The following is a 115,343-nucleotide window of genomic DNA, read 5'->3' on the forward strand; positions in this document are numbered from 1 at the left end:
CACCTTGTTCATCACGTAATTCGAACTCAGTACCGACTGGGATCTGGTGTGTCGCGTTCGCATCTTCATTGACAACAAAATCAAGCAAGCTGTACGACGGAATGGGTCGTAAATAATGAGGAAACAGTAAACGAATCAGGCTCTCTGTGAGCTCAGGAAACGACTCATCTAGACGCTGTTGAAGCTTGCCATTAAGCAGCGCCACGCTTTCTATCAATCGCGTAACTTGGGGGTCATCAATCCCATCTTGGTTGATCCCAAGAGAATTGGCCGCACCAGGATGACGGGCAGCGAACTGCGACGCTTCATCACGAATGAAACGCAGCTCTTGTTCGAAATAGGAAAGCAAAGTATCAGACAAGGTTCGATTTCCTTACATCTAGTTTGTTACGGCCAAAGTCCAAAAAGGAATCCAGTACAATCGCTTCATCCCCTAAACTGGAGTGCATGACAGCGGCGAGGCGAAATTTCAATTGATTGTGTTGATAAGAATCTTCATCGACGTCAATTTCCACTTGAATTAAGCGAGGCTCAAAACGTGCGATCAGATCGGCAATATCAGCCACAATCACATCGCTGTTCGATTTGCTTTGTGAACGTGTCACGTTACGCAGACCAATATTCACAATGGTTTTCTTCAATGCTTGGTCATTGGCTTCTGTTGCCCAAATAGGGGCACGGCTGGAAATCAAACCACATACATTTTCAATAATGGCGTCACGTTGGGCGTCCATATCTTCACGCCATGTCTGCGTGAGTTTGGCCATAAGACTCATGCGCTTTCCCCCACTTCTTGGTTCGAGACAGAGGTAGTCAGCACCACTTGCGCATCCATCATTTCGTACTGATATTGAGGTTGAAGCATGATCTGACATAGGTAACGAGTCTGATCGTGTGTGTCTTGTTCTATGCTCACTTTGCACGCCTTTAATGGATAGCGAGCCATGACGGAGTCCTCACCATAATCCACTTCACTGATATAATGTTGGAGCCAGTTTTCGAGCGAACGCTTACAATCAGAAGCACTGTCGTAACGACCAATTTGGTCGCGAATTTGCGCTTTGATGTAGTGACCAAATCGGCACGCCATTAAGTTGGTTTGTAACATCCCCAACATACGAGCCGCTTCATTAGGGGCTTGCCATACCGACTGATTGCTAAAGAAACCTTTCTGCTCTGTAAGGTATAGGCTGCTCAAAGGAACAAAACCTTGCTCGGCCCAAAAACCATCTTCTTCGCTGTACAGGTCGACTTTTGCAGTAAGCGATGTAGAGCCATCAACAATTGCGCCATAAGAGCCGGTTTCGTTGTACGAACGCAAAAATCCAAACCAGCTGATCCGGTCAAACTCTCGAATCACATTCGCGGCCAGTAAGTAGCCACTGTTCCCCCACAAAGCATGGTCACGATCATTGGCTTGGTTATAAATAAACCCCGCAGTGTACTGACGGTATGGCTGGCGCATAAGAAACTCAGGCATCACCAAATGAAGAAAACGAGCAGAGGTTTTTTCACGCAATAGTTGCCAAGATCGGAAGTCTCGGCTGTCTAGAATCCGTTTAATTCTCGCGCTGTCGTGCAGTTGGCGATTGGGGTCATCACCGAAGAAAAACTCATCAAGGCCAAGTACCATTGGGCATAACGCACGCTCGCCTAGCTCTGATAACAGCTGCAAGGTATAAAGATCATCATGGTCTTGCTCATCGCTGTAATCTGAGCTGACTTTGTGATCAACCAACACCAAGCCAAATGGCGTACCACCCGCCGTGTCAAACTCGTTGGAATAGAGCTTTTTAAACAAAGCGGTTTGCTTTATGTCGAACGAGTAATTGAGATCGTTTGAAACCATGTCCCAACTTAGGTCAAGTGTTTTCACTTTGACTCGTCGCTGCGACACGGGCAGCTCAGTCAACATTTGCAGCCCTGACCAACTCGCTTCAAGTTGCTTAAAGTCGTTGTGTTGCATGACTTCAGATAATTGTTCACTGATCGTTTGATCTAGCTGAACGATCAGTTGGGTTAAAAGTGCTTTGAATTGGACACTCTCATTCTCTTTTGCAAGCGGCAATAACTCATGCCAAGCGAGCTTGGCAAGTGCAGGGGAAATCATTGCTATTCGAGATTGAGTTATCATGCAGTGTCCAAATCAAAGCCGTTTAACGGTACACATCGTCGGAAAAAAATCGGGGACTGTCGCCCCCGAATTAAATTAACCTGGGATGTTCGCTACCATGCGCAAGGAAGTGCTGAGCTCTTCCATTTGCAACCAAGGGCGTAAATACGCAACTGCAGAATAGGCACCCGGTCGTCCGGCCTGCTCTTCTACGGTGACCTTCGCTTCAACAAGTGGGTGACGAGCTTTCGCTTCGTTGCCAATTGCGTTCGGGTTAACGTATTGATGAATCCAAGTATTTAGGTCTTTTTCTACATCGTTTGGATCTAGGTTTGAACCGATACGGTCACGTCCCATCACTTTCAAGAACTGAGCAATACGGCTGCTTGCCATGGTGTAAGGCAAGCGCGCTGAAATCGCTGCGTTCGCAGTCGCGTCAGGGTCTGTATAGGTCTTTGGTTTATGAGTCGTTTGAGCCCCCATAAATACGGCGTAGTTGGTATTCTTGTAGTGAACCAATGGTAGGAAACCAAGGTCGCTGAGCTCTTTTTCACGCTCATCAGTGAGATTCACTTCTGTCGGACATTGCTGCAGCAAATCACCGGCATTCGAGTAGTAAGTAAAGTTAGATAAGTTCTCAACCTTACCGCCATTTTCAGTACCACGAATCGCCGTACACCAGCCAAATTGGGTGTACGCTTGAGTCAGCAGTAAACCGAATTCGTATGCCGCGTTGCTCCAAACAAAGTCTTGATCTGATTCAACGATTTGCTGACCGTTTTCACGTGTTTTCAGCTCCTCAAAATCAAACGACTTCACTTGCACAGTCTCAGAACCATAAGGCAAACGAGCAATTGTTTTTGGCAGCGTTAACGCCACGTAACGTGAGTCATCACTTTCTCGGAATGCATTCCAGCTCGCATACGCAGGCGAATCAAAACCAGCCGCTACAGGTTTGCCATCAGCAAAGGTTGCAAAGGAATTGAAATCAAACATGCTTGCATTAGCAGCCGCAACGAATGGGGCATGAGAAGCAGAAGCCACTTCACCCATGTAACGTAGCAGAGCCACGTCTTCGTCGCCGTAACCAAATTCGTAATCACCGATAAGCGCACCGTACGGTTGACCACCAGCAGTACCAAACTCTTCTTGGTAAACCATAGTGAAGAAACGGCTGCGATCGATTGCTGGCGCATCTTCAAACTGCTCTAGCAATTCGTCTTTGGTGTAATCGGCCAACTTAATCTTCAAATCCGGGCCAAGCTCACTATTTTTAACAAGCTTCTGTAGACCTAACCATGTGCCTTCCAGCTTTTGGAAGTCACTGTTTTTCATAACAGAAGACAGTTGCTCTGAAATTTTACTGTCCAGTGCACTAATGGCTTTCTCGATTGTTAGGGTTAAGTTTTTATCCCATGTGACTGTGCCTTCCAACGCTTGCGACGTCAGAATGCTCAATAATTCTTTAGTTGTATCCACCGGCGTTTGTGCCGTTGCAGTGATCGCGCGATCCAAAACGCTCAACGATGCTTGCGCTTCTACAGCACCTTCGGTAGCAGTTAGTTGCTCAGTAGACATTATTCAGCTCCCTCTTTTTTCAAGCCAAGCTCATCAGCTAAACCTTGAATAGCATCAGCACTTTGTAAGACTTCTTTTAGCAAACGTTCTAAATCGCGTGAGCGGTCTGCTTTACTCAGCAGAACTTTCAACTGGTTGCGAGTCTCTACCAGTTGCTTCAGCGGATCGATTTGCTCAACCACGTTCTCTGGGTGAAAGTCTTTCATTGAGCTAAAGTTCATGTTGACTTCAAATTGGCTGTCATCATTCGCCAGTTTGTTATCAACTTTGTAAGAAAGAGTTGGGTTAACTTGGCTCATTACAGTGTCGAAGTTATCTTTATCGATGCCTGTAAATTCACGCTCTTCCAAGTCCACTTTGTCAGACTCTGGTTTGTGACCAGAAAAATCGCCAATAACGCCTACGACGAATGGCAACTCTTTGGTTTCAACTGCGCCGTTGGTTTCTACATCGTAAGTGATGCTCACGCGGTTTTTGCTGACGCGCTTATGTTGTGAATTCAATGCCATAGATGTGTCCTAATTAAGAAATTGCATCGTTGTAAAAAGGTACTTCGCCAAGACGAAGTACCTCACTGTGCGGATTATTTAGAGCCAGACAGCAACTTACCTTGAGGTAGGTTGTAAGTGACGATTCCGCCGTCTTTGATTTCGCCGCCTTCTAGTTCGTAGTTATGTTTCTGAGAAATCTCTACGTAAGACAAAGAAATGCTTTCGAATGGTTGAGAGCCGTCGCTGCCGCTTACGTTGTAAGAAACAAGACGTGCTTTAGATAGCTTCACTTGGAAGTACAATTTCGCGCCAGAACCGTCAGATTCTGGTTTAGTGAACGCGATTTCTACTGTCTTGCCTTCTTTACCTGGGTTAAATAGGTAAGAAAGCAGATCTTCAGACGCACCATCCACTTGTTTTGCGAGGTTAACTTCGCTTAAAGCCACCATGCCCGCATCGGCGTTGTTACCATTACCGATATCCATTGCAACGTTGCGCACACCGCCCCAAGAGTAAGAAGAGATAGCAAACCAACTGTTGCCTTCTAGGCCTTCAACTGTTGCGCCACCTTTAACGTCGACGCCTTCAATACGCATGTAAATACTTGCCATATTTTTTCTTCCTTATTTGCAAAAAAGAGGATCACCAACGAAGGGCTGTTGAGCCTGATGGTGAAGGTTTTTCACTTTGTTGTTTTAATGGAGTATCAGCAGTGGAAGACTCTGATACTTGTCGTTCAACACTGACGGGTTCCGGTTCAATAACCGGAGCCACTGGTGTTGAATTGTTTTTAATGTCGGTCGCGACAATCTCTACATCCGGCAGCAAAACCTGATCGAGGTGATTGAGCCCTGCGGCATTAAAAATTTGGTTAAGCTGATCACCTTGTTGCTCTGCCATCATGTCTTGCAATAATTCAGGCAACGGCAGGTAGCCCCAGCGAATGGCTTTTTCGAGCAAAAATGACACCGGACTATGCGGCTCACTTTGGCGGAAATAATCGGATATTTCGCGTAACAGATGAAACGCGACATCACGATTCATGCTGTTAGTTTTGGCTGTCTGGGACAGGTTACCTGTCCCTAATGTCATGGGCGCTGCGGCTTCAACCGAAGAAGCAACGGTTTGGCTAACTCCACTTGATTCAGGCTGTTCAACGCGGCTCGATTCCAAGGCTTGATCTTGAGTTTCAGGAGCAGAAGCAACGGCTTTCAATTCAACCTTAACGCCCGTCAACTGCTGCAGCGCTGCGCTATACTTGGTCATCAGCCCTTTAACAAAATTGAAATTCGGACTGGCCACCCCAAGAGAATTCGCTTTCTCACGTGTTAAGCCAGCTAACCGCCCAATTTGCTCAAGACACAGCGTTAAGTTATTCAGCTTTTGATTAATTTGCGCTCGCTCGTGTCCGACGTGCGCGCTCGCTTGTTGCTTAAGTTGATTCAACTCCCCTTTACGTTCTGCACTCTGGTAGTCGTAAAAAGAAATATCGCCTACCAACGGCTGAAAGAGCATCGGCGCATAAAGCAAGCTGCTCTCTTCACTGTCACCCAACAGCTGAAAAAACGCCTTCACTTTGGCTTCATATTGCTCCGCAGCGCGACCTGCTTCACCGTCACTCTTAAGCTTACTTTCCGGTAACACTGGGTTAAGCGCATCCCACTGTTGCTCGACGAGATCGCCCAGCCAAACTAAGGTATTTGACAGAGCATCGAGTTGTTCATCAAGTACCACTTGTGACGCCATGAACCAACTCACCAACTCAATATCACGAGTCACCGTTTGAAACTGCTTCAACAGAGATTGCGATAACTGTTCCCAATTTTCGTGATTCTGCTCTTGTAGTATTTCGCGTTCTTCTGCACTTGGATTTTGGCTTAATTTACGCATAGAAGTTTGCGCAACATTAAATTCATTGCGAAGAGGACGAAACGCGCCTTTGTCAGACTTTAAGTAAACGCCACACACGGCATCATCTTGAATTGGAGACATTAGCTCCGATATATATTTTTTACTGAACAACATACGCGATAATCTTGTAGTGAATACTTACTTGAGCAATAAGAAAATTAAAGGTACAGAGATCAACAAAGGCTCTAGGGAGCCGAGTCGAACCCAGGGAGATATTAAACCCCGCCTAAATAAACGCCAATATAACTGTAAATTTTGTGATATTAAATCCAAATAAACAGGACGTAACCCAATAAGAATCTACAAATTTAGACGACACTAAATTAGAGTTAATCTAGCTAAATAGGAGGATTAAAAATAACTTAACATTAATCGAATGTTATAAATTATATCTTTTGAACTACTAAAAAAAAAGACCCGATTCTGTATTTATATAAATACAACATCGTACCTAATATATATCATGATTCGCTAAAAAATCGTAAACCATTGATTAATAAGCACAGCAAACAATTGCAAATGTAACTAAATATTTCTCATCTTACCAGATAGGTATCTTAGCGAACCAAGATCAAGTGAACTTAATTGCACTGAAATTAATTATTCCGATTTGTTAAATATATATATGTTCCAAATTTGTTAATTTAGTGCTTTTACTCTATTCGCACATTACAAAGATAGGACAAATAATTACTTTACTTTCTACTAAAGTAATTATAAAAAGGCGAGGTTAATAATATATACGGTGATAAATACAATAAATATGGAACTCATTTTGGGATATTTATTCATTGTTTAATTTTGCTTCCGTGAACGCTCTACTATGTTATTACTTGCATCTAGTATATACCTTTAATGCCCACTTTAAAGGTATTGATATTTATTAAAGAACGCGGTGGTTATGCCAAATAGTGAAATAAAGAATGAGACTCGCCCGCTCACAGCCAAACTGTCAGACGGTAAAACTTATATCGTGACACACTTAGAGTGCGAAGAACGCCTCTCTCACGGTGTAACCATGTCTTTTACTATTGCATCTAACAAGCAAATTTCGAGCAAACCTCTAGGTAAACCTCTTTGCATACGCTATAAACAAGCCAGCGAAACTCGCCAGTTTTTAGGCCTTGTTTCCAGTATTGAGTTGATGAGTCATAGTGAAGAGAAATCTCTCTATTTCTACCAAGTACAAGCGGTTGACCCGCTATCACTATTAGCATATCGCCATAATCGCCAGATATTTCAAAATCTGACAACCAAGCAAATTATCGAAAAAGTCATCGGTGATTCTGACTTCAAAAGCTATTTCAAATTTTCTATTTCTGGCAATGGTCAAAAACACGAATATTGCGTGCAACTTGACGAGAGTGATCTTGCGTTTATGCAACGTTTACTTTCTGCTGAAGGCTGGCACTATCATGTCGAACACAGTGATAGCAAACCTATCGTCACTATTGCTGATTCTAACCAATCATTTAAGGCGATTGAACGCAGTACTATCGCCTTTCAAAATGGCCTCCCAGATCCAGAAAGAGTCCTGAATCATTGGCAGCATAAAGCTCAAATCACGACCTCAAAATTATGTCTAGCGGATCATAGCCAAGAATTGGCTGAAGTCTTTGACAGTGGTGAACGAAAAAGCGCAGCAGACGACACAATCAAATCGTTGGAAGACTATCGCTACGGCCAAGGGTTTGGTGACAAAAGTGTCATTCGCAAAGCTGCGAAGATCCAAATGGAAGCCCATGATGCCCTGCAAAGCATCGCAACGTCTCAGTCCTCAATCAGTGCTTTGGCCTGTGGCAAACGCTTCAAATTAAGCGATCACCCGGTTTCATCGTTCAATCAAGACTACTTCATCATCAAGATTGTGCATTCGGTAACGTGTGATGAGTCGGGCCAACAAACCCACTATAACAACCACTTTCAAGCCGTTAGTTACGCAACACCGTTTCGCCCAGGTGTCATTGATAAGCCCCATGCTAATGGTATCCATACCGCGACCGTCACTGGCCCTAACGGGGAAGAGATCTACCGAGACAAAGTTGGCCGTATTAAAGTTCACTTTCACTGGGACCGAGACGGAAAGCCAGACGAAAACTGTTCATGTTGGTTGCCCGTCTCGCAAGGCGCGGCCAGTAAAGGGTTTGGTATGCAATTCATTCCACGAATTGGTGATGAAGTACTGGTTCAATACATAGATGCCAATCCAGATAGGCCAATTGTCGTCGGTTCAATTTACAATAAAGCCAATAGCACGCCATACTCCTCAGCGACTCAAGCAGGAATAAAAACTCGCTCGACGCCGAAAGGCAGCAGTAAACAAGGCAACGAATTACGCTTTGAAGATCAAAAAGACAAAGAGCAGGTCTTTTTGCACGCAGAAAAAGACTGGTTGCTCGATGTAAATAACGATTCAACATCAACAATTAAGGGCAAGGCGCTCACACAAGTTGAAAAAACACTCGATGTATCCAGCAAAGAAGCGTTCACCGTTAAAAGTGAAAAAACTCTGACCACCAATGCAAAAGATGATCTCTCGGCAGCAAGCGACAAAAACATTAACCTCGATGCCGGGTCCAACGCCTCGGTTACTGCAAAATCTGCCGTAAAAGTTGACGGGAGCAGTATCTCAATTACGGGCAAGAGCAAAATTGAACTCAAAGTTGGCGCAAGTAAAATTGAAATCAGTGCCAGTGGTATAAAAATAGATGCGCCTCAGGTTTCGATCAGCGGAAAAGCCAAAGCAGAAATGAAAGCCGCAATGGTGACCGTTGAAGGGCAAGGAAAAGCGGACGTTAAAGCCGCGATGGTGAGTATTAATGGAAGTGCCATGACCCAGGTTAAAGCGGGTGCGATGGTTCAAATTCAAGGGGCAATTGCAAAGGTAAACTAATGAAGTTAATAAAAATCCCTTATGAAAATGCAAAGCAGATCTTCTCATTCTATGACGCTAACAACGAAATCTGCCAACTCGCAACCGATGGCATGTCACCTTACGAATTGATTCAATTGGCAATCGACGAAGAACTTTACGCGGATGCCATTACTTACCTTGCACACGGAATGCCCGTCAGAGAAGCGATTTGGTGGGCCAGTTGCTGTGCCAGCCAACGTCAAGATTGGAACGAACAAGAATTAGATGCCATTCGTGCGGCCAAAGCCTGGGTTCATACTCCGGATGAAACCAGTCGGCGATTTGCAGAGACGATGGCAGAAAGCGCCACATTGGATACTGGCGCTGGCTGGGTAGCACAAGCGGCATTTTGGAGTGGCGGCAGTATGACCAGCCCGAAAGATCCGATTGTTCCGCCTCCTGCCTATTTATATGCACAAGCCGTCGCGGGAAGCATTAACCTCACCGCTGTTTTGCCTGATGGTGAAGAGGCAAAGCAACGTTACAAAAGCTATTTCGACATTGGTTTTAACATCGCCCAAGGCGGAAACGGGGAAATTTAGGATAATACTATGTTACCAGCAGCTCGAGCCACCGACATGCATATGTGCCCGATGCAAACTCCGGCAATCGTTCCCATTCCACACGTCGGCGGCCCATTATTACCAATGCCAAGTACTGTGCTTATTGGTAACCTTCCGGCCGCAACCTTAGGCCAAATGTGCGTGTGCGTCGGACCTCCAGATAGCGTTGTAAAAGGCAGTGCGACGGTACTTATCAATAATAAACCAGCAGCTCGCATGGGCGATCTGACTGCTCATGGCGGCACGATCATTATGGGAATGCCTACGGTACTCATTGGCGGATAGTCTCTTCCCTATCTCGCCTTCACCATCGATGAATTTGGTCACTCTTTATCGTTCGGTGGCGAGAGAAATATGCCGATTTGTTGCTTTAGCGATAAACGCTTGTCTTGCGCAGCTTGCAACATATCTCGCCACTCAGAGAAGGTTACGGTAATCGGATTATCGCTGTTTACTGGCTTAGTAATTCCGTAGCGTACTGCCTCAACTTCTGGTGCGAAGGTACCGAAGATTTTGTCCCAAATGATCAGTACACCAGCGTAGTTTTTGTCGATATATTGCGGGTTTTTCCCATGATGCACTCTGTGGTGCGATGGCGTATTAAAAACTAGCTCAATCAAACCTAATGAGCGAACCCACTGCGTGTGGACAAAGAACTGCAACCCTAGGTTGAGTAGTACCGCAAAAATCACCCATTTCGGCTCGAAGCCCAAGATGACCAGAGGGACCCAAAATAGCCACATTCCCGCAATGGGATACATTAAGCTTTGGCGAAATGCGGTGCTAAAGTTCATTCGCTCTGAACTGTGATGGGCGACATGAGCGGCCCACATCCAGCGTATTCTATGACTTGCCCGATGAAACCAGTAATAGCAGAAGTCTTGTAAAATGAGCAGAGTGATAAACGACGTCACGTTCATTTCGATCTCTAATAGCTTCCAACCAAATAGCCACATATAGAGTTTTACTATGAGTAGTCCTGTCAGTAGATCGGCAAGTTGATGCATTCCCGCCAGCGAGAAGTTACATAACACTTCGGGCAATTTATAGGCTGAATTTTCTGGCAGTTTCCCCCGTCTTTGGCCAATAAAGTATTCTGCTAACATCAAACCGACAAACAGTGGGGCAAGCAGCATGAGCAGCCACTCTGGATGATCAATAATTGTTTGAAATTCCATTCTAATCTCCGAAAAAGAGTTACCACTTGGCAAAGTGATCTTCAGTTAGCCCGAGTACGTTGTTCAGCTCGTGCTTTGCCCCATCGGTGTCGATAATAAAACCGCTAAAGTGACCGATAAATTGGCGAAAGTTGCTCTTAAGTAGCAGTAAGTTGAGTTTTTCGCTGCGTTGGTTGAGTGGCGTAAAATGAAGCTCGAGTCGACCATCCTCTGAGTGGATGTGCCAACCTTGCTCGATATAGTCACGATCGAAGGTAAAGTGGACAGGATTAAGTAAGTGCCTACGGCCATCTACCCATAACGCATTTTCGCAGCTCCCGGTTTCGTTAACGCCTGCGGCCAAGTTTAGGCCCAATAGGCTGCCGTCAATTTGAGTGCTGAGACTTGCCCATCTCCAACTTGTCTCACGGCGCATATAGCCTGCTGAGAAGTCGTAGCCTGCCAAGGCATCTTCCAGTTCAATAACGACATCATCCACTTTTAGCGAGCCCTTTACTGAAAGCGCGTTATGTTTTTGGGTGTACGTCCAGCCTGAGTATGCAGTAGGCGTACAGACTGACAATGGCATGCTTCCATCGCTTGGCTGTAAGTGAACGTCTAGCTCTAGGTGCTTGCCGTTCGCTTGTACGCGCCAAAGACCTTGTTTGATTTCAAAACGCAGTTTGTTTTGACCCATATGGCTATCCCCTGAATAGGAAGAACTTGCCATTTTCTTACCAAATGACAGCGGCCTTAGCCAAGTCTTCTCAATGAGGGCATCATTTTCTATATCGTAGACGTAGCAAAATGAAGAGCCCAGATAACGAATATCAGCAATGGCAACACCAATGAGATATCGCTCGGTTCTTAGGCTCACAAACTGAAACTGTTTATAGTGGAAATATTTAGCCAGCTTGCCTGCGCTCTTATCCATACAATTTCTGTAGTCAAACCTCTGGGCGTTAATGTTTTCTGGAATGCCATCGAAGTGACCATAGATAGGCTTACCGTCTATCGAAATTAAACTCTCAGGAGCAGGACGTGTAGAAATCATAATTTTCTTTACAAATAGTTAACACTTACGTCAGTTTGATCTAATCTAGGCATTAATATCAGGTCATTATCGGACATAAAGTGATTGGTGATCACGAACATGGCTGAATGGGTCTGTATGGAGGGCAAAAAAACAGGGTGTCTTTACGATGGAAGTTGTCGCGGAATACCGGTCTACAGACTATCGCCATCAATTGGGGGTAATGGATATCGCCTTATTGTTAGAGGCGGTTGAGGGCCTTGGATTTAAACCTACCGCAATGTTGCAGGAGATTGGGTTAGGAGAGCTAGATTGGCAGGCTGAAAGCGCTCAAATGACTTATGCCGATAAGTTGATGCTATTTCGCAATATAAATCGTCACTTTCAGGGCTTGGGCGTTGGCTTGCTGGTGGGAGAGAGAGCAAAGCTAAATCACTTTGGCATTTTAGGCTATGCGATATTGAGTAGCCGAACTGTAGAACAGGCGATAACCACGGGGTTTAAATACCTGAACCTCAATGGGCCGGTTTTTTCAGTTAAAGTTATAAAGGACGATCAAACTGCAGCGATTGTGTTGGAAAATGTGCTCGATATCGGTGATTTGCTGCCGTTCTGTAGCGAGTATTTTTATAGTGCCATTGCCTCTTTATTCGAAGAGCTAACAGGTGAAGTTCTTGCCGTTCGCTCATTGACTGTCCCTTACCCTAAAACGGATTACAGCCAGAAGTACAATGAACGGTTTGGTTGTCGCACCCAGTTTGAAGCAACAAGCCTTAAGCTTAGTTTTGATTCTTCACTGCTATCGATGCCCCTTAAGACTCATAACGCAGATATGCTGAATAATTATCTTCAGTCATGTGAGTCGGTTATGGCTGCGTTGCAATCTCCTTACCTACTGACGAATCAAATTAATGCGATCTTATACATGAGTACGGGTAATTTCCCTTCGATAGAACTGATCGCCGTTCAGTTTGGTTGCTCGCCGCGCACGTTGAGAAGAAAGCTTGAGCAGAATCAAACGAGCTATCAGAATCTAGTGAGTGAAGTGCGTGCTGATATCGCCAAAGAATTTTTAATCCAGACTAAGTTGACGATTGAAGAGATGGCGTTTCGGCTCGGGTACAGTGATACCGCCAACTTTCGTCGATGGTTTAAGCGCTGGACAGGTATGACTCCGCAACAATTTCGTGGGGGCAGGTAAAAAAGCCAGCGAGTTTAGGTACTCACTGGCTTTTGTCCTTTTTTCATTCTAAATACAGAGATTAAGCGTACTTGAGCTCTACAGCGTCTGCTTTATGAAAAGCATCGTGGGTAGCGAGTTGCTCAGCGTAACGTTTTAAATTAGCGAAGTGCTCAATAGAGCCATTGTTGACTAGGTTCTCGACAATGAATGACATCATGATATCCGCCCCTGAGAGCGTTTCTTCTACCAAGTAGGTTTTACCCACTAAGCTTTGGTCAAAGTAACTCAGTACTTTCATGGTCTCTGCATCCGCGTAGTCCGCTAAAAAGTTAGTTTCACAACCATCTTTAGTGACAAACAGCTTTAATAGCAGCGGTAACATCGCCGAACTTTCCGCAAAGTGCAGCCATTGTGAATATTCAGTATACGCTTGCGTACCACGCTCTGGTGATAGCGCTCCCTTGCCGTATTTGTCGATCAGGTATTCGGTAATTGCCCCCGACTCCGTCACCACTAGATCACCGTCTTCAAGCACGGGTGACTTACCCAAAGGATGCACGCTCTTTAACTCAGGTGGCGCAAGAAAAGTGACACTGTCTCTTTGGTATGGCGTAATTTGGTAATCTAACTCAAGCTCTTCCAGCAACCAAATAATGCGTTTAGAACGAGATTTATTTAAATGGTGTAAAGTAATCATTGCCGTTGTCCTTATTTTGGTTGGTTCACTTGAATAACAAGCTTGCCGAAGTTTTTGCCTTCTAGCAGACCCATAAAGGCTTCTGGTGCTTGCTCTAAACCATCGACTAGGTGCTCTCGGTATTGCATCTTACCTTGTGCAAGCCACTCACCCATTTCTTGCGCAAACTCGCCATAACGGTGAGCGTAGTCATCAAATATGATGAAACCTTGCATTTTAATTCGTTTCACTAACAGCGCGCCCATCAGAGAAGACATGCGATCAGGGCCTTCAGGTAATGCTGTTGCATTGTATTGAGAAATCAAACCACACAGTGGCACGCGAGCCGCCGTATTCAATAGCGGTAGAACCGCATCAAACACTTTACCGCCTACGTTCTCAAAATAAACATCGATGCCGTTGTCACAAGCGGCCGCCAATTGCTCGGCAAAGTCTTCTGCTTTATGGTCAATACACTCATCAAAGCCCAGTACCTCTTTTGCGTAACGGCATTTTTCTTCGCCACCAGCAACACCAACCACACGGCAGCCTTTTAACTTACCAATTTGACCCACTGTTGCGCCTACTGCGCCAGTCGCCGCAGCAACCACGAGTGTTTCACCTGCTTTAGGAGCACCAATATCAAGCAGACCCATGTAAGCGGTAAACCCAGGCATACCCATGATGCCTAGTGCGAACGATGGATGAGCAGGGTTCTGACCGAGCTTAATTAACCCTTCGCCATTTGATACCCCATAGTCCTGCCAACCTGTGTAAGCTAAAACCCATTCGCCTACTGGAAAGTCAGCATTATTCGACGCTTCCACCTGACACACTGTTGCGCCAACCATGACGTCATCAAGCTCCACTGGATCGGCATAAGATTTGGCAGCGCTCATGCGCCCACGCATATATGGGTCTAATGACAAATAGATGCTTTTCAGTAACATTTCGCCGTCAGCAATACTTGGAATTTCAGCTTGTTCAATGCGAAAATCAGCTTGAGTGGGTGCGCCAACAGGGCGAGAAGCCAGTACAACGCGACGGTTAGTAACTTGAGTCATTGGATTATTCCTTTATGTCGTTATTGACCAATCTTCATAAATTAGACCAGTCGTCTAGTGTTCATTTCAAAAAATCCCGCCGTATTAAACAGCGGGTATTATGTTTGTTATCTGGTTGAGCTACTTATCGTGCTTATCGGATAGCCATTACTTATCGGACAGAAAGTGCTTGGTTGTCACCAAGGCTTGCTCTAAGCCGGTTTGATTTTGGTTCAACTTACTCATTAAGCTTGCCCCTAACCATAAGTGATAAATGGTGGCGGCCATTGACTCACTGTCTAAGGCTTTAATTGAGCCATCCTCAATGCCACTTTCTAAGCACTGACTAATGGTCGATATCACTTTATTGGCACCCAATAGTAAAGACTCTCGCATCGTTGGCGACAAGTCTGACACTTCGGCGCTGAGTTTTACCACTAAGCACTTATGGGCATTGCAGCTGCCATTCTCAATATTCAGCCAACGGCCAAAATACGCAAGTAGACGCTCACGACCATTACCGTCTCCCAATACTAAAACACCATTAATGCGTTCTAAGTATTGATGAAAGTAGTCTTCAATTAACGCCTCACCAAATTGCTCTTTCGATTTAAAGTAGTGATAGAAAGACCCTTTGGGTACATCAGCGGTTTTTAATAGTTCAGACAAACCAACACTGGTAAAGCCTTTTGCTACCACAAGCTGGTAGCCGACATCCAATATATGCTGGCGTGTATCGTTGATTTTTGTATTCATAAGCCAACTGTAACCAAAATTAGACCAGTCGTCTAGTGATAATTATTGTGGCCGTTATTTGGCCTTACCCAGAGTTAACGTAACGCCCACCATCGGCTTATTGCTGTCTGTCTTTGAGATCGGAAAAAGACTACAATGCGCGCCTTACAGAGCAAGTGATCATGAGCCAATGAAAGAACGTAAACTGGGCAAACGACTAAAAAAAATTGAAGCCATGGTAGAGTCTGGTTACCAGCACATCTGGGATTGCTGCTGCGATCACGGGCAACTAGGAGGCGCTTTACTGACTCGAAAAGCAGCCAAAATGGTCCATTTTGTTGACATCGTCCCTAACCTGATCGAAGAGTTAACCAATAAACTCAACCAATTGATGGTAAAACAGGAAGCCCCTCATTGGCAGACTTACTGCTTGGACGTCACCAAAATTCCTGTTGCGAGCAAGCAAGGAAAGCAGCTTATTATCATTGCAGGCGTTGGCGGTGATCTCATGACGCATTTGGTTCAAGAAATCACACTGAACAATCCCGATATTGAACTCGATTTCCTACTTTGCCCTGTTCACCACAATCACACATTAAGGCGCGCATTAAACAAATTAGATTTACGATTGAAAAAGGAAGTACTGGTAGAAGAGAATCGCCGGATCTACGAAATTTTATTCGTTACAAAGGCTCTGAAACAAGACCAACACTTACCGAAAATAAGCGCTGTTGGTGAGCAAATCTGGCAAACCGAATCGTTAGAGCAACGCCGTGTAGCAACACGCTACCTTGCCACTACTCTCGCCCATTACCAACGAATGATGGCAGGAAAAAAGCAAGATATCGAGCCCATTTTTCACGCTTACCAGCAAGTCAGCATATCGGAACTATAGTCTCTATTTAAAAATCACTCTGTATAAAAAAAGCGGCTTAATAAGCCGCTTTCAATCATTCAAAAATCACAGTTAACACTGATTAGTCCAGTTCAACCAAGTTCTTTTCAAATACTTCGTGTTGAGATTTCACTTCATCGCTTGGTTCACCGCTGATCTTACTGACAACAATGATTGCAATTGTCGAGAAGATGATGCCCGGTACGATTTCGTACACATCAAACCAACCGCCTGTCAGTTGCTTCCAAACCACGATGGTAATACCACCAATAACAATACCAGCAAGTGCGCCATTACGGTTCATACCAGACCAGTATAGGCTTAGAACAATAGCAGGACCAAACGCAGCACCGAAGCCAGCCCAAGCGTAAGAAACCAAACCAAGAACTGAGCTATCAGGATTCATAGCAAGGAACAACGCAACCAGTGACAAGCCAATAACCGCAACACGACCAACCATAACAACTTGTTGTTGGGTCGCATCTTTATTGAATACTTGTTTGTAGAAGTCTTCTGCTAGTGCCGATGAAGACACCAACAATTGGCTATCTGCTGTACTCATGATGGCCGCTAAGATAGCTGCAAGTAAAATACCTGCAATGACTGGGTGGAACATCGCGTTAACAAGCAACATGAAGATTTTCTCTCCATCGGCCAGTTCACCACCGGTTTTGGTTGTGTAAATTAAACCAACCAAGCCGACTAGCATTGCGCCAAACATAGAAAGACCGGTCCAGATCACCGCGATACGGCGAGCCGTCGTCAAATCTTTGTTGCTACGAGTCGCTTTAAAACGCGCCAAGATATGTGGCTGACCGAAATAACCTAGGCCCCAAGCCGCAAGTGAAATGATCGCAATAGCGGTAAGTGGCTCACCTTTCGTGTCATTCCACAACGTGAGTAGCTCTGGGTTAATCGCGCTGAGATCCGATGTTAACTGGCCAAAACCACCGTCCATCGCCGCCAATGGGACAATCAGCAGCGCCGCTGACATCAGTAGACCTTGTACTAAATCAGTCCAAGATACCGCAAGGAAACCACCAAATAGCGTATAAGATACGACACAGACCGTGCCTATCACTACGGCGATGCTGTAATCAAGACCAAATACCGTTTCAAACAATTTTCCGCCTGCTACCAAACCTGAACTGGTATAAAAGAGGAAGAACAAAAGGATAAAGAACGCAGAAATCGTTTGAATCAATTTCGAATTATCTTGGAATCGACGCGACAAGAACTCTGGCAGAGTCAAAGCATCCGTCGTAATACTGTAGGTACGCAGTCTTTTGGCATTAATAAACCAGTTTGCCCAAGTACCAATTAATAGGCCACCCGCTAACCAAAATGCTTCAAAGCCGGCCGCGTAAGCATAACCTGGTAGCCCAAGTAGCAACCAGCCACTCATATCTGATGCGCCAGCAGACAAAGCCGCAGGCCATGGACCTAATGAACGACCACCCAAAAAGTAGTCACTTGAACTTGATGTACGCTTATAAGCAATCACGCCGATCGCTAGCATACCGATTAAGTACGCAATAAAAGTACCGGTAATAGCAAAGCTATTCTCGATCATGGTTTTCTCCTCATTTTATAATAATGGCTCTTCCGTGAACCTCCGCCCGTAAGCGGAGGCTTTTAGAAAGATGGTCAGTGGCCGTCGCTCCCAAGCTCTAGCAAGGTTGCATTACCGCCTACTGCCGTAATATTGATGGTGCGCGTTCGTTCTGTTACAAAGCGCAAAGCGAGAACCGTATCTAAAGCGGTAGGTAGCCCCACCAAATCGGTCTCACTAATAAACGAAACAATCGCGCCACTCCGTTGTGACAAACTGCGATTTAAATTAATTGCCTCACTTTCGCCCCCCACAAAACCTACGCAGCGCACATCGCACTCCAATAAGCTTTGCGCTGCATCTACCGGCACAATTTGAACCAAATTGGTTGGCAACGTTGCCCCTACAGATGCACTACTAAGTAAAGCATTAAGCTCTTCATCGTCGCTTGCGACCACGACGCTATTGCCGGCCAATAAGCTACACGTCAATTGTGCAATTAACGCTTGTTGCGCCTGCTGGCCTATTTCGTCTTGAATTAATAAACTCACTCCGCGTCCTGCGATGTAAAGTTCATTCGTTTCGCCAGTTGGACCTGGCATTAAATGGCAAGGGGATAAAATGGCATCCCCTTGTTCCAAATGAAAAGTCATCACCTTGGCAATCGATAGGTCATGAAGCGCTACTTCGTTTTTAAGCGCCATCACGGTATCGCTGCGTTGTTGATAACCGGTTATGTTCCAATTTTCCCACACTGAGTAGGCATCAGAAAAACACGTAACTTGATGAACCATAATGCTTCTCCTTATGCATAAACCGGTTGAGTAAATCGGAATAAATAGTGCGGACCGCCCGCTTTAGGCCCCGTGCCCGATAGACCTTGACCACCAAATGGTTGTACGCCAACAACCGCACCGACTTGGTCTCGGTTGATGTAGCAGTTACCGACACGGACATGTTTTTCAATCCAGCGGTAGGTCGTTTCGTTTCGGCTGTGGACACCCATAGTCAAACCAAAACCTGTTTGGTTAATCTCATCGACCACTTTGGCAATTTCATTCGCCTTAAAGCGAACAACATGCAAAATTGGGCCAAAATGCTCTTTGCTTAACGCCGCGATACTGTCAATTTCAAACGCCGTTGGTGGAACAAAGTCACCGTGCTCACAACCATCAGGCAAAGCCGTTTGAGTAATGAGCTTTTGGGTAGAAGTCATGTGCTCAATATGATCAAGCAAGCCTTGTTTAGCCGCTTTATCAATCACAGGGCCCACATCCGTTTTATGTAAATGAGGCAGCCCCACGTCAAGCTGAGCCATCGCGCCTTGAATTAGGTTGATAATTCGCTCAGCGATGTCTTCTTGAACATACAGGACACGCAATGCCGAACAGCGCTGCCCGGCAGACGCAAACGCAGAACGAATCACATCACGTACGACCTGCTCAGGCAACGCCGTGCTGTCGACAATCATGGCATTTTGACCGCCAGTTTCAGCAATAAACGGAACGGGCATACTGTCGCGGCTTGCCAACGTCGAGTTGATTCGCTGTGCGGTTGCAGTTGAGCCTGTAAACACCACGCCAGCAATGGCAGGGTGAACACTGAGCGCGCCACCAATTTCTGCGCCAATACCCGGAAGTAATTGGATAACACCCGCTGGGAAGCCTGCTTCTAGCATCATTTCAACGGCGCGTGCGGCCATTAGGCTCGTTTGCTCAGCCGGTTTTGCCACAACGGTATTACCAGTCACTAATGCGGCAGTAATTTGGCCTAAGAAGATCGCCAGTGGGAAGTTCCAAGGGCTAATACAAACAAACACGCCACGGCCTTGACGGGTGATCTCGCGAGTCACATCATCGAAGCCTTTCACTGGCTGAGGAGTGAGTTCTAAAGCTTGATGCGCGTAGTAACGACAAAAATCGACCGCTTCTCGCACTTCATCAATACTGTCATGAATGGTTTTACCCGCTTCTAAATGGCACAGAGCCACTAGCTCAGCTAAGTGCTTTTCTAGGACGTCTGCAAAATCAAGTAGATACTGACCACGATCCTTGATAGACAAGCTTTGCCAGTCAGCCAAGCTGTGTTGTGCAAGATCGATCGCTTCGGAAACATGATCAAGGTTTGCCATCGCAACCTGACCCACTAAGATCCGACGATCATGGGGCGCCGTGACGCTCACTGGCGTTTGATCTGCCTTGATCATGCTTTCGAATTGGCTAGCACCGCTTAGGATTGGCGCCGCTTGCCATTGATGCTTCATCCAAGTGTCCACTTCTGCTTCAAAAGGCAACGCTTCGCTCGCGACATCAATGTTCACCCCGATGGCATTTTTACGCTCAGGGAAAATAGCAGGAGGTAACGGTATCTTGGTATTGTTAATGGTTTCAAATGCCAATAACGAATCCACCGGATGGTGAGTCAGGCTTTCGACTGGGCAACGAGCATCCACCAAGCGATGAACAAACGAGCTGTTCGCACCATTTTCCAATAAACGACGAACCAAATAAGGCAGTAAATCTTTATGACTACCCACTGGCGCATAAATTCGCACTGGCTGCTGATACGCTTCCATTGCATGGTTATATAACGAGTCGCCCATGCCATGTAAGCGTTGGAATTCGTAATCACTGTGCGAAGCCATCACCGCAACGGCGGTAACAGTATGGGCGTTGTGACTCGCAAACTGAGGGTAGATATTGCCACGCACTTGCGGGCTTAGTAAGAAACGTGCGCAGGCAAGGTAAGCCACATCGGTGGATTCTTTACGTGTATAAACAGGATAGTCATCGTACCCAGCTTGCTGAGACCATTTAACTTCACTGTCCCAATACGCGCCTTTAACCAAGCGCAATGGAATAGGGTCACCCTGCTGCTTAGCCACAGCAGTAAGCCATGTGAGTACCGGTAAAGCCCGTTTTGAGTACGCTTGAATCACAAGACCAAACTTGCCCCAGCCTTTTACTGTTTCGCTGTTATACAGTTTTTCAAACAGTTTTAAAGACAGCTCTAAACGATCGGCTTCTTCGGCATCAATCGTAATTGGCACATCCAATTCGCGGGCTCGTACCAACAAACTGCTAAGGCTTTCAAACATCTCGCCCATCACACGTTCTTGATTGGCCACTTCATAACGCGGGTGCAAGGCGGATAATTTGATAGACACAGACGGCGATGGACCAGAACCATTAGGTTCACGGCCTACCGCTTCAATCGCCATGATGTAATCTTTAAAGTACTTATTCGCGTCCGCTTCTGTTAAAGCAGCCTCACCGAGCATGTCATAAGAATAGGTAAAGCCTTTATCGCGCATCTTGGCGCCATTTTTCTGAGCTTCTGCAATGCTGCGACCAAGAACAAATTGATGCCCCATGATCTTCATTGCCTGATGCATCGCGTTACGTATAACAGGCTCCGACAGCTTGTTCACTAAACCATTAATGGCTTGAGTAGAGCTGTTGGTTTTTGAATCTTTAAGGCCCACTACTTTACCTGTTAGCATTAATCCCCACGTTGAGGCATTAACAAAAACAGAATCAGAATTCTTTAAGTGAGACTTCCAATCGGCTACCGTCAGTTTGTCTCGGATCAGAGCATCGGCGGTGGCTGCATCAGGAATACGCATCAAGGCTTCCGCAAGACACATAAGCAAAATACCTTCGTGCGTATCTAAGCTGTATTCAAGCAGCAGCGCATCAATCATTTGAATCGACGTCTTGTCAGCGCGAATCGCTTCAATTAAAGCGGTTGTCTTTTGCTGCGTAGCCAGTTTCTCGGCATCGGTAGGCTTGGCTAAAGGCAGGAGTTGCTCTAGCCATTGGGTTTCATCCACCATATATAATGGTGAGATCAACGACCATAGCTCATCAAGCGGTTGCTCGACAAACTCCGGCTTCAACACATCTGTTGCTGTAAACATGCGTTTTCCTCAATCTCAAGACCCGAACAAAATGTCGGGTTCTTCCTCAATGGCTAGCAGTGTATTTTGAGCTTGAGAGAGATACTTGTCAAAAACTCCGAGTTTTTTGATAAAAAGTCGGATAATTAACAAAAATAAAACATGATCACATAAATTAAATTAACCCTTGTGCACCTAGATGCAACCTATTTAACACTAAATCGCTTTTTATATTGGGAGGGAGACAGCCCTTGAATACGAGAGAAAGCGTGAGTAAAGGCGCTTTGACCAGAGAAACCGGTCAATTCCGCAATGTGACCTAAGCTTAAATTACCGGCTTCAATGAGCACTTTGGCCGCGTCGATGCGTTTGGTAAGGACATATTGGTGAGGAGTGACCCCAGTTTGTCCTTTAAAAAGCATATGAAATTGGCTTTCTCCTAGAAAAACACTGCTCGCAAGTTCACTCACCGAAATTTTACGGCTTAAGTGCGAATCGATATATCGGTCGACGCCTTCAAGATCCATCCGACTTTCTCTTTGCAGCGCATGATATGACTTCATGTGCTTCTGCAACAATGCCAATACCATCTCATTACACGAACGGCTGAGTAGGTCATTCTCCGGAGACTCAAGCATCTCAACTGTCAGCATCTTAATTAACTGTTGGATAGATGCATCAAGCTGAAAATAGATATCTTTCCTACCAAGCTCATCAAGCCTCTCATGGACCAGAAAATCATCGTGTTTTTCTGCCAACATATTCAAAACCAAAATATCGGACTTACCCACCCCACCAAAGGCATGTTCCGTTGACGCCGTTACGACACAACCTTGCCCTTGTCCAATGAAATTCCCAACGCCTGAAACATCAAATTCAGCTTGCCCAGTAAGGCCTATCACAATTTGGGTGTAGTCATGAGAATGAATGTTCATTTCGCTAGATAACGTCATCACTTGTGCAGGTTTGGGGCTAGAATCGTTACTTCCATGCTTTAAGTCCGGACAAGTGTTGATTGGCAAAGAGGAGGATGAAGTCATAGTGACACCAGGATTAATTTTGGGCCTATGTTACCTTTGCCCTTTTGTTGGAGTCAAAATCAAGTTCTCTGTTATTTTTTCTTCGGAACAATGATCAAGAGCACATAAATTACGGCTTCTGTGGGTTCAATTTAAAATCAATGAAAACATCGTCATCCAATATCCCGTACCACCGCACCCATTTTATAGACTTATTCAATCCAATCTTTTACTCATTTTCTAATCGGCTCAACAAAACTGAACCTGTAAAGCTGAATTTTTAGCAAAAAGCTGTTACAAAGCAGGTACAATTGATAAAAGATAAGTTATAAATCTAATATCTAGTTTATGCTTTCTTACCATACAATGGCCGGAAGCCTTTGTTTAACACCTATTTGAATGCAGGGAATTATGATCAAACATCGAATCCCAGCGCTATTGCTTGCGCTAACACCTATTCTCATGTCTGCTAATTCGCAGGCCGAAGAGATACAACAAATTGACCCTGTAGCTGCCATTAATGAAAAAATTTCATTAAAGAAAGATGACATCAACGCCGTTGAACAAGATGCTGCGACTCAAACTACCCAATTAAACCGCTTACTGCAGAAGCAACAAAACCTGAAACAAGAAAGCAGTGAGTTCGCGACAAAGCGAAACCGTGCTAAAACCGCACTGGATAAGCAATATAATAGGCTGACCGACGAACCTGATATCGACTTGAGTAGCTTTCAAAAGCAATATCAAGAATCTTGGAAGTCAGTAAAAGAAAACCAAAAAGCGCAACTTGAAAATACTCAGTTGATCAGCGAAAACGAAATGCAACTTTCTTTGCTTAAGCAAAAGAAGGCACGTTTGACCAGTGAACAGCAGAATTTACAAGAATCCAAAATAGAAGCGCGTGTTAAGCGACTGTCGACTGAATTACGCGAAGGCTCTGTATTAGAAACTCACTATCAAACCACCTGTTCTACGACCATGACTTTAGGTGAGTGTGCTAATCAAGGTAAGTACTTAACTAAGCAAAAAGCGGTAAAAACATTTAAAAACCGTTTACTTGCCAACTTAACTGAATCAAATCTCGTTAAGCAGAACCTACAAGGTGTTCAGCTAAATATCCATGTGCAAGAAAGCCAGTTTATCAAAAGTGGCTTCTCTGGTAACAATGGCTACTACACTGAAATGCAAGCACAACTTCAAGCTAAGCCTGAATCTGTTGCCGCATGTAAACTCCTTAATGTTGAAGCTCGCTACTGTTTAACCAACAGCAGCGCTAAAGGCAAAACCATTAAGAAAGACGACAAGCAGTGGGCAAACGTCACTGTGCGTTCTGATCAATATAACGACAACGTAACGATCAACGGCGTTAAGTACGGCAGCACACCGGTCGAGATTGTCCTTCCAACGGGTCGCCACCAAGTTACCGTAGCTAAAGATGGCTACGAAACTTACAACCGAGCGATTACCGTCAACGGCAGTGACACCGTTTGGGTAAAACTTCGTCCTCAAAAAGACGGTTAACTCAATAATACAGCTAAAATTCCGGTCAATTTCTGGTCGGAATTCACAAAGATCACCTTTAAACGCCATTTTGTTGCCCAGTCGAGATACTAAGACTGCACACAAAATGGCGTTTTAGTATAAACTGGACAAATTAACTTCATTATCAAGATAGTAGTACTTCAATGCGACATGGTTTACCTGCACTTTTGTTGACGCTTTTCCCTGCTTTAATGAGCACTTCGGCATTTGCAGATGCTGGAAACATTGGCAGTATTGAACAAGCAATATCAAACAAACAATCTGAGATTTCGACAGCCAGTGAAAAGGCTCGAGATACTCAACTGGATATTCGTCAATTCGAACAAGATCTTTCTAAGCTGGAGTCACTGTCTAAGACACTAGATAGCAAACGACTGTCGAGCAAGAAAGCGCTTGATCGCGAATACGGTTTGATGCTTGATAACCCCGATCTCGATATCACGATAACCCAACAGGCTTACCAAGATGCTTGGGCGCTGGTAAAGCAGAATCAACACAGTCGGCTAGAGAAAGAGCAGCAACTGCAAGAAGTATTAGCAAAGTTAGCCGCCGAAAAAGCGCAGTCTAGCAAGCTAAAAGCTGAACTCAACCAATTGAACCAAGACCACCTTCGTTCTCGCGCAGAACGCTTACAAAGCGAATTGAGCGTGCAAAATGAGCGCACGGTTCAATTTACTAATGTGTGTGACCAAAGCATGACATTAGCTCAGTGTAATGACCAAACCTCTAACTTAGCACTGCAAAAAGCGGTCAATCAGTTTCAAGCCGAGTTGGTGAGCAATACCACTGAGGCGGCAACCATTAAGCAAAACATGGCGAATGCTTCATTTAATATCCATGTATTGAACCACAAAACAAAAGACTCTGGTTTCTACGACGGAAAACGATTCAAGTCCGTTTTACAAGTAGCATTAGAAGCACGACCAGCCAAAAATCTTGCGTGTAAATTACTTGATATCGATTCAGGCTATTGTTTTGAGCAAAGCGATATTCAGCAGCAAGAAAAACAACAGCAAAAAGAAGTACGTTGGGTCAACCTTACTATTCGCTCCAATCAGCACCAAGACAGGGTAAAGATTGATGGCGTAAATTATGGCACGACTCCGGTAGAAGTCATGTTACCTGCCGGTGCTCATATGGTCACGGTTGAAAAAGAAGGCTATCGCTCTTTCCATCAAGAATTAACGGTGCGCTCCGATCATACTCTGCGAGCGAACTTGCGTGAAAAACAGAACCTACCAACCGCAGGAAAGGCCTTTGCCGACCAATTAACGTCGGGGTCTAAAGCACCCAAGATGATCGTCATCACTGAAGGTGAGTATTTGATTGGCGAAAACGGTTCACAGCAGTTCAACCTTGATCATGCTTTCGCTATCGCAGCAACGCCAATCACCGTTGATCAATTCTCGACTTTCGTAAACCAAACGACTTATCAGTCGGATGCTGAACTGAAAAAGATTTGCACCACCATTGATAACGCCAAAGTGATCCCAGTTAAAGGCAGTTACTGGAGAAACCCTGGCTTCAAACAACAAAACAACTCTCCTGCCGTCTGCTTAAGCCAAAATGATGCTAAGGCCTATGTTAAATGGCTTTCAGGCCAAACAGGTCATCAATACCGCTTACCTACTGAAGCTGAATGGGAAGTTGCCGCACGAGCTGGCAGTAAGTCTGCCTATTGGTGGGGCAACAGCATGGGTACAGGGCAAGCGAATACAGGCTGGAGTGGTACAACTTGGTCAAACAACAGCACATCTCCTGTTAATGCATTTTCTCCCAACCAATACGGCCTGTATGACATGGTCGGCAATGTTTGGGAATGGACGGATTCCAAACAAGGTAGCGTAAAAGGTGGCGCATGGAGTTTTGCACCCGCGAAAGCCGCAGCGCACGACAGCTTGGCCGTTTCAACAAACACCACAGCGAACTACATCGGCTTTCGTGTCATTAGAGAGCTCCGTAACTAGCAACTAGCCGTTAGACTCTGATAAAAAAACCTCGCACTCAAAAAAGGGCGAGGTTTTTTTTAACTCAAATTCTATTGAAACAATTACGAAGTAGGTCGTACAACTAAAATTCGGCCATCGGTGTAATAGTCTCGTTTACCGCTTATCGTACTTGGCTCTACCAATGCAGACATCGACGGCTGCCATTGACTGTCTAGTTGTTTGATTTGATTCGCCAGCGCATCTCTCATCGCATCGACATTTGGATCAATCCTGTGAAGTATGGTTACGATCCCTGCGTAAGCGGTCAGTTTAAAACCGTCGTCATAGCTTATCGCTCCTACCCATTTAGGCTGCTTCGTTGCAGGATCTAAGCCTGAATACCACCACCGAATATGGCTTCGTTTGTCTAGCGTACCGGGCAATTGATAAGCCAGATTTTGCGGCTGCCCTTGCCAATACAAATCAGACACTGGCGGGGTATTGTTCCGCAATAGCGTTATGTAATCGAGCATTTCAATATCGTGTCGCGAAAATGTGCGATTCTCAATCCAACCTAGCTGCTGCATAAGTGCGCTCGGGCTTTGTCCTATGTACACCACATTGACCGCTTGGCTCTTAAAGTATCCAGAGCGGCCTGGCCGAGCCTCAAACTCCAGCTGAGTGTTTTTAGTCACCGGATTCTGAACGGGTGATACATTGCCAATATCGTCACTGAACCAGAAAAAGTGGCTGTAGTTTATTGCAAGCAGGCTAACCAACAATACTCCCGCCGACTTAACCCACAAGCGTGACCATCTGCGCTTAATACCAATGTATGTAAACGCCATCGACACCAATAAGGCGAGTAACAGATATTGATGCTCTACGAAAAACTGTTGCGCTGCCGCAAGGAAAGGAAGGTTCTCGATGCCATAAGAGAGCAAATAGCCCCATAAAACGAACTGCCCAACCCCTAAAATCAATCCCAAAAAGGAATACAGACTAAATCGACGCCACGGTATTTGTTCAACCCCAGCGATAAAAGGCACAACCCACGCAACCGGCCCGAGTAAGCGTGCAAACACCAGTACTATTCGGCCTCTTTTTTTCATCAACAGTTTGCACTTAGCAACGCTTCTGCGAGTTTTTGGTTGCCAACGCATTAACTTTTTTTGCAACCATTTACCATGGTGACGACCAATGCCATAACTGATTTGGTCACCTAGCCAACCGCCAAGTAAGACAGCAATGACACCGTAAACAACACCTTGGTGAAGTTGATAGCCAGCAGCAAGAAGAAAAGGTTCACCTGGGACAAATAAATTAGGGCCAATCAGCGCATCTAAGAATGCGCCGATAAACAGGCCGAAGTGCGTCAACATCCTGTCTTCCTAACGGTTATTTCTGTTCTGCGTAATGGCCAAAACGATAATTCATTTCGTTATTACGCATTTCTCCAAGAAAGAAACGACGCACATTGGCTTTTAGATAAGTGAAACCCATTTTGAAGAAACCATCTTGGTCTAGTCTTCTTGGATCAAATTCAAATGACAGCATAAGCATGCGGTAACGCCATGTCTGGCTGGCACGCTTTACATAATCACAGTCTTCGCACAATTTGATTTCTTCATCAAATCCACCGATTTCTTGGTGTAATCGCTTAGTGGAGAAAATACACGCGCCCACGGCGGTTGGGAAAAAGAACTGAGTGACAAATAAACCGGCATTAAACGCACCGTAACCTAACTTCTGTGCAACGGGCAGCTGCTTCGCTCCCATGTACACTCCAGCGACTTCAAGCTTACTGTCTGCAAGCTTAGTTAAGGCTCGTACAAGAAAATCGGGAGAAAGCCTAACATCAGCATCAAGAAACAAAATTCTTTCGTGCTTTGCCAATGAAGCGCCAGTATTACGCCCTAAACTGACGCCTTGCTGATCCATTTTGTGAATGGTTAATTCTGGCAAGGATTCACGATAGCCTTCGGCCACTTCACAGGTGTTATCGGTGCTATTTGAATCCACCAGCAACACTTCAAAATTTTGATGGCTTTGGTTAACTAAATCGCTGAGTAAGCGGCCAATGCGTTCTTGCTCGTTAAGGGTGATGACAACAATACTAATAGGGTTCATATCCGGCTCCATTTCATTATTTAATCACAGCCTGTTTTCGCTACTTACCGTTGTAAATTACCCATAACTTACTGTTGTAAATAACCGACTGTTTGAATTCTGAAGCCATCATAGCGCTGAGCAATTTAACCTAGCGTGAGTATTCTATTCAGTTTGCGTTCACTTTTAGATCACCTTGATCATCTTTCCGGTTTTCATCATCCATTTTTGGTGCACATACCCAGGCGACAAACTTTCTAATTTGCGGAAGGACCGTCAAGTTCAGCCCCCATGCACAAGGCCATGCCACACAAAAACTCTGGAACCAAATGGCTGGCCACTCCGCGCTGAAACCCATTTTACTGCCAGAAATAATGCCCGACATCATCAGCGCCATTGTGACTGACGACAGTAAACTCGTTAACCAAAATTGTTTTCTATTCATTATTTTCGCTCATTTCAAAGATTGTTTTTTGATGTAAATAAGCTTATAACCATTCAATATTGAAAAAAATAGGCAGAAATAGAAGCATGAATTCCATATATGGAAATATCGATGATCTGTATTTATTTTGTGCCGTGGTGGAACACGGATCGTTACTCGCCGCCGCTGAATATTTGAATTTACCCGTTTCAACCATGTCACGTCGGCTGTCTGGATTAGAGTCGCGCCTCAACATTCGGTTACTCGAAAAACAAGGCCGTGAATTGGTGGCAACCCAATTAGGTCAGAGTGCATTTGCGTCTTTGACCAGTGGTATGGAACAACTGGAGCATGCATTTTCTAATCTTCAAAGCGAAGCAAACGAAGTGCAAGGAAGCCTTAAATTGGCACTGCCTCATAATTTGTATCAAGGGTTTGCGGGAAAGGTCATTGAGGAGTTTTTGCAAAGCTACCCAAAAGTGAAGTTAGAGTTAATATTAAGCCAGCAGCAAGTCACTCCCGAAACCGATCGAGACTTACTGATAACCTTTGATGTATCGCCAATGCAAGGAATGATTGCGAGGCCGTTATTTAATGCCAAACATGGCTTTTTTGCGAGCCCAACCTACCTTGCCAGACATGAGAAAATATCGAGCGCTGAAGATTTAAAGCGCCATAGTTGGGTCAATGTCGATCACATCACCTCTATTCCTATTTTTGAAGGCTGTGAGTTGGTCGATCAAATATCCATAAACCCTAAGCTTATCGTTAATGATATTTTGGCTGTCATTCGAGCTACAGAAGCCGGACTCGGCATCGCTTCTTTGCCTTTTAGGCATGTTTCACCCAGCGCTCATTTAGAACAAGTATTGCCTCAGTATCATCGGAGTGAGCGTCAAGCTTACTTAGTATATAAAGAGCGAACCTATCAACCAAAAGCCTTAACTCTGCTAATTGATGCGCTGCTTAACGGCATCCTCTTTATGCGAGATCCTCTCGCCAGTACAACATAAGGCTCGAATAACGCCTCTTAACCCAAAGGTGACTCGCAAACTATAAGGTAACAACGAATAGAGAGGGGAATCCCCCCTTTTGCAAGTTAATGATATCCATTACTTTAATATCAGTAGAGTTTAGATATTCAACTAAATACCTAACTCTCATGGTGTGCGCACTCAGACCCTGAAGTGCAACATGCCTCTTCTACACGTCGACAAGAAGTATCTTGTGTTTGCCAGCCCCCTCAGGCTGGCTTTTTTTTATACTCCCATCAATTTAAGTGATATTTCCCATAATAGTCATTGTGGTTTCAATTATGAGACTGGTATCATTACTCATCACTTAAAAGCCTTAGAGCCCTTTAATGGCGTTGGATACCACCTTTCAATCACTGTTCGAACAACTCCCTGGATGTTGGGGCTGCAAAGACAAGAATTCCACCTTTGTTTATGCAAACCAAGCCTATGGCAAGCTGATAGGCGTCGAGCATCACTCTCAATGCATCGGTCGCAGTGATTTCGATATGCCAAGCCCTACCACCGAATGTGCCGCAGACTTTCAACGCCAAGATAAACGAGTGATGACAGAGCTAAAAACACTGCGTGTTCTGGATATTCACCCCTACCCTGATGGCCAGTGGCGGGCACATATTTTCACCAAAAAACCTTGGCTAAACGCAGAGGGGCAAGTGCAAGGCACCATCTTTTACGGTCAGGAATTAGAAGATACCGCGATACTAGAAGTCGGCCATTGGATATGCAGAGCCACGGGGTTAAGCCAATCTCGGCACGTATTTGGATCTAGCTTGACTCATGCGCCAGCGACACTTAACCAGCGAGAGTCCCAAGTACTATTTTTACTGCTTTACGGTAAAAAGCCTCAGTTTATCGCCAATGCCATGAGCATCTCAGTGAAAACCGTTGAAGGTCACGTTGCTAGGCTAAGAACAAAATTTGGTGCCAATAGTAAAAATCAGCTCATCGAATTAGCTCTAGATGCAGGCTACGGTTCAAGAATTCCAGAAAGCCTGCTAAGAACTCAGATATCGGTGATCCTCACTACCGTCGACTAGCCCGGCTTAAATTTCCGCTATCACTCGTTAACAAAAAAATGCACTCATCGTTGAGTGCATTTTTAATCAAGATTGCTTTTAGATAAGCAGATGAACGTAACTAAACAGAAGCCTTATGGAGCTAGACGATCGATATCCCAGCTTCCGTCTTGGTCGCTGTATAAGAAGCGATCATGTAAACGGTGCTCACCACCTTGCCAAAATTCAATACTGGTCGGTTTAATTCTAAAGCCACCCCAGAACTTAGGCACGGGTATATCACCTTGCTCAAACTGTTCTTTCAGTTCCATGTATTTGCTTATGAGCATGCTACGGGCAGAAATTCGGCTACTTTGCTTACTCGCAATCGCTGCGATTTGGCTCTCTTTTGGCCTAGAAGTAAAATACTTCATGTTCTCAAGCGCCGTCAGCTTTTGAGCAACGCCCGTAATATGAACTTGGCGCTCTAGCGGGTGCCATGGGAAGTGCAAACTAATATTAGCATTATGCTCTAGCTGCTGCGCCTTACGGCTGCCTAAGTTTGTGTAAAAAACAAACCCATCTTTATCCACATTTTTTAGCAATACAATACGTTGAAATGGCATGCCGTTTTGGTCAACCGTCGCGACTGTCATCGCTGTTGGGTCTGTCAATTTGGCTTCAACCGCTTGCTCAAGCCATAGATTAAACTGGTCGATGGGATCGGCTTTTAAATCATCTCGACGAAGACCACTTTTAAGGTACTCGCGACGGATATCTGTAAGTTCCATTTATGCTCCTTTTTATCTAAGCCAATTTTGCGCCTAAGCCCATACGAACTCAAGAGATAAATCCTACTATGATTTGGAAAGCAAATTGCATTTAATTATCATCAATGTCGCTTAATTATCATATCTATGGCCTATAATTACAGGATTAACTTAACATCTTGTTAAACAAATAATAAACTCAGAGTAATGAACACATTTTGGTGACGCTAGACACGCATCAAATATCAAGGATAACGCATGGACAAAAAGAGCTTGAATAAGCTAGACAAACACGAGCTCGAATACGTTGATGATAAAACGGCGGCATTACTACTCAACACCCCCAGCAGCGCTCGTATTTTACTGTGGACCATGCTGCTGTTCTTTGCCTTAGCCATTGCTTGGGCGAGTTGGGCTCAAATAGACAAAGTCACCGTGGGCCAAGGTAAGGTTATTCCTTCCTCTCAATTGCAGATTGTGCAGAACCTTGAAGGCGGATTAGTCAAAAAAATCTTGGTCTCCGAAGGCCAACATGTTGAAAAAGATCAACAACTGCTGCTTATCGATGACACACGATTTCGTTCAGATTTCCGTGAACGCGAACAGCAAGTGATCAACTTGACTGCCAATGTCTTACAACTGACCGCTTCGATTTCTAGTGTTCGAGTCGATGAGTCACTAAAAGATGCCAATTGGCGTGACAGCGTCACACTCGATCGCAATAAATTGGTCTTCCCTACCCAACTTGAAGAAAGTGCCCCCACTTTGGTGAGTCGCCAAATGGCCGAATACCGCAGTGACATTAATAATCTGCGCAACCAACTTTCAGTACTGGATCAACAAGTAAAACAAAAACAACAAGACTTAATCGAAATCACCGCTCGGGTACAAAACTTAAAACGAAGCTATGATTTTGCCAACAAAGAATTGGAAATTACACGCCCGCTTGCTGATGAAGGCGTTGTACCAAAAATTGAACTGTTGAAACTGCAGCGACAAGTAAACGACACTCGCCGTGAGTTAACCTCTTCTCAGCTTAAACTGCCTACGCTTCAATCATCCATCGATGAAGCAAAGCTAGGCCGTATTGATATCGCATTGAAATTTCGCTCGGAGCAACAAGAAAAGTTAAACGCTGCACAAGACAAGCTTTCTGCCCTCACCCAATCGACGGTAGGCCTTGAAGACCGAGTCAACCGAACCGTGGTTCTCTCACCGGTAACAGGCACCATCAAAAAGCTGTACATCAATACCGTTGGTGGTGTTATCCAACCGGGGATGGACTTAGTGGAAATTGTTCCTACCGAAGACTCTTTACTGGTAGAAGCGAAAATTGCGCCACAAGACATCGCGTTCTTATACCCTGGGCTCCCTGCTCTGGTTAAGTTCAGTGCTTATGACTTTACGCGATATGGCGGCCTAGAAGGTAAACTCGAACACATCAGCGCAGATACGATTCAAGACGAAGAAGGCAACAGCTTCTACCTTGTTCGCATACGCACGATTGAAGAACGGTTTGGCCATTCCGATAAACTGCCCATTATTCCGGGAATGACCGCTTCCGTTGATATCATTACGGGCAAACGAACCATCTTAGATTACATGCTCAAACCAATAACCAAAGCTCGACAAACAGCGTTACGAGAATAAGCCATGTTTTTGATTCTAAGCATGTCCTTACTCTGCAAACACTCAGCTAATTCACCGGCTGTTCGCATTGTTTCGCCTTTACAGAGTCATTTATCGTGAAGGCGTGGTTAGCGGTGATTTGCCTATTCTTAATAAGCAGTGCTTCGTTAGCACTCAATAAGCAGGAAGAGAAATGGGTTTCTGCGGTATTGAACACCTACGGGGAGCGTGCCGCAAAAAGAGTCACCGCGTGGCGAGGTGTATTGGATCAATACAACGGATTACCTGAAACCGATCAACTTGAGGCGGTTAATCAGTTCTTTAACCAAATGTATTTCACCAATGACATCGAACTTTGGGGTAAAAAAGATTACTGGGCAACGCCACTGGAGTTTCTTGGAGCGGCCGCTGGCGACTGTGAAGACTTTACTATCGCGAAATATTTCTCTTTATTAGAGCTGGGCGTGCCCGATAAAAAGCTCCGCCTGATTTATGTAAAAGCCATTGAATTAAATCAATTTCACATGGTTTTGGCCTACTACGCCAAGCCCAGTTCACAACCACTGATTTTAGACAATTTAATATTCGACATTAAGCCCGCATCTAAACGCCCAGATCTTTTACCTATCTACAGTTTCAACGGTAAAAACCTGTGGCTTATGAAAGAAAAAGGCAGCGGCAAACTGGCAGGGAAGTCATCACGCTTGAGCTTATGGAACGACCTACGCTCTCGTGAACAGAACCTAAAACTGAATACACCGATTATCAATTATGATGAGTAAGTAACATGACACTATATAAACAGCTCGTCGCGTGGATGTTGGCAGTCTTTTTACTGCTAATTAGTTCAGTCTTTGTGATTGAATTTAACACCACTCGAAACTTCTTAGAGCAGCAGCAGCGCTCTGAAGTCAACAACACCATCAACACTGTGGGGCTCGCATTAGCACCCTACCTCGAATCGCAGGATCAAGTGGCGGTCGAGTCGGTCATTAATGCGTTGTTTGATGGCAGTTCATACTCAGCAGTTAGGTTGACCTTTCTCAGCGACGACAACGAAATTGTTCGAACTTACCCGATCAAACGTCAAGACGTTCCCGAATGGTTCTCTAACCTTGGTTTATTTCGAACCATTCATGACCGACGCGTTGTGACTAGTGGCTGGTTACAATTGGCCGAAGTCGAAATCATTAGCCACCCAGGTGATGCCTATTCCCAACTGTGGAAAGCACTCACAGGGCTATTAACCGCTTTCATTGGTATCTTCTTTATTGGCGCTTCAATCATTGCTCTTGTAGTTAAAAGTGCGCTTAAGCCACTGACTTTGATCATCAAAAAGATGGATGAAGTCGCGAATAACCAGTTTGGCTCACCGTTAGCCAAACCTAAAACTCGCGATCTCATCGCGGTGGTTAATGGCATTAATAGCATGTCTGCACAGGTAGAAAAAAGCTTCCAAGCTCAAGCCAAAGAAGCGGAACAGCTGCGTAAACGCGCATACATGGATCCGGTCTCTCAGCTAGGAAACCGTTCATTCTTCATCGGCCAACTCAATACGTGGTTAAATGAATCTGCTATCGGTGGTGTTGCCATCTTACAAGCCACCTTTATCAAAGAAACTTATGACGAAGAAGGCTATGAAGTGGGCGACGCTTTGGTCAAAGAATTGGCCGATCACCTAAGAGTGACCACCTCTTCACCGGATGTGACGATCGCCCGTATCAATACCGCGGAGTTTGGTTTTATTCTGCCGAATTTAGATGAAAGTGAGCTGCATATGCTGGCGGAAAGCATCATGAATTACACTCAAGATGTTCGTCCAGACCCAACAGGAACAGCGCCAGCTCATGCTTACCTTGGCGTGGTTTACAATGAAAATAGAAAGAACACGACCGAGATTTTATCCCTAGTAGATAACGCCCTGTCTACCGCTCATGCCCATCCTGATAAAGCCTACAGCATGGTGACCGATCAACAGAACCACGTATTACTGGGTAAACAGCAATGGCGTGGGTTGGTTGAAGAGGCCATTCTTAATAACTGGGTTGAGTTTAAATTCCAAAAAGCCATGCATTCGGATGGTAAGCCGTACCACAAAGAAGTGTTCTCATCGATTGAGAAAGAGGGTGAACGCTACACGGCCAACCAATACTTGTTTGCACTGGAGCAGCTCAATGCGGGTCATATTTTTGACCAATACGTGATCAGCACCATGATCGAAAAACTTGAGTCTGGAGAGCTTACACACAACTTGGCAATCAACTTAACCATCAGCAGTATTACCGAACCAAGCTTCATTCGATGGTTAAATCAGACGTTGACGAAACACCGCCCTGTGGTTGAAAAACTGCATTTCGAAATTCCTGAATCTTGTTTTATCAACCACCAGCACCATACGGCGCTTGTGTGCCATGCCATTAGAAGTGCAGGAGCCGAATTTGGCGTTGATAACTATGGCCGCCATTTCCATTCTCTGGATTACATTAACGAATTTAGACCGGCTTATGTGAAGCTAGATTACCTATACACGCACAGCCTAGATGACGAGAAGCAACAGTACACTCTCACATCTATTTCTCGAACGGCGCATAACTTAGGCATCACCACTATTGCCTCTCGTGTGGAAACTCAAGCCCAGCTCGACTTCTTGTCTGAGCATTTCATTGAAGCTTTCCAAGGCTTCATTGTAGATAACAATTAGAAAGGTCTGACTGGATGCAAGATCCACTATTAAATGCGCTGGTATACGTTAGCCGTTACTACGGGCTATCGAATTCCCCTGAAGCGCTTATCAGCGGTTTACCGTTAGCGGATGGCAAACTCACGCCATTTTTATTCCCGAGAGCCGCAGAACGCGCCGGGTTAGTTGCCCGTGAAAACCGATCCAGCTTTGAAACGATCCCTGAGGTTGTGCTCCCTGCTATTCTGATGCTACGAGGAGGCGATGCCTGCGTTCTCGTCAGTATCAACAAAGAAACCAAAGAAGCGGAAGTCATCACCAGCGATTCGCACATGATGCCTATCTCTCTGCCACTGAGTGACTTGGCAGAACAGTACATTGCCCGATATTTCTTAGTTAAGAAACAATTTCGCTATGATGAACGCTCTCCGGAAGTCCTAAAAACACGCGATGGCCACTGGTTTTGGAGTACCCTCTTTGAATCCAAAAGCATTTATCGCGACGTGTTTTTCGCATCAATATTGATCAATATTTTTGCCATTGCCGCCCCGATGTTTACCCGTTTGGTGTATGACAAAGTCGTACCTAACCTCGCATTTGAGTCTTTATGGGTTCTGTCGTCTGGGATATTAGTGGTCTTTGTGTTTGATTTTATCCTCAAACTGCTTCGAAGTTACTTTATCGATGTGGCGGGGAAAAAATCTGACATTCTGATTTCATCCAAACTGTTTGCCAAAGTCATGGGCATCCGTATGGAGTCGAAACCACCATCGGTCGGCGCATTTGCTCGCCATCTACAAGAATTCGAATCTATCCGTGAGTTCTTTACCTCAGCGACCGTTTCCTCATTGATCGACTTACCGTTTGCCCTGTTGTTCCTTGTGGTTATTTGGCTAGTCGGTGGGCCGATTGTATTAGTCCCTATCATTGGGATCCTCTTGTTGGTTATTCACGCCTTTGTTATTCAAGGGCCTCTGCGTAAAAGCATTGAAGAAGGCTCTCGTCTTTCTTCGCAAAAATACGCCAACTTGATCGAAAGCTTAGCGGGCCTTGAAACAGTTAAAGCTTTTGGTGCACAGAGCCAATTCCAATTCAAATGGGAAGAAGCGGTTGCCCACATGTCTAACTGGAACATCAAGACTCGCCGCATTACAGACTCAATTCAAAATTCCGCGGGCTTTGTTCAGCAGGCATCGAATATCGGTATGATCATTGTTGGCGTGTATTTGATAGCGGAAGGCGAACTCAGCATGGGTGGACTTATTGCATCGACCATGTTGAGCGGCCGCGCCGTTGGCCCACTGGTTCAGCTTTCATTGCTTTCAACTCGCTACAATCAAGCGAAATCGGCCATGACTATCATTGAACAAGTAATGGAAATGCCAGACGAACAAGAAGAAGGTAAGCGTTATATCCACCGCCCTATTATACAAGGGAAAATCGAATTAGACCGCGTGACCTTTAACTACCCTGAGGCTGAAATCCCATCCGTACGTGATGTGAGTTTAACCATTAATCCGGGCGAAAAAGTCGCGATTATTGGTCGTATCGGTTCAGGTAAAACCACCATTGAGCGCTTGATCATGGGGCTATACCAACCCACCCAAGGTAACGTACGAATAGACGATACCGACATCGCTCAACTTCATCACGTGGATGTGCGCCGTAACATAGGCTGCGTACCTCAAGACGTTACGCTGTTCTTTGGTTCTATCCGAGACAACATTACGTTAGGTCAAACTCTGGTGGATGACCGCGAAGTATTGGATGCCGCCAACCGAGCAGGCGTTACCGTATTTACTCAGCAAGATCCGGCTGGCCTAGAAAGGCAAGTAGGTGAAGGCGGCCAAATGCTTTCAGGAGGCCAGAGACAAGCCGTTGCGATTGCTAGAGCCTTTGTTGGCAGGCCACCGATAATGCTGCTTGATGAGCCAACCAGCTCGATGGATAACCGCTCAGAGATGCACATTAAACACCAACTGCACGCCATGAAGAAAAGTGAAACGCTTATCTTGATCACCCATAAAACATCGATGCTAGATATCGTCGATAGGGTCATCGTTATGGAAAAAGGCGTGATTATCGCGGACGGGCCAAAAGAAGACGTGTTAAACGATTTGAAGCGAGGAAAAGTTCGCGCAGTAAACTAACCCACTTCTGTTTAAACCAGCCTATCAAACGAAAAGGCGTGATGATTATAACGATCATTACGCCTTTTCTATTTTGTCCCCTCACCCACCTGTTCAAGCAACCAGCAATGTAAGAATACACAGCCATTCGAGATTAGAATGCAAAGCGCCCCCTTTCGCGACATAGCTCTAGAGTAATTTGCTGATAATGCGCTGTTTCACATAGCCAAATGTGCTAATGTGCATATGCTATTTAAACCAGATAGATGGCGGTAGCTTGGAAGTAAACCGCGCTGTTGGCGGTTTAAAGACTGTTATATGAAATAGTCCCAAATTCAGGGGTTTAGGTATTCGTTCAGTGATCTTCGGCTATCAAGGTTCGGTCGTTGGTAAGTTCAATATCCATCAAGGATCGTGCTCATAAGGTTCTCTGTTCGCCTCATTTAATATCGTATTCGTGTGTTGAATGTCAGCCTGTTCAAAGTTGTTGTTAGTATGGGTTTCACGGGTATTATTGTTTGTGTTGCCAGTTTTCCATTGTGACTTTTGTTCTTTCAATAGGATTCTGTGCCAGTTGAAAATCAGTAATTCTTTGCTTCTTCAAGTCAGTGGAAACGGCGCTGAATCACGGTGGCTCGCAAAACCTGATTTAAAGCACGAGCTTCAGCATTTCAACATGTTACGGTGGTTGAACGAGAGCAAGTCGAACCGCATATAACAAGCGCTTCAAGTTGATTCGCAACGCATGGCATTTTTGGTTCAAATCAGTTTGGTGTTTACGGTGCAATGCAGGAAGTTCGGTTTCGTTGCTCACAACTTAAGCGAGCGTTGAAGCTGTAGAATTTCTCGATTTTTCACCGATTTCCCATGTTTTTATCGTCATTAATCCTACTGGCAACGGCGTAAATACTGCTCGATGGTAGCGGCCTTTATCATGGTAAGGAAAGATAGAGCGACAGGATGAGAGTTAATTTGGGTTTTTCGCTGATTTTAGAGGTTTTACCCTCTAGATGATGCAATTCCGTAGCTTTTCCATGTTGTGAAGCATGCTGAACATCGCCCATTGGGCGTTCACTTTCTCTTGTCCTCTTAGCGTAAATCGATTCATCTGTTTGTTGACGGTGATGTTGCCAAAAACAGGTTCAACACACCCAAGCCGTTTACTGTATTGCCGCCTTCCTTCTGGGCTATCAATCTTGTCTTTCATGGCTTGCATGTGGTCAAAGTCTTTGGTGTTTTTGTAGATGAAGAAGACTTGTCGACCGACTTGCTTGCCAGGCGGTTTTCTCATGCACAGCGGTTGATGAACGCATTGTCTGCAGTCGTTTAGGTATCCACAAAACTGAGCACCACGCTCTCCACGGATGACGGCGTTCTTGCTGCTCAGCCGCATCATATTTCCTGCAGGGCATCGGCAAGTCATGTCGTCTTGGTTGAACTCGAACATAGAAATGGAGTAACAGGTTTTACCTGTTTTCGAGCGTTTCTTTCGTTTTTTCGCTTGCTCGGTCTGATAGGTTTCACTGTTTTGAAACAGCGGATTACGGCTGCGAAATCCAGTGTCTGCTATGTAACAATCATAAGGAGTCTCAGACAGGAACTTGAGGTTGGTTTTACTATGAAATCCGCTGTCTGCGGTGAACTTGGTGGTGCGCTTTGAGCTGTTGGGTAGCTTCTCTAATTGTTCTTTCAAAGCGAGCACTGCAGGCTTTAATGTTTGCTGTTCACCAACGCTTCCCCACACTTGGCTGTGTAAAATAATTTGGTGCTTGTCATCCGTGATGGCGATGCCGTTATAACCTTGAATCGTACCTTTTGAGGTGGTCATTTTAGCGCTGTCATTGTCCGTGATGTTGCTTTTTACGGGTTTTTTACTGCTGCCCAATTTGTCTTTAGTGCTCGCCAGAAATGAACCTATTTTATCGGCGCTGCTATCAAGCTTTTGTTTTTGTCTTAGGTCTTGTTCGATAACTTCATTTGGGAGCGAATCTTGGCTTTGATGACGCTCGATAATTCGCTGGCTCGCCCGCTGTAGTTTTTCTTTTTTACGGCGAAGCTCTTCGTGTGTGCCACTCCATTCCTTACTGGCATTGGATGAAATTTTACAGCCATCAATAGCAAACATGTTACGGCCTATTAGGCCTTGTTCATCGCATATCATGAGAACCTGAGTGAACAGTGGTTCGATGGTGTCCTTCATTTGTGCGATGAAAGCCGCGATAGTGGTGAAGTGTGGTCGCTCGTCGCCCGATAAGCACATGAAAGTGACATTGTTGATGCAGGCTCTTTCTATGCGTCGGCTAGTTAACATGCCGAGGGAATAGGCGTAAAAAATAACCTTAAGCATGATGGAGGGTGGATAAGCCGCCGCCCCGTTTTTGTCGTTGTGGTAGTGCGCATCAAAGGGCGAGAGGTCGAGGTGGTTATCGACAATGTGGGAAATCGCATACTCAATAGTTCCGGGGATGAGTTGTTCATCGATGATGATAGGGACGAACATGTTTTGGTTCGAGTAATCGGTTTTGAAGTTGGGCATAACCGTGTCTTGTGGCGAATAATTTAGATTAGATCACAAGGAGTTAGTGCGTTCAAGTTCATATCGTGATGAAATGGCGGCAGGATCAGAATTGAGACGGGCGAGGAGAAATTCTACAGCCTCGTTAGTAAGCCAGCTGTTTAAGTTCTCAATTTTTATGAGTGGTGGTTCATTTTGTGCTGCTATTTCGCGGGTTTCAAAGCGGATGTAATCGCTGGAATCTTGTAGGTTTCTTTGGTGCAACGCCCCCGCTAGCTATTCAGGTTTTGTTTAGTTCATTTGTTCGGTGGTCTGTGCCTAACAGTAGTTTCGCTTTTGTGGACGCTCCGGTTTTGGTTACTCCTGAGTGCAGCTGGCCGGGTGTGGATAGTGTGTCATGTTTAGCAGAGATTCGTGATTGCTGAGAGATCAGCGTGCAACGGAACCCCCGTTACTAACAAGTCACTCAAGCAGACGCTGTAACCTATGGCATTTTTGGTTTGAAGTTTTGTGGGCTTTGTAGGAGCAGCGTTTGCGCTACTTAGCTCTGCGTTAAATGTCTAGTTTTAAAACAGGTGAAAAATTGAAATTTCTTGTTGCTGCAGTAACTGCATTCCTTATCGGAATTGGAGGACTATGGGCTCTTTGGTTAGAGAACAAAACGCCAAATGTACTCTCATTTCTTACAACTATCTTTACTGGTTTTGCCGCTATAGGCACAGCATATGCAGCTTATGCTGCATCTGAGTCTGCGAAAATCTCAGAAAAGGCTTCTAATATTTGGAAGCAACAAATGTCTATAGACATTGAACTTGCAGAGGCTAAAGAGTTAAAGGTATGTCTTAATGATTGGCATAGAAGATTTATTGCTGAAGCATACAAGAAAAACCAAACCCTTAATGAGTTACTTCAGGGGGTCTTAGAAAGCCCCCATGCTATTAAACAAGTTCAGATTGATCATTTTCAAAAGTATATTGATGACTTAAATCTTTCTTGGAGCAATCTAGAGTCCGCATTTGATCGTGCGAATTTTGTTGGACATAGTTTTGAGCAAAGGCTTCGTCTGAGGCGCCTGCATATAGCGCATAGAAGAGCATTGAATAAATATGTGGAGTATCTAATGTTTAATAATAGGATGAACCTGCATCACGAAGGATTAATCGAATTATTGACAACGATTTATCATATTAATGATTGGGCTCAACAGGATGTGAATGGACAACCATTATATCGAGTAGAAATTGAATTGATCGACGATAATGGAACACTTTCTCTTTGCAAAAAAGATGATGGTACTAGCGTCTATGATAGTTTGCATAATAGCGTAGAAGGTTGGATATTAAATACTAATGTTTACGTTGATCATAAAATTGAAGAAATCAGAAGTCGTGTTATAGACATTTAAAAAAGCCATCAATACGACCACCAACGCTCGGCATTCTAGGTCTAAATTCGCTGTGGTGTGTTCGGTGGTCTATCAACATTATCGTAATACGTTGTGGCGTATTATGGAGTGCGTTAGTTTGCTACAGGCTAGCGGTTAACTAGCCTAAGTTCGCTCTTACGTCAGAAATGGTAATAAAGAGTTTGTTTTCTGAGTCTTGAAACGTTTGGAATCCATAGCGCTCGTAGAAGTGTTTCGCGCCGTCTTTGGCGTCAACAATAACTACAGGGAATGCGACACTATCACTGGCAGCTAGTAGCTTTCTGAGTGCATCAATCAGCAACCATTCGCCAAATCCTTTTCCTTTGTAGCGGTCATCGACAGCTAAGCGGGCTATTAAACCACCAGAGGTGGATGATTGGTGTTTTTTCTGTAGTTTGTCGGGTAAAGCTTTCAAATCAATTGGTGTCATTGTCAGCGTGTAAAAACCAATGATATGCGAGTTATCATTATCATCTTCTAAAACGAAAGTTCTGGTGTTGTCTTTCTTTGCTTGTTGACTCGCCATAATCTTCAGATAGTTATTAAGAGCTTCAATGCCACAGTTGAACCGGTTTCTATCATGTTTTGCTTTTTCTAGAAGTACCGTGTTCATCATTGAGTTTTGCTATCGTAGCGGTCAGAAGCAGCTTTCAATTTTGAGTTGATTGTTGAAGGACGGTCTAAAGCGTCCATAAGTAACATGGCATCAGCTTGGCTAAGTTTAAGTGCTTGCTCTCGTTCAATTACTTGTTTGGCTTTTTCGATAGCAGCACTTAGAACAAATGAGTTAATACTAGACATACCAGCAATTGCAGCTGCTTTTGTCAGTAGGTTTTGTGTATCGACATCAACTCTAGCAGTGATGCGAGGTAAAGTATTAGCCATAATGTGACTCCCTATTGTGTCAAAATGTCACATGCGTATTATGGTCTTAAAATGAGCGTTAAGCAATCATTGTGTCACTTTGGCACACAAAACTAACAATCGCTTCAAGCTGATTCTCAACGCGTGGCATTTTTGGTTCAAATCAGTTTAGTGTTTACGGTGCGATGCAGATAGTCCGGTTTCGTTGCTCATAACTTAAGCGAGCGTTAATTTTGTATCGCCGATGATTCCGCACTTCTCTACCTAGGCGAGGAACTGATAGGACACGGCGATGTTTAATGCTGTTGGCTTGGAAGTCAAAATGCCATTTGGCTTGGACTGCAATGAGGCCATTCCACCACATCATGATTTCAGCGAGCAACGGATGCTCTTAACGTCATATAACGAAGTTGCTCACGAACATCAGAGCCATCAAGCACGCTCTTTGTGGCAAGTATCAGAGAATTAAGCCGTTATATTTTCGGAGCCTCATAATTACTCGAGAATTCGTGCGATCTAAGCTTATCTAAAAATGCTTCATCCATAATATTAAGCTCTAATTCACGAAAAGCATCTTTTGTGTCGAATAAGTAATCATATTCCGTTTCTATTTGAACTACCATATCAGAGCCAACAGTTTCAATAAGCTTTATTCTAAGTGCACTTATATCTTGAGAAGGTATTTCATTTAAACAATCATTTACGATTTTCGAAGATAAATAAAAGATAGAGTAGAATTGGAGCTCTGGTTCTACTTTATGTAACCAATGATCTTTGGTTATGGAAAACTTTTTTTCAGTTTCACAGTCTAAAGCAAAAACGCTCGAAAAAGGGAACAATAACAGCGCTATCAATAGGATGAGTTTACAAGCTTTCATACACACACACCCAAAATTTAAGCTCTTTACCAGTTTTATTCGTGTAATGCCTCAAGGCTTCGTTCTTTATTATTTTCCTTGTAATAGCTGGAATGGAAGTCGCCCCGCGAGTGAAAGTTTCCCAGTCTGCAGTTGATATATTGTATGTGGTTGTTGCAAAAGTATTTTTAAAGAAAATTTGATATATTGCTGTTGAACCGTAGAGAGCACTCAAAAGTTTCATATTCTGCACTTTTTAACTGCCATTTTATTCCCCTTAATAAAAGCTGTTATCGATGATACGTGTTCAAATTTGTGATTGTAGGTTGAAAGAAGAGAATTGCGAGTTGGCGCTCAAGATGTAGTCAATTTATCAGCCGTATAACTGGATGTATAAACATAACAGATCAGGATTAAGCGTTGCGCAGCCAGCGTTAAATCCCGAGGAATCCTTTCCCGAATCAGGGCGCATTCCACCTGAGTTGGAACACTTAAGTTACCGTGAGGTTGTGGTCAGTCCTTGCCGTATTTTCTACAAATTTGATGGTAAATGCGTACATATTCTTTTCATTATGCGGGCTGAAAGAGATTTACGTAACTTCTTAATCAGTAATCAGTAAGCAATGGATCTGACGGCTAACAAATTGCTTAAGAGTGACGGCTAACCTCATAACTCCCCCAGCCCTGAATTGTGTGTCAGCCTTTCATATTCGAACATACCCCATTGGTCTTGAGATTCGTTAATTTTGTATTGCCGATGATTTCGATCTTCTCTTCCGAGACGAGGAACTGATAGGACACGGCGATGTTTAATACTGTTCGCTTGGAAGTCAAAATGCCACTTGGCTTGGACTGCAATGAGGCCATTCCACTGCATCACGATTTCAGCAAGCAACGGATGCTCTTAGCGTCATATAACGAAGTTGCTCACGAACATCAGAGCCATCAAGCACGCTCTTTGTGGCAAGTATCAGAGAATTAAGCCGTTATTTGTGAATCGAGGGGCATTGGTTTTGTAAGGGTTGCTGTAGAATCTGAATATCGCGCATCGTGAGGGCATCCGCAAGAGCTTTGCGTTATATGTTTCATCAATTTGGGAGCTGTTTCAATGTCATATTCTAAGGCTAGTTGTCTTTGTGGTGCGGTAAAAATCAAGGCTGAAAACATTAATCCTAAGTTTACGGTTTGCCATTGTCAGTCATGTCGAACTTGGGGAGGTGCTCCATTTTTCGCGGTGAAATGTGGTACTCAAGTAAAAATGGAAGGGATTGATAGCGTAAAAATGTACAAGTCTTCCTCTTGGGCTTCTCGAGGTTTCTGTTCTGAGTGTGGTACCCACTTGTTCTATAAATTCAAAGAAACAGGCGAGTACAATATGCCCGTTGGTTTGTTTCCAGATTTAGAAGGATTGGAAATGGACATGCAGTATTTTAGTGACATGCGCCCAAGCTATTACTGCTTTGCGAATGAGACTAAGGAAATGACTACCGAAGAAATCATGACCTACTTTGCGGATAAGGTGTAACCAAACATCCAACAAACGGCTATGCCGTCAATAGCGAATTTTAATCGGTAAAAGTAGCCTTGGAATAGGTCAGAATGCGCTAGTAAAACTGGAAAAGTATTGTGTCTGGATGCTGAGCATATCTGGTTAGATATTTACGATGATAATTGTAGAGCAATACATATTTATGAAAAATTTGGCTTTAAAGTGTTCAATACTGAAATTCAAGACAATCGAACTGTGTTGTTCTATGAGAAATCACTCTAACAAGCCAATCAAAGTGATACGTTACACTCAGCAGTTTTGTTATGGAACTCAGTGTGCTTTTTTAGTTCAGTTGGGCACATCTTATCGCAGACGTTATGTTTACAGGAAAAAACGATGATTCAATGGCCATGTATTTTCAAATTAGACGGTGATTCAGAACTGATGTTTTTAAGCTCCGAGTCCATGTTAGTGAGTGAGTTAGAGGCGTTAATTTGGAGCAGTGCAGACCGTTTGATCGATAGCGGTGGGCAAAGTTACATAATCGGCCAAACGAACGAAAGTTATACGTTCGAACCGAAGGATTTTGCTCTGCCTTTGAAGGCCATCACCCAACTGATTCAAGAGCATGAGTTCTCGAAAGCCGAAATGTGCCTGACTAAAATTCAATTCACGTCAGTGCAAGAAGCAATACAGTCACTGGCATCAGAAAAATAAACAGAACTAGGCACATAGTCAATTTTTCAACATCAAGGAGAGATAAATGGAATATTTCATCAGTGCGATAAAGAAGTACGCAGTTTTCAAGGGCCGTGCTAGACGAAAAGAGTTTTGGTATTTCTATTTAATCAGTTTCATTATCAGTTTAGCTCTGGCTTTCTTAGACAACCAAATGGGTACTTTTAACCCGGGCATAGGCGGTGGTCTTCTTGGGGGAGTGTATGGCATATTTATTTTTTTACCTTCGCTTTCGCTAACGGTTCGCCGAATTCACGATACTAGCCATAGTGGCTACTGGGCCTTTCTATTACTCATCCCGATAATTGGTGTTTTGGCTATTTTGGTCTTTGCTTTACTGGATAGTAAGCCCGGTTCTAACGAATATGGAGTCAGCCCTAAAGAGTCTGCGCCATAGCAAGCAAATTAAGCAGGCTGTCACGCTTGGCTTTTTTTTTGGGGGGGGGGATTTAAGTCAGAGTTTTAAATGGTCAAATTGAGTTGGGTACCACACGGCGTGAGGTTGCTAGAGATAAGCACCACGCCTTTTTGCTCGTTTTTTTACTTTTATAAAGAGTCGAATCTATCGGCAAACTAACTTGCAGCTGTAGCAGACTGGTCCATCAATGGATTCATTTCTATTTCATAGTGATTATAGGTAAATTCAGAGGGGCCATGCTGTCGACGCGTGACGATGGAGTCTTCACCAAACTGAACGGTCACTTTAGAAAACACCTTGTTGCTTACGATGACGTTGTTCACTTCTAGCATTTGAGAAAATTCTAGCTCGACTAAATCCAGCTTTTTCTTCGTTCGTGTTAATCGCTGCGAATTTTCTAACTTTAAGCTCGCGACGTTGTCGGCCATTTCCTGTGTACGTTCTCGTTTAGGCGTTTTCGCCAGCTCCATTTCAGCCCGAACGACTTTCATTGTTGCTTCTTGTGCTTGCTTATAACTTTCTTTTAATTTTTCAATGCCGATTTTGTATTTGTTGTATCGTGCACAAGGCTCTACCAGTGTCGAAGCTCCCCCTTCAACCCCCAAGTTGACGCACAAAATTTTGCCTCCAACCTGAGCATGACCACCACTTAACGTACCTTGCTTTCCTGTGGCATCAGTAACGGTTAGGTCGCCACCTCTTCGCCTTCATGAATTGGCCGGCCGATGATGCCTTTTGCAGCGGTAATGTCGCCATGGGCTTGAACATCAGCGGATTCGATAAAACCACCAACCATGATAGAGCCGGTTGCTAGCACTTTCATGCCGGGCTCGATATCACCCGTAATAACAACACAACCTTTAAATTTAATGTGCCCTGTAGAGACGTCCACTTTCTTCAAACAAAGGGCGTTATCGACTTCTACCGAATTGTCTTTAATGATTGGCATACCAGACACAGAAGCCAGTAATAAGTTAGGGTCTTGCTTCGATATTTTGGTGCCTTTGCCTTCTTTGATCAGTTTATCGGTACCTGGCTTCGGTGGAATAGATTTTCCTGTCACTGTGTAGCCTGCGGTACCTTTTGTTGCAGGCACTCGTCTCATCAGTTCTTCATGCTCGGCAACGGTAATGGTTTCTCCCAAATTCCGCATGTCCACTTTATGAGTAATATTGTTGACTTCTTGAGGCTTCAGAATTCGAGAACTAACGTCAGGAACGAGCGGAATAAATTGAGCATCTTTACCGTCTTTAGGGTTTTGACCAACCGCGACAGCTTGAACAAAAGATTCATTGGCAGGCACACGTTTGCTCATCGCCAACACTTTTTTTAGCGCAAGTTTATTAATGCCTTTTTTAACATGGCCTTTGGTTAACGCTTCAACAATTTCGGATCCACGCAGGCCGCGACCACCGCAAGCGCCATGAACCGTCATTTTTGCAAGCATGTCATTATCTTCTAAAGAGATCTCTACGACCGCATTCTTTCGATAGGCGACTTTAATACCCTGAAAAGCTTCTTTTTTACTTCCCTTTGCCGCCGCAACAAAAGACTGAATGGCTTTTTCGTCCACAAATAGTGCCGACGCACCAATGTCGTCTAGCGCTCGCTCAATTCCAACCTCACTGAAAGTGGTTTCCACCATTTGGTTGTTTGGCATCAGCGCTATGACAAATTGGTCATCATCAGACATTTTGATGAACTCTTTCCACATAGTCTCGTTCTCGATCCACAAATAAAGCTAAATTTATGGAATGAGTGTATCGAATTTGCTCTGAAAAAAGGGATTTTTATCTTCAAATTCAGGCGGGCGTCACTAATCCCCTTATCGGATAAATGGTCATAAATTTTAATTTACTTAAAAGCTCACCTAAAAACGTTTTAAAACATACCGCTGCGATTTAAACCCTATTTATTCTTTAGCAAACCTAAGATACCTCATTCTGAACTTTTCAAGCGTTACACATTTGGCTCACGAATATCTCATGTTAAATGGATAAATTTAATGAGTAAGGCGATACATCGCTTCGACTTTCGTCCCATTGTTCGAGTATTCAAAGGTTTCACAGAGCTCTGAAACCAAAATAATTCCACGACCATGAACCTCATCATTTGCCTGCTGATGCAACGCGTGATGATCAAAGCCATTGCCATTATGTTCAATGGTCATATGCAATTTTCGTTCTGTCGGGTAATAATCAAAAATCAGAATTAGATACGCATTTTCATCGAGCCTTTTAAGGCCCTCTTCCCTTAGTTGGTAATACTTAAAGAAGCCTTCTTCATCGGATTTAATACTCGACTCTAATCCCAGTAGCCCGTGTTCTAATGCATTGGCTAATAATTCAGAAAGGACCGAGCAAATCAGATCAAGATCTTGCCCACCACTTATCATACCCGACAAATAACTTCGCACTTCGGCCATTAAAGTTACATCATTGAGAGTCTGCTTTGAAAAACGCAGCGTGGAACTCAAAGGGACGCTGCCGACAAAAGGCTTTTCATAGTCATGCTCTTTCACGCTTGAATGCAAGACTGGAAAGGTCATTGCCAAGATAGATAGATCATCCGATTTTTTTCGTACCGCAAAGTCGTTCACAGCGGCGTTTAGGGTCGGAATAACCGACTGACCGCCTTCAAGAACGGTTCGTAACCGTTCTTCGCCAAATTGCTCCCCTTCAGAGTTAGCCGCCTCTGTTACGCCATCGGTATAACAAACAATTTGTTGGCCAGGCTCAAGCCTTAACCTAAGTAAATTTACTTCAAACTCATCATTAGCAAGTACCCCTAAAGGCATGTGTTCTGATGTGAGGTTCCTGATTATTTTTCCTTCTTGATCAAGAATATAACCATCAGGGAGACCGCCTCCCCACCACATCACATCCTGTCCATTGGAGGATATTTCAAATACGCTCGCGGCAACCATCATGCCTAACGGTAAAAACCTTGCCAGTGAACTGTTGATCTCGGTAACGATTTCGCCCAGCGCGAGCCCTTTTTCTGCCATGGAGAAAAAAGCTCTCGATGCTGGGATGGTAGAAATGGCAGCAGGCAGCCCATGCCCTGTGGCATCCGCTATCATCACATACGCCCCTCCTTGCGGCCTATCTGCAACCACAATGAGATCGCCATTAAAAACGGTAGAAGGCGTCGATATATAATCGATACTAGGCAGTTCTCGCGTCATTTCCTCGATTAAGTTGGTGAATATCGACTCCGACATGGCGTAGTCATACTTCACTTGCTCATGGAAATGACTGAGCTCATCTCGTTGCTGACTCACTTCGTTGTGCATTTTTGCAATCCGGTAGTGAGCCTGAACTTTAGCCAGCAATGTACTTCGTCCTACCGGCTTTAAGATGAAGTCGTCGCCATAAAACAGGCATCGACCAAAAGAGTCCCTATCATCCAACACGGTGAGAAAAATAATCGGGATGTGCACGTGCTTAAATTCAGCTCTGATCTCTTTGGCCGTCGTGAAGCCATCTTTAATCGGCATCATGACATCCATCAAAATAAGATCCGGCAGTTGTTCAGCTTGTTTGAGTGATTCAACCACCCCCTCTCCGCTTTCAAATACCTCTATCTCACTGGCAATGCTCAGCAGCATATAGCGGAACATTTCTCGATTTGTTTTCTGGTCATCAACGATAACTACGCGCATCCATACTCTCCTTACCGACGAGGGTTACTCAATACAAAACTTTTTATCAAACCGAGAGATCAATAATATTTTTTTGACCTGAGGCATGCTGTTAGCAATGATGATTTCACCGTCGGACTGCCTAAGATACTTGTGCATATTCAATAGCATACCTAATCCCGCACTGTCGATGTAATCGACTTTACGAAAATCGACCACAAACTTATAGTTTTGTTGTTCGGCATAACTTTGACGAAATTCATGCACCAAATTGAATCCAAACGCGCCTTCAATGGATATTGTTACACGTCGTTGACTGTTATCTACTTCACTTGTTACTGACATAAAACCTCTCTAAAAAAGCTCAACTGCGCCTTCATCAATGGTTGATTGCTGTGCAGCCGCTTCACCGCGACTCTTCGCCCTTGTTTTAAACTCTGAAACCGTGCCAATGAATTCTGACATCGATACTTGGCCTTGTTGGTAACTCTCTATTTGTTCTGTTAACTCATCAAGCAAAGTCACGCTTTTCATCGCCTGCTCTCCTTGCTGCGATACGATATCGGCAAATTGCAAAGCACGAATGCCATTCCCGACCTGTTGCGCTAATTGACCTCCAATATCCCGTAGCCTATCGACCTCTGTACGAACCTCGGTATTCGTTTTTTGTACACCTTGCAGCATATCTTCAACTTGATCTTTTGACTCAATGGCAATCGTCATGTCTATCGAGGCAATTTCTCCTACGGTCTTATCTGCCTCTTTTATCGTACTTTGCGCGATATTTATTTCTGCTTGAATTAAGTTATTCAACTCTTCTGAACGCACCGACAAATTGCGAACCTCCGAGGCCACCACAGCAAACCCTCGGCCCGATTCGCCCGCTCTGGCAGCTTCTATTGCAGCATTTAAAGCCAGTAGGTTAGTTTGTTCTGACAGGCCCCTGACTTGATCGAGTAAGCCAAACACCTTGTCCAGCTTACTCGACATGTCATGGATGCTATGAACCGCAGAAATACTGCGTTCTGACACGCTGATCAATATGTCGATGTACTGGCTGATTATTTTTTCTGTTTTAGGCAATACCGTGGTCAAGCTATATTCGCTGTTTTCATTAGCAAGGAAATTACTGACCAGTTGCTCTGAGACTTGGTTTTGAGTTTTAGACAACTCTTGCAGACCAAAAAAACTATCGTTTAACGTCACGACCGACTCGTTGGTGACTTGGTATTGCTTTGTTAGGGCGTCACTAATATGTGTGACTTCGTATCGCAGTAATTCATTGACCACTTGAGTGCCTTCTCGCTCATCACTTTGCTTCACCGAAGAAGGCAGTCTATTCGCGTTATTCTGCCCGCTTTGTCGGTTTAGGCTCCAATGCAAAGCAATAAGCACGCACATAAGCGCGATGGCTTGCCCAGAGATAGACAAAAACACGGCAGCCGCCAACACCCCGATTTGTACTGCTATGGTTATGATTTTTTTTCTAGCTAACTGATGGTTGTTGTTCATTTTTATCACCTTAATCGGTGGCTTAGTTATTGGTATTTTTTAAAGCATCACAGATCATTTTTGGAATTTTATCAAGTGGTGCTATTTGAGTGGCCGCACCGATTTCTACCGCAACTCGAGGCATGCCCCAAACGACCGATGTGTGCTCATCTTGGGCGATAGTAAACGCCCCGGCTTGCTTCATTTTAAGCATGCCTTTCGCGCCATCTTGACCCATTCCAGTCAAAATAACCCCGATACACTTTTGTTTGACCGTTTCGGATATCGCATCAAACATCACATCAACCGACGGCTTATGTCTGTTCACCGCCGCTCTATCGTCTAACTCTGCGTAATAGTGACCCTTGCGTTTCACGATAACCATATGCTGGTTACCGGGAGCAACATACGCACAACCATGAATCAACGGCGTGGATTCCTGTTGCAATTCACTCACCTTAACCTCACTGGTACGGTTTAATCGCTGAGCAAAGGATGCGGTAAAAAGTTCACTGATATGTTGAGTGATCACAATAGGGGGAAGCTTATCTGGCAACGCACTCAGTACATGACGAATAGCTTCCGTACCGCCTGTGGATGCGCCAATCGCTATCAATTCGCACCCAGTCCCAAGACCTTTTATAGACTTCTCTACTAATATCGGCTCGGCCTTAGTCTGCTGACTGCCTACATTTGCTTGTGCGGCGATTTTTACCTTTTCATTGACCAGTTGTTTGTATTTCACCATCTGCGCGGGGTTATCAACGCTTGGCTTTGGAAAGTAATCTACGGCACCAAGTTCCAACGCTTGAAGCGTCGCTTCTGCACCATGCTGAGTTAGGGTGGAAATCATCACCACTGGCATTGGCCGTAAACGCATCAGGTTTTTTAAAAATTGCACACCATTCATTTTCGGCATCTCAATGTCTAACGTCAGAACATCAGGATTACATTGTTTGATCATTGTTCTCGCTTCGTACGGATCCTCTGCCATTGCGACAACTTCCAGATCAGGATCCGAGCTGATGATCTCGTTTAATAGCGCTCTAAATACGGGGGAATCATCAACGATCATTACTTTTGTTGGCTTATTCATTAGAACAACTCCACGTCATCGTCGTGATTGCGATGACTCTCTTCATCCAATTGATGAGCATATTCCGCTTCGCTTTGTTTCACGCGCTCGACTTCAGCGAATCGAATTCTCTTGACCCATGCTCGGCCATTAAGTGGGTCGAACATGATTTTCCTTGGTTCTAAGCCTCCAAGATCTTTGGAAACGATATCAAAGTGCTCTGCATTAGCGTAACTAAGCGCAAATTCGATGTTCTTTTCGCCAATCATGGCGTACTTACCTAACATTTGCGCACCACCAAACAGTTTTAGTTTGATTCGTGAGCGCTCAGCTCCTGCTGTAAGTAGTTGATTTATTAGCATCTCCATTGCGTTGTTGCCATAGCGCGACGCCGTAGAAATGATCTCTGTTGGATGCCAATGATCTTGTTCTATTCTATTATTGAAAGGTAACAAGAAATGGTTCATTCCCCCGACTTCTGCCACGGGATCCCACATACACGCGGCAATGCAAGATCCAAGTCCTGTGCAGATGATCTCTTCCTCATTTGAGGTATACACGCCTCCCGGCATTACCTTCACCATATGTATCTTTTTGTGCTGGTGGTAAAACCGATTAAATTGAGTCGAATGAGTTTGCATCCGGCTGGTGAGTTCCTTCATGGCAGCCTCATTGCTTAAAATAAATGGTGTGGCCAATATGTCGAAAGATATCCGTACAATTCCCAACACTTTCAGAATGCCCAATAAACAGAACGCCATCATCGGTTAGATGCTCATAAAATCGGCGGATCAGAGTTTCTTGTGTCGGCTTATCAAAATAAATCATCACATTTCGACACGAAATTAGATCAAATTTTTGTTTGATCGGCCATTCTGCCAATAAATTTAGTTGGTTAAATGTAATGTGCTGTTGCAGCTTTTCTTTCACTTTAATATTGCCGCTTTGAACGCCTTTCCCTTTCACAAAAGATGACTTTAAAAACTGTTCAGGGATGCTTTCTAAACTCTTTTCTGGGTACACCCCTTTTCTGGCATGAGCCAATACTTTGGTGTCGAGATCAGAAGCGAGTAGGCGAATATCCATGCCATTATCCAGTAATCCCAACGTGGCCAGTAACGACATATAGCTGTAAGGCTCTTCGCCGGTAGAGCAACCAGCCGACCAAATTCGTACTTTCTTTCCGCTCTTATTTTGCCAACGTGGAACCAACACGCGAGTCACGTAATCAAAATGGTGCATTTCTCTGAAAAAATGCGTTTTATTGGTCGTTATATTATTGATGAAGTTGATTTTTTCGTTGTCGTCAGCTTCAATAATCTCTCGGTACTGGCTAAAGCGTTGCAGGTCATGTTCACGCAATAAACGACTAATGCGACCATACACCATAGCTTTTTTCTTATCGGAAAGAAAAATACCCACGTTTTTGTGAATAAACCACTGGATAAATTTGAAGTCATCATTGGTTAATTCAAATTCCCGGCCTTCCAGTGGATCAACCGTATTAGACGCTTGGTCTAGAATTCTTCCCATTCGTCGCCATCCTCGCTCAACTGAATGCCTGAATTCACGGCCTTAGTCGAAGGCTTTTTACGAATACTGCTTACGTTAACTGTTGATTGTTGTGTGCCTTTATTCGAGGCAGGCGGCTGATTTAGCGTGGCAATTTTTTGGTCGCTACTAAAGAAGTTCATTAGGCTCAGTAAGTCTTTACCTTCATCTTTCAATGATTGGCTCGCCGCTGACGTTTCTTCGACCAAAGAGGCATTCTGTTGGGTCATTTCATCCATGGTTGCGATAGCACGGCTGATTTCGTCGATCCCTGTCGCCTGCTCTTGGCTAGACTGCGCAATTTGCGTAATCAACTCAGAGACTTTCGCCACAGCGTCGACGATTTCATTGAGTGTATCACCGGATTCGTCAACCAAACGCGAACCTTCATCCACTTTTTCGACACTGTCATTAATCAGGCCTTTGATCTCTTTGGCAGCTGCGGCACTTCGTTGAGCTAGGTTTCTAACTTCTCCTGCAACGACGGCAAATCCTCGACCTTGTTCACCCGCTCTCGCCGCTTCAACTGCAGCGTTCAAGGCCAACAAATTGGTTTGGAATGCAATTTCATCAATTACGCCAATGATGTCGGCAATTTTCTTACTTGCGTTGTTGATTTCTGCCATCGCTGATACTGCTTGGCCGACAACCGCACCACCTTTACCCGCTTTAGCTGCTGCGTCGTCAGATAGGGCATTTGCGCCTTTTGCATTTTCGGCATTTTGCTTAACGGTTGAGGTCATCTGTTCCATGCTGGCGGCGGTTTCTTCCAAATTGGACGCCTGAGCCTCGACTCGCTGGCTCAAATCATTATTGCCTTCCGCAATTTCGGTTGAAGCGGTTGCGACTCGTGCTGAAGAGGTTGTGATTTTTTCTACCATGTTTCGAATGTTCAGAATGGACGTGTTAACCGCATCGGCAAGTCTTCCGAACTCACCACTATTTTCACCGTTCATATCAGTATTCAGATTACCGTCAGCAACTCGGCTCATGACCTCTATACATTCACTCACAGGCTCTACAATGGCTTCTAACAAGCTGTTAATGCCATCGCCTAACTCGGACATAAAGCCACTGTATTTTGATGTATCTATTCGCTGACCGAGATCGCCATCAATCGCTTTTTGGATAAGAGCCTCGACTTGGCGCTGCCCATCTTGCTGCTCTGTAATATCTTGCCACTGTAATGCCGGCCCCATGTAGTTGCCATTGCTGTCTAACATCGCAATACACGTTAGGTTGAACTCTAACGTCCCCACTTTTACATTGGAGGAGAAAGGCAAGTTATCAGGGTTGTTAATGATCCCACGCTGGTGCGCTGGATTTTTATGGAAAACATCGATGTTTTGACCAACCAGTTTGTCGGCATTAAAACCAGGCAATGCCTCTTTTAGTTCTCTTTCCCTATCCTTCATTAATTTAGAGACCGCAGGGTTAAGGTAACGGATGATCCCGTCTTGATCGGCCATCATCAAATTGGTGGTCATGCCTGCGACTGCTGAAGCCAAACGTCCAACTTCTTCTTCATTTGCACGAGCATCTGTCACATCTCGCCACTCTAGAGAGTTGCCAACGTAGTTTCCTTGGGCATCCATTACAGCAGCCACATTCAATTCGATCTTGATGTCGGAAACGGAAATATCAGTGCGATAAGGCAGATTGCTCGGATCACTCAACATTTGTCTTTGATGTTCTGGTCTTGCATGAAAATCATCAATGCAGCGCCCCATCAACCATTCTTCAGATGCGGTAAAGCCTGGCCATACGGTGCGGAATTTCTCTTCGTGCTTTTTAAACAGCGCTAATGTTTCTCTGTTGTAGTAAGTGATGATGAAATCGCGATCAATCGTTACCATGGCCGTTTGCGCTTGGTCGACCGCAGAACGCAATTGCGATACTTCTAACTGCTGTTTGCGCAATTCGGTTACATCGGACCATTCCAGTGTGTTACCAACGTAATTACCCTCTGTATCAATAATCGCCCCGACATTCAGCTCGATTTGCACGTCTTTGATATCGATTGTAGCGGTATGTGGCATGTTATTCGGGTTGGCCATCATTTGGCGCTGATGCTGCGGATTAGCATGGAAGCCATCAATGCAGTAACCCATCAAATATTCTTCTGTCGCTTTAAACCCTGGCCACACAGATTGAAACAACGCTTCGTGTTGTACTAGAAGCGCCAAAGATCGTTTATTCAAGTAGGTAATCTTGAAATCGCGATCGATCATCATTAAAGCGGTTTGAGCAACGTCTAAAGCCGACATGAGTTGATCGTAGCCGATCGTTTTTTTTGAACTCTGAGCCTGTTGCTCCATTAGACTGTCTAATGCTTTGGTAGCAAATTGTTCTGCGACAGGTTCTTGTTTTCTATTCCAAAAAGCCATGGATTCACCTCTTAAATGAGCGCTTTTTCTTCTGTTAGTTGGTTAAGCTCAGTAACGTCGAATAGAGCCTCTAAGTTTATTAGAATGACATGTGTCTGGTTTGCAGAAGCAATGCCAACAATGAATGCTTCTTTGAATGTTAGTGACATTTTCGGTGCGGGTTTTATGTCCTCTTCATTAAGGGCATACACTTCAGAAACCGCGTCGACAATGATTCCTAGTGGCTGTGCATGACCATCATTAAGCACTATCACCACCGTTGTTGCGTTAATAACGGCGGGCTCGAGTCCGAACCGTTTTCTTAGATCAACAATGGCCACGTATTCGCCGCGGATCTCTAACACACCATGTAGAAAATCCGGAGAATTAGGAACAGTACGAATATTGCTCCACCCTCTCACCTCTCTGACATCTAATATCGGTACTGCGTATTCTTCGCTGTCCAATATAAAACTTAAATACTCTTGCGCTGCCATGACTCACCTAGCCTTTAAAATCGTGTCCATATCCAACAATGCTTCTGTGTCGAGAAGAGACATCACTTGTTCTTCAACATTGAGTAAACCAAGAATGAATGGGGTTACTTGGGATTCCCCAAGAGGAACGGTAAGCTCGTTATCCCCTTGGCTCACCACATCGGCTACCGCATCAACAACAAGCCCCATCAGCCGTTCGTTGTCATTAATGACAATCCTTAATACCAGCACTACCGTAGTGGCAAGGTAAGTGCACTCCCCAACGTTAAAGCGCGAACGCAGATCAATCACCGGAACAATCATGCCTCTGAGGTTAATTACCCCTTTAACAAACTGTGGTGCTCTAGGGATAGGAGTGGGTGTTTCCCACACTCGAATTTCTTCAACATCGTGGATATAGACCCCATAAAGCTCATTGGCCAAACTGAAACTTAAGAAGTCTGCGTTTTCACTGATCTCATTATCGATAAAGCTGTGGTTATCTTGATTCATTGTCAATTCCATTTCGCAGCTCCTTATGCAGCGAGACCACCGTTGCTATCAACGTGTCTTCGTAAAAAGGAGGTGATCAATCCTTGAATATCTAGGATCAAGGAGACGGATCCGTCACCCAATATTGTGGCACCTGAAATACCCGGTACTTTGCTATAATTTGACTCCAGGCTTTTGATTACCACTTGCTGCTGATCCAGTAAATCGTCGATTAAGAGGCCCACTCTATTCCCTGCGCCTTCCACCAAACACATAATGTGTCCTTCAAGATCACCGCTTTCTCCCATTTCGAACTCTTCATGCAACCGCAGCAATGGGATGTTTTCATCTCTCAGCCGGTAGAGTTCAACGCCACCAGAGGCATGCTTGATGCAATCTGATTCAATTTGAATAGACTCAACAATCGTCAATAGCGGAATGATATAAACTTGCCCAGAAACTTTAACGAGCTGGCCATCGAGAATAGCGAGAGTGAGCGGCAAGCTGATGGTAAATGAACTGCCCGATCCCAATTTAGATTCCACTTCAATGTTGCCACCCAGCTCTTCAATGTTACGTTTTACTACGTCCATGCCGACGCCACGCCCAGAAATATCTGAGACTTCATCCGCGGTAGAAAAACCAGGGGCAAATATTAGATTAACGACTTGTTGGTCGCTCATTTCTTCACGCTTGGAATCGCTGGGTAACACACCTTTATCCAAGGCTTTTTGCCATAGTCTGTCGCAATCAATACCACCGCCGTCGTCTTTCACTTCAATGATGATTGACCCACCTTGATGAAACGCATTCAGCTCAATGACCCCCATATCGGGCTTGCCTTGAGCACTGCGGACATCCGGCATCTCTATCCCATGATCAATGCCGTTACGTACTAAGTGCACTAGGGGATCCACGATACGTTCTAGCACGGTTTTATCCAGCTCTGTGCTTTCGCCCTTAATTTGCAAATCCACTAACTTGCCCAGCCTTCCCGTGAGATCGCGAACGAGCCGAGGAAAACGACTAAACGCAAAACTCATCGGGAGCATTCGAATGTTGAGCACGTTTTCTTGTAAGTCTTTACTGTTTTGAAGCAGCTGATCTAACCCTGTCTTGAGCTTTTCTAACTTATCTTCCGTAAAGTCATTACCGATTTCGGTAAGCATAGACTGGGTGATCACCAACTCGCCGACCAAGTTAATTAGGCTATCGACTTTGTCTATATCTACTCGAATAGAACTTACCGCACCTTCTGCTTTATTGGTTTTCGCAGGCACTTTCTTATTTGATTTGTTTTCTGGTTCTGCGGTGCTATTGAGTTGAGTATTTTCTCCCTGAGAGTGACTTAGTTCCGTGTTGTTTGATTCCGAGTCTCTGGGCTCTGAGGTATTGCTCTGAGCGCTTGAAGGATTTGACGCTTGCGATGATGAATTAGCAGGTAAAGGTTCTGACTCCGTAATTTCGGCTTTGGTAATACTCAACTCACATTGGTCTTCAACCCATTCAAACACTTCTATCAATGCTTCTTGTTCTACATCGCCAGAAATCTCCATGCTCCAGCTTAAATAACACAGTTCCGCTTCAAGCTCGGCCAGATCGGGTAATTTGGCACTTTTGCAAACAATGCTCGCTTGCTGATCCAACTCTCTAATTTCCGCAATGATTCTTAGCGGATCATTACCACTGAAAAATAAATCACGATGAGGAGCAAACTCAACTAGCCAATTGGAGTTTGCGGATTCATTGTTGGGATCATGACTTTCATTGGGATTGGTTTGTTGTTCGCTAGGCGTAGTTAACGATGCTTGAGTCGCTAGCGATGGCTTAGATGCACTTTTGTTTTCGCCGTTGAGAAGGCAGCCAAGGGAATCGGTGACGCTTTGCTTGAGCTCACTTTCAACCGGCTGGCCATTTTCATGGCCTTCAAGCATCTCGGTAATACAGTCTCCAGATTTAAGCAGTACATCGACACTATGGGCACTTAACTCCATATTGTGATTTCGTACTTCATCTAAATACGCTTCAACAGAATGAGTGAATTCGCTGATGTCGAACAAGTTAAACGTCGCCGCCCCACCTTTAATGGAATGAGCAGCGCGAAAAATCGTATTTATGGTTTCCTGTTCAACATCATTTGGGTCTAGCCCCAATAAAATGGTTTCAAGTACCTCGAGGTTTTCGCGGCACTCTTCGTAAAACATTTTTCGTAGTTGGTCCATGTCCAAAGCCATGACGAGGTCCTTTTTATTCTTATAATGTCATTCTGTTTCTTCGCGAAAATTTAAATCACTCGCTTAATTGTTTTGAGCAAGGTGTCTGGGTTGAAAGGTTTTACCAGCCAACCCGTCGCTCCAGCGGATTTACCTTCTTGTTTTTTCTCAATGCTGGTTTCGGTAGTAAGCATTAAAATGGGAATGAACTTATATTGAGGGTTGGAACGAATGGCTCGGACTAAATCAAAGCCACCCATAATTGGCATATTGACGTCTGAGATAACGACATCAAATTTTTTCATCTGTGATTTCTTCAAAGCGTCGCTGCCGTCGTTTGCAGTTTCTACTTCGTAACCTGCGTCCATCAATGTATGGCTTACCATCTGACGGATCGAGATTGAATCGTCTACTGCTAGTATCTTCGTCATTAATGACCCCTAACTGTTCTGCTAACTTTCAAATATATTGGTAAGGGCAAGCAACTCGATACCGTCTGATAATTTGTCTGCCACATTAATCAACCGGATTTCTGTATGAGTTTGCTTTGCCGTTAAGAATAAGGAGGCGAGCGCTTGAAGGCCTGCCGCATCTATTCTTGATACCGACGAGGCGTCTATAATGAGCAGTTCATGATTATCAAGCCATTGTTGATATTCAATCTTTGAATTTAGGACATTACTGATTTCTAATGATTCATCTAATTGACATTGCATGTATCGATCCTAACCATTACCTAGCTAATTATTATATTGACGCTTTATTTGAGTGTAGGCAGGCTTTCCCATTAATCAATAAATTAGAGAATATGAAACTGATACAGCATTGCTAAATGTGAGCTCAAGCAAGAATTTTTGAGAAAGGTGTTTACTGCTATTTATTGACTTACCACTGTTCAGTGGTAGTAAACATCAGGGGTGGTTGATATGTGGCTGCTGAGGAAAAGTATTTATCTCGCAAGCTCAAATTTTTGTTGAAGATAATCTGAGCTTGAGAAATATATGTCGCATGAGACGAACGCTAGTTTCAATTTACAGTGTAAATTTCGTCTCATGCATAAAGATGGCTTTACTAGTTTGAATCGTAAAAATGCAAAAGTGCAGCGTATGGCTAAATTCAATAATCAATTTACACTGTAAATCCTCAGTCACTTTACACTGTAAATTGACTGAGTAATTCGCTCAGTGACTTTCTAATTTCCAACTCGGCCTGCTTTCTGCCAGAAAAGCCAAAGTGAGAACAAAGATAAGACCAATCTTGCAATTGAAAGAAAGCCACAGTGAGAGGCGCTTGGTCATGAAGAGTATTCGCGTTCAAAAGCAACTTACGACCGATAGCGATAATGGAATCCATGCTAGCCCCACCCGAGACATAATTACGTAAGTGATTTAACTCTCTGTCGGTGAGTGGCGTGCTCGTAGCAAAATTAAGTAAACGTGTCACGATACCGGCGTCTAAGTTACGATAGGTACTTGCTAGCAAGACTACAAATTGTTGTAACCAATACGCCTGACATTCCATTGCCCAACGATGCGGAGTCTGACTTGCAATATGAACCATCAATACTGAAAAACAACCACTGGCTTGATCTTTACTACTTCCAAGCCAAATCGGCTGGAAACCGCATTGAATCCAAAAATCGAGTAGATAAGAATTAGCGCCAAAGCTCGTCGCGACATAAGCGTCATCCGACTCAACGTCAGACACTAGCCAACCAATAAACTGCGAACCAATACCCTGTCTTTGTAGTAAAGGATGCACCGCAATTCTCATCACTCGATGACAGTGAAACTTGCCTACTTCAGAATAGCCGAGATGATTAACGATGGTCGTTGGAACTAAGTGCCCTTTCGGTCGTCTTTTTCCTATTGCTACATCATCGATTACATCAGCTTCTAGCCGTCCTTCTTTTACCGTTGTAATGCATGCAACGCATTTTCCAAGTTTAAATGCGCCGTATAATACAACGCTCCCGTCAGACAAAAGGTGCAACAAGTCATTAGGCGATGTTTGATAGTGCGCATTAACCAGCAAAGAAAAACACGTTCGAAGTAACTCCGTATCCGAGAGCAGTTCCTTTTGAGTAATCAAACGAAATTCGGGCAAACAATTCGAATTGCCGGTAGCTAACTTAGGTAATTCAGCATTCAAAAGAAAGCTATCGAAAAGCCAGTTCTCTAAAGGATCGTTTTTAGCCCAACGCATCGGGTGCGACATATGTAAGGTGTGAGTACCTGGTCGTGCTTTTTCAAGCCAAGGTAAAAAACGAATAGTAAAACCTCTACCACAGCCTTCGTAACCATGAACCGTGCTCGAAAAAACCAAGCGATGATACTGAGCGGTGATTTCTTTTAGCATTGGAACGGGAATGGCGGCCGCTTCGTCCACTAATAATAAATCGCAGCTTGGTCGTGATGAGAGCAATTCATCAGGGGCGACAAATTGGATACTTGAGTTTCGATACGTTAGTTGATGCTTTGTTCGCACCGCCCCTTCAAGATTTAGCTCCGCATGCTTAAAAAGCGTATTGACTGATTTAGGGGATGGCGCGGTAACGAGAATCGACATATCTCTTTTTTTCATCAATAACGCAGCGGCCAAACCTAGCGAGGCACTTTTGCCACGACCTCGATCAGCGGTTAATACAAACGGACGCTTTCGATGGCCCTCTACGACTTTGCAGATTCTTGCGATTGATTCTTGCTGGTCTGAGTAATCGATGGATGTTGGTTCTTTTGCCTCACCCTCGGTCAGGGTAATGGTTGCAAGCGCTGCGGTTTTGTCTTTGAGATGTCGCTTGTCTTGAGAAACGGGATTTGAAGGAAAGCCATCTTCACTTATTTGATTAGTTTTGCTGAAACACGTATCCAGCCATTGTTGCCCCGGTTCATTCTGCCCAGTTCTATGACCAGAATGGCTTTCACGAGAATGTCGGTTTATAACAATTAACGCGCCACCGCCAACAATTGTTCCTGCGCTGGCGGTTAAGCTATTGGCATCTAGCCCATCAATGGCATCGTAAACAACGCAATCGACGTCATGACCTAGAATCTGAGCCCCACCATTTTTAGGAAACGGCTTTGCCCATGTCACCGCTTCACCACCTAACTTGTATGTATTAGTTCTACCTTCATGCTGCAAAAACTGCTCAATAAGCTCTAAAGACCACTCTTGGCTTCCGATTAATTCAATGCCGAATCGGTGGTGGCGCTGTTTTGCTTGTGTCGATAACGCAATCAGATAATCAAGTTGCATGGGAAACTCACGTATTACTTATTAAAGTTAAGCCAAAATCGGTATCTCAGCATGATGTCGCGATAATAGCACAGGCATAAAAAAAGCCGCAAAAAATGCGGCTTGTAGATAAAGGTTCAATTTTTAGAAATGGGCTATTTCATTTTGTCTTCAAGGAAGCTCAAGATATCGGCCATCGTCTTATCGTCGACCTTTTTTAGATTAATAGCTAACGTATCGCCTTTGCGAGTGTAGTTAGCAAGCCCTTTAACAAGTTCGACTTTATTGGGCTTTTCTTTAACAGGCGTTGGTTTTAACTCTTCAATCCAGGCTTCAATTTGCTCGGTTACTTCTTTTGTAATGCGTGCAACACCGTGGCTCTGACTCTGTTGCCAAACGTATCCGTTCGCACTGTGGCATTTCTTAAGTAAAATAGTGCGTTCAGAGTCGCTCAATGAATAAAACTGTTTATGCAGCTTTACGATTGTTGGGCGTCCTAGATCGCTCACATTAGGGTAAGCCTGCAAAAGTTCACGAGGCAATGCCGCCGCTTTTAATGCACCACTCACCAATGCTTCACTGCACTGAAAAATTTGCGCCAGCGCTTTTTGATCTTCCGCTTCATGGCTATTCAGCTTGGCCTGCATTTCTCGGCCACGCTCATACAGTGACAACGGCTTGTGTGCATTGGCAACATCGGAAAGAAACTTAGCATGGTTAGAGTTAATGTCGTCAGCAACATAAACTAAGAAGTCTTTGTTCGCCAAAATACATGACATACGACGACGGCTACCATCAAGAACTTCAATCGTTCCATCCGAGTTTTTGCGTCCGACAGCGGGGTATTGTTGCCCTCTTTCTTCTAGAGTCGATAAAATATCCGACAAAGCATGCGGGTTTAAAAAGGATTGCTCACGCGAATTTTCCGCAAAAACGGTCGTTTTCGTTGCAACGTCTGCTGCTGGAATGCGTACTAATTCAAACGATACTAAGTCTTCACCAGCAACAGCCAGTTCAATTACATTCGCTTTTTCTTTTACCGCTGTCTGCGCTTCTTGTGGAGAGGTCGCGCGGCGCTTGTTCGTTTTTCCAAACAGTTTAGCGTTTAGATCTGATGTTTTAATTGCCATCTGTTAAGACTCCTTATTCAGCGACGCCCAATGACTATGAAGCACGCGTTCTAATTCTAATGCACTTTTCTGTACCGCATCTTGGGCCGTAGAAAGTGTCTTTTTACCCCCTTCGAAATCACCAACCGTCAGATCAAAGACTGTACTATAGGTATCCGCACAGGTTTCAAATGCTCGGCTACGTGGAATCGTCGCCATCATGACTTGATCAGCGAGCAAGTAGTTCATTTCTGTAAGAACAGAAACCTGCTTCTTGTTATCGTCTTCGAACATGGTTGGCATCAAACGTACAAACTCCAAGCCCTTCCAATCATCCGGGAACATCTCGTAAACCGTTGGTAGATGTTGGAAGAAGTTAACCGTTGATGCCCAATCTAGACGTTTTGCCGCGCAAGGGATTAATAGTGCATTTGACGCGTACATGGCGTTCCAAACCAATGGATCAACATGAGGGCCGGTATCAATCATAATGACATCAAATTCATCGCCAATTTTGTCGATAAGTTTCTCTTTTAACAGTTTAACTATGTCCAATGACTGATTCTGAGAAAGGCTCTGCCACGCTTCTGCGTTAAACATTGCGTCTTCAGGGAATGCCGAAATCGTTTTAAGATTTGGGTATTGAGTCGGAAGTAGGACATTTTTCTTCAAGAATTCGCGGTCTACTTCAACGTCATCTGGCACATTATCTAACATGATATCAACAGCAGAATAGATGTTATCGTGCTCTGAAATACTAATTTGAGGATTTAAGAAAAGACGTAACGAACCTTGAGGATCTAAATCGATTAAGCAAATGCGGTAACGCTTATCTAAGTTTAGTGCTAAACAAGCCGCTAAATGCACAGCCGTCATCGACTTACCTGTACCACCTTTTTGGTTTTGTACGTTTACAATCCAAGGCTTGTTATTGCTGCTTTGCTTACGCTCATGAAATTTCGGTACGTTCGCCGCATCCATCAACATATGTGCTTCTTGCAGTGAAATAGAATAATGATTAGCGTTGTTCTTAGTAAACTGGTGCCCTTCCGCCTCAAGCTTGTTGATTGCTTCGTCTAATTTTCGACGTGTCAAACCAGAGCGAGTTTCCATTAATGCTTTAGACATCGGCGGAAAATGATCATCACTTCGCTCTTCTAATACAATCTCAATACGGTCTGCTTGTACTTGCTGTGTTAATTCCGCAAGTCGATTCAGGCTTTCTATCGTCTTTTCTCGTTTCATTATTATCTATCCGTAAAAATTACCTGCGTTCAATTGTACAGAATTAATGACTTATAACAATAAAAAGGTGCACATACATTTTAGAGTTAAATCACATTTAAATGGTTAACAAACCTTCATGTGCTGTTTTTAACGCCATTATTTTGCATATTTTACACTTAACCTAAGTCTCCTTAGTTACTCAGATTTAAAGTGTTACGACGTCACTTATTTACAGTGTAAAGTTCATTTATTAACCGTGTAACCTTAGGAATAAGAACATTTGACTCTACAACGTCACGGCTAATAACGTCATAAGAAATTGTTAGAACCCAAATAATGATATCAACACAGTGACAAAACTTAACAAGCCGACCACAGGAAGAAAATCACTTATGTCGAAAAGTGCAAATAAAGAGATTCAAATTTCTAACGTAAAAAGTTTCTCGTTTCTTTCCTGATCAGATCTATTTTTCTGCATTACGACGGCCTATATTTAGGTAAATACCGTTTGTAATAACCTTTTTGTGATGGCTTTTATCTGGGTATTCAACCCAAATTAGCCAAGACCAACACGTCTAAATGCAGTTACCATGATCATGCTTACGGGATTTTACGAGCGATATAGGCTCAAAATATAAAAAAAATACGTCCCTCCAGCCTGAATTTACACCGGAACGATTACTTTATCTGGCGAAACTACGGTCAATGTCTACTCGATTAAAGAATCACGTCCATTGCCAACAACTCGAATAAACCATGTTATTCCTCAACATGACGAAAGCATGATCAAGGTAGTCGGCCTTGATCATGCTTTCGCTTAATATTCTTGCTTACGGAAAAATGATCAAGAGAAATATAGGTGAATAAATGAACGCATTACTCAGTCGATAGAACCGATCCATTACGGATCGATGATCAAGAGTCTACATTCTTCGGAAGCATGTAAATAGTCGATGCTTTTACGGTGAATGTACGGTGAAATAAGGCGAGCTGACATAGTTCCAATCGAGTTCTTGCCAAAAATGTAAATCAAAATGCAGTTCAATAGACCTATTCCGCCTTTGATCATGCTTTCAATAACTTTGCCGTCATCATATGATCGCATTTACGCTTAATCGCAATGTATTTGGATCCAAAATCGTGTGAAATTAGTTCGGCTCGTTGTAAAATGAAGTTTGGTGATCATGCTTTCGCTTTTATTTGCTTGTTCAAAGCGACACTTCACCCTACACCTGTGGATAACCTGTGCGCTTTTCTTGATCATCGTTTCGATCCCTTAATGATCATAGGTTCGATCTTGTCATGATCATCTTTTCAGCCATTTTTGATCATGCTTTCAAGCTTATGTTGATCATCGTTTCTGAGATCTTATGATCATGCTTCCCAATCGTATTTTTTTTAGTTGTTTAATAACAGTTACTTACAATTAATTTCTTTGCTAGATCATATGATCAGTTAATCAATATAGATCAGTTTAATCAATAAGATCAGCTTAAAAGAATCATAAATTTCTTCTTTCATTTTAATCAAAATTTCTTTATTCTTTTGGAACTATAGTGAAATTACGGTTAATGGAACACGGACTTAAGAATGACTTCAGAAGAAAAGATCTTAATTAAAGCCCCTCGAAGCCATAAAGATGGGCACTTATTTTTGGTCAGTGAACAAACCGTAGATTGGATTGAGCAATATCAACACTTTAAAGGTGTCACAAAAAGTATTGTGGAATTGCTCAACCTCATTTCACTAAGAGGTTTCTCAAGCAAAGATGGCTATGTATCAACAACCGAGTTGATTGAAGCTACTGAAGGTCAATTAACCCGAGCTGCGATACAGCAACGCCTTAGAGCAGCGGTAAGTATCGGTTTATTTAAACAGGCTGGCGTAAAGTTTGAACAAGGCTTAGCGGGTAAAACGATGCTGCACAGTTTCGTAAATCCAAGCCAGCTGATTTCAGTATTAGGGGCAACGAGCCTTATGACTGAATCCAGTAAATTGAGTGAAAAGCAAAAACGTTCCAAAGCGTTGGCACAAACTCAAGTTAATCGACGTTTATTAACCGAACATGGTTTGAATATTCCTCCTTCAATGAAAGATGAATCTGAGCAATTTGTTGTATCCCCAACAAATTGGGCGGGTATTATAGATCAGGCTCTTGCTCCTCCTAGAACTCGGAAAAGTTATCAAAAATCAATGGTATCTATTTCAGGTAGTCGTGCAGTTATCGAAACAAGATCGTCGAAAAATATCATGACGGTTGATGATCTAATGACGTTGTTTGCGTTGTTTACGTTAACGGTGCAGTACCATGAACACCATCAGGAAGACTATCAGCTAAACGGCAAGCAAGTTCCGAACAAAACGCCATTATACATCACCGATATCCTGTCTCTACGTGGCAAAAAAGACAGTGGTCCAGCACGAGACTCAATCAGAGAAAGTATCGATCGTATCGAATTTACAGACTTTCAACTGCATGAGTTGACTGGCCGTTGGATGAGCGAAAACATGCCTGAAGGCTTCAAGAGTGATCGTTTTCGCTTCTTAGCTCGAACAATTACCGCCTCTGAAGAAGCTCCGCAAGAAAACGAAGCCGGCGAGATCAGAATTAAACCCAATTTATATATTTTAGTTTGGGAACCCTCTTTTTACGAAGAGTTGCTTACGAAAGATTACTTTTTCTTGTTCCCGCCAGAGATATTGCGTCAGCATACTTTGGTTTTCCAACTCTATTCGTTCTTCAGAAGCCGTATGTCACGCCGTTTTACCGACAGCATGCTACTGAGCGAATTAAACCAAAAGTTGGCTCGTAACATTGATTGGCGTCGTTTCTCTATGGAATTGATCAGAGAGTTGAAGAAGCTTTCTGAAGGTGAGATTTCTGAGATGGTCTTCACGGTTAATCTATGGGGCTACCATTTAACGGTGAACAGCATTGTTGATAAAGGAAAAGTCGTTGATTACCAGGTAGATATTAGATGTGACGTCGACGAGGTCTTGCGCTTTGCTCGTGCTCGTATGACCAATGCTGGCAAACGAAATATGGCGCCAACCTTACCTAACCCATTACGACATGAAATGGTCTCGACCCAAAAGTTGGCTGAGCTTGCTGAAATTATTGATGGTGAGTTTGAACCTATTCAAAGACGACCATCGTCACCAAAGGGCCGTTTAGGACGCCGAGTGAAGCAGCGTAAACACCTTGTGGAAATTAACGCAGACGAGCTGACGATTACTTTGTCAAAATATACCTCACCAGAGGCTCTAGAGCGCAGCATAACGGCGTTATCTGCAATGACAGGGCATTCAGCGAGTTCTATTCAAGATGAGTGTCAGGAGCTCATAGAGAAGCTCGATTGGCTGAGAGTCGGTGAAGAACCTATCCCATACGAAACTCTGAGTAAGACGATCGAGCTATTTAATAGCCAATCGAATACTAAACATCTATCGATTGAACGGCTCATTGGTGGCTTAGCGGTGCGACGTAAGATCTGTAAGCAGATACTGGATGGTCATATCGATGAATCGGTTATTCGGGTATTAGATGAAGTCGCGGTGGGTATTTAATCAATTTGACATTACTTTGACAATTAGGTCTGAGTTATCGCTATAGTTGTACACGAAATGAAGTTTTTCATTTCAATGATTTAATAGATGGCTCATATTGTTCATTCATGAATAATGAAATCTTTGGCGAGTATGGATTACTCGCTTTTTTTTGTCTAAAATTTGTCTCTTCTCTTCTCTTCTCTTTGCTATTGTTTCCCGCGACGTTACATGAACTATCGATTGTTTGATTACGTTATCTGTCTTGGTTCGATTAGAACGGATCTCAGGACTGGAATTGACTCTAATGACTTGATCTTCTTGCCCTTGCGGAAACATGATCAAGGGATTTAGCTTACTTGATCATGTTTCCAGAATTTAAAGACTATACTTAATGGGAAAGGGCGTTCTGATGGTCATTCTATTTTAAATATGCGTGCTAGCGTACAAAGCAGTGAGCTAAGTCACACCATTTATTTGGAGGGGAATTTTTCAAATCTAATCGTCCTTTTTGACAATCGCAAAGCATATTTTTGACCGTTGTAATATTAGTATCGGAACTATTGTATAGCTCACATTCCGTAGTAATTTTGCTTAACAAGTTGGAATGGCTTTGATACTGATTAGGTGTCCCGAACATGGTGTTGCTTGAGGTGAATATGTCCATTAATTCTATTGACCATAATGAAATGACTCGGATTGCTGAAAAGTGGGATCTTCATGACGAAGACACCCCTAAATCATCAAACAAACAAATGAAATCTGCTGAAGCGCGTCGAAGAATCGAAGCGTTAAGAGAAATAAGAGAAAGCGGTTTGACCATGGAAGAGGCGGAAGAGCTTGGTTTGATTCATCACTGATCAAGTGTCTAAAGCTGCTGAGAATGGGTAATTTGATTTTCTACGTATTAGGGCGCTCAGGCGCCCTTTGTTATGTTTAACGCAAAGCCACGCTAGCGGACGGCTTTGTCTATGGCCTCAACGAACACTCGCCTTTGGAGAATACCTGACAGATATAGGGTATCTGTTCAGTTATTGAGCCAAAACAATTTTTGCACCCTGAATTATGAGCTTGGGCATTCCCCATAAAAGGTTTGCTATGTTATATTCTTCCCCTATTTAACACTGATTGAGGCCGTTCAAATGCCGTTTAATTTGTCTCTTCTCCCGTCTGATGAGAAGAATAAGGTCGAGATCGATAAGCAAGCATCGTTTCTTGTTTGGAAAATTAAGCAAGCTCAAGCCGGCCCTGAAGCGCTGATGGAACACCGAAAAACCTTAAAAAGTGAACCTGAATGCGAGCTGTTTGACCAATCTGTGCAAAAGTATAAGCGGGTGATGGGACTTGCTTGATCAGCTTAGTGAGCCGCTCAGTTGAACTGAGGACAGGATTTGCTAGAATTTGCTCCGTTAATTGAATTAGAGAGAAGATCCCGATGGGAAGAAGTTTTGAAGTGCGCAAAGCCTCAATGGCGAAAACTGCAGGCGCAAAAATTAAAGTTTATTCTAAATACGGTAAAGAGATTTACGTACTGGCTAAGAACGGTAGCTCTGACCCAGACATGAACTTACCTCTTAAGCACCTGATTGCTAAAGCGAAGAAAGACCAAGTACCCGCTCACGTTATCGATAAAGCGCTCGATAAAGCGAATGGAGGCGGCGGTGAAGACTTCCAACCAGCTCGTTACGAAGGTTTTGGCCCAGGTGGTACAAGCGTAATCGTTGACTGTTTAACTGATAACGGCAACCGTACTTTCCAAGACGTTCGCCAATGTTTCGTTAAGACTGGCGCGAAAATCGGTGTTGAAGGTACTGTTTCTCACATGTTCGCTCACCAAGCTGTATTCCAGTTTAAAGGCGAAGATGACGAGATCATTCTAGAAACGCTAATGATGGAAGACGTAGACGTGACTGACGTTGAGCTAGAAGACGGTGTTATCACTGTATTCGCTCCAACGACTGAGTTCTTCAAAACGAAGACGGCACTAAACGCTGCGTTCCCAGAGCTAACTCTAGACGTTGAGGAAATCACTTTCGTTCCTCAAACGACGACGCAAGTAGCGGAAGAAGATTCTGAGAAGTTCCAGAAATTCTTAGACATGCTTGATGACTGTGATGATGTTCAGCAGGTCTACCACAACGCTGAGTTGTAAAAATTAAATTGAAAATAGCCGAGCTTAGCTCGGCTTTTTTATTACTGCGCTAGATACAGGGAGTAGAGGATGAGAATTAGTTTTATCGGGCTTGGAGTGATGGGCTTTCCTATGGCCGGGCACCTGCAACATACTGGCTTTGATGTCACGGTATACAATCGCACTACGGCAAAATCATTACTTTGGGTTGAGCGTTACCATGGCAAAATGGCCGACTCTGTTGCTGAGTGTGTTCAAGATGCCGATGTAGTGTGTGTTTGTGTCGGTAATGATGATGACGTTCGTGCCATGACGGTTAAAGATGACGGTGCCATCGCTGCAATGAAAGCTGGCGCTATCCTTGTTGATCACACCACCACTTCTGCAGAATTGGCTGAAGAACTCGCTCAAGCGGCGCAGGCTTCTAATATTCGCTTTATGGATGCCCCGGTTTCTGGTGGTCAACCTGGCGCTGAGAACGGCAAGCTGACGGTGATGTGTGGTGGCAGCAACGATCTGTTCGAAACCCTGCAGCCTGTCTTTGCCTCTTATGCTCAATCTTCTGTTCTGATGGGAGAGAACGGTCAAGGTCAGCGAGCCAAAATGGTCAATCAAATTTGTATTGCAGGCGTTCTTAATGGTTTGTCTGAGGGGTTATTACTTGCTGAAAAATCAGGCTTGGATATCTCAACATTAGTTGATTGCCTTAAAAATGGCGCAGCAGGTTCATGGCAAATGGAAAACCGTGCAGTGACAATGTCACAAGGTAAGTTTGATTTTGGTTTTGCCATTGACTGGATGATCAAAGATTTAGGTTTCTGTTTACAAGAAGCACAAAATCAAGGCATCAAATTACCTCTTACTGATAAGACGATGACAGCATATCAGGAATTGGCGAGCCAAGGTCTGAACCGGATGGATACTTCTGTTATTATCAAGGCAGTACAAAAGGAAGCGGAATCGAATTAAGTTCATGGCTGAATGGCTTTACAGTGTAAATTGTTGAGTTTTTTGTGTTTCCGGATTAAATTTAATGAAGGTTTAACAGGTGCAGTAAGAGTCGAATACTGCGCTTTGAGTTTGATGGTTAGATATTTCCTTTGTTTAGCGAGAAACATAGGCCGTCTTCAGCTAATCTTATGAAAAGAATGATCTCGCCAACTGCAGTGAGTGTATATGAGTAAAAAAGAATTTCAGAAGGCTACCGAAAATCTGCGCAAAGCGGTGCCATTGATGATTAAAAATCAGGTGGCCACGACTCCGAGTAACTATGCGTTGTGGTACACATACGTTGACAACGCATTACCGGAGCTAAATAAAGAGCTTGATCAGGTCGTTGATGAGCACGGAATTTGTCCACCAGCTAAAGGTGAAGCCTTATACCGTGAATATGTGGCTAACAAGACGGAATCAGATGTTCAACAACTTCGTCAAAGCCTAGAGCGCATGCTGACCGAAGTGTCTCATTCTATGAATGATACATTGGTAAACACCAACAATTTCCAGCAAAAGATTGATAAAAGCTTTAGTAGCTTAGAGCGAGTAGAAGATGAAGTGATGGGGTTAGTTCGTAACTTGATGCTTGAATCACAAGACATTCGTCATACAACCCAGTTTTTGAATAGTCAGTTGAGTGTGGCGAGTGGTGAAATAGAGCAATTAAAAGAACAGTTAACTCAGTTCCAACAAGATGCGCTATTTGATGGCCTTTCTAATTTACTCAATCGCCGCGCATTTGACCGAAATCTTTCGGCTTATTGTTTGGGCGATACGCCATTTAGCTTAGTTATTCTAGACATCGATCACTTCAAAAATTATAACGACCAGTTTGGCCATCTTTTTGGGGATTCAGTAATAAAATCACTTGCGAAGAGGTTACAAGCAAGTTGTCGCGATGGCATTTCTGCGTACCGATTCGGTGGTGAAGAGTTTGCTTTCATTGTGCCAAATAAGAATTTGAGGCTGTCAATTCGATTTGCTGAGTCAGTACGTACCGCGTTGGAGAAACTCACTATCCGCGATCGTCGTAGCGGCAAGCAAGTTGATAGTATTACCGCTTCATTTGGTGTGGCGGAATTCAAAACCGGTGAGCAGGGCAAAGATATTGTCGATAAAGCCGATATCCAGTTGTACGAAGCAAAACGTCTGGGAAGAAACCGAGTGATGCCTATTTAGGGTTGGAACGACAAAATACCGGTTCAATAAAAAGGCTCAAACAATACGTTGTTTGAGCCTTTTTAGATCTTAGTTAAATTAATTTTGTTAGCAGTTAGCAGTTAGCAGTTAGCTGTCTGAACTTTCTGGCTCTTGCTCAGATTCTTTACCAATGAATCCACCTGTTTGGTGTGCCCACAGTTGCGCGTAAATGCCTCCAGATTGAATAAGCTCTTGGTGGGTGCCTTGCTCAACCACATTGCCTTTATCAAGTACGATAAGACGATCCATTGCAGCAATGGTGGATAAACGGTGAGCAATGGCGATAACGGTTTTGCCTTGCATCAATTCGTTTAAGCTCTCCTGAATGGCCGCTTCGACTTCTGAATCTAGCGCGGAAGTCGCTTCATCTAATATCAATAAAGGGGCATTCTTGAGTAATACTCGAGAAATTGCGATACGCTGACGTTGACCCCCAGAGAGCTTAACGCCTCGTTCACCGACTTGAGCGTCATAACCCACATTACCGAATGGGTCGGTTAAGGTTTCGATGAACTCGTGGGCGTGAGCTTGTTGCGTGGCTTTAATCAGCGCCTCTTCACCGGCATCTGGCTTACCATACAAGATATTGTCACGAATCGAGCGATGCAACAGGGAAGTATCTTGGGTTACCATGCCAATTTTGCTGCGCAAAGAGTCCTGAGTGACTTCTGAGATGTTTTGTCCATCGATTCGAATCGCGCCTTTTTCTACATCGTGAAAACGCAATAAAAGGTTAACCAGTGTTGACTTGCCAGCACCAGAACGCCCGACTAAACCGACTTTTTCACCAGGTTTGATGTGTAGGTTAAGGTTGTTCAATACGCCTTTATTATCTTCACCATAGTTAAAGCTAACGTCATCAAAATGAATGCCGCCTTTTTCTACTTTAATATCTTTAGCATTGGGCTTGTCTTCGATACTGACGGGTTTTGATAGGGTCGATATCCCATCAACGACGGTGCCCATGTTTTCGAATAATGCACCGACCTCCCACATGATCCACATTGACATGCCGTTAATACGCAATGCCAAGCTGATCGCAAGGGCAATAGCACCAATGGTAATGGCGCTTTCTGTCCAGAGATAAATAGACATGGCTGCAACGCTGAATACCAATATGTAGTTGGCAATTTCAACGCACACATCAAAGCCTGTTACCAGGCGCATCTGGCGTTTAACGGTATCTAGGAACTCTTCCATGCCTTCTTCGGCATATTCAAGCTCTCGTTGGCTGTGGGAGAACAGCTTTACCGTTGAGATGTTGGTGTAGCTATCAACGATACGGCCTGTCATGGTCGAGCGGGCATCAGCCTGTAGTGAAGCGACTTTCTTCAATTTCGGCACGAAGTAGACTTGAATGCCAATATAAGCGAACAACCAGACCATTAATGGGATCATGAGTCGGATGTCTGCTTGAGCAAGAATCACCAGCATGGAGGTGAAGTAAACCGAGACGTAAACAAATACATCGAACGTTTTCATCACCGTCTCACGAACGGCCAGCGAGGTTTGCATCACTTTTGTCGCGATTCGGCCGGCGAAGTCGTCTTGATAGAACGACACACTTTGTTTGAGTAAGTATCGATGAGCTAACCAACGGATAGACATTGGGTAGTTGCCAAGTAGAGTTTGGTGAACAGTGAGTGAATAAATGGTTACCAAAATTGGCATGACAACAAGGAGCAACACACCCACGCCAATAAGGGTTGTGCTGTTTTCTTGCCAAAACGTCTCGGGATTACTGGTGCTTAGCCAGTCGACCAATTGACCCATGAAGCCAAATAATGAGACTTCGATGATGGCAACAGTCGTACTCAATAGAGCCATGGCCAATAATGGTTTTTCAAAGCCACGTGTGTAATGGCGACAAAATGCCAATATGCCTTTTGGCGGTTGTTCGGGATCTTCTTTGGGGAAAGCTTGGGTAAAGCTTTCGAATTTTTTGAACATATAGTGATTCCTAGCATTGAACCTTAATCATGTGTGACAGAGGTAAATTGAATATAATCGTTAGAATTATTATTGATGGGAAAAGAAGCAGCCTGCTTAAGGTTTAGCCTACCGCAAAGTTGGTAATTTGTAACGAAATTAGGTGTCGGGTCAATCTTATTTTTTGTAATGAACAGTCTTGGGAATGGGTTAATCATAATATAACAGGCTTTTTTACGGTTATTGATATTTTTGACAGCAATTATTCCCAAAATTGAGCCTGAAATAACTAAACTTCAGGAAATATCTTTGTAACATTGTGATTACAATTGAGCTTTCTTGCTCATCACTCTATGGATATTCTATGTTGCAGTCCTACTCTGAAATGCTAAACCCAATTCATGAGGCGTCCACTCAACACACGGCTAACGCTGTTGTTATGGTGCCACCCAAAGAGTTTGCTTTTAATGCTCAAACGGCGCAGGACAATGAGTTTCAGCATAGCTTGAGATTGACCCCGGCGAAGGTTCGTGAACAGGCTCTGAGCGAATATGGCCAAATGGTCGATCAGTTACGTCGAGAGGGCGTGCAGGTGATAGAACTTGATTACCCTGTGTCTTCCATTAGTACGCCTGACGCTGTATTTCCTAATAATTGGTTTTCCACCACGCCTCAAGGAGAGATATATACTTTTCCTATGGCGTGCGCAAACCGTCGACATGAAGTTCGTGTCGAGTCATTAACACAAGTATTACTGGAATCGGGACGTGTGGTTAAAGATCACCACGATTTAACTCAGATAAACGATAAAGACGCATTTTTGGAAAGCACAGGGGTGATGGTAAAAGATCATCACAATAAAACGATTTACGCGGCTTTGTCTGCACGGTGCGATCGCTCAATGCTCGAAGAGTATGCTGAACGGTTAGGTTATGATCGTGTGATTAGTTTTCAAACTCAATTGCCTTCTGGGCAACCGGTTTACCATACGAATGTCATGATGGCGGTAGGGGAGTCCTTTTGCGTTATATGTGATGAAGTGATCCCAGAATTTGAACGTCGCTTTGTATTACGTTCACTTGCTAAAGATAAGCAAGTGATATCCATTAGCTATCAGCAAATGCTTAATTTTTGCGGCAATATCTTACAATTAGAAACGGTGAATGGAAATAAGGTGATCGCGATGTCATCTTCGGCCTTCAATCACTTTTCCAAGGCACAAAAAAAGCAACTGGCGGGTCATGGCAAGTTGCTTCCTTTTGATGTTAACACCATCGAGCAGATTGGCGGAGGCAGTGTACGTTGTATGCTAGGTGAGGTCTTTTTGCCTGTACGTACCCCGAATCTTTAGCCTTTGCTTGTTCTTGGTTTTTAAATGCTCTAGTTTTTAAAAGCAATGGTTAGGTCGCATACATGATCACCTGATTGCGGCCATTTTGCTTTGCTTTATCCAGTGCAAAATCCGCTCGATTGATGCTAGATTGTTGGCAGTCCGTGATGCGGGTTAGTCCAACACTTAGTGTGATATTGAGCGGTTGATGTTCAAAGCTGTAATCATGCTGGCTTATTGTGTCACGTAGGGCTTCTAGGTATGCATAGGCTTCTTTGTTATTGCTAGCATTAAACAAGATGCAAAACTCCCCTCCACTTAATCGTGCAATACTCTTTACAGTCGGCTTTGGAAATAGAGCTTGTAATTGTTTTGCCGTTTCTACAATGGTGTGATCGCCATGGAAATGCCCCAAGCACTGGTTGATGCTTTTTAGCTCATCTATGTCGATAAACGCCAGATAGCCTTGCCCTTTCTTAATGACACGTTCGAGACTTTTTGCGAATAAAAATTTGTTATCCAGCTGCGTCATTGGATCTTTGAACGTTGCTTTCTCTTTTAATAACAAGTTACACAATGCGTTTTCTGCCGCTCCTTGGATAATGCTGAGGATAGTACGGTGAGTGGGCAGGGAAGCGTGCATATAAATAACGCCAAGCAGTTCCTGGTGGTAAAAAAGAGGCACTCGATAATGACGAGACTGGAAACGCAGTCGCTTTGCAAGATCGTCTCGATTATTGCCTGAATAGTAGTGGATTGCATTATCAGAAATGCTGTCAGAAAAGCGTTTATCTTCCATTATTGCAGTGAGTTCGCCGTGATAATCGACAGTGAAAAAAGTATGGTTTTCTCGTTCGAATAGACATAACTGTACGCCTTTATGACAGCAAAAACGCTTGAATATGTGCTTGAGTTGGTTTTTAAATTCAAGCCTGTTAGTGGTATTGCTTAGTGCTTGGAACTCAAGATTAAGCTGACGTAACAAGTAATTAATGGCGACAAAAAGCAGAAGCATCACAAATAAAACGGCCGCCGTTAAGCTAAATTGAGCGCTGCTTTTCATGATATCGGCACGGTCAGTCCCTGAAACATAGACCCAGCCCAGATTGTTGTTCGAATCAAAAACAGAGAGTTTGAAGTTATCTTTATAATAATACTCGATTAGATCAGTTTGATTGCCTTCTAGTATTTGCTGTTCAATACCTGATAGGTAAGCAATGGATTTCTTTCCTATCAGTTTTGCATCCGGGTGGTAGATTAAGCGCTGAGTGTCTTGATCAACAATAAACAGATACCCATCTTGCAAGGTTTTCAGTGATTGGAGGTGTTGGGTGACATACAGGAGGTCAAATTCAATCCACATATTGTACAGCAGCTTCGGATTGGAATGGCGGATGGCAAATACCCAGTGACCAGGCTCTTTTTCGTAAACAGTAGACACTTCAAATTCTTGGTTGTGATTGTGGATCTTATGCCAAGATAATGATTCCGCCATTTCGCTAGAAATTTCGGTTCCGTGCAACGATGTATAACTGTCTTTAGCTTCCGAATGCAAAATAATATCGGAGTAGGTCGGGGTTTCGAGCAGAACTTGTTTGACTACATCTTGATAGGCCGAAAAGCCTTTATGAAGCCAAGTTTGTTCAAGAATAAAGAATTTATTGATGGTTGATTCGATATGAGAATCGATAAGTACTGACGCGGTTCGTAAGTTGGCGTGAGATTGTTTGATGGCGATCTCTTCAGATCGGTTCAGTTGCTGGTAGGCAAGTAAAACCATATAGCCAATTAAAGTAATGAGTAGCGGGCGTAGAAATTTAATTAAGAATTTAGGTAAGGCCATGACGTTTATAATATGCAGTTTTAATAGTGGGAGGGGGTTCCCATTTTGTCCACATAGTAATCACAAATGTGATGCGCATCAATGCATATTGCAAGGAAAATAATTAGATGTAAAAATTTATAGTAAATAGGCGTGAAGTGCTCAATGATTGTACGGTGAATCATATGTTAATGTGCAATATGTAGGCTTGATATTGCATCAAACCTACTAAAGTCAGCCGTATAACGTCGTGAGCTTATTGATTGGAGCTGAGCAAAATAGTCATCGACATGGGTTCAACGAGTTGCTCACCTTTTACCGCGGCATCATCAGATTTGTGTAACGTGGTATCGCAAACTAATCGCCATTGCTTGTCTTCCTGAGAGGGGAGTTTATAGCGAGCGGGTACCGTAGACTGATTGATTAAATAGATAAGCTCGTCGCCATCCTTACCAATCCCTAGTTGCAAAGAAATAGCGCGTAGTCGGTTCCAGTCGTCATGGCTCATCATTTCGCCATCAGGGCGACGCCAATTTACACGATTGTCATTGCGGCTTGGCCCACTAAACGCTTTAATAAATGGCAGCATATATTGCTTTCTTGCAGCCACGAGTTCAGCTAACCAATTTTTAAAGTGCTGTTCTGTGTCGTTTAGATCCCAGTTTAACCAACTGAGTTCGTTGTCTTGGCAATAAGCGTTGTTGTTGCCATTTTGGCTGTGGGACAGTACATCGGCGGTAAGAATATGCGGGATACCAAAGCCAAATAATAAGCTGGCCATGAAGTTACGCTTTTGCTTTTCACGAGTCGCTTTGATCAGCATGTTGCTGGTTTCGCCTTCAATACCATAGTTGTCTGAGCGGTTGTCACCGTGGCCGTCTCGGTTACCTTCCCCGTTTTTGATGTTGTTCTTGTGCTTATAAGAAACCAAATCCTGTAGGGTGAATCCATCGTGGTAAGTAATGTAGTTAACGGTGAGTTTTTCTGGCCAACGACTCGCTGAGTAGATATCACGAGATCCCATGATTCGGGTGGCAAATTCCTTTAAATAGCCGTGATCGCCACGCCAGAAGCTACGGGTAATGTCTCGGAATTTATCGTTACATTCATTCCAGCCATCAGGAAAGTTACCGACTTGATAGCCATTCGGGCCTATATCCCAAGGTTCGGCTATTAGTTTAACTTCTCGTAGAATTGGGTCTTGTCCTACCGCTTGAAAAAAGGAAGCCTGTGCGTTAAAGCTGTCGTGATTGCGGCCAAGGGTCGCGGCTAAATCAAAACGGAAGCCGTCGATATGAAACTCTTTGACCCAGTAACGCAGAGTATCCATGACGAGATTTAAGGTTGGCTGGTGGGTTAAATCTAACGTATTGCCACAACCTGTGTAATTTGAAAAATGATGATCGTGGCGAAGGTAGTGTTTGCCATCAAGCACTTTTAGGTTGAAGACAGGGCCGCCGTCTCCTGATTCAGCCGTATGGTTGTAAACCACATCCATCACGACTTCAACGCCGTTGCGGTGCAGTTCTCTTACGGTGGTTTTTAATTCTGTTACCGCATCTTGGTAGGCGTACCTTGGGTCGGGTGCCATAAATACGTAAGGGTTATAGCCCCAATAGTTTACACGTTCTTGTTCAAGGAGATGAGGCTCATGCATGCAAGCGGTAACGGGCAATAGTTGTACGGTATTCACGCCTTGCTGGTTAAAGAAGCGGATCATCGCAGGGTTAGCAAGGCCTAAATAACACCCCTGTTCGTTTTCGGGTAGTTCTGGGTGTTGCTTGGATACGCCTTTTACATGCGTCTCAAATAAGATGACCTCGTCTATTGGGCGGTTAGGAGATTGCACCCCTTGCCAATCGAATTCATTATTCACAACAATAGATTTAGCGATTTGCCAGCTTTTGTCTGCAGTAAACGGTGGCTGGTAATGTAGTGGTTTATCCAGTGCGCGAGCATAAGGGTCAGAAATAAGTAATGACTCATCTTGATGCTCGACAACGTAAGCGTATTTTTGTCCTGCTTGGACATTGGCGACGTAGGTGTATTTAATTCCTAGTTTTCCACTGATCAGGTCGAACGTTTCGAATTCTTCGTTGTCTTTAAATAGTACCAGTGAAATTTTTTCGCTATCCGGTGCATGTATCGAGAAGTTACATCCACTGTTATCTAAGGTCGCACCTAAAGGGTAAGGGCGTGCTTGATTCGTATCCATGAGTATTCTTAATATTGTTGTTTTATCTTATGGTCTAAAAATATGAGTTTTAGCGTTGAGACGCAACCACCTAAATTCACTTTTTAAAATGAAAGTTTATTTCTTTTTTATCCGCTCACCATAGCAGATCTTTGAACGCCCTCTCACTATGTAGCTCTGTAAAATTGAATTGAATGTCAAACTCACACCCTAATTAGTGATATCACCCGCAAATATCGTTGTCGTCGGTTTTTCTCCTCCTTTCTACTCCCCCCTAATAATACTTGGGGCGGAGGACGCGTTCTCTCCTTGTTCGCCATATTCTGTGTCTCGTGGAACAAAAAACTCTGAATCTTAAAATTAGTGCTTTTATAGGTAATTACTGCCTTGTTACCTGTAAGAGCCCACTAATAAAAAAGAGAAGAATTATAAATTAATCGTTAAGGAGATAACGATGTCTTTGAAAAAACTAAGCGTAATTGCTGCTGCAGTGGGTGTGGCTTTAACAACTGGTACGGCATTTGCTGCAGGAACAGATACAGTAGATGATGGTTGGGAAGTTCATGGCTACATGTCTTCAAATGTACGTCAAGTGGACGGCACTACTACTGATAATGAATTTGGTAAACCAAATTATGCCTCTGCAGGTACTTCAGGTAAAAGCACTAACCAAGTAGAGTTCACAGTTAAGAAGCACACTGAATATGAAAGCGGAGTTTGGGCTGATTATGTAGTGCGTACTGAATACGGTAATGGTAACTCTTACGCTTATTCGTCTTCTGGTTCACAAAAAGAGAATTCAGAAGCACAATTTGAAGTTAAAGAAGCCTATGTAGAGCTAGGTGGCGTGCTGGGTGAAGAGACTTCAGTTTGGGGTGGTCAACGCTTCCTAAACCGTTCTGCTGGTATTCTTTCTGGTGAGTTTTGGAAACAATCTTCAGGTATTGGTGCTGGTGTTCAAACTAAGTTAGCCGGTCATACAGCGGGTGTTGCTTACGTAATGGCTGACCCTGATGCGGGTAAAACAACGCACGCAAACCCACGTGAAACGCTATCTTCGTTAGACTTTTACTTCTACGGTGTTGATGTTGGCTTTGGTAAACTGGATTTTGACCTAAAGTACATGACGCAAGCAAATCAAGGCGACAAGAAAACGTCTTGGGGTTCAGACAGTGCTGAAACAGGGTTCGGTGGTAGCATTACTCTGAACACTAGCTACTATGGCTTAGATGGTTGGACTCAAACTGGTATTGGTTACGGTAAAGGCATCGCTTCAAACCGTGGTTCAAACTTTGGTGGCTGGTCTGGCGACTTTGGCGAGGATTCTACGGGTATCTTTGCTACATCGTATGGTGTGTTGAACATTAACGACACAGTACAGCTAGGTACTGAAGTTACTTACTTCAATAATGACAATTTTTACGGTCAAGACAACGTAACTCGTTTAATGATTGCAGCTCGTCCATCTGTAAAAATTAATGATAACTTGCGTTTCGAAGCCACAGGTTCTATCGGTATTGAAGACTTAACTGATGGTGCTGCATGGGGACGTAAAGATAAGAACACGTTTAAAATGGTTGAAGTTGCGCTGCCAATCACAGCTAACTCTGACTACTTTGGTCGTCCACAAGTTAAGCCATATGTTGCTTACTACATGACTGACGAAGGTAGCCAAGGTGGCCTGGGTATGACTGATAAAACTGAAACAGTAATCGGTGTTCATACTGAAATCTGGTTCTAAACCAGTTAATATTTAAGGCAAGCCTATGGGCTGCCTTTTTTGCTTTAAATCATCAACCGATAGTGAGATAACAATGATGAATAATAAACACTCGTTTATCGCCGTAATTTTAGGAACTTTACTTGCTGGTTGTGCTTCCGATAAGCAAGTAAACATCGAGCTTGAAGCTCCTACAAATTCTGAGATTTGTTGTTCTACTTATTCTGAGTTCCCCTACGCTCAGCTTAACGACAATGAAGATCTAAAATTCGAAATCGACTTAGCTTCACCTGTTGCGCGCTTCGCTAAAGGCAATAGTCATTTTTCAGCATTTAGATTCAGCGATCGTTCGAAAGACGTTCAGGTAACATTATCGAGCTTGTTCATTGATGATAGCATTTTTGCTCCTCAAGCCATTTTGTTGGATCAATCATTTAATGTAGTAAGAACGATTGAATTATCTGACTTTCAAACATTGCCATCCGATGCATTTACGAGAACACGATATATCACTCGTTTTACCATTGATGCAAGTCAAGCGCCCTACCTTGTTATTTCGACCCCAGCGGACATGTTAGGAACAAAAGTAAAAGTGGAGCACCCAGCGAAAGTAAGAGCGAAAGAGTTTGGTGAAGTGATGCCTATGGCCATTGACCCAGTATATACTCATCAGCTCGGTGGTACTCTCGAATTGGAAGTGAAAACTTTAAAGTTACGTCCATTCCGTAGTGAGCAGAAAACAGCTGAAGTCGTCGCAGGAAAGAACCAAGCCAAGTCAGTTATTCAAGTTCAGCCTGAAACACAAGATTTTTATATTTCAGCTATCCAAGATGCAGTAAAGGCGGGTGACCTTCCTAAGGCTCTTAGTCTATTAGATGAAGCTAAAGCATTAAATATTGATGGAGCTCAAGAGGCATTCGTCACGGCAGTAAATATCAACAAGTAGAGACGTCATTATAGTCGGGTTACTTTAAAGGAGCTGAAATCAGCTCCTTTTTTAATTGTTTCGTTAGTTAAGGGGAAAGGCTAATCCTGTGAGTCAGTCAGATTGAGAGCAACGATTTTATTGTACATATAGTTCGTTCGTTCAAGTGCCATATGTTTTAGCTCATCGTTAGGTGATGCAAACGAAAGGTTCTCTAATAAATCGAATGACTCGGCGTGTGTTTTGAGTGCTGTTACGCCTGATCTATTACATTGGTAGGTGCTATCGTTTTTATTGATAACGATCTGTAATCTCTCACTGAGGCTGGCGATGCAAAGTAGAGCTTGATCATTTGCTAGTGTTAATTTCAAGTGAAGATCGATCTCATCGACTGGATCCGTTGGAGTCACGCTAAAAATTATCTTGCTCCCATCATCTTCGTAGTGTATCCAAATGCTGTTTGATCTCCCTAAAGGGACACTGGCATCGAATTTAGTCCATTGCGTAGGAATATGCGGTTCGAGATATATACGGTCATTAGTTAATAATGGTTTATAACCTAAATAGTCTTGTTGTGCGTTACGTGCAAATTCAGACACTGACCATGCTTGAGAGAACGTCCCACTTTCAATTAATTTCTTTGGATTCAATTGATAAGCATTGAGATTTTCACTCATAGTACCTCTATGGCCCTGAGAGAGGATTTGGTCGGATAAATTTTTAGAGAATTGATACGCAAAATCTTGCTGCTTGAACCTTGTCAACGCGCTGACGGTAAAGCCAGCATTCCAGCCCCAGATAGTACCGTTATGATAGGCCGCATCTTTATGGTACTGATTTTGGTTGTCATGGAACGGATGGAAATCTTCATGGTTTTGGCTTAAAGAGCAAATTCCCCACGGAAAAAGAAGCTCATCAACACAATTTTTAATCATGTATTGCGCAACTTCATTGCTAACCAGTTTTTTCTGATTTGGGATCGTTAGAATCATTAATTGATTTGGGCGAGAGCTATAATTAGCAACATCGCCTGTTTGTAAGCAGTCGGCTAGCCGTTGCTTATCATGGTCCCAATACTTGGTGTTAAAGTTTCTATGTACTTTATTTGCAAGGTCTTTCCAGTGCTGTTGATTCGTCTCGTCTCCTACAAGGGAAGCTAGGGTGATCGCTGACTGTAAACTTTCAAACCAAAGCGCTTGGATATCATTTGCTTTCGGACCCCGCGCAGACCAAGGTAATTTACCTTCAATTTTTGCATCCATCCAAGTGTCTGGATCACGATGAGTCATTAATCCATCATCGGCGAGATAGTTCATTTCTATCCCTTCAATAAAGCGTTTAACAACAGGGTAGATGGAGTGGATAAACTCAGTATCGCCACTGTAATTTAAGTACTCCATTATTTCTCGAACCATCCATGGGGTTCCATCCGTCGTATTATAAATTATGTTAGTTTTACTGGTCACACGGTTCGGAATTCGTCCGTAATTGAGTGATGCCTTATCCATCATTTGCATGCCTGCAAAATTTTCAATAATGTGTTTTGCTTCTTCTAACATGCCGTTTATTAGGCTGGTTCCCGATAGAGCGATAAAAGTATCTCTGCCCCAGCAGTCTTTAAACCAAGGTAAACCTGCCCAAATCCCTTTACCAAACTCTTTGTTCACAAAAGATCGGCTTGCCAACCGAGCCCACATGACGGAACGGTTATATTGAAGGTCATTAGTCCATAAATAGTTTTTGGTTGTTAGGAAGTCATACAGGTGTTTTTTGTGATGCAAAAATGCATGGTCTTGCGCTGCACTTTTGGCTGTTTGTATCGCTTCATCTCGTGTGGTTGAAAATGATAGGTAAACGGTCAACTCTTTCGTCGGTTTTTTACTGGTCAGTCGTAAACATAGAGTATCTTTACTGGAAGAAAGCAACGTATCGACTAATGGTGACTGCCCTGCCTCTTCGTTAATATCTATGGGTTGATTCGCTGATATAGCAACGAATTGTTCGCTTCCTGCTGGTATGTATTGTTTGTCTATTTCGCATATCAGGCACCCGTCTATAACCTGTAATGTGGAATTTCGTTTGCCGATATTTAACTCGGGTAAGATTGCTAATTTAGTTTGTGAAGCGCTTTCAATGGCTAAGCAGGCTAAACGCTGCCCTTGAATCACACTTAATCTATCTGTTGATTGAGAGTCCGAGTAGTCATGTTCGATACCATACGGTAGTAATCGAGCTTTTCTCGCTTGTTGTTTGTTATTTGCATGCCCATTTACGAAGCTCAGAAAACCACCGAGTATCCACCCTTTTTGATGACGATATTTACCACTATTGGTGATCGCGTGCGTGCGTCCTTCATAGTACCCATCAACATTATCACCGAATACAAATGGATAACTTAAGACGTCTTCGATAGCTAAGTGACGATATAACTCGTTTGGTGAAACGGCTCGGGTGGTGTACTGCCAGTTAGGAACAGTATTTACCTTAGCTGTTAACTCGGATGAGAAAATGGCACGATCAACGTCTTCTATAACAGCGTTATTTTTTCTGGTAAGCCGTAATGTTGGAGTCTGGTGCGAGAGATCTAACGTAATAGTAAACAAACCTGCTTTTGTTACATTTATCAATAAATCATTACTGACGTCATGTGCTCGCGCTAGATCAAATACTGTATCAAGAGGGCAAGGGGCTGATTTGAGGTCGATGTTTGAAAAAGTCCAATCAGGAGTCCCATCAAAATTGGAAATTTTAAATCGATGCATGTCTGAAGATAAACACATGGTTCCTTCAAAGGTATGATTGGTGATCTTTATCATTGGAGTATCTAGGCTCCAACCATTGAAAGAGCCTTTAACGTACAGAGTTGGTTGTGAATTCATGGTAATTGTCCATATAGGATCGGTGATAACTAAGTCATGTAAAAAGTGGGATTATGCTCAATGAGCTTAACTGCATTTGTAGACGTTAACTTCGGAAGGATTGTGAGGTGAATGTATTGCGTCGCGTCGTCTATAGCTGCGGCTAGCCATTAATCGTCGTTTCCCTATTGATGTGGATGAGGCAACTTTTGATTTTTATCTTAAAATATTAGCTTGAGTTAGCTTCTCTGGGAAATAGGTGAAATGGTGATGCTATAGTTATTATCTATATCTCTAGTTTGCAGAAGTGAGCGAAATAGCGTTATTGACGATATTGAGCGATTTTTAGTTGTCTGAAGTGTGAACGGAATCAGGAACAAAATCTCGCGTGTGTCGAGTTCAGTGCATATAACAGGGTAAGGCGGTATGCACTGAACCAAAGACGATTCATGACTATGGACCTATTTTTCAAGTTAGGTGAAGGAATGACGTACTTCTACTAAGTCGAATCAGTACAAATATTAAATCCTCTTCTAGATCAGCCAGTAACCCATTTCTACGCTGAATCACGTTAGCTAAATGACAACCCCCTTCAATATTCAGAGCTAAATTGTTTAATAAACTCCCCCTAATACCGTTACACTATAGGGGATATAAATCTTATACAGTGACCTATGAATATAATTACCATTGCGATTGGTGCCGGTGCTATTTCACTCCTATTGGTTGTGATATGGATGTTTTCTTTGTCGGCGAAAAAAAAGCGAGAGCAAGCAGAGAAAATTGCCAGAGAAGCAGCCTATCGTAAAGCGATGTTGGCGGCGCGTGAGCGCGAAAGTCAGGAACGAATATACAAAGCAGAAACTGGTCACGTGCCAACACAATTATTCTTAGCCAAAGAGGCGGAGTCGCACAACTTGAGAGAAGCTCTGCATTGGTATGAGCGAGCCTCTCTTGCCGATAATGAAATAGCGATGTACAGCATGGTTCGTTTGTGTGAAAAGCATTCAGAGCACCCAGTACTAAAGCTAAAATCTAAATATTGGCAAAAAGTAATTGAAGCTCGCGGTGGTGATAAACACGCTCAGTTTGAAGCTGGTTTATGCCTACTTAAAGGTCTCGGCGTCGAGCAAAACATTGACGCTGCCATCACGATGATCGAAGAAGTCGCCAACGATGACATTATCGATGCGCAGTTATATATGGGCGATTGGTGTGTTGCAGAGTCAAACCCTAACCCCAATCCTTTGGCATCTGCAGAGTGGCACTATAGAGCCGCAAAACTAGAGTCGATTGAAGGGATGGTACGCTTATCCAATAATTATGAGAAAGGGATTGGAGTGGAGCAAAGTTTTGTCAGGGCATCCTATTGGCTAGAAGTCGCCGCTGAGACAGGCAGTGGACGTGCACAATATCGGGCCGGTGAATTATGGGCAAAAGTGGACACCGACCATGGGTATGCGCTTTCTTATATTTGGTTTTACCTTTCAGCACAATTTGGTTATGAACCTGCGAAAAAGCGTCGAGATGATATATCAAGTAAGATTGAAATAGACTCCATTGTTGGTTTACAAGGCGTCTCTAAGCCAATACTCGTGCGGATGAAAGAGAATAAAATCAAGAAGCACTCCGTGATAAAAGCGCTGAACAAGATGTACAAACGTGAGGCGTACTTTCCTGATGTCGATGGTGATGAATTTATGATGCCGCCGTCTTCTTTGGAGGTATCGGAGGTGCAAAAAGGATCAGACCAACCAACTAAAGCGGCGTCCTCGGATTATAGTCAAGGGATGCAGCAAACCTCCTCTTAACGTTTCTGGCTACTTGATATCGACTCATAACAAAACTAACGCATTAAAAAGCCCGCATACTGAAAACAGTAGGCGGGCTTTTTTATTATGGTGCTTTTAATTAATCATTATCATCATTTGATCCGATGAGCAGTGACTAAGTTACCACCATGACTAGGCGTTTTGTTTGGCTTCTTCTGCTTGGCAAACGGCTGCTGTGAATACAACATCGGTTGAGCTGTTTAGCGCGGTTTCCGCAGAATCTTGGATAACACCGATGATAAAGCCCACCGCAACGACCTGCATTGCGACGTCATTGGAGATACCAAACAGGCCACATGCGAGCGGAATAAGAAGCAGAGAGCCTCCAGCAACGCCTGAAGCACCACAAGCTGATACCGCAGCAACAATGCTAAGCAATAGGGCCGTCATAATATCGATTTGAATGCCCATCGTATGTACAGCAGCAAGCGTTAGCACGGTAATCGTGATGGCTGCGCCACCCATATTAATGGTTGCGCCCAAAGGAATAGAAACCGAATACGTGTCTTCGTGAAGATTCAGTTTTTTACACAAGTTCATGTTTACCGGAATATTAGCCGCACTTGAACGTGTGAAAAATGCCGTTACGCCACTTTCTCGTAAGCACTGAAATACGAGCGGATAAGGGTTTTGACGTGTTTTGAAGTAAACCATCGCAGGGTTAACCACAAGTGCCATAAATGCCATTGAACCAAGCAATACCATTAGCAGCTGCGCGTAACCCATAAGGACACCAAAGCCTGTTGTAGCAAAGGTTGCTGCAACTAAACCGAAAATACCAAATGGTGCCAAACGTATGATGAAACGTACGATTTGAGATACGCCCTGGCTTAGGTCTTCAAACACAGCCTTAGTGGTATCTGAGGCATGATGAAGTGCTAAACCTAGCGCGACAGCCCATGCAAGAATACCGATGTAGTTTGCGTTCATCAGTGCGTTTACAGGATTGTCTACCAGCTTAAATAACAACGTATGCAGGACTTCTGCAATGCCCTGTGGCGGTGTTGCACCTTGAGCGGAAGCAGCAAGTGTTAAAGTGGTTGGAAATGCAAAACTCATTACAACGGCTGTAAGAGAAGCAAAAAGAGTACCTGCTAGGTAAAGCCCGATGATAGGGCGCATGTTGGTGTGTTGGTTTTTCTTTTGGTTGGCTATGGAAGCCGCAACTAGAATGAAAACCAAAATAGGTGCAACGGCTTTCAAGGCTCCTACAAAGAGGCTACCCAATAGTTGAGCGCTAACGGCGGTTTCTGGTGAGAAGATCGCAAGCATAACACCAAAAAAGATGCCGAATAAGATTTGGTAGACCAAGTTACCATTGGCAAACCTCATCAGCATAGATGAATTATTATTCATATCAGTCCCTGTACTTTTTAAATTGTAGTCGTATTCTCTCTACAAGAGGAGAATCGTGGCTATGATAGCGCTAATGGTGAATTTGTCTATAAAGTGGTTAAAATTTATCTTTTATATAAGGCTTAGGTTAATAGGTTTGGAGTTTAATGTTGATCTAATGATCCATTTTGAATGATATCGATGATACCGATTTGTTACTAGAACGATGGGTCGTTATAAAAAAGACAAAATATATTTAATTATGCATCTGGTTGAATTTAATGCAAAATCAAGTTGATGGTTATTTGGGCGAGGGTTGAGATCGCCAATTCGTAACAATTCTCATCTAAATAGCGTCTATGCTTAAGTCATAAAAACTAAAAATAAGCAGGCTTTCAGATGGCATTATCTCGTGGCTTATTGAACATCAAGACTAGGCTAGGTCTTGCAAAACAATTGCTTATAGGGCTTTCCTTGATTGGGAGCTTGTTTGCAATTACATCAACATTGGCGGAATCATTTTGGGATTATCAGCGGGGGATCACACGAAGTGACGCTGTGATATCTTCTATTGATTCACACTACTTACCTCGATTAAAGCAGAGTATTATTACTGCTGATAAGTATCAATTGGAACTGATTGCCAAAGAGCTTTACAGCTTGCCGGAAATTCAGTCTCTGACCGTATTCAACAATTGGCATGAACTGGTTAGCTTAGGTGTTGGTTCAGCATCAAGCCAAGCTATTACGTGGCCCATTTTGACGGCGAATAATGCAGGCATTAAGACCGTTAGTGAAATAACGGTTAATCTGGCTTCACCGTTATCCATGGCGACGGATTTTGATCATCTCAGGCGTATTTTCTCGACTCAAGCCCTACTCGCTATTTTCATTTTGTTTGGTTTCTATCTTTATGTGAAAAAAAGCATTATAGCTCCGATGAGGGAGTTAGCGTGTCATGTTGGTGAGATGGATACCGATGGCCTACCTAAAACGATAAAATTGCAATCTCGCATTTTTAAAGACGAAGTTACCCTTTTTAATCAAGGTTATAACAACTCTGTTGAGACAATCCGAAATACATTCGTAGAAGTGTCAGATCGTTGCTTGGAGGCTGAAGAGGCGAAAAAGCGAAAAAGCGAGTCTATGGCGACGGTAAGCCATGAAATTCGAACTTCTCTAAATGGCGTGTTTGGGTTGATTAGCTTGCTAAAAGAGAAGCCGAGTGAAATTGAGCTTAAAGAATATATCGGATTGCTACAGAACACCGCCGAGAGTCTGCAAGATCTGGTGAATGACATTCACGACTTATCTCAAATTGAAGTTGGTGAATTGTCTTTGTCCTCAGGCATGATCAATATTGCTGAGATGGTTGAAGATATCGATGCCTCTTTTAGGAGAAGAGCAACGGAAAAAGAGCTCTTATTTCAGTGTACGGTGGACTCCAGTATTAACCCTCAACTAGTCGGAGACAAAGCGAGGCTGCGCCAAGTCTTGAGGAACTTGGTAAGTAATGCAGTCAAATTTACGGAAAACGGCTATGTGCTGTTGGATATACAGCATTTGGCTTACGATGATGACTCCGAAACATTGCTAATCGAGGTGAAAGACAGCGGTATTGCCAAAGAGCAGCATGAGACTATTTTTGAGCAAGCTTTTTGTGAAGACAGTGAGGGGCGCACTTGTCGCAAAAATACCGGTATTCGGTTGGGGATCTCTCGTCATTTGGTTCGCCTTATGGGGGGAGACCTGAAAATTGACAGTGAGCCTGGTTTAGGGAGTCATTTTTTCTTTACCTTGCGATTGGCCACTCACCAAGATACGCAAACGAAACACGAGCAGAATGAAGAAGCATTACCTAGAGTTCTTGTGGTTGATGACAGCCCATTTAACATGAAGATTACATCGCTGCAGTTGTCTAAAATGGGGCTGGATGTCCATAGTTGCGGTGATGAAACGCAGGTTATAGACCTATTGGCAGAGGCTCAACGAGAGGATCAGCCTTTTCAACTTATCGTGTTAGACAAGAACATGCCCCAGATTGATGGCGTAGATCTTGCGGCTTCGTTGCAGCAAAAACTGTCCGAGCCTATTCCGGCTGTACTGATGATTTCTGCCGAAGTATTGGATTATCAAGATTTGAAACCCCACGGTATAGATAGCTACTTGAGTCGGCCCTATCGTGGTGAAGAGTTGGAGCAGCAGGTCGTCGATTTGTTGCGTCCGGTCGTGGATCAGTACGTAGGTATGCTACAAGATAAACAGCCCAGTTCCCGTGACAGTGCGATTCAAATCTTGCTGGTGGAAGATCAACTGTCAAACCAAGTGGTGATGAAAAAAATGTTGCAGAGATTAGGGGTCGAAGTCGATATCGCCAAAAATGGTCGGATTGCGGTTTCAAAATGCGCAGTAAATTATTACAATCTTGTCTTTATGGACTGCCAAATGCCGATTATGGATGGCTTTGAAGCAACGATGTCGATTAGAAAAATGGAAATGGGCAGCACTTCTCGAGTTCCAATTGTCGCACTTACTGCAAACGTATTGGCAGAAGAAAAAAACCGCTGCTTCGAGTCTGGAATGGATGGGTTTGTTTCCAAGCCTGTTAACTTTAGTAAGCTATCTCATACGTTGCGCAGCCATATAGCGACGTTTGAATTTTTAGTCGAGCAAACGTCGTCTCCTTTTCAGACTTCACTTAGTTCCTCGGACGACAAGCAGACAACCCACCATGGCAAAATGTGATGTCCTCTTGATATAAAAATAGCGCTCATTGAGCGCTATTTTTTTGCGTTATTTATATTGGTGAACCTAAATTAGCACTTAGCACTTAGCAATTTAGTGCTTATGTTTATGCTTCATACCTTTCATTACTTTTTTAATCGGCGTCGTAATGGTTTGCGTATCACCATTTTTCATCGTGAGCGTAAGTTCAATGCTGTCGTCTTCAGCAAACGGCTTTTTAAGGTCAAAAAACATAATGTGTAAACTGCCTGGCTTTAGTGTTGCCTTGCCATTAGCGGGGACTTCGATTTCAGACACTTGGCGCATCTTCATCACGTCACCTTCTTTTACGTGGTTATGAAGTTCGACTGTTTCAGCCGCAGGCGTTGTGGCAGAAACAACGTAGCGCGCAACATCATTGTTATTGTGAAGCATCATAAATGCGGCACTTGCTGGAGCATTCGGTGGCGTGGCTCTTGCGTAAGGGTTATGAACTTCAAGAGGTTCAAGAGACGCGGCTTGTGCTAGTGGGGTCAGAAGCAAGGCGGTTAACAGTAGGGGCTTGAGTTTCATTATTGTTCCTTAATTATGGACGTCATCGCCGCAACGATTGGTGCAGGAGACAAAGTATGTGGAACTTTGGTTATTAATGTTCCATCTGGTTTAAGAAAATAGAAATAAGAGCTGTGGTCGAGTGTGTATTTCATCACTGAATCTTTCATTTCGGTTTTGCGAAATATCACGCCGTATTTGTCCGCTAACGGTTTAGTTATGTTTAATGGCGCAGACAGCCCTTCAATATTTGGATGAAAATAGTGAGCATAAGTCGCTGAATCTTCGGCACCATCTCTTTCTGGGTCTAATGAAATGAACATGGGTCTAAAATAATCTAATTGTTGTTTGTCTAGTTCATTTAGGGCACCAGCAAGCATCGCGAGCGAAGTTGGGCAAACATCAGCGCAGCGGGTAAAACCAAAATAAACAACGCGCACTCGAGGGTCGTTAGCATCAAAGATGTCGACGCTTTTATTGTCTTTTCCTGTCAATACGGGATGTACCGAAGACGCCTGTTGTTGTACTTTGTGATCCGTTTCTGCTTGTACTTTTGCTTGTTCATCAAGGTAGGCTTTAGTGCTGACACCTAATGCGAACGCGACAACAATGGCAAGAGACCAGTTTTTATTCATCGTTCCATCCTTATTGCTACATTCATTTTATGATCTTGTCCTGTAATGGTTCCTAGCCAAGTCATGCTGTCTGTCGTACATACTGGCAGCAATAATACCCCTTGGTAGATGCCTTCCTCATTTTTAGCGAGTTTGAAGCGCAACGTACCCATTTCCATTTCCATACCGCTGAGTTCCATTCGTAATTGTTCAGCATCGCTGTTTGGCCACGTGACGGAAAGTACCGTGGGTTTTAAGGGATGCAGGACATTTTGTTCAAGTTGCGCGCTCATGTCTCCTTGCGTGCAATTTTCGCTACTTAGGTAACAGTATTGAGAAAGGTCGATAGGGTCGTTAGAAGATTTTATTAATGCCAAGAAATCTTGTGCGTAGAAGCCTGTAGCAAGAGCCGCTACCACTAAAGTCATGGGCATGAGTTGTTTTGTCTGAATCATGGCGTCGCTTCCTTAGAGGACTGAAAACAGCGTATCAGCAGTCAGATAATGGCGGCGATGTTACCACAAAGTCTTACTTTTTAATGGATTAGGTTACGTTAATGTGAGGTTAGCTTTGACCGTTTACCTTTCTACAAAGGATGAGTTCTTCAAAGACGTGAGCTTTAGATTAAAAGGTTTTGTGATGTGAAGTAGAACGAATAAGAGTGTAAATTTATGTAAATTATGGGGCGTTATTTGTTGCCGTTAGATCTCCCTTATCGCTTTCAACTATATGAACAGTTTGATCTTTTCAAAAAACAGAACAAACTTTGATTAAATTTCATCCGAATAAATACGATATTAAATAATTTTCAATTCTATCAATAGCTAATACAGTGTTTACTTATCATTTTCTCTCTCCATTCCTCACAATGGCTCATTATTGTGTTATTCGTACGGTATATGAGAGTTAAGAATCGATTTGGATAATTACAGTTTGAAAGGAAATGAAGTGGAATTAGTAAAGAACAGCAAAGGCAAGGAAGACATTGTGCTGTCAGTGATCGTTCCCTATTTCAATGAGAGAACCGTGCTACCTATTCTCCATGCAAGACTGGTTAAGGTTCTTAACGAATTGCCTGATTCTTGTGAGATTGTTTATATCGATGATGGAAGCACGGATAAAAGCCATGAAATTATTGATGGATTTGATGATGAGATTACGTGTTCTCGAAGTATTGTATTGAGTCGGAATTTTGGTAAAGAAGCGGCGATGAGTGCGGGTTTAAAGTACTGCCGAGGTGAGGCTGTGATCCTTCTTGATGCTGATTTACAAGATCCTCCGGAACTCATACCCGACATGATGGCTAAATGGCGAGAAGGTTACGATGTCGTAAATATGCAGCGAAGCGAGCGCTTAGGTGAAACACGCATGAAGCGTGCATCTGCCGCTCTTTTTTATCGACTGTTGAACTCGTTAGTTAAGAATAATATTCCTGAAAATGTTGGAGACTTTCGCTTACTGAGCCGCAGAGTTGTTGATCACATTAATGAACTGCCCGAACGAAACCGATACATGAAAGGTTTGTTTGTGTGGCCAGGTTTTGATCACGCCACAATTCAATATCAGCGTGATTCTCGCTGTGCTGGTGAAACCAAATGGAATTATTTTAAATTGTTGGGGCTTGCTGTTGATGGGATCACTTCTTTCTCTATCAGACCTTTGCGCTTAGCGACTTTCTTTGGCTCCATTGTTGCTTTAGGTGCTCTCATTTTTGGCGGGTTTATTGTGGTAAAGACGCTTATTTTTGGCGAAAGCGTTTCTGGCTACCCGACAATAATGGTTGTACAGCTAGCTTTAGGCGGAATTCAGTTGTTGAGTATCGGATTACTTGGCGAGTACATCGGCGAATTTTTATTGAATCGAAAGCAAGGCCTGTCTATGTGGTTAAAAGCTTGCAAGATAGACAGTTAGCAAAAGAAGCGAAAATGCCTGTAGATTCAGCGACAAAGTAGGGTTGTTTCAATTGGTCAGCGTCAAGGCGACTTCGTTTTAAGCGAAGTTCACATAAATGTTGTATTGGTTTACTTGAATCGAGTGAAGAAAATCAATAGCCTTACGGCTGACTATTGGTTCGACGGACAAAACAATGAGTGCATTGACTGAGCAACAAGAACAAGCCATTTCAACATTTAAAGAAAATCTTCACCTTCCTGGCGGTGGGTTTCATGCTCTGATTGTTGAGTTATGTAAAGAGTACCAATTGCCTTTTCAACAGGTTCGTTCAGTGCTTAAAAAGTCACAAACTGCCGTTGAGAAAAAAATTCGGTTGGATTTTACTCATATCAGCGCAAGTGATTTAACCAAAGAAAATTGGTTGGCAATCATCGAACAGGCTCTGATCCCTTTAGCTGAAGCAACTCCAGCCGTTATGGAGAGCTTAAGTCAGCATGAACCCTACCAGAAGGCTGTTGCATGTATTAAGCAAGGTGTCGCTGATGAAGCTCAAAGACAGCATCTTCTTGTTGAATTAGAGGTGATATATGAGCAGCAAGTATGCAAGCCGCTTAAAGCGATGCTTTATACCACGGTTCTGTATTGGGAGTTGAGTGAAGACGTCTTCAACATGAATAAAGAACTACGCCTTAAATTCAGTGATTACCCGCAATATATGGACGCGACAGAACATTTGTTCGAGTTATGGCAACAAGTGAAAAGTGCTGCCATATAACGGGCACTCTTTATTTTAGCGCGAGTGCAATAAGACTAATGGGGTGAATGGTATCTAGCCCTGAGTTCTCCTCAATTTGCCATTTACAGGTTTCGCAATCGGTGATGGCATAGTCTGCCCCTGACGCTTTGATGGTTTCAAACAAATGCCGGCCAATCTTCATCGACACATCGTAATTTTCTTCTTTGAATCCATAGGTGCCGGCTAATCCGCAGCATTCGCTATCTAAAACAATGACCTCTAGCCCTGGAATCATTTTGAGTAATTCTATGGTGAATATAGCACCGCCGCTGCGCTCAAGATGACAAGGTGTGTGGTAAACAATGCGTTTATTGATTGGCTTCATTTTCGGCATGTTACCGCTCATAAATTCATGCAGTAAAAAGCGAGTTACGTACTCTATTCGGTCAGCAACACCGCTGTTGTCGACTTTCAGTACATGCGGGTACTCCTGCTTTAAAGTGAACGAGCAAGTGGAAGAGGTCGATAAAATCGTGGTGTTGTAAGTATCGACGGTATTTTGTAATTGCTTAACGTTTAACTCCGCGTTCTTTCTCGCTTTGTCATGAAACCCGTTGGCAATCAGCGGGACACCGCAGCACTTCTCTTTATCGAGTAAACGAACACCGATACTCATGGCGTTCATGACCTTGATGAAATCTTTACCAAGTTGTGGATGATTATAGTTAACATAACAGCCGTGAAAGTAGGCCACCTGCCTTGGATAAAGAGGCTGGCTGGTGCAGTTTTGTTTATACCAGCGTCGAAAGGTGCCATGAGAGTATTTTGGTAATGACTTGTGATCGTGCACACCGATGGTTTTATGCATGATCTTCTTAACGATTGGAATTGAGGTCGCAAAATTAACCACGGGTGCAAAGGGCGTTGCTATGCTACCGAACAGGTCGGTATGGCTAAGTACAAAGTCTCGCATGGTTTTGGGGTTTATTTTTCGTTCGCCAAATTCGCCTCTAGCAACGGCGATCATGTCGCCAATCTTCACTCCAGAAGGACAGGCCGTTTCACAGCGTTTACAGTTGGTACAGTGCTTTAGTGCTTCATCATAAAAAGCTGGGCTTTTCATTCGTAGCCTTTCACCGTCAGGGCCACATTCTTTTGGACCTGGATAGTCAGGATTGGCTTTAGCCACTGGGCAGTAGACGGTGCAGACGGTGCATTTTAGGCACTGATCAAAGCTGGTGTCTCTTCGGATCGGCGTTAAAGTGTCACTCATAATGAAGCCTCCGATTGAACGTGGTGCTCGACTTGATCAAACTCTGTCGGTGTCAGTGTTTGGTTTGCAGCATGAAAGCCAGTACAGATCGCCACTCCGCCACCGGAGCCTTCTGCGATGGGGTTGTAGTGAGCCAAAATAGCCCCAGCGCAAAACAGGTTGGTGACGGTGTGTTGCTTAATGCTAGGGTTTAATTTGTGGTTGGTGACGGCGCCCATTTCCAAAAATGGATGCGATTGCTCAGTGAAGAAGTCGTGTTGATGCCAATTTTCGCGCTGTTGATAAGAAGCCAGATCGAGGCCAAAAACAGGTTCGGTGATCTGCTGGTGGCTCGCGTGTAAGCCTTGGCTAAAAAAGCTGCCTGTTGCTAAGATAAAGCGCTTGGCTTGCAGGGTATGATCTTGCAGATTTCGTGTGTAGATTTTCTCTAACTGCGCGGTTTGTCCGCTGTATTTGAACTCTCCGCTTACGACTTGGTCACCACGTAGGTGAACGCCGCCTTGACGGATAAACGCTCGGCTCATTGCTTCCTCTAAACGAATGCCAAGTAATGATGGCGGCATCGTCGGGACTTCATGTATACGTAATCCGGTTAAATCTCGAAGCTTATTGAGCCATATTAGGCCATCTCCATTTCCCATGATCGCTGGCATCACAACCAAATCGGATGGTGCCGCAATACGAAGCAGTTGATCGGCAAAGGCTTTGAGTGCGTCATCATTGCGCAGTAATCTTGCTATATCGATAGATCGCAATTCACACGGGTTGCGCTTCAAGTGCTCAAAACCTGGCACGGTTACCCGGGCGCACGAAATTGCGAGCCTCTCAAAGGCCGCATAGCGACGAAAGTTGTCGGCGGCTAATTCAGGGTGAAAATCTCGAAACCCATCAATACCAACGAAAGTGACTTTACTCAATTCTTGGCAATCAAGATCGGTAGGCATCTGATAAATGAAAGGTTGGGATAGCCAGGTCGATTTCAGTGTTCCTAATGGGGTAATTCGTAGGTGGTTACATCCGTCGTCTTGATGCGTTAACGGAATACCTAACGAGGTCATTAGTGTCTGATACCATTCTAGCGCAGGCCAAATATTATCATTGCCTAGTTTGCTATAAGGGTGATGAGGCGCGAGTTGAGCGAGTGCTCTTAGCCCTTGATGCGGCTTATCGACGTCGCAGCCATTAGGCAGCTTTGCAAGTACGTCAATCGAGCCTGATGAGAAGTGCAGGGCACTTTGACCATGAGAAATGACAGCAGTCTTACGACCAAGCTCTAAACTGCGCAACGCCGCACTATAACCTGCAAGGCCGCCTCCAATCACTATCGTATCGAAATTCATAATTGCTCCTGCGGGCGCATCGCCGTTTCATTTGGTTTGCTTGCTTTCTCTTTGGTGCTTATTTTCGCTTTAGTGCTTGGTGTCCTTGCTAGTGTTTCAAGCTGACTGGTGCCAAACAGTCCTTCATAAATCCAATAGCTAAATTCAGCTTCACGTAGTGCGTTCCCCCAGAACACGGGTTTGATGCCTTTCCATCGCTCTTCCAAAAATTCACTTAACAGCAAGCTTGCTTCGTGGCCATCAAGTTGGGCGTGTTGCTCAAACAAACTCGCGGCACGATAGGTACATAACTCTCCCTGACAGGGCCCCATCCCCAATCGAGTTCGGCGACGTAGGTCGACCAAGTTATGCACGTCTAATTTCTTGATGGCGTATTCGATTTCTCCTGCGGTGACCATTTCACATTCGCAAATGACGGCTTGGCGTTGTGCGTCGTTGGTGAGAAATTGTTCCGCGCGCTCACCGTGACGATAAACCGCAGATTGATAAACTGGTTTCGCGAGACTGGCGGTTTTCTTTATTGGTTTTTTTAACTCGGATGAGCCAGGGAGCATGTCACTGTGAGTTGTACAAGGAGTGGTATTGCCCAGTTTTTTTGCGATGAGATCGGTTGTCCATTCTGCCATGAGTCGAGAAGTCATCAGTTTACCGCCAGTAATGGTGGTGAATCCTTGTAAACCATCTCGCTCCGCATGATCGAGTAACACAATGCCACGGCTGATGTTGCGGCCGCTCCCGTCGTCATCTACAGAGACAAGTGGTCTTACTCCGGCATAGGCTCTCAAGACGCGGGTGTTCGCCATTATTGGAGCGAGTTTCGCTCCTTCTTCCAATAAGGTATCGACTTCTTTATTTGAGACTCGCAAGTTGTCTATTTGGTCGTAATCAATGTGTTCTGACGTGGTTCGGATAAGAGATATTGTGTCTCCAGGGACTAATATATCGGCGTCAGATGGTTTGCGGCAGCGGTTAATCACCAAGTTATTGATGCGATAATCTAAGATCAGCAAAGAGCCTTTTGCTGGGAACATCTTGATACGTAAATCGCCGTACTCAGCGATTTGTTGCCCCCAAATACCGGCGGCGTTGATCACTTCGGTAGCATAAACTTCAAACTGGCTTTGATTGCGGTTGTTGAAGCATCGCACGCCAATAACGGTATCTTGCTCTCGAATAAGTTGTGTCACCACGCTATGGGTAAACAAACGTGCGCCACGTTCTTTTGCATCCAATACATTGGATGAGCACAGCCTAAATGGATCTAGTGTTCCATCAGGGACTTGTACGGCTCCGATTAAAGTTGGGTTAACGTTAGGTTCACGCAGCAGTGCTTGTTTTGGCGTGAGTATTTCGGTGCTGATCCCGGCTTGCTGACAGGCTGAAACAAACGTGTCTTGGAAGCTGAGTTCGTCTTCGGGAAGGGTGACAAACAAGCCGTTGGTGGACTCAACGCAGTGACTTGCAACTCGCTTTAAAATTTCATTTTCTTGAATACACTCTTTAGCTGACTCCACATCAGTGACGGCGTAACGCGCCCCGGAGTGAAGTAGACCATGATTTCGGCCTGTGGTGCCTGACGCTAAGTCATCTTTTTCTATTAAAATACAATCGATGCCACGTAATGCACAATCGCGCATTATTCCGGTTCCGGTAGCTCCACCACCAATGATGACAACTTGAGTTTCAAAGCGAGGAAACTTAGCCATATAACGCACTCTTAAGCCAATTAGACACAGTATTAGTGTGTCATTATTTTCATAATGAGGGAATGATCATGCTCACAAATGCGCGAACGAGCATTTTAATTTCGTTTTAATGCTTCTGATACAAAAAAGCCCACCTTAGAGGTGGGCTCGCTATTCTTGTTCGCTTTTTGTTAATTGGCTATTTCAATGGCAACTTCATGCTCTTTAATGATAGCGCTGAGTGCTTCAGGTGGTGTTTGGTCGGTGATAATCAGGTCGACCTCGGTAATATTGCCCAATTTTACCATCGCATTGCGACCAAATTTTGAATGGTCGACACCTAAGTAAACACAGCGGCTATTTTCTATGATGGCTCGTTTTACGCGAACTTCATGGTAGTCAAAATCCAGCAATGACCCATCAAAATCGATACCACTGATGCCCAAAATACCAAAGTCTAGGCGAAATTGAGATATGAAGTCGAGCGTGGCCTCTCCGGTGACACCACCATCTCGGTTACGCACCTCACCACCAGCTAAGATGACCTTAAAATCAGGTTTGGTCATAAGAATCGTTGCCGCATTGATATTGTTGGTGACAATCCTAAGTTGTTGATGACTATCTAGTAATGCTCTTGCGACTTCTTCTGGCGTCGTACCAATATCAATGAACAGCGTCGCTCCATCTGGAATGTGTTTCACCAGAGTTTGAGCAATGCGCTGCTTCTCTTGAGAAGACATCACTTTGCGGCTGTTATAAGACGAGTTTTCAGAGCTGGTTATGATCGTAGCGCCGCCGTGGTTGCGACGAATTCGGTTGCTGTCAGCCAATTCATTCAGATCGCGACGGATTGTTTGTGGGCTCACATTAAAGCGTTCGACTAAATCATCCGTGCTTACATAGCCGTGAGTTTGAACTAAATCGATAATTTCTTGATGGCGTTTGCTCGCTTTCACGCACTGTTCCCTTTTAAACGTAATCATTTACTCAGTAAGTGTACTCGTTGGAGTGGTGATTTCAATTAACGAAAGCGGTTGTTGGTAGCAATATTGATTGTAACAGCTGCTTCTTGTTTCAAAATTATCGTTAACTCGAACAGCAACTTGTGCTCGAAGATATTACAAAACTGTTATTAATTCGTATTTCATGACGAAAATTTGATGCGCGAACAAGGTTTTAAATGAAAATCGCTTGCTGGGTTGCTATGAAAGGCTTCAAATAGCATAGAGCTATTATTCTAATGTGGTCGATGTATGAGCTATTTAACATTTTGTAAGGTTTCATTAACTAATTTCGTGTTCGAACGCTCAATTTCGAGCGCTTTGTGTTTTCGAATGAGTAATTGTATGCAAAATAGCCTCACACACAATGCGCAAATAGAAGGCTGCGTGTGAATAACGATAAAGCGTGAATGATGACAAACTGATAAATAAAGGACTAAATCATGACGACGAAAAGGCAACACACTCTTTTCGGAGAGTGCTTGGCAGAATTTATAGGTACGGGGCTGTTAATTTTCTTTGGTGTTGGTTGCGTGGCTGCACTGGTATTAACAGGCGCGGAATTCGGTCAATGGGAAGTAAGCATCGTATGGGGGTTTGGGGTTGCGATTGCGATTTACTGCACCGCTGGCGTATCTGGGGCACATATTAACCCTGCCGTGACCATTGCACTTGCTGCATTTCACGGTTTTGACAAGCAAAAAGTATTGCCATATATCGTGGCGCAGATGGCCGGAGCTTTTTGTTCTGCTGCTTTAGTTTATGGCTTGTACAGTAATTTGTTTACAGACTACGAGATTGTGCATAATTTCGCTCGTAGTAGTGAAGAAGCGTTATCGACGGCAGGTATTTTCTCAACGTACCCACATGCATCACTTTCATTTGCTGGGGCTCTAGCGGTTGAGTTTGTTATCACAGCCGTACTTATGTTTGGTATTTTGGCACTAGGTGATGAGAACAATGGCGCGTCACGGGGCCCGATGAACCCGCTGTTAATTGGTGTATTGATCGCCGTTATTGGTGGATCACTCGGTCCTCTAACTGGCTTTGCAATGAACCCTGCTCGCGACTTTGGTCCTAAACTTTTCGCCTACTTTGCAGGTTGGGAGCATGCATTAACGGGAGCGAAAGACATTCCTTACTTCATTGTGCCTATTCTAGGGCCTATTGCTGGTGCGTGTTTTGGTGGTTGGTTATATCCAAAAGCGATAGCGGCTTACTTACCGGTTGAAGGGCAAGGTTGTACTATCCCTAATCAATGCGATACCGATGAAGCAGAAGAAGCCAATGCTTAATAAATAGAATGCCTCATAAAGGCTGCGAATAAGAATAAACGAAATTGTACCTACACTTATATCAATAACAGAACATGAAACAACAAGGATCCCATCATGACAGAGCAAAAATATATGGTAGCCCTAGATCAAGGGACCACCAGCTCACGTGCTGTAGTGCTTGATCACGACGCAAATATTGTTAGCGTGTCACAGCGTGAATTCACCCAAATATACCCTCAAGCGGGTTGGGTAGAACACGATCCAATGGAAATATACGCGACTCAAAGTTCAACGTTAGTTGAAGCACTTGGTAAAGCGGGTATTAGCAGCGATCAGGTTGCGGGTATCGGCATCACCAACCAGCGTGAAACCACGATTGTTTGGAATAAAGACACAGGAAAACCAATTTATAACGCGATTGTTTGGCAGTGTCGTCGTACCGCGAGTATTTGTGAAGAACTCAAAGCGGAAGGCTTAGAAGAATATGTCCGTGAGAATACAGGACTGGTGCTTGACCCTTACTTTTCTGGAACCAAAGTAAAATGGATACTGGATAACGTAGAAGGGGCACGTGAAGATGCCGCTGCGGGTAAATTGTTGTTTGGTACGGTTGATACATGGTTGGTGTGGAAGATGACTCAGGGGCGCGTGCACGTTACTGATTACACCAACGCATCACGTACTATGTTGTTCAACATCAATACGCTTCAGTGGGATGAGAAACTGCTTAAAGCGCTCGATATTCCTTTAGCAATGATGCCGGAAGTAAAACGTTCTTCAGAAGTGTACGGCCAAACCAATATTGGTGGTAAAGGCGGAACTCGTATTCCTATTGCGGGCATTGCAGGTGACCAACAAGCGGCCTTATATGGGCAGATGTGTGTCGAAGCCGGTCAGGCAAAGAATACCTATGGCACGGGCTGCTTCTTGTTGATGAATACTGGGCAAGAAAAAGTCACCTCCACGAATGGCCTGTTAACGACGTTAGCGTGTGGGCCAAAAGGTGAACCGGCTTATGCGTTAGAAGGAGCTGTGTTTATGGGAGGCGCTTCCATTCAATGGCTGCGTGATGAAATGAAGTTGCTCGATGATGCGCACGATTCTGAGTATTTTGCGACTAAAGTGGATACATCGAATGGTGTGTATGTGGTGCCAGCGTTTACCGGACTAGGCGCTCCCTACTGGGATGCCTATGCACGTGGAACCATTGTTGGCCTTACGCGTGGTGTTAACTCGAATCATATTATTCGTGCGACATTAGAAAGCATTGCCTACCAAACTCGTGACGTGTTGGATGCGATGCAAGCAGATTCCGACATTAAGCTTGCAGCCTTACGAGTAGACGGTGGCGCGGTTGCCAATAACTTCTTAATGCAGTTCCAATCAGATGTGTTGGATACCGAGGTACACCGACCTAAAGTAACGGAAGTAACCGCACTGGGCGCAGCTTACCTAGCGGGTATTGCTGTGGGGTACTGGGATAGCTTGGAAGAGCTGCAAGGCAAAGCAGAAATTGATCGAAGTTTCGTTCCGAACAGTGACAAATCTAAGCGAGAGCAGCGTTACACGGGGTGGAAGCGAGCAGTACGATGTGCTCAAGTTTGGGCTGAAATGAAAGACGAGTAGTGTTTCATGCTAGGTTTAAGCCTAAATTGTCATAGGTTTGATTAACCTAAAACAAAAAAGCGGAAGGTATACCTTCCGCTTTGTTATTTACCAGTCAAATTGTTTGATTAATGTTCAATTAATGCTTGAGTCGCCATTGGCAAACAGTGATAATAGCGCTGGTCAAAAATCAACCGGAGAATTCCCATGAACCCAACGTTAGATAACCTAACTTACCGTACTGCTGTTACTTTTCGTGAGCTCGCAGTCTATGGCTTGCCAATTTTATTAACGGCTATCGCAATCATTTTTTACTAATCACGTTATCAGCTTCAATCGCCCAAGTGCGCACGCACACGGAAGGGCAATCTCCACTCTTCAATCAATCTTTGCTAGAAAACTTCTCAAGACCCCAAACCAAACCGATACCTGCAAGCATCATGACCACGGCTAGAACAACGTGCGATGGCTCTGAAGTGATAGATTCAAATTCAAACGGGCTTAAATTGTGCTGAAGCAATGGCACTTCTTCACCTTTGGAGTTTGTACGCCAGCTAACGGTTTCTTTCCACGGCCAGATTTTAGGCAGTGTACCTAGCATTAAACCAGTCAAAAACATTAACGTGAAGCTGCGGAAGCGCTTTAACAACCACGACAATACGTGGGAAAAGCTCAGTAGACCTGCCGCACAACCCAGCGCAAATAGCATGAGTACATCAATTTGCAAGCCTTTCGCCGCGGCTAATACAGGAGCATACATGCCTAGCAGCAATAAGATAAAGCTGCCTGAAATGCCCGGTAAAATCATGGCACAAATCGCAATGGATCCTGCAAAGAACACATTCAAGTTAGTGTCTGACATTTGCAGTGGGCTAAGCACTGTAATGCCATAAGCAAAGAAAACCCCAAACACAAAGAACAGCCCAGTGAAGAGATCTCGTCTCTCCACTTCTTTTAGTACGTGAATGACCGAGATGATGATCAAGCCAAAGAAGAACGACCAAGTTGGAATTGGGCGGGTGACCAATAACCAAGAAATGAGTTTGGCTAAGGTTAGAATACTAGAAATAATGCCGCTAAAGAGCGTGATTAGAAAAACGCCGTTGATATGAGCAAACGCGGCTTTAAATCCTTCGCGTTTCCAAATACCGAATAAAGAAGGGTTAATACGTCTGATGCTTTCAAGCAGAGTATCGTAGATGCCAGTAATGAAGGCTATGGTGCCGCCAGAAACACCAGGTACAACATCTGCAGCACCCATGGCAACGCCTTTAAAAAAGGTTTTCAAAAGATTCATTAAAATATTTAGTCTTAGAATTCGAGGTGCGAGAATTATGATATAGATTGAATGGCTTTGAAAGTGATTCTGACTATGTATTGTTCTAGTGCAGTACCAGGCACGAACCAAGGCTATAAAACTTGGCACGCATACTGCTTATATATAAGTGACCCTTTTTAAAGCCGAGGGTCACCTAGCCAACTGACGTTGTTAGTGAACCTATTGTTCACACTATATATCAGCCAATTGCTTCATGCGATTGGCTATTTTTTTGCCTGTAGAAAATACAAAAATGTAACTTCTTGTTTTTATTATTTATTTACCAGTCGTTTGATGTTGTTACACTAAAGTGGCCTCTTGTTATAGCTTGATTCTTATTTATTTGGATTACCTATGAAATGAGACACTGATCAACTTATATAATACTCAATTACTTTCACATTTTGCATTCATTTGCATTTTGCAAATGCAGTATGCGAATAACCTTGATCGAAACAATGAAATACGGGCGCTAAATCACTAAAAAGACCATTGAAAAGTTGGCACGCTTTCTGCTTATGTATGACCCTTTTTAAAGCCGAGGGTCACCTAGCCAACTGACGTTGTTAGTGAACCTACTTTGTTCACTTATTTATTACAGCCAATTGCTTCTTATAGCGATTGGCTTTTTTTTGTCCTAAATTCAGGTTAACTCTCAAAGAGTAGTGCGGAAATGGGTGCAATGTGGGTTATTTTTGTGATATCGATCCAAAAAGATATCTTATTGGGGGATTTGACAATAGCAGTGTGGCGGTGAATCGTTAGATTGGTCACTTCTATTTTGAATGCTATTAAATCTAACCTATTGAAATGCCCACCAAAATGCTTCATAGAACGCTTCTTTTGCGTCGTGTTTCACGACTAAACCATTGCTCGAGAGTATTTTGTCAAATGGCCATGTCATGATTTCTTGTACTGATGAACGCAGCTGAGTTTCGTTTTCCAGAGCCATTCGTTCGATGAAAGGCAGGCGAAATTCTCGGTAAGCTCCGGCCAGTGAGGCAGAAATTCTTTGGCCATAAGGTAGGTGGTTTTGGTTGCCTACAAGATGATCTGCAAGCAATAGTGTTTTGCTTTCTACATCGCAAAACACAATTTTTCGCGGTTTGCGTATGCCTAATATAGCGGTTTGAAGTAACTGCCCCTTCCACAAAGGGTAGGTTTCAGAGCCTAACGCCGCATCAAAGTTTAAATCGGAACGCTTTTGGATCAGTGACGGAGTGGCTAAAAAGTAAGCTTGAGAATAAGCAAGCCACCAATCTGATAGGGAATCATGGTAATTGGGAGAAGGCTCTACAATCGCCTTGATGGAGCCAAGTTCAGACAATTCAATTTGAAGTTGTGTTGTGAGCTCGATAGGCGAAAACACGACAAGGCTACCTTCATTTGTCTTTAAGACAATCATGCGCCTTAAGTGATGGCCTATTAAATCACGGCATGGCATGTCGGCATACCATAGCCTATTTGGGTGCCACTCTATCAACATTATCTGCGTCCTAGCGTTATTAAATGGAGCTTATGGTAAGTCAAGTATGTGAGCGTGATCCTTCACCCTCACGATACGTATCACTTATCCTATTTCTACTCTCAGTGAGTATCAACTCAGCGATAGGTAAGTGTTACTATTACCATAGAAAGGACTAATACCCCATCAATTTTAATAGGTTTTCTGCTGTTTCAATAGCTTCTTTGCGATTTGCAATATTGAGTTTTTGATATAGATTTCGAATGTGTGTTTTAATGGTTGTACCCGCAACATCTAACTCCTGTGCAATTTGTTCATTGCTGAACCCAGAATAGATTAAGCCCAAAACCTGCCATTCGCGCTGTGTGAGTGGGCTGGTTCGGATTAGCTCAGGTATATTGGGATGCGTTACGAGTTTTTCTACAAAGCTCTCATCAAAATGTACAGAGCGGCTACGTTGTTTGCTCGAGATGTCTTTCATTAGTTGCTGAGCTCGGTGACGTTCTAGGTCATCTAGCCCTGGCTTACTCATTAAGCGTTCCAAAATTTTATCTATGGAAGCCCCATCAATTAAGAAGTTGCCTATCATCCCAGTCTGATTGGTTAAGCTTAATGCGAGCTTTAACTGTGCCTCAGCTTCTTCAGTATCACCAAGTTTAACGGCAATCACCGCTTCAACGACTAAGTTACGATTCTGGTCGGTAAGCAAGTGATGCTTTTTTGCTTCTTGTTGTAGCTTGGCAATCGTGGCTTTCGCGTCGTCACATAACCCTAGTGCAGCTTGAGCTCGGGCGACATTGCGCCATTGTAATTGATAGAAATGATTACTGTAGTTTGCTGGACGAATAGCATCAACTAGCCACGTTTCAATGGCACTATTGTCTCCGCGAGTTTGCCAGTAAAGTAACAAAGACAAAGAAGCATTGGCTGTCCAATCAATGTGGTAATTGGATTGTTGCAATAAATGCTGAATTTGCTCGATAAAGCGTGCTGCCTTGTCGAGTTCACCACGGGCTAAAGCAAGGCGTGCTAGCATAGAATAACTATGTAAGTGCTTACTTGGGTCTGCCTTTCCTAGTACATCTATTCCTTTATAAGCACACTCTTCTGCTTCATCTAAGCGGTTCCAGCACCACAGTACTTGAGCGCGTAATCGCAGTAAAAATTCGTGCAAAGGCAATTGGTGTAAATGGTGTTCCTCGACCAATTTGAATGCGGAGTCTTGTACTTCATAGGCTGCTTGTACGAACCCTTGCGCTATTAAAATCTCGCTTTGTTGCAGCAGTGCCCATAGCGCCTGCGGAATGATGTGGTACTGGCGCGCTAGCTTTTCAGTTTGTTGCATCAGGGGCAGCGCTTGATCAAGTCGCCCCAGTACATGGTTGACTTCACCAACGACTGAAGTGGCAACGATACGGCTACGATAAGTGGTGGAGTTAATTTGTTCTAGTGCCAGTTCAGCCAATTCCTGTGCTTCTTCAGGCTTACTCATATTGATGGCGACTTGCGCCAATAATGCGTTGATCTGTCCTTTGTCGTCCGAGGTTAACTCTATGTCGCGCTTTTCTAGTTCCAGCGCAGCCAGTGCGAGCATATCGGCTACGTCATTGTAGCGGTGCTGACTTTGTGCAAGCCAAGCGCGTAATAATGGCAGCTTTGGTGTGGCGTACAGTTGATCGTCAGTTAATGAGCCCATGGCCTTTTCAACCAAAACGAGCTCACCACGGTTGAACATGCTCCAACCGTATTGATCTAAAATTCGCGCAACTAATATACCGCTATTCGCTTTTAGCGCATGACTTAATGCTTGGTTGGGATTGCCTTGGTTTAACCACGCATTCGACGCGTCGTTATGCAGTTGTTCTTCTTGTTGTGGAATACGAGCTTTACGCTCATGAGACAAAAATTCGCCAAACAAGTTATGGAAGCGATACCAGTTTTGCTCCCCTTCAAGCGGGTAAATAAACAAGCCGAAACGGTTAAGCGATTCAATCATGTTTAACGTATCTTCACGTTTGGTGAGCTCGGCGGCTAACGCATCATTAAACGTATCTAACACCGAACATTGCATCAAAAATTGGCGAGTTTCACTATCGAGCAGGTCAAACACTTCTTCAACCAAGTAGTCCCACAAGTGGGCGTGATTGAATTGAGTCACCGAAACAGCAGACTGAGCTAAGGTGCGCTTTTGATGCTGTGCTTGCAACGCGATGAGTTGCAGTGCGGATGGCCAACCTTCTACATAAGTACACAAGGTGTTCGCGGTATCGTCGTCAATGCCTTCAGTCACGCGTTGATTAAAGAAACGTGTGGTTTCCTCATTATCAAACGCGAGAGATTCGTTGTCGATTTCAATCAGTAGGTCGCGTACACGTAGGTTTGCTGTTCCTAATGGTGGCGTTGCACGAGTAGTGACAACAATCGTTAAGCATTCCGGCATGTGCTTTAAAAAGAAGCGCATCGCTTCATGAATGTCATCACTGTCGATCATGTGGTAATCGTCAAGTACCACATAACACTCTTGCTGGTACTCATTTAACTCGGTAAACAATTCACCAAACAAGTTGGTCGCAGAAGAGAACTGGCGACGCTCAGCCAAAGCTTGTGCATTTGGACAGGCATTTTGGGTAGCCTTATTCAGTGCTTGGATAAAATAATTTACAAAGCGGAAGGTGTCGTTGTCGTTTTCATCAATACTAAACCAACCCACATTGGATTTGTCCGCCAGCCATTGTGCGGCCATGGTTGTTTTGCCGTAGCCGGCTGGAGAGCGGAACAGAACAAGCTTATAGCAAGGTGCTTGTTGAAGAATATCAAGTACTCGCGGGCGTAAAATAGCATTGTGCAAGCGGCCAGGGCGAGTCAGTTTTGATGGAATCCACATAATTATTGTCTTTTTTGTTGGGGTTGCTGGCGCTGATATTACTCATCGAATCCACTCACATCCATGATCAAGTTCAGAAATGTATATATGTAACTCAATATGACCTCGCTACGCCTTATATTTGTGAGGCTGGTCAACTTATGGGGCATTGTAACGAATTTGTCTATTGCTATTTACACGATAATTGCCGATTTTGGTATGCATGCAGTGTTCTATCACGGAACGATATGTGATCAACCTTGCATTATTTGCAAAGAGAAGCGACGACGTAGTGAAAGAGAGTGGTGGTTATTAAACCGTCAACTGAACGGTTTGATGTGAAGAAAGTCACGCCCGGATATGAGTAATCCGGACTTTTTGTGATTCGACTCACTGAATGTGTTTCACCACCTCCTCTACGCCCTTACCTCTCCTCCTTGTCCTCCCTTGTTTTAGGAGGATGTTTCGCAAACTCTGTCCATGCAGGATATGGGTATTAAATGGATTACACCTTAAAGCGAGATTTCAAGATGAAGCCTACTGAACAACTGAAATTTGATAAAGAGCTGTTTAAGCGCTCGGTAAAAAAACACCTAGCGTCTACTTACGCTGTTAAAGTTGAAAATGCTGATAGTCGTGCATGGTATCTAGCAATGGGTCGTGCTCTTGCAGAGCTAACGACGTTTGATCTGTTAGAAACAGAGAACGATCCTAAAATCAAAAATGCGAAAAGCCTAAATTACCTATCACTCGAGTTTTTGATTGGCCGTCTTACCGGTAATAACCTCATCAGCATGGGTCTTTACGAGCAAATCACAGAGGCGATGGGTGAGTTAGATCAAAACCTAACCGACCTTTTGGAAGAAGAGCGTGACCCATCTTTGGGTAATGGTGGTTTAGGCCGTTTAGCTGCGTGTTTCATGGATTCATGTGCCGCGCAAGAATACCCAACAGTGGGTTACGGCTTGCATTACGAATACGGTTTGTTCAAGCAATCATTTAAAGAAGGTCACCAACAAGAAGCACCTGATGCATGGCGCGGTGTTGAGGGCTACCCTTGGGAAGTGGCTCGTCCTGAGCTTGCTCAAGAAATTGGCTTCTTTGGTCATGTTGAAGTGTACACAGAAAACGGCAAAGAAAAGCGTCGTTGGGTTCCTGGAATGCACGTACAAGGCATGCCTTGGGATTTACCTATCGTTGGTTACCAAAGCAACACAGTTTACCCATTACGCTTATGGGAATGTCGCGCTATCGCTCCTTTCTCTCTAGAAAGTTTTAACAATGGCGATTACTTCGAAGCGCAGCACGCACTCATCGATGCGGGTAACATCACCAAAGTTCTTTACCCGAACGATAACCACGAAAAAGGCAAAACACTTCGCCTTATGCAACAGTACTTCCATTCTGCAGCATCTGTTCGTGATATTTTGCGTCGCCACGAAGCGGCAGGCCACACACTGGCTGACCTACCTAAGCTTGAGACGATTCAGCTTAACGATACTCACCCGACGATCGCTCTTCCTGAATTGATGCGTATCCTTGTGGATGAAAGAGACCTGTCGTGGGATGCTGCATGGGAAATCTGTTCTCATACGTTTGCATACACTAACCACACATTGCTTCCTGAAGCGCTGGAAACATGGAGCGAGTCTTTGATTCAGCGCCTGCTTCCTCGTCATATGGAAATCATCTACCAAATCAACCACCTGTTCCTACAAGATGTACGTGCTAAGTGGCCTGGTGATGTAGCAAAACAACAGAAACTTTCTATCATCCAAGAAGGTTTCCACCGCATGGTTCGCATGGCTAACCTTTGTGTTGTGGGTTCGTACGCAGTAAACGGCGTAGCCGCATTGCACTCACAGCTGGTTAAGCGTGACTTGTTCCCTGAGTTCCACGAGCTTTATCCTACGCGTTTGCACAACGTCACCAATGGTATTACGCCACGTCGTTGGTTGAAGTTCTGTAACCCAGGCCTATCTGACCTTATTTCGGATAAGATCGGTACGCAGTGGCCGGGCAAACTTGAGCAGTTAGAAGAAATTGCTAAGTACGCAGAAGATAAGAAATTCCAAAAAGAATACATGGCTGTGAAGAAGGCGAATAAACAACGTCTGGCTGATTGGGTTCAAGAGAACATGGACATCGAACTCGATACCAATGCTATCTTTGATGTTCAAATCAAGCGTCTTCACGAGTACAAGCGTCAGCATCTAAACTTGCTGCACATCTTGTCTCTGTATCACCGTCTATTAAACGACCCTACGTTTGATATGGCGCCACGAGTTGTGTTCTTTGCTGCAAAAGCGGCACCGGGTTATCACCTAGCAAAAGAGATCATCTACGCAACGAACAAGATTGCAGAGAAAGTGAATAACGATCCTCGCATCGCTGGCAAGCTGAAAGTGGTCTTCGTTCCTGATTATCGTGTAAGCATGGCTGAAATCATCATTCCAGCAGCCGACGTTTCTGAGCAAATCTCTACAGCAGGTAAAGAAGCTTCAGGTACGGGTAACATGAAAATGGCGCTAAACGGTGCGCTTACTATCGGTACGATGGACGGTGCAAACGTAGAGATCCGTGAAGAAGTGGGTGACGACAATATCTACATCTTTGGCCTAGACGTTGACGGTGTTGAATCGGTGAAAGCGAACGGTTACAACCCGTTTGATTACTACAATGCGGATCACTTACTTAAGTCTTCTCTTGACCTATTACTTGGTGATGAGTTCACACCAGGCGAACCAGGTAAGCTGCGCGCAACCTACGACAGCCTACTAGATGGCGGTGACCCTTATCTTGTGCTTGCTGACTTCGCATCTTATGTGAAAGCGCACGAAGACATGGACGCACAATACCGTGACCAAGCGGGTTGGGCTAAGAAAGCAATTCTGAACACGGCACTCGTGGGCAAATTCAGCTCAGACCGTAGTATCCGTGATTACGTTAATAATATTTGGAAACTAGAAACGGTTAAGCGTTAAGTTTCCATAATTACACCCTACCAAGAAGGCGGGTTCATGCCCGCCTTCGGAGAGAGCGATGAAAAAGCAAACAGTATTAAAACAAGTCGCTGAAATGGCTCGTATCACCGACAGTTATGTTAGCGCATGGGGCGACGAAGCGTCCGTTTCTGATGACACCATTCGACACCTCCTTGCTGCACTCGGCTACGATACATCCAGTGACGAGTCACTATTAAAGTCTGCCGAGAGGAAGCATAAAAAGGATGTGCTACCGCCTGTGCTTGTATTACAAGATGATGCTCCCGTTCATGTGGAATTACATCTTGGAGCGAGTGCACGTGAAAGTGAATTCAGTTGGCGTTTAGAAACGGAACAAGGTGAAGTATTAGAGGGCTACCTGCAATCTCAAATCGTCAGAGACGAACGAGATCAGGGTGGTCCTTTGGTGTTTGCACTGCCAAGTGGGCTTTCTTGGGGTTATCACAAACTGATTGTTAGCCGTAAGCGTCGTAAAACACCTTATGAAATGACGTTAGTGATCGCACCTAAATCTTGCTACAAGCAAGAGCCTTTGCAATGTGGTAAAAAAATCTGGGGACCAAGCGTACAGCTCTATACCCTAAGAACGAACCATAACTGGGGTATCGGTGATTTTGGCGATTTAAAACAATTGGTTAGCGAGATCGCATCACGTGGTGGCGATTTTGTTGGTTTGAACCCAATTCACTCTCTTTTCCCTGCAAACCCTGAAGGGGCGAGCCCATATAGCCCGTCTTCTCGCCGTTGGTTAAATGTTTTATATATTGATGTGAGCTCGGTTTCAGAGTTTGCATTAAGTGCGAAGGCACAGCAGCTGGTTGGTAGCACTGCTTTTCAGCAACGATTGCAAAAAGCGCGTGACGCGCATTGGGTGAATTACACCGAAGTGTCGGCTCTAAAAATGAGCGTGTTACCGATGCTGTTTGAAGAATTTAAAACTCGCCATATCGCGAGCAAAACAGATCGCGCAGCTGACTTCCAAGCGTTTGTTAAAGCTGGAGGCGAAAGCTTACTTCAGCAAGCCTCTTTCGATGCTCTGCATGAATACCTTCATAACGAAGATGACCAAATTTGGGGCTGGCCGGTATTCCCAGAGAGTTACCGCAAGTTTGATAGCCCAGCCGTTAAGAAGTTTATTGAAAAAGAAAACGACAAAGTCCAACTGCACATGTATTTGCAGTGGTTAGCAGACGGTCAAATTAAAGAAGCGCAAGCTCTGGCTGAAGAAAAAGGCATGTGCATTGGTATCTACCGAGATCTTGCTGTAGGCGTTGCCGATTCAGGTTCAGAGACTTGGGCTGATAAAGACGATTTATGTCAGGATGTGAGCATCGGTGCTCCGCCAGATATTCTTGGTCCGTTAGGTCAAAACTGGGGTTTACCACCGCTTAACCCGCAGCAACTTCAAGTGACGGCTTATCAACCATATATTGATTTGCTACGTGCAAACATGAAGCATTGTGGCGCACTTCGAATTGACCACGTGTTGGGCTTATTACGCCTATGGTGGATACCAAAAGGTGAAGATGCAACGAAAGGGGCGTACATCTACTACCCAGTAGAAGATATGCTAGCGATTTTGGCTCTAGAGAGTCATCGCTACCGTTGTTCTGTGATCGGCGAAGACTTGGGTACCGTTCCTGATGAGATTGTCGAAATCTTGGCTGATGCGGGTGTGCACTCATACAAGGTCTTCTTCTTTGAAACAGCGGAAGATGGCGGTTATTACTCTCCAACTCATTACAAAGATCAGTCAATGACGGCTCTGTGTACGCACGATATGCCAACGTTACGTGGCTTCTGGCACTGTGAAGATTTGAAAACTGGACAAGAACTTGGGCTGTACCCAGATCCCGTTCAGCTTGAAGGCTTGTTTGATGATCGTCTTAAGTGTAAACAAGAAATCATTAACAGCGTAGCAGGCCACGGTTATTTGCCTGATGGCGTTGGACGTGACGCATCCTTGGTTCCGATGGACAAGCATTTGAGTGAAGCGTTGCAAGTTCATGTTGCTGCAGGTTCTAGTGCGCTACTGAGTATTCAATTAGAAGATTGGCTGCAAATGGATAAGCCGGTAAACATTCCGGGTACGGTGAACGAATACCCAAACTGGCGTCGTAAGTTGTCGATGAACTTGGACCAAGTCTTTGGTAATAGCGATGTGAACCATATTGCAGCTCGTATCACCGAAGTCCGTCGTAAAGCAAGTCAATAATGATGATAAAACAAAGTGGTATAAGGAGTTGCCTAATTTATGCAAGCACTTTCACTTTGTAAGAAGCATGGTAGACTGAGCACACTTTGTTGTGCGTTTATACGGTAAAGTCTCACCCTTAGGGGTGAATTAAGTGCTCGTCCTTTAAGGGCGGGCATTTTTCATAATAATGGAATATCAATCTTTGTTATTACATCGATTGAAATGAGAGATATCTCATATGTGTCAGGGGAAAAGGCATTGAATATAAAAACACAATCTACAAAAGCCTACACCCAACTTTCTCAGGCTGCCTTTGCAGAACCGTTCTCTTTTTTAGGCCCTTATTGTAAAAATGAAGGGGTTTTCTTAAGAGTATGGATGCCCGGGGCGGACAGTGTTCAGTTGGTGCTAGAAGATAACACACGCATTGCACTTGAGCGTGAAGATGCAAGCGGCTTTATATTAACGCAAGAGCACGATCTTACTTTTGCTCACTATCGCTTAGCGGTGAATTGGTCTGGGGATGAGCAAATCCTTGATGACCCTTATCAGTATCACGGCTTGTATGCCGAATACGATGATCTGCATGCACCAAAGCAGATGTACCATGAAATGGGCGCACAGTTCGTGACCATCGAAAGAGACGGTAAGTCTATCTCGGGTACGCGTTTCCTTGTGTATGCTCCGCATGCGACTGCTGCTAGCCTTATTGGTGATTTTAACCAGTGGGATGGTCGCCGCACGCCAATGCAGCGCTTGGATTACGGTATTTGGGGTATTTTCATCCCTGAA

General features: G+C 43.9%; 91 protein-coding genes and 3 pseudogenes (2 of these 94 running past the window's edge). 37 read left to right on the plus strand and 57 right to left on the minus strand.

Going from position 1 to position 115,343, the window contains the following annotated elements; translation table 11 throughout:
• The 7 genes from tssF to VTAP4600_RS19765 form a co-directional block, all read right to left on the minus strand.
• Positions 1-361, minus strand: partial view of a type VI secretion system baseplate subunit TssF gene (gene tssF, locus VTAP4600_RS19735; protein WP_102524492.1) — the 5' end (the start) only. Its footprint begins 1,421 nt before the window's first position; only the first 361 of its 1,782 coding nucleotides appear in the window; the start codon lies at positions 359-361; the stop codon falls past the left edge of the window.
• The gene (locus VTAP4600_RS19740; RefSeq protein ID WP_102524493.1) at positions 354-776 is read right to left on the minus strand and encodes a GPW/gp25 family protein; all 423 of its coding nucleotides are present in this window, start codon (positions 774-776) and stop codon (positions 354-356) included. Before VTAP4600_RS19740 ends, tssF begins: the two co-directional genes overlap by 8 nt.
• Positions 773-2,134 carry a type VI secretion system contractile sheath domain-containing protein gene (locus tag VTAP4600_RS19745; protein WP_102524494.1) on the minus strand — a complete coding sequence of 454 codons (1,362 nt, stop codon included), beginning with the start codon at positions 2,132-2,134 and terminating at the stop codon, positions 773-775. Before VTAP4600_RS19745 ends, VTAP4600_RS19740 begins: the two co-directional genes overlap by 4 nt.
• A 75-nt stretch (positions 2,135-2,209) precedes the next feature.
• Positions 2,210-3,691 carry a type VI secretion system contractile sheath large subunit gene (gene tssC / locus VTAP4600_RS19750; RefSeq protein ID WP_102524495.1) on the minus strand — a complete coding sequence of 494 codons (1,482 nt, stop codon included), beginning with the start codon at positions 3,689-3,691 and terminating at the stop codon, positions 2,210-2,212.
• Positions 3,691-4,200, minus strand: coding sequence for a type VI secretion system contractile sheath small subunit (tssB, locus tag VTAP4600_RS19755; protein WP_102524496.1), 510 nt, complete (start codon positions 4,198-4,200; stop codon positions 3,691-3,693). Before tssB ends, tssC begins: the two co-directional genes overlap by 1 nt.
• Before the next feature lie 74 nt (positions 4,201-4,274).
• The gene (locus tag VTAP4600_RS19760; RefSeq protein WP_102524497.1) at positions 4,275-4,793 is read right to left on the minus strand and encodes an Hcp family type VI secretion system effector; all 519 of its coding nucleotides are present in this window, start codon (positions 4,791-4,793) and stop codon (positions 4,275-4,277) included.
• Between the two features lie 31 nt (positions 4,794-4,824).
• Positions 4,825-6,207 (minus strand): type VI secretion system protein TssA, encoded by a 1,383-nt coding sequence (locus VTAP4600_RS19765; RefSeq protein ID WP_102524498.1) that lies wholly within the window; start codon positions 6,205-6,207, stop codon positions 4,825-4,827.
• 787 nt (positions 6,208-6,994) lie between these two features.
• On the opposite strand from VTAP4600_RS19765, the gene VTAP4600_RS19770 reads away from it, so the two are divergent.
• Genes VTAP4600_RS19770 through VTAP4600_RS19780 form a run of 3 tightly spaced genes read left to right on the plus strand, consistent with a single transcriptional unit; the run spans position 6,995 to position 9,855 of the window.
• The gene (locus VTAP4600_RS19770) at positions 6,995-8,986 is read left to right on the plus strand and encodes a type VI secretion system Vgr family protein (protein WP_102524499.1); all 1,992 of its coding nucleotides are present in this window, start codon (positions 6,995-6,997) and stop codon (positions 8,984-8,986) included.
• The gene (locus VTAP4600_RS19775; RefSeq protein WP_102524500.1) at positions 8,986-9,549 is read left to right on the plus strand and encodes a DUF6931 family protein; all 564 of its coding nucleotides are present in this window, start codon (positions 8,986-8,988) and stop codon (positions 9,547-9,549) included. Before VTAP4600_RS19770 ends, VTAP4600_RS19775 begins: the two co-directional genes overlap by 1 nt.
• Before the next feature lie 9 nt (positions 9,550-9,558).
• A complete protein-coding gene (locus VTAP4600_RS19780; protein WP_102524501.1) occupies positions 9,559-9,855 on the plus strand; it encodes a PAAR domain-containing protein in 297 nt (98 codons plus the stop codon).
• Positions 9,856-9,893: 38 nt separating this feature from the next.
• Here VTAP4600_RS19780 and VTAP4600_RS19785 read toward each other — a convergent pair whose 3' ends face one another.
• Together VTAP4600_RS19785 and VTAP4600_RS19790 are read right to left on the minus strand one after the other, a co-directional pair.
• Complete coding sequence (locus VTAP4600_RS19785) at positions 9,894-10,748, minus strand: sterol desaturase family protein (protein WP_102524502.1); 855 nt, start codon at positions 10,746-10,748, stop codon at positions 9,894-9,896.
• A gap of 19 nt (positions 10,749-10,767) precedes the next feature.
• Entirely contained in the window at positions 10,768-11,781 is a 1,014-nt protein-coding gene (locus tag VTAP4600_RS19790; RefSeq protein ID WP_102524503.1) for a DUF2804 domain-containing protein, read from the minus strand.
• A gap of 148 nt (positions 11,782-11,929) precedes the next feature.
• Here VTAP4600_RS19790 and VTAP4600_RS19795 point away from each other — a divergent pair, with 148 nt between their 5' ends.
• Positions 11,930-12,961, plus strand: a complete 1,032-nt coding sequence (locus VTAP4600_RS19795; protein ID WP_102524504.1) for an AraC family transcriptional regulator — start codon at positions 11,930-11,932, stop codon at positions 12,959-12,961.
• 61 nt (positions 12,962-13,022) lie between these two features.
• Here the strand turns inward: VTAP4600_RS19795 and VTAP4600_RS19800 are convergent, their stop codons facing one another.
• From VTAP4600_RS19800 to VTAP4600_RS19810, 3 genes are all read right to left on the minus strand, one after another.
• Positions 13,023-13,640 carry a glutathione S-transferase family protein gene (locus tag VTAP4600_RS19800; RefSeq protein ID WP_102524505.1) on the minus strand — a complete coding sequence of 206 codons (618 nt, stop codon included), beginning with the start codon at positions 13,638-13,640 and terminating at the stop codon, positions 13,023-13,025.
• Between the two features lie 11 nt (positions 13,641-13,651).
• Positions 13,652-14,683: an NADPH-dependent curcumin/dihydrocurcumin reductase gene (locus VTAP4600_RS19805; protein WP_102524506.1), complete on the minus strand. Its 1,032-nt coding sequence runs from the start codon at positions 14,681-14,683 to the stop codon at positions 13,652-13,654.
• A 147-nt stretch (positions 14,684-14,830) separates the two neighbouring features.
• Complete coding sequence (locus VTAP4600_RS19810; RefSeq protein WP_102524507.1) at positions 14,831-15,418, minus strand: TetR/AcrR family transcriptional regulator; 588 nt, start codon at positions 15,416-15,418, stop codon at positions 14,831-14,833.
• A gap of 169 nt (positions 15,419-15,587) precedes the next feature.
• Between VTAP4600_RS19810 and VTAP4600_RS19815 the strand changes: the two genes are divergently transcribed.
• The gene (locus VTAP4600_RS19815; RefSeq protein ID WP_102524508.1) at positions 15,588-16,292 is read left to right on the plus strand and encodes a tRNA (adenine(22)-N(1))-methyltransferase; all 705 of its coding nucleotides are present in this window, start codon (positions 15,588-15,590) and stop codon (positions 16,290-16,292) included.
• Positions 16,293-16,374: 82 nt separating this feature from the next.
• Here the strand turns inward: VTAP4600_RS19815 and putP are convergent, their stop codons facing one another.
• The 4 genes from putP to VTAP4600_RS19835 all read right to left on the minus strand — a co-directional run bounded on the left by putP (position 16,375) and on the right by VTAP4600_RS19835 (position 22,782).
• Complete coding sequence (gene putP / locus VTAP4600_RS19820) at positions 16,375-17,865, minus strand: sodium/proline symporter PutP (RefSeq protein WP_102524509.1); 1,491 nt, start codon at positions 17,863-17,865, stop codon at positions 16,375-16,377.
• Positions 17,866-17,939: 74 nt separating this feature from the next.
• Entirely contained in the window at positions 17,940-18,638 is a 699-nt protein-coding gene (locus VTAP4600_RS19825) for a 1-pyrroline-5-carboxylate dehydrogenase (RefSeq protein ID WP_102524510.1), read from the minus strand.
• Positions 18,639-18,649: 11 nt separating this feature from the next.
• The gene (gene putA, locus VTAP4600_RS19830; protein WP_102524511.1) at positions 18,650-21,763 is read right to left on the minus strand and encodes a bifunctional proline dehydrogenase/L-glutamate gamma-semialdehyde dehydrogenase PutA; all 3,114 of its coding nucleotides are present in this window, start codon (positions 21,761-21,763) and stop codon (positions 18,650-18,652) included.
• A 185-nt stretch (positions 21,764-21,948) separates the two neighbouring features.
• Positions 21,949-22,782, minus strand: coding sequence for a helix-turn-helix domain-containing protein (locus VTAP4600_RS19835; protein ID WP_102524512.1), 834 nt, complete (start codon positions 22,780-22,782; stop codon positions 21,949-21,951).
• A gap of 390 nt (positions 22,783-23,172) precedes the next feature.
• Here VTAP4600_RS19835 and VTAP4600_RS19840 point away from each other — a divergent pair, with 390 nt between their 5' ends.
• Both VTAP4600_RS19840 and VTAP4600_RS19845 read left to right on the plus strand, forming a co-directional pair.
• Positions 23,173-24,282, plus strand: coding sequence for a PEGA domain-containing protein (locus VTAP4600_RS19840; protein ID WP_102524513.1), 1,110 nt, complete (start codon positions 23,173-23,175; stop codon positions 24,280-24,282).
• 164 nt (positions 24,283-24,446) lie between these two features.
• Positions 24,447-26,270 carry an SUMF1/EgtB/PvdO family nonheme iron enzyme gene (locus VTAP4600_RS19845; protein ID WP_102524514.1) on the plus strand — a complete coding sequence of 608 codons (1,824 nt, stop codon included), beginning with the start codon at positions 24,447-24,449 and terminating at the stop codon, positions 26,268-26,270.
• A gap of 83 nt (positions 26,271-26,353) precedes the next feature.
• On the opposite strand, the gene VTAP4600_RS19850 is transcribed toward VTAP4600_RS19845, so the two are convergent.
• From VTAP4600_RS19850 to VTAP4600_RS19860, 3 genes are all read right to left on the minus strand, one after another.
• Positions 26,354-27,613, minus strand: a complete 1,260-nt coding sequence (locus tag VTAP4600_RS19850; RefSeq protein ID WP_102524515.1) for an LssY C-terminal domain-containing protein — start codon at positions 27,611-27,613, stop codon at positions 26,354-26,356.
• Positions 27,614-27,629: 16 nt separating this feature from the next.
• Entirely contained in the window at positions 27,630-28,361 is a 732-nt protein-coding gene (locus tag VTAP4600_RS19855) for a glycosyltransferase family 2 protein (protein WP_102524516.1), read from the minus strand.
• A 148-nt stretch (positions 28,362-28,509) separates the two neighbouring features.
• The gene (locus VTAP4600_RS19860; protein WP_102524517.1) at positions 28,510-28,785 is read right to left on the minus strand and encodes a DUF2798 domain-containing protein; all 276 of its coding nucleotides are present in this window, start codon (positions 28,783-28,785) and stop codon (positions 28,510-28,512) included.
• A gap of 86 nt (positions 28,786-28,871) precedes the next feature.
• On the opposite strand from VTAP4600_RS19860, the gene VTAP4600_RS19865 reads away from it, so the two are divergent.
• Both VTAP4600_RS19865 and VTAP4600_RS19870 read left to right on the plus strand, forming a co-directional pair.
• On the plus strand, positions 28,872-29,777 hold the full coding sequence (locus VTAP4600_RS19865; protein WP_102524518.1) for a LysR family transcriptional regulator: 906 nt from the start codon (positions 28,872-28,874) through the stop codon (positions 29,775-29,777).
• Between the two features lie 350 nt (positions 29,778-30,127).
• Complete coding sequence (locus tag VTAP4600_RS19870; protein WP_102524519.1) at positions 30,128-30,835, plus strand: helix-turn-helix transcriptional regulator; 708 nt, start codon at positions 30,128-30,130, stop codon at positions 30,833-30,835.
• A gap of 113 nt (positions 30,836-30,948) precedes the next feature.
• On the opposite strand, the gene pdxH is transcribed toward VTAP4600_RS19870, so the two are convergent.
• Positions 30,949-31,584, minus strand: a complete 636-nt coding sequence (gene pdxH, locus VTAP4600_RS19875; RefSeq protein WP_102524520.1) for a pyridoxamine 5'-phosphate oxidase — start codon at positions 31,582-31,584, stop codon at positions 30,949-30,951.
• Between the two features lie 237 nt (positions 31,585-31,821).
• Between pdxH and VTAP4600_RS19880 the strand changes: the two genes are divergently transcribed.
• The 4 genes from VTAP4600_RS19880 to VTAP4600_RS19895 all read left to right on the plus strand — a co-directional run bounded on the left by VTAP4600_RS19880 (position 31,822) and on the right by VTAP4600_RS19895 (position 38,022).
• On the plus strand, positions 31,822-33,213 hold the full coding sequence (locus VTAP4600_RS19880) for an HlyD family type I secretion periplasmic adaptor subunit (RefSeq protein ID WP_102524521.1): 1,392 nt from the start codon (positions 31,822-31,824) through the stop codon (positions 33,211-33,213).
• A 95-nt stretch (positions 33,214-33,308) separates the two neighbouring features.
• Positions 33,309-33,974, plus strand: a complete 666-nt coding sequence (locus VTAP4600_RS19885) for a transglutaminase-like cysteine peptidase (RefSeq protein ID WP_172443186.1) — start codon at positions 33,309-33,311, stop codon at positions 33,972-33,974.
• A gap of 5 nt (positions 33,975-33,979) precedes the next feature.
• The gene (locus VTAP4600_RS19890) at positions 33,980-35,893 is read left to right on the plus strand and encodes a bifunctional diguanylate cyclase/phosphodiesterase (RefSeq protein WP_102524523.1); all 1,914 of its coding nucleotides are present in this window, start codon (positions 33,980-33,982) and stop codon (positions 35,891-35,893) included.
• 14 nt (positions 35,894-35,907) lie between these two features.
• Positions 35,908-38,022, plus strand: coding sequence for a type I secretion system permease/ATPase (locus tag VTAP4600_RS19895; protein WP_102524524.1), 2,115 nt, complete (start codon positions 35,908-35,910; stop codon positions 38,020-38,022).
• A 985-nt stretch (positions 38,023-39,007) separates the two neighbouring features.
• Here the strand turns inward: VTAP4600_RS19895 and VTAP4600_RS19900 are convergent.
• The gene (locus VTAP4600_RS19900) at positions 39,008-40,537 is read right to left on the minus strand and encodes a transposase (protein WP_102521342.1); all 1,530 of its coding nucleotides are present in this window, start codon (positions 40,535-40,537) and stop codon (positions 39,008-39,010) included.
• 535 nt (positions 40,538-41,072) lie between these two features.
• On the opposite strand from VTAP4600_RS19900, the gene VTAP4600_RS19905 reads away from it, so the two are divergent.
• Positions 41,073-41,921: a hypothetical protein gene (locus VTAP4600_RS19905; RefSeq protein ID WP_102524525.1), complete on the plus strand. Its 849-nt coding sequence runs from the start codon at positions 41,073-41,075 to the stop codon at positions 41,919-41,921.
• A gap of 139 nt (positions 41,922-42,060) precedes the next feature.
• Here VTAP4600_RS19905 and VTAP4600_RS19910 read toward each other — a convergent pair whose 3' ends face one another.
• The 5 genes and pseudogenes from VTAP4600_RS19910 to VTAP4600_RS19930 all read right to left on the minus strand — a co-directional run bounded on the left by VTAP4600_RS19910 (position 42,061) and on the right by VTAP4600_RS19930 (position 43,907).
• On the minus strand, positions 42,061-42,558 hold the full coding sequence (locus VTAP4600_RS19910; RefSeq protein ID WP_102524526.1) for a GNAT family N-acetyltransferase: 498 nt from the start codon (positions 42,556-42,558) through the stop codon (positions 42,061-42,063).
• Positions 42,555-42,827 carry a type II toxin-antitoxin system TacA family antitoxin gene (locus VTAP4600_RS19915; RefSeq protein ID WP_102524527.1) on the minus strand — a complete coding sequence of 91 codons (273 nt, stop codon included), beginning with the start codon at positions 42,825-42,827 and terminating at the stop codon, positions 42,555-42,557. The genes VTAP4600_RS19910 and VTAP4600_RS19915 overlap by 4 nt, the downstream gene beginning before the upstream one ends.
• Positions 42,828-43,035: 208 nt before the next feature.
• Positions 43,036-43,188: pseudogene (locus VTAP4600_RS26415) on the minus strand (IS4 family transposase); the annotation flags it as partial.
• 91 nt (positions 43,189-43,279) lie between these two features.
• Positions 43,280-43,684: a hypothetical protein gene (locus tag VTAP4600_RS19925; protein ID WP_102524528.1), complete on the minus strand. Its 405-nt coding sequence runs from the start codon at positions 43,682-43,684 to the stop codon at positions 43,280-43,282.
• Complete coding sequence (locus VTAP4600_RS19930; protein WP_102524529.1) at positions 43,671-43,907, minus strand: hypothetical protein; 237 nt, start codon at positions 43,905-43,907, stop codon at positions 43,671-43,673. Before VTAP4600_RS19930 ends, VTAP4600_RS19925 begins: the two co-directional genes overlap by 14 nt.
• A 145-nt stretch (positions 43,908-44,052) precedes the next feature.
• Between VTAP4600_RS19930 and VTAP4600_RS19935 the strand changes: the two genes are divergently transcribed.
• The 5 genes from VTAP4600_RS19935 to VTAP4600_RS19955 all read left to right on the plus strand — a co-directional run bounded on the left by VTAP4600_RS19935 (position 44,053) and on the right by VTAP4600_RS19955 (position 46,287).
• The gene (locus VTAP4600_RS19935; RefSeq protein ID WP_231897979.1) at positions 44,053-44,283 is read left to right on the plus strand and encodes a type II toxin-antitoxin system RelE/ParE family toxin; all 231 of its coding nucleotides are present in this window, start codon (positions 44,053-44,055) and stop codon (positions 44,281-44,283) included.
• 185 nt (positions 44,284-44,468) lie between these two features.
• Complete coding sequence (locus tag VTAP4600_RS26010; protein ID WP_172443188.1) at positions 44,469-44,645, plus strand: hypothetical protein; 177 nt, start codon at positions 44,469-44,471, stop codon at positions 44,643-44,645.
• Positions 44,646-44,771: 126 nt separating this feature from the next.
• On the plus strand, positions 44,772-45,188 hold the full coding sequence (locus VTAP4600_RS19945; protein WP_102524530.1) for a GFA family protein: 417 nt from the start codon (positions 44,772-44,774) through the stop codon (positions 45,186-45,188).
• A 360-nt stretch (positions 45,189-45,548) separates the two neighbouring features.
• The gene (locus VTAP4600_RS19950) at positions 45,549-45,869 is read left to right on the plus strand and encodes a DUF4144 family protein (protein WP_102524531.1); all 321 of its coding nucleotides are present in this window, start codon (positions 45,549-45,551) and stop codon (positions 45,867-45,869) included.
• A 46-nt stretch (positions 45,870-45,915) separates the two neighbouring features.
• Entirely contained in the window at positions 45,916-46,287 is a 372-nt protein-coding gene (locus VTAP4600_RS19955) for a DUF805 domain-containing protein (protein WP_102524532.1), read from the plus strand.
• A 176-nt stretch (positions 46,288-46,463) separates the two neighbouring features.
• Here VTAP4600_RS19955 and VTAP4600_RS19960 read toward each other — a convergent pair.
• The 16 genes and pseudogenes from VTAP4600_RS19960 to VTAP4600_RS20035 form a co-directional block, all read right to left on the minus strand.
• Positions 46,464-48,022: pseudogene (locus VTAP4600_RS19960) on the minus strand (flagellar assembly protein A).
• A gap of 288 nt (positions 48,023-48,310) precedes the next feature.
• The gene (locus tag VTAP4600_RS19965) at positions 48,311-49,972 is read right to left on the minus strand and encodes an ATP-binding SpoIIE family protein phosphatase (protein WP_102524533.1); all 1,662 of its coding nucleotides are present in this window, start codon (positions 49,970-49,972) and stop codon (positions 48,311-48,313) included.
• Between the two features lie 24 nt (positions 49,973-49,996).
• Complete coding sequence (locus tag VTAP4600_RS19970) at positions 49,997-50,296, minus strand: STAS domain-containing protein (protein ID WP_102524534.1); 300 nt, start codon at positions 50,294-50,296, stop codon at positions 49,997-49,999.
• Positions 50,297-50,305: 9 nt separating this feature from the next.
• On the minus strand, positions 50,306-51,463 hold the full coding sequence (locus tag VTAP4600_RS19975; protein ID WP_102524535.1) for a methyl-accepting chemotaxis protein: 1,158 nt from the start codon (positions 51,461-51,463) through the stop codon (positions 50,306-50,308).
• 22 nt (positions 51,464-51,485) lie between these two features.
• Positions 51,486-52,538 carry a protein-glutamate methylesterase/protein-glutamine glutaminase gene (locus tag VTAP4600_RS19980; RefSeq protein WP_102524536.1) on the minus strand — a complete coding sequence of 351 codons (1,053 nt, stop codon included), beginning with the start codon at positions 52,536-52,538 and terminating at the stop codon, positions 51,486-51,488.
• A complete protein-coding gene (locus tag VTAP4600_RS19985) occupies positions 52,538-53,179 on the minus strand; it encodes a chemotaxis protein CheD (RefSeq protein WP_102524537.1) in 642 nt (213 codons plus the stop codon). The genes VTAP4600_RS19980 and VTAP4600_RS19985 overlap by 1 nt, the downstream gene beginning before the upstream one ends.
• A 7-nt stretch (positions 53,180-53,186) precedes the next feature.
• Positions 53,187-54,050, minus strand: a complete 864-nt coding sequence (locus VTAP4600_RS19990) for a CheR family methyltransferase (RefSeq protein WP_102524538.1) — start codon at positions 54,048-54,050, stop codon at positions 53,187-53,189.
• Positions 54,035-56,455, minus strand: a complete 2,421-nt coding sequence (gene aer2, locus VTAP4600_RS19995) for an aerotaxis transducer Aer2 (RefSeq protein WP_102524539.1) — start codon at positions 56,453-56,455, stop codon at positions 54,035-54,037. The genes VTAP4600_RS19990 and aer2 overlap by 16 nt, the downstream gene beginning before the upstream one ends.
• An 11-nt stretch (positions 56,456-56,466) precedes the next feature.
• Complete coding sequence (locus VTAP4600_RS20000) at positions 56,467-56,931, minus strand: chemotaxis protein CheW (RefSeq protein WP_102524540.1); 465 nt, start codon at positions 56,929-56,931, stop codon at positions 56,467-56,469.
• Positions 56,932-56,934: 3 nt separating this feature from the next.
• Positions 56,935-57,435 (minus strand): chemotaxis protein CheW, encoded by a 501-nt coding sequence (locus VTAP4600_RS20005; RefSeq protein WP_102524541.1) that lies wholly within the window; start codon positions 57,433-57,435, stop codon positions 56,935-56,937.
• Positions 57,436-57,446: 11 nt separating this feature from the next.
• Positions 57,447-59,636 (minus strand): chemotaxis protein CheA, encoded by a 2,190-nt coding sequence (locus tag VTAP4600_RS20010; protein ID WP_102524542.1) that lies wholly within the window; start codon positions 59,634-59,636, stop codon positions 57,447-57,449.
• A 50-nt stretch (positions 59,637-59,686) separates the two neighbouring features.
• The gene (locus VTAP4600_RS20015; RefSeq protein WP_102524543.1) at positions 59,687-60,046 is read right to left on the minus strand and encodes a response regulator; all 360 of its coding nucleotides are present in this window, start codon (positions 60,044-60,046) and stop codon (positions 59,687-59,689) included.
• 21 nt (positions 60,047-60,067) lie between these two features.
• Positions 60,068-60,331: an STAS domain-containing protein gene (locus VTAP4600_RS20020; RefSeq protein ID WP_102524544.1), complete on the minus strand. Its 264-nt coding sequence runs from the start codon at positions 60,329-60,331 to the stop codon at positions 60,068-60,070.
• 436 nt (positions 60,332-60,767) lie between these two features.
• A complete protein-coding gene (locus VTAP4600_RS20025) occupies positions 60,768-62,870 on the minus strand; it encodes a tRNA(Met) cytidine acetyltransferase TmcA domain-containing protein (RefSeq protein WP_102524545.1) in 2,103 nt (700 codons plus the stop codon).
• Positions 62,871-63,004: 134 nt separating this feature from the next.
• Positions 63,005-63,979 (minus strand): ParB/RepB/Spo0J family partition protein, encoded by a 975-nt coding sequence (locus tag VTAP4600_RS20030; RefSeq protein WP_102524546.1) that lies wholly within the window; start codon positions 63,977-63,979, stop codon positions 63,005-63,007.
• Positions 63,980-63,982: 3 nt separating this feature from the next.
• Positions 63,983-65,203 (minus strand): ParA family protein, encoded by a 1,221-nt coding sequence (locus VTAP4600_RS20035; protein ID WP_102524547.1) that lies wholly within the window; start codon positions 65,201-65,203, stop codon positions 63,983-63,985.
• Between the two features lie 1,572 nt (positions 65,204-66,775).
• Between VTAP4600_RS20035 and VTAP4600_RS20045 the strand changes: the two genes are divergently transcribed.
• The 6 genes from VTAP4600_RS20045 to VTAP4600_RS20070 all read left to right on the plus strand — a co-directional run bounded on the left by VTAP4600_RS20045 (position 66,776) and on the right by VTAP4600_RS20070 (position 73,037).
• Positions 66,776-68,752, plus strand: a complete 1,977-nt coding sequence (locus tag VTAP4600_RS20045; protein WP_102524549.1) for a replication initiator protein RctB domain-containing protein — start codon at positions 66,776-66,778, stop codon at positions 68,750-68,752.
• 638 nt (positions 68,753-69,390) lie between these two features.
• A complete protein-coding gene (locus VTAP4600_RS20050) occupies positions 69,391-69,591 on the plus strand; it encodes a PA3496 family putative envelope integrity protein (protein WP_102525457.1) in 201 nt (66 codons plus the stop codon).
• Between the two features lie 282 nt (positions 69,592-69,873).
• Positions 69,874-70,083, plus strand: coding sequence for a DUF3283 family protein (locus VTAP4600_RS20055; protein WP_102524550.1), 210 nt, complete (start codon positions 69,874-69,876; stop codon positions 70,081-70,083).
• Between the two features lie 83 nt (positions 70,084-70,166).
• Positions 70,167-70,883 (plus strand): YebC/PmpR family DNA-binding transcriptional regulator, encoded by a 717-nt coding sequence (locus VTAP4600_RS20060; protein WP_102524551.1) that lies wholly within the window; start codon positions 70,167-70,169, stop codon positions 70,881-70,883.
• A 69-nt stretch (positions 70,884-70,952) separates the two neighbouring features.
• On the plus strand, positions 70,953-71,831 hold the full coding sequence (locus VTAP4600_RS20065; protein WP_102524552.1) for an NAD(P)-dependent oxidoreductase: 879 nt from the start codon (positions 70,953-70,955) through the stop codon (positions 71,829-71,831).
• A gap of 207 nt (positions 71,832-72,038) precedes the next feature.
• On the plus strand, positions 72,039-73,037 hold the full coding sequence (locus tag VTAP4600_RS20070; RefSeq protein WP_102524553.1) for a GGDEF domain-containing protein: 999 nt from the start codon (positions 72,039-72,041) through the stop codon (positions 73,035-73,037).
• 108 nt (positions 73,038-73,145) lie between these two features.
• Here VTAP4600_RS20070 and VTAP4600_RS20075 read toward each other — a convergent pair whose 3' ends face one another.
• Complete coding sequence (locus VTAP4600_RS20075) at positions 73,146-75,008, minus strand: ABC transporter ATP-binding protein (RefSeq protein WP_102524554.1); 1,863 nt, start codon at positions 75,006-75,008, stop codon at positions 73,146-73,148.
• 343 nt (positions 75,009-75,351) lie between these two features.
• On the opposite strand from VTAP4600_RS20075, the gene VTAP4600_RS20080 reads away from it, so the two are divergent.
• A complete protein-coding gene (locus VTAP4600_RS20080) occupies positions 75,352-76,338 on the plus strand; it encodes an arginine deiminase-related protein (RefSeq protein ID WP_102524555.1) in 987 nt (328 codons plus the stop codon).
• 49 nt (positions 76,339-76,387) lie between these two features.
• Here the strand turns inward: VTAP4600_RS20080 and VTAP4600_RS20085 are convergent, their stop codons facing one another.
• Both VTAP4600_RS20085 and glgX read right to left on the minus strand, forming a co-directional pair.
• Positions 76,388-78,160 (minus strand): sensor domain-containing diguanylate cyclase, encoded by a 1,773-nt coding sequence (locus VTAP4600_RS20085; protein WP_102524556.1) that lies wholly within the window; start codon positions 78,158-78,160, stop codon positions 76,388-76,390.
• Between the two features lie 235 nt (positions 78,161-78,395).
• On the minus strand, positions 78,396-80,354 hold the full coding sequence (gene glgX, locus VTAP4600_RS20090; protein ID WP_102524557.1) for a glycogen debranching protein GlgX: 1,959 nt from the start codon (positions 80,352-80,354) through the stop codon (positions 78,396-78,398).
• Between the two features lie 439 nt (positions 80,355-80,793).
• Between glgX and VTAP4600_RS20095 the strand changes: the two genes are divergently transcribed.
• Positions 80,794-82,074 carry a carbohydrate porin gene (locus tag VTAP4600_RS20095; protein ID WP_172443231.1) on the plus strand — a complete coding sequence of 427 codons (1,281 nt, stop codon included), beginning with the start codon at positions 80,794-80,796 and terminating at the stop codon, positions 82,072-82,074.
• A 76-nt stretch (positions 82,075-82,150) separates the two neighbouring features.
• A complete protein-coding gene (locus tag VTAP4600_RS20100; protein ID WP_102525458.1) occupies positions 82,151-82,999 on the plus strand; it encodes a MalM family protein in 849 nt (282 codons plus the stop codon).
• Between the two features lie 80 nt (positions 83,000-83,079).
• Here the strand turns inward: VTAP4600_RS20100 and VTAP4600_RS20105 are convergent, their stop codons facing one another.
• On the minus strand, positions 83,080-85,857 hold the full coding sequence (locus tag VTAP4600_RS20105; protein WP_102524559.1) for an amylo-alpha-1,6-glucosidase: 2,778 nt from the start codon (positions 85,855-85,857) through the stop codon (positions 83,080-83,082).
• Between the two features lie 653 nt (positions 85,858-86,510).
• Here VTAP4600_RS20105 and VTAP4600_RS20110 point away from each other — a divergent pair.
• Positions 86,511-87,647, plus strand: coding sequence for a tetratricopeptide repeat protein (locus VTAP4600_RS20110; protein WP_145958600.1), 1,137 nt, complete (start codon positions 86,511-86,513; stop codon positions 87,645-87,647).
• Between the two features lie 153 nt (positions 87,648-87,800).
• Here VTAP4600_RS20110 and sstT read toward each other — a convergent pair whose 3' ends face one another.
• Positions 87,801-89,024: a serine/threonine transporter SstT gene (gene sstT, locus VTAP4600_RS20115; RefSeq protein WP_102524560.1), complete on the minus strand. Its 1,224-nt coding sequence runs from the start codon at positions 89,022-89,024 to the stop codon at positions 87,801-87,803.
• Positions 89,025-89,402: 378 nt separating this feature from the next.
• Between sstT and VTAP4600_RS20120 the strand changes: the two genes are divergently transcribed.
• The gene (locus VTAP4600_RS20120; RefSeq protein ID WP_102524561.1) at positions 89,403-91,748 is read left to right on the plus strand and encodes a hybrid sensor histidine kinase/response regulator; all 2,346 of its coding nucleotides are present in this window, start codon (positions 89,403-89,405) and stop codon (positions 91,746-91,748) included.
• A gap of 93 nt (positions 91,749-91,841) precedes the next feature.
• Here the strand turns inward: VTAP4600_RS20120 and VTAP4600_RS20125 are convergent, their stop codons facing one another.
• Genes VTAP4600_RS20125 through VTAP4600_RS20135 form a run of 3 tightly spaced genes read right to left on the minus strand, consistent with a single transcriptional unit; the run spans position 91,842 to position 93,348 of the window.
• Entirely contained in the window at positions 91,842-92,300 is a 459-nt protein-coding gene (locus tag VTAP4600_RS20125) for a copper chaperone PCu(A)C (RefSeq protein WP_102524562.1), read from the minus strand.
• A complete protein-coding gene (locus VTAP4600_RS20130; RefSeq protein ID WP_102524563.1) occupies positions 92,300-92,914 on the minus strand; it encodes an SCO family protein in 615 nt (204 codons plus the stop codon). The genes VTAP4600_RS20125 and VTAP4600_RS20130 overlap by 1 nt, the downstream gene beginning before the upstream one ends.
• Entirely contained in the window at positions 92,911-93,348 is a 438-nt protein-coding gene (locus VTAP4600_RS20135; RefSeq protein WP_102524564.1) for a hypothetical protein, read from the minus strand. Before VTAP4600_RS20135 ends, VTAP4600_RS20130 begins: the two co-directional genes overlap by 4 nt.
• A gap of 493 nt (positions 93,349-93,841) precedes the next feature.
• Between VTAP4600_RS20135 and VTAP4600_RS20140 the strand changes: the two are divergent.
• Both VTAP4600_RS20140 and VTAP4600_RS20145 read left to right on the plus strand, forming a co-directional pair.
• A pseudogene (locus tag VTAP4600_RS20140) lies at positions 93,842-94,845 on the plus strand (glycosyltransferase family 2 protein).
• A gap of 134 nt (positions 94,846-94,979) precedes the next feature.
• Complete coding sequence (locus VTAP4600_RS20145; RefSeq protein ID WP_102524565.1) at positions 94,980-95,561, plus strand: hypothetical protein; 582 nt, start codon at positions 94,980-94,982, stop codon at positions 95,559-95,561.
• Between the two features lie 10 nt (positions 95,562-95,571).
• Here VTAP4600_RS20145 and glpC read toward each other — a convergent pair whose 3' ends face one another.
• From glpC to VTAP4600_RS20165, 4 genes are all read right to left on the minus strand, one after another.
• Positions 95,572-96,795 carry an anaerobic glycerol-3-phosphate dehydrogenase subunit GlpC gene (gene glpC, locus VTAP4600_RS20150; RefSeq protein WP_102524566.1) on the minus strand — a complete coding sequence of 408 codons (1,224 nt, stop codon included), beginning with the start codon at positions 96,793-96,795 and terminating at the stop codon, positions 95,572-95,574.
• Positions 96,792-98,135, minus strand: coding sequence for a glycerol-3-phosphate dehydrogenase subunit GlpB (gene glpB, locus VTAP4600_RS20155; protein ID WP_102524567.1), 1,344 nt, complete (start codon positions 98,133-98,135; stop codon positions 96,792-96,794). The genes glpC and glpB overlap by 4 nt, the downstream gene beginning before the upstream one ends.
• The gene (glpA, locus tag VTAP4600_RS20160) at positions 98,132-99,841 is read right to left on the minus strand and encodes an anaerobic glycerol-3-phosphate dehydrogenase subunit A (RefSeq protein ID WP_102524568.1); all 1,710 of its coding nucleotides are present in this window, start codon (positions 99,839-99,841) and stop codon (positions 98,132-98,134) included. The genes glpB and glpA overlap by 4 nt, the downstream gene beginning before the upstream one ends.
• Positions 99,842-100,011: 170 nt before the next feature.
• Complete coding sequence (locus VTAP4600_RS20165) at positions 100,012-100,776, minus strand: DeoR/GlpR family transcriptional regulator (RefSeq protein WP_102524569.1); 765 nt, start codon at positions 100,774-100,776, stop codon at positions 100,012-100,014.
• 488 nt (positions 100,777-101,264) lie between these two features.
• Between VTAP4600_RS20165 and VTAP4600_RS20170 the strand changes: the two genes are divergently transcribed.
• Positions 101,265-102,116 carry an MIP/aquaporin family protein gene (locus VTAP4600_RS20170; protein ID WP_102524570.1) on the plus strand — a complete coding sequence of 284 codons (852 nt, stop codon included), beginning with the start codon at positions 101,265-101,267 and terminating at the stop codon, positions 102,114-102,116.
• A gap of 96 nt (positions 102,117-102,212) precedes the next feature.
• Positions 102,213-103,724 carry a glycerol kinase GlpK gene (gene glpK, locus VTAP4600_RS20175; RefSeq protein WP_102524571.1) on the plus strand — a complete coding sequence of 504 codons (1,512 nt, stop codon included), beginning with the start codon at positions 102,213-102,215 and terminating at the stop codon, positions 103,722-103,724.
• 361 nt (positions 103,725-104,085) lie between these two features.
• Here glpK and VTAP4600_RS20180 read toward each other — a convergent pair whose 3' ends face one another.
• From VTAP4600_RS20180 to malT, 3 genes are all read right to left on the minus strand, one after another.
• The gene (locus VTAP4600_RS20180) at positions 104,086-105,000 is read right to left on the minus strand and encodes a polyprenyl-phosphate transporter (RefSeq protein WP_102524572.1); all 915 of its coding nucleotides are present in this window, start codon (positions 104,998-105,000) and stop codon (positions 104,086-104,088) included.
• Between the two features lie 823 nt (positions 105,001-105,823).
• Positions 105,824-106,507, minus strand: a complete 684-nt coding sequence (locus tag VTAP4600_RS20185) for a hypothetical protein (RefSeq protein ID WP_102524573.1) — start codon at positions 106,505-106,507, stop codon at positions 105,824-105,826.
• Positions 106,508-106,661: 154 nt separating this feature from the next.
• Positions 106,662-109,370, minus strand: coding sequence for an HTH-type transcriptional regulator MalT (malT, locus tag VTAP4600_RS20190; RefSeq protein WP_102524574.1), 2,709 nt, complete (start codon positions 109,368-109,370; stop codon positions 106,662-106,664).
• 509 nt (positions 109,371-109,879) lie between these two features.
• Between malT and VTAP4600_RS20195 the strand changes: the two genes are divergently transcribed.
• The 3 genes from VTAP4600_RS20195 to glgB form a co-directional block, all read left to right on the plus strand.
• Positions 109,880-112,333, plus strand: coding sequence for a glycogen/starch/alpha-glucan phosphorylase (locus VTAP4600_RS20195; protein ID WP_102525459.1), 2,454 nt, complete (start codon positions 109,880-109,882; stop codon positions 112,331-112,333).
• Between the two features lie 58 nt (positions 112,334-112,391).
• Positions 112,392-114,569 carry a 4-alpha-glucanotransferase gene (malQ, locus tag VTAP4600_RS20200; RefSeq protein WP_102524575.1) on the plus strand — a complete coding sequence of 726 codons (2,178 nt, stop codon included), beginning with the start codon at positions 112,392-112,394 and terminating at the stop codon, positions 114,567-114,569.
• A gap of 240 nt (positions 114,570-114,809) precedes the next feature.
• A protein-coding gene (gene glgB / locus VTAP4600_RS20205) for a 1,4-alpha-glucan branching protein GlgB (RefSeq protein ID WP_231897980.1) crosses the window boundary here: on the plus strand, positions 114,810-115,343 show its beginning. 1,644 nt of this gene lie beyond the right edge of the window; 534 of the gene's 2,178 nt are visible here — the first part of the coding sequence; its start codon is at positions 114,810-114,812; its stop codon lies beyond the right edge, outside the window.

It is taken from the genome of Vibrio tapetis subsp. tapetis, assembly GCF_900233005.1.
GTDB lineage: Bacteria > Pseudomonadota > Gammaproteobacteria > Enterobacterales > Vibrionaceae > Vibrio > Vibrio tapetis.

What these genes read in the sequence shown, in the direction of transcription:
- VTAP4600_RS19880 (WP_102524521.1), top strand. Translation starts at nt 31,822, where the DNA reads ATGGACAAAAAGAGCTTGAATAAGCTAGACAAACACGAGCTCGAATAC.
- glgX (WP_102524557.1), bottom strand. Translation starts at nt 80,354, where the DNA reads ATGGATACGAATCAAGCACGCCCTTACCCTTTAGGTGCGACCTTAGAT.
- VTAP4600_RS19780 (WP_102524501.1), top strand. Translation starts at nt 9,559, where the DNA reads ATGTTACCAGCAGCTCGAGCCACCGACATGCATATGTGCCCGATGCAA.
- VTAP4600_RS20195 (WP_102525459.1), top strand. Translation starts at nt 109,880, where the DNA reads ATGAAGCCTACTGAACAACTGAAATTTGATAAAGAGCTGTTTAAGCGC.
- VTAP4600_RS19760 (WP_102524497.1), bottom strand. Translation starts at nt 4,793, where the DNA reads ATGGCAAGTATTTACATGCGTATTGAAGGCGTCGACGTTAAAGGTGGC.
- VTAP4600_RS19785 (WP_102524502.1), bottom strand. Translation starts at nt 10,748, where the DNA reads ATGGAATTTCAAACAATTATTGATCATCCAGAGTGGCTGCTCATGCTG.
- VTAP4600_RS20110 (WP_145958600.1), top strand. Translation starts at nt 86,511, where the DNA reads ATGAATATAATTACCATTGCGATTGGTGCCGGTGCTATTTCACTCCTA.
- VTAP4600_RS19910 (WP_102524526.1), bottom strand. Translation starts at nt 42,558, where the DNA reads ATGATGAACACGGTACTTCTAGAAAAAGCAAAACATGATAGAAACCGG.
- VTAP4600_RS20025 (WP_102524545.1), bottom strand. Translation starts at nt 62,870, where the DNA reads ATGCAACTTGATTATCTGATTGCGTTATCGACACAAGCAAAACAGCGC.
- VTAP4600_RS26010 (WP_172443188.1), top strand. Translation starts at nt 44,469, where the DNA reads ATGTTTAATACTGTTCGCTTGGAAGTCAAAATGCCACTTGGCTTGGAC.
- VTAP4600_RS19825 (WP_102524510.1), bottom strand. Translation starts at nt 18,638, where the DNA reads ATGGTTCATCAAGTTACGTGTTTTTCTGATGCCTACTCAGTGTGGGAA.
- VTAP4600_RS19990 (WP_102524538.1), bottom strand. Translation starts at nt 54,050, where the DNA reads ATGGGAAGAATTCTAGACCAAGCGTCTAATACGGTTGATCCACTGGAA.
- VTAP4600_RS19985 (WP_102524537.1), bottom strand. Translation starts at nt 53,179, where the DNA reads ATGAAGGAACTCACCAGCCGGATGCAAACTCATTCGACTCAATTTAAT.
- VTAP4600_RS19925 (WP_102524528.1), bottom strand. Translation starts at nt 43,684, where the DNA reads ATGAAAGCTTGTAAACTCATCCTATTGATAGCGCTGTTATTGTTCCCT.
- VTAP4600_RS20145 (WP_102524565.1), top strand. Translation starts at nt 94,980, where the DNA reads ATGAGTGCATTGACTGAGCAACAAGAACAAGCCATTTCAACATTTAAA.
- VTAP4600_RS20055 (WP_102524550.1), top strand. Translation starts at nt 69,874, where the DNA reads ATGCCGTTTAATTTGTCTCTTCTCCCGTCTGATGAGAAGAATAAGGTC.
- VTAP4600_RS20185 (WP_102524573.1), bottom strand. Translation starts at nt 106,507, where the DNA reads ATGTTGATAGAGTGGCACCCAAATAGGCTATGGTATGCCGACATGCCA.
- VTAP4600_RS19800 (WP_102524505.1), bottom strand. Translation starts at nt 13,640, where the DNA reads ATGATTACTTTACACCATTTAAATAAATCTCGTTCTAAACGCATTATT.
- VTAP4600_RS19765 (WP_102524498.1), bottom strand. Translation starts at nt 6,207, where the DNA reads ATGTTGTTCAGTAAAAAATATATATCGGAGCTAATGTCTCCAATTCAA.
- VTAP4600_RS20005 (WP_102524541.1), bottom strand. Translation starts at nt 57,435, where the DNA reads ATGGAATTGACAATGAATCAAGATAACCACAGCTTTATCGATAATGAG.
- VTAP4600_RS19970 (WP_102524534.1), bottom strand. Translation starts at nt 50,296, where the DNA reads ATGTCAGTAACAAGTGAAGTAGATAACAGTCAACGACGTGTAACAATA.
- VTAP4600_RS19965 (WP_102524533.1), bottom strand. Translation starts at nt 49,972, where the DNA reads ATGCGCGTAGTTATCGTTGATGACCAGAAAACAAATCGAGAAATGTTC.
- VTAP4600_RS20120 (WP_102524561.1), top strand. Translation starts at nt 89,403, where the DNA reads ATGGCATTATCTCGTGGCTTATTGAACATCAAGACTAGGCTAGGTCTT.
- glpB (WP_102524567.1), bottom strand. Translation starts at nt 98,135, where the DNA reads ATGAATTTCGATACGATAGTGATTGGAGGCGGCCTTGCAGGTTATAGT.
- VTAP4600_RS20000 (WP_102524540.1), bottom strand. Translation starts at nt 56,931, where the DNA reads ATGGCAGCGCAAGAGTATTTAAGTTTTATATTGGACAGCGAAGAATAC.
- VTAP4600_RS20100 (WP_102525458.1), top strand. Translation starts at nt 82,151, where the DNA reads ATGAATAATAAACACTCGTTTATCGCCGTAATTTTAGGAACTTTACTT.
- VTAP4600_RS20050 (WP_102525457.1), top strand. Translation starts at nt 69,391, where the DNA reads ATGTCCATTAATTCTATTGACCATAATGAAATGACTCGGATTGCTGAA.
- VTAP4600_RS19805 (WP_102524506.1), bottom strand. Translation starts at nt 14,683, where the DNA reads ATGACTCAAGTTACTAACCGTCGCGTTGTACTGGCTTCTCGCCCTGTT.
- VTAP4600_RS20125 (WP_102524562.1), bottom strand. Translation starts at nt 92,300, where the DNA reads ATGAAACTCAAGCCCCTACTGTTAACCGCCTTGCTTCTGACCCCACTA.
- VTAP4600_RS19815 (WP_102524508.1), top strand. Translation starts at nt 15,588, where the DNA reads ATGAAAGAACGTAAACTGGGCAAACGACTAAAAAAAATTGAAGCCATG.
- malQ (WP_102524575.1), top strand. Translation starts at nt 112,392, where the DNA reads ATGAAAAAGCAAACAGTATTAAAACAAGTCGCTGAAATGGCTCGTATC.
- VTAP4600_RS19900 (WP_102521342.1), bottom strand. Translation starts at nt 40,537, where the DNA reads ATGCCCAACTTCAAAACCGATTACTCGAACCAAAACATGTTCGTCCCT.
- VTAP4600_RS20180 (WP_102524572.1), bottom strand. Translation starts at nt 105,000, where the DNA reads ATGAATCTTTTGAAAACCTTTTTTAAAGGCGTTGCCATGGGTGCTGCA.
- VTAP4600_RS20045 (WP_102524549.1), top strand. Translation starts at nt 66,776, where the DNA reads ATGACTTCAGAAGAAAAGATCTTAATTAAAGCCCCTCGAAGCCATAAA.
- VTAP4600_RS19770 (WP_102524499.1), top strand. Translation starts at nt 6,995, where the DNA reads ATGCCAAATAGTGAAATAAAGAATGAGACTCGCCCGCTCACAGCCAAA.
- tssB (WP_102524496.1), bottom strand. Translation starts at nt 4,200, where the DNA reads ATGGCATTGAATTCACAACATAAGCGCGTCAGCAAAAACCGCGTGAGC.
- VTAP4600_RS19865 (WP_102524518.1), top strand. Translation starts at nt 28,872, where the DNA reads ATGAATTCCATATATGGAAATATCGATGATCTGTATTTATTTTGTGCC.
- VTAP4600_RS19775 (WP_102524500.1), top strand. Translation starts at nt 8,986, where the DNA reads ATGAAGTTAATAAAAATCCCTTATGAAAATGCAAAGCAGATCTTCTCA.
- VTAP4600_RS19935 (WP_231897979.1), top strand. Translation starts at nt 44,053, where the DNA reads ATGTATAAACATAACAGATCAGGATTAAGCGTTGCGCAGCCAGCGTTA.
- VTAP4600_RS19840 (WP_102524513.1), top strand. Translation starts at nt 23,173, where the DNA reads ATGATCAAACATCGAATCCCAGCGCTATTGCTTGCGCTAACACCTATT.
- malT (WP_102524574.1), bottom strand. Translation starts at nt 109,370, where the DNA reads ATGTGGATTCCATCAAAACTGACTCGCCCTGGCCGCTTGCACAATGCT.
- VTAP4600_RS20010 (WP_102524542.1), bottom strand. Translation starts at nt 59,636, where the DNA reads ATGGCTTTGGACATGGACCAACTACGAAAAATGTTTTACGAAGAGTGC.
- glpA (WP_102524568.1), bottom strand. Translation starts at nt 99,841, where the DNA reads ATGGCTAAGTTTCCTCGCTTTGAAACTCAAGTTGTCATCATTGGTGGT.
- VTAP4600_RS20105 (WP_102524559.1), bottom strand. Translation starts at nt 85,857, where the DNA reads ATGAATTCACAACCAACTCTGTACGTTAAAGGCTCTTTCAATGGTTGG.
- VTAP4600_RS19895 (WP_102524524.1), top strand. Translation starts at nt 35,908, where the DNA reads ATGCAAGATCCACTATTAAATGCGCTGGTATACGTTAGCCGTTACTAC.
- VTAP4600_RS19855 (WP_102524516.1), bottom strand. Translation starts at nt 28,361, where the DNA reads ATGAACCCTATTAGTATTGTTGTCATCACCCTTAACGAGCAAGAACGC.
- VTAP4600_RS19790 (WP_102524503.1), bottom strand. Translation starts at nt 11,781, where the DNA reads ATGATTTCTACACGTCCTGCTCCTGAGAGTTTAATTTCGATAGACGGT.
- VTAP4600_RS19975 (WP_102524535.1), bottom strand. Translation starts at nt 51,463, where the DNA reads ATGAACAACAACCATCAGTTAGCTAGAAAAAAAATCATAACCATAGCA.
- VTAP4600_RS20080 (WP_102524555.1), top strand. Translation starts at nt 75,352, where the DNA reads ATGTTGCAGTCCTACTCTGAAATGCTAAACCCAATTCATGAGGCGTCC.
- VTAP4600_RS20070 (WP_102524553.1), top strand. Translation starts at nt 72,039, where the DNA reads ATGAGTAAAAAAGAATTTCAGAAGGCTACCGAAAATCTGCGCAAAGCG.
- VTAP4600_RS19795 (WP_102524504.1), top strand. Translation starts at nt 11,930, where the DNA reads ATGGAAGTTGTCGCGGAATACCGGTCTACAGACTATCGCCATCAATTG.
- VTAP4600_RS19950 (WP_102524531.1), top strand. Translation starts at nt 45,549, where the DNA reads ATGATTCAATGGCCATGTATTTTCAAATTAGACGGTGATTCAGAACTG.
- glpC (WP_102524566.1), bottom strand. Translation starts at nt 96,795, where the DNA reads ATGAGTGACACTTTAACGCCGATCCGAAGAGACACCAGCTTTGATCAG.
- VTAP4600_RS20085 (WP_102524556.1), bottom strand. Translation starts at nt 78,160, where the DNA reads ATGGCCTTACCTAAATTCTTAATTAAATTTCTACGCCCGCTACTCATT.
- VTAP4600_RS20030 (WP_102524546.1), bottom strand. Translation starts at nt 63,979, where the DNA reads ATGGCAATTAAAACATCAGATCTAAACGCTAAACTGTTTGGAAAAACG.
- tssC (WP_102524495.1), bottom strand. Translation starts at nt 3,691, where the DNA reads ATGTCTACTGAGCAACTAACTGCTACCGAAGGTGCTGTAGAAGCGCAA.
- pdxH (WP_102524520.1), bottom strand. Translation starts at nt 31,584, where the DNA reads ATGGAACTTACAGATATCCGTCGCGAGTACCTTAAAAGTGGTCTTCGT.
- VTAP4600_RS19745 (WP_102524494.1), bottom strand. Translation starts at nt 2,134, where the DNA reads ATGATAACTCAATCTCGAATAGCAATGATTTCCCCTGCACTTGCCAAG.
- VTAP4600_RS19905 (WP_102524525.1), top strand. Translation starts at nt 41,073, where the DNA reads ATGTCTAGTTTTAAAACAGGTGAAAAATTGAAATTTCTTGTTGCTGCA.
- VTAP4600_RS20060 (WP_102524551.1), top strand. Translation starts at nt 70,167, where the DNA reads ATGGGAAGAAGTTTTGAAGTGCGCAAAGCCTCAATGGCGAAAACTGCA.
- VTAP4600_RS19945 (WP_102524530.1), top strand. Translation starts at nt 44,772, where the DNA reads ATGTCATATTCTAAGGCTAGTTGTCTTTGTGGTGCGGTAAAAATCAAG.
- VTAP4600_RS20075 (WP_102524554.1), bottom strand. Translation starts at nt 75,008, where the DNA reads ATGTTCAAAAAATTCGAAAGCTTTACCCAAGCTTTCCCCAAAGAAGAT.
- putP (WP_102524509.1), bottom strand. Translation starts at nt 17,865, where the DNA reads ATGATCGAGAATAGCTTTGCTATTACCGGTACTTTTATTGCGTACTTA.
- VTAP4600_RS20135 (WP_102524564.1), bottom strand. Translation starts at nt 93,348, where the DNA reads ATGATTCAGACAAAACAACTCATGCCCATGACTTTAGTGGTAGCGGCT.
- VTAP4600_RS20015 (WP_102524543.1), bottom strand. Translation starts at nt 60,046, where the DNA reads ATGACGAAGATACTAGCAGTAGACGATTCAATCTCGATCCGTCAGATG.
- glpK (WP_102524571.1), top strand. Translation starts at nt 102,213, where the DNA reads ATGACAGAGCAAAAATATATGGTAGCCCTAGATCAAGGGACCACCAGC.
- VTAP4600_RS19845 (WP_102524514.1), top strand. Translation starts at nt 24,447, where the DNA reads ATGCGACATGGTTTACCTGCACTTTTGTTGACGCTTTTCCCTGCTTTA.
- VTAP4600_RS20130 (WP_102524563.1), bottom strand. Translation starts at nt 92,914, where the DNA reads ATGAATAAAAACTGGTCTCTTGCCATTGTTGTCGCGTTCGCATTAGGT.
- VTAP4600_RS19835 (WP_102524512.1), bottom strand. Translation starts at nt 22,782, where the DNA reads ATGACTTCATCCTCCTCTTTGCCAATCAACACTTGTCCGGACTTAAAG.
- VTAP4600_RS19860 (WP_102524517.1), bottom strand. Translation starts at nt 28,785, where the DNA reads ATGAATAGAAAACAATTTTGGTTAACGAGTTTACTGTCGTCAGTCACA.
- VTAP4600_RS19890 (WP_102524523.1), top strand. Translation starts at nt 33,980, where the DNA reads ATGACACTATATAAACAGCTCGTCGCGTGGATGTTGGCAGTCTTTTTA.
- VTAP4600_RS19955 (WP_102524532.1), top strand. Translation starts at nt 45,916, where the DNA reads ATGGAATATTTCATCAGTGCGATAAAGAAGTACGCAGTTTTCAAGGGC.
- aer2 (WP_102524539.1), bottom strand. Translation starts at nt 56,455, where the DNA reads ATGGCTTTTTGGAATAGAAAACAAGAACCTGTCGCAGAACAATTTGCT.
- VTAP4600_RS20065 (WP_102524552.1), top strand. Translation starts at nt 70,953, where the DNA reads ATGAGAATTAGTTTTATCGGGCTTGGAGTGATGGGCTTTCCTATGGCC.
- VTAP4600_RS19870 (WP_102524519.1), top strand. Translation starts at nt 30,128, where the DNA reads ATGGCGTTGGATACCACCTTTCAATCACTGTTCGAACAACTCCCTGGA.
- VTAP4600_RS20035 (WP_102524547.1), bottom strand. Translation starts at nt 65,203, where the DNA reads ATGAAACGAGAAAAGACGATAGAAAGCCTGAATCGACTTGCGGAATTA.
- sstT (WP_102524560.1), bottom strand. Translation starts at nt 89,024, where the DNA reads ATGAATAATAATTCATCTATGCTGATGAGGTTTGCCAATGGTAACTTG.
- VTAP4600_RS20170 (WP_102524570.1), top strand. Translation starts at nt 101,265, where the DNA reads ATGACGACGAAAAGGCAACACACTCTTTTCGGAGAGTGCTTGGCAGAA.
- VTAP4600_RS19930 (WP_102524529.1), bottom strand. Translation starts at nt 43,907, where the DNA reads ATGAAACTTTTGAGTGCTCTCTACGGTTCAACAGCAATATATCAAATT.
- putA (WP_102524511.1), bottom strand. Translation starts at nt 21,763, where the DNA reads ATGTTTACAGCAACAGATGTGTTGAAGCCGGAGTTTGTCGAGCAACCG.
- VTAP4600_RS20020 (WP_102524544.1), bottom strand. Translation starts at nt 60,331, where the DNA reads ATGCAATGTCAATTAGATGAATCATTAGAAATCAGTAATGTCCTAAAT.
- VTAP4600_RS19850 (WP_102524515.1), bottom strand. Translation starts at nt 27,613, where the DNA reads ATGTTGACGCACTTCGGCCTGTTTATCGGCGCATTCTTAGATGCGCTG.
- VTAP4600_RS19810 (WP_102524507.1), bottom strand. Translation starts at nt 15,418, where the DNA reads ATGAATACAAAAATCAACGATACACGCCAGCATATATTGGATGTCGGC.
- VTAP4600_RS19915 (WP_102524527.1), bottom strand. Translation starts at nt 42,827, where the DNA reads ATGGCTAATACTTTACCTCGCATCACTGCTAGAGTTGATGTCGATACA.
- VTAP4600_RS19980 (WP_102524536.1), bottom strand. Translation starts at nt 52,538, where the DNA reads ATGAATAAGCCAACAAAAGTAATGATCGTTGATGATTCCCCCGTATTT.
- VTAP4600_RS19740 (WP_102524493.1), bottom strand. Translation starts at nt 776, where the DNA reads ATGAGTCTTATGGCCAAACTCACGCAGACATGGCGTGAAGATATGGAC.